A 115343-nucleotide genomic window follows, 5' to 3' on the forward strand; every position below is an offset into this window, starting at 1 on the left:
CCGCTGAAGTTTGTCATGCGATACGCTTTCAAAATGAAGACGATTCAAATGCCTATACGCAGCTATTACAAATCTCAATTCAGCTGCTCAGACAACAGCACCTATGTGACGGTCCCATTGACGAGCATATCGATGAAAGTGTTTTGTCCCAATTGGGTCTTACGCTTGCAATCACGCAAGAGGCAATGACTGAGTTTCAAGATCATTATATACACCTTGAAGCACTCTCTAAGCAGTTTATAGCGGAACAGGATTGATGCTACTGCACTCAGCCCATTTGGCTGAGTGCGGCTTCTTTCTCTTCATATTCCTCTAAGCGCTCCATCCAGTTTTCTTCGGTTTCGCTGAGCTCTTTTTGCAGCTGTCGTTGGCTTTCTAAATGCTGAGTAAGTTCGGCCTTGCGGGATGCACTGTATAAATCAGTATCGCTGAGTTTTTCTTCGAGTTCTTTTAGTTTCAGTTCAAGTGTGGCAATTTTGCGTTCATCGTGTTCGATGAGTTGCTTTAAGGGGCGCAGGGCCGCTCTCTGCTCGGCTTGCTGGCGTTTCAATTCTTTGCGCTCAGCCGCCGTCAATGAGCGGTTGCTTGATGCATCCGTTTCATCGGGTTTGCTCTCTTCACTTTTATCTTGACGTCGACGCTGGGTGAGCCAAGTTTGGTAATCGTCTAGATCTCCCTTGAACTCGGATACTTGTCCATCGGCCACCAGTAAGAAACGATCAACGGTATTGCGCAATAAGTGCCGATCATGTGAAACCAGAATCAATGAGCCTTCAAAGGATTGCAAAGCGAGGGTGAGGGCATAGCAGACTTCAAGATCCAAGTGGTTGGTCGGCTCATCCATGAGGAGAAGATTTGGCTTTTGCCATGCAATTAACGACAAGGCCACTCGTGCTTTTTCTCCGCCTGAAAAGCGCTTAATTTCCGTTAATGCATCATCACCAACGAAACCAAAGCTTCCTAGAAAATTACGTATTTCTTGATCTGTGGCTTGAGGGCTTAGGCGTTGCAGGTGAAGAAAGGGGGATGCGTCGAGGTCTAAGGCTTCGAGTTGGTGTTGTGCGAAGTAGCCGATTTTTAAATGCTCCCCAGTCGATTTTTCGCCCGACATGAGGGATAAATCACCGACGAGGGTTTTAATAAAGGTCGACTTGCCCGCCCCATTGGGGCCAAGCAGTCCGATGCGCTCACCTGGGGTGAGTGATAACGATACCTTCTGTAGCACAGTGGATGCGGCGTAACCCAGATTGGCTTCGTATAGGGTTAAGAGTGGCGAAGATATTTTATCGCTGCATTGAAAACTGAAGCTAAAGGGGCTGTCGATATGTGCAGGGGCAATTTGCTCCATGCGCTCAAGTTCTTTAAGACGGCTTTGCGCTTGCTTCGCTTTACTGGCTTTAGCGCGAAAGCGTCGAACAAAGCTCTCAATCTGCTCTATACGCTCTTGTTGTTTTTCAAACGCAGCTTGTTGCTGTGATAAGCGTTCCGCTAAGGCGCGCTCAAAGGCCGTGTAGTTGCCTTTATAAAGGGTCAATTTTTTGGCCGACATGTGCACAATATGACTGACAACATTGTCCAGAAAGTCTCGGTCATGTGAGATCAATAAGAGTGTGCCTGGGTAGCTTTTCAGCCATTGTTCCAACCAAAGTGTGGCATCTAAGTCCAAGTGGTTGGTTGGCTCATCAAGTAATAAGAGATCTGAGCGGCACATCAAGGCGCGAGCAAGGTTGAGACGAATGCGCCAGCCACCAGAGAATGAAGCGACAGAGCGATTGGCATCAGTGGGCTTAAATCCCAGTCCTGATAGTAACTGATGGGCACGTGCCTCGGCACGATAGCCGTCAATACTTTCGAGTTCGGCATGCAATTCGCCGATGCGCTGAGCGGATTCGTGATGACTTTCGGCCTGCTGCAGTTCAGTTTGAAGTTCACGAAGGCGCAGGTCACCGTCTAAAAGGTAATCGATGGCGCTCTGATCTGACCCAACCACCTCCTGAGCCATATGAGACAGAGTCAGGTGACTGGGCATCAATAAGTCGCCCGCATCCGCGTGCAGTTTTCCCAGCAAGAGTTGGAAGAGCGTTGACTTGCCCACACCGTTGCTGCCAATAATACCGACTTTCCAGCCGCTATGAAGTGTCAAGTTGGCTTCGTCTAGTAAGAGCTGAACACCACGTTGTATGCTAAGGTTCTGTAACTGAATCATTGTGCGGATTTACCCTGATATGATCTATAACAATCCCTTATGGGACTATGCGTTGAAGCTTTATCGTCAAGCGGGAGTTGAAGATATCTGTTTGTCTCTTCAGGCACAAGGTGTACAGATCAACCCTGTGCTTTTCGCGTGCTGGTTGGCCCACCAGCGCAAACCCTTTCCTAGCGCTTTAAATGAAAGGGTTCTTGCATGGCAAAAAGAGTTGTTGGGCCCATTGCGTGCGTTGCGCTATCACTTTCGACAAAGCGATTGGCGTCACGACTATCCTGAATGTTACCAGCACTTTAAGCAAGTGGAGTTAGAAGCAGAGCGTATTGATTTGTACCATTTGTGGCAATTGAGTCAGATGGACATGCAAACGCTAGCGGTAGATCTTGGTGTAGAACAAATCATGCAGGACAATATACACACCTATATCCAATCGCTAGAGATTGAGCCTGAGTCGATCAAGCAGTACACTGATGCTCTCGTCAGGGAGGCTATAAAAAATAAGCCTGATGATTGAGTATCGAGTGAACTTTGTGGTTGTAAAGTTCACTAACTGGGTACGAATTGATTAATAAAGATGGAATCATCTAAGGAACGTTTCATGAAAACGCTTACACTGGCCGTTGCACTTACGGGCACTCTCTTGTCAGCCGCTGTCGTTCAAGCTCAGACACTGACATCTGAAAATGAAAAATTAAGCTATGGCCTAGGATTAATTCTAGGTGAGAATTTGCTTCAGGACTTCGATCAGTTGGATGTAGATGCCTTTCGTCGGGGCGTAGAAACCGTGTATAGCCAAGGTGAGCCCTTAATGACGCCTCAGGAAGTTGGAGAGGTGATGCAGGCTTACCAAGAGCGACGTATGGAAGAACAACGTGCTATGTTTAATCGTTTGTCTGAAGAAAACCTGAAAAAAGGCGAAGAGTACTTGGCTGAAAATGGCAAGCGTTCGGGTGTAGTGACCACCGACTCTGGTTTGCAATACGAAGCCATAGAGGCCGGAAAAGGTGCGTCTCCAAGTGCAACGGACACGGTCAAAGTGCATTATCGTGGTGAGTTGATCAATGGTGCAGAGTTCGATAGCTCGTACGCACGTGGTGAGCCTGTATCCTTCCCTCTAAATGGTGTGATTCCAGGTTGGACAGAAGGCTTGCAGCTAATGCAGCCAGGTGGAAAAGCGCGCTTGGTGATTCCGGCTAAGTTGGCGTACGGTCCAGGTGGAATGGGCAACGCAATTGGCCCGAATGAAACACTGATTTTTGAAGTTGAGCTGCTTGAAGTCAATCCTGAGTAACAGATGATCATGCCAGCGCAGTTGCCATTCAGCAGCTGTGCTGGTTATCTTAAAATGTTGATGATCCCATTGCTGCCAACTGCAATGTAGGTTGAGTCAGCATCAAAGGCAACATCGTATATACCTGTGCTTACCGGGCCATAAACGTCGCGCTTCTGAATTTGCCAATGCCTTAGTTGTCTGCCATCCCTCGTATCCCATAAAAAGACGCTGCCAGAGGCTGTCCCCGTTAATAAGCGATCACCATTGTCTGAGAAACGCGCAGCAAGGTGCGTCAACCGCCGTTTAAAAAAGGTCTCATTGCCACTGATAGAGCCGATTAAGCTACCATTGCGCGTATCCCAGAGAACGGCTTGGCTGAGTGCGCCTGAGCTGAAGGCAAGTTGTGCATTGGGGGATAGGGCGACACTGTCGACGATATTGTCGAGTAAAATCTCAGATACGAGGTCCCCTGTTTCCAGATCCCAGAATCGAGCTCTATAGTCATCGGCACCAGTGAGTGCAAAACGACCATCGGCACTGAGTGCAACACTGCGCACTCGAGCGGGGTGTCGGAGTGTTTGCCGAATACCGCCTTGTTTGACATCAAAGAAAACGGCTTGATGATTTGCAAGGCCTAAGAGTGCAAAGTCACCATTAGGTGACACCGCTAAATCAAGAATTTCGCCAGGAGCACTCCAAAACCAGATGGGTTCCCCTGTTGACACCTGCCATAAGACAAGATCCATGGTGGTTGCGGTCACGGCATACTCACCTTCAGGTGAAAAGCCTGCGGCGATAAGGTCACTAAAACCCCCGGCCTGATGGTTCCAGTCGTATAGTCGTTCAGCCTGACGAATATCCCAAAGGCTTCCACCGTGATCAGATGAGCCAACGATGGCATAGCGCCCAGAATTAGAGAGACTGGCACTCATCGCTCCCTGAGCGGTGGCATCAAACCAACGCTCGGGTCCCGTTGTGCTATCGCATGCACTTAGCGTACATACGAAGCTGGCGGCCAATAGCAGTCGACTCAGCCTCATGCTTCGGCTGCTTGCTCTTTGTGAGACGTGTGAAGCACCGCGATCATTTGATCTTCAATTTCAAACCGCTCTTCTAACGCCTCACCGAGGGTCGAAAGTGAATTGAGAAACTCACGTAGCTCGCTGAGTGTGGGCTCTGTGAAGCCGTTGTTTTGATCATTGAAGTCAAGCGCCATATCCGTTGAGCGCTGAATTAGGCAGAGAAGTTTTTGGCCTTTTTCAACACTGCCATCATGAAACTCATCACCTTCACGCAGAAGCTGTTCATAGACTTCAAAGTGGCCTGATGACAAGTAGTCAATTAACTGGGAGCAGAAAAGACCGATGTAGTTATTGAGGGGCTCACCTACAGGTTGGTCAGGGAGTTTGATAAACGTGCTGATCAGCGCTTGTCTTTGTTCCAGCCAGTGGTCAATAATTCGGCTAACACCGCCCCAGCGCTCCTTGGCATTGCGACATTTTTCAAGCATTTTAGTGATCTCCTGCTGACAAGAAGGTGTACTGGGTTTATTTACGTTATTATGATTCACATAATACACCTTTAAGTGAATTATCATAATACTACTGCCAGAGATTGGAAGCGACAACTGGTCAGCGAATCATAGAGCAGGCAAGATGCTTGGCGTACATGAATAGAGCGAGGAAAAGAATCGTATGAAATTAAGACTATTATTAGGTTTAGCGCTTATTCTTTGCGTAGGGCAGGCGCAAGCGCAAGAGTATCCTGGCTATGTTGAGCTTAAGCCGTTTACAACGAATTTTGGCCAGGTTCAGTCAGGTCCGCTGAGATTCGTGAAAGCAGAGGTCACTTTGCAAGTCGCTGAAAATGGTTCACGTTTAGATGTTGATAAACATCTTCCGCATATTCGCAATGAGTTGGTCTTCCTGTTTTTGGAGCAGGGCGAACGAGATTTGTCGACGATTGAATCTCAGTCATTGTTAGCGCAGAAAGCACTGAACAGCGTGCAGCGCCTTTTGATTGAAGAAACAGGTGCCCCACAAATCAGTGACCTGTTTTTCACCAGCCTAGTGGCTCAGTAGAGCGCACTAGGCGAGCGAATGAAGCAGTGAGCTAGTTGCGGGCGTGGTAATCCGCCAAGAAAGTGTCGAAATCCACTGCTGTATTGGCTTCAATAGAGGCCTGTTCTTGCAACGAGGTTATGGCTTCATTGTCGAGTCGGGATTGAATAACGGCATCAAGGGGTGTTTGGCTTAATGTTGCTTTGTGCTTGAGACTGAGTTGAAACATCCAGTCGTGGTAGCTGAGCTTTGAGGCAGATAACTGCTCTAACACCTGTGCAGAGGGCGTCAAGCTCGGATCTTGGACAGAGCGTCGCTGCTGTTCAACAGCATGGCTGTGATAGCTAAACCCATTGGCTTCATCCATAACAGCGGCGGTCTTTGCAATTTTGTCCAGTAGTCTATCGGCCAAGGCTTCCCGCGGCACTTCCACGCCATCACTGAGTAAGGTCAAACCCGGTGCGCGGCCTTGTGTTACGATGCGCTGGTGGTTTTGAGCAATGCTTTCGCATTCGTCGGATGATAGCTCATCATTTTCACTGAGTAAGCAGGTCACGAGAAATGCATCCAAAAAGTAGGCTTGCTCTGTGCTGATGCCCATAGGAATGAGCGGATTGATGTCGGTGTTGCGCACTTCAATGTATTGAACGCCTTTTGTCATCAGAGCGTGTATCGGCTTTTCGCCAGACTCAGCAACACGCTTAGGGCGAATGTCGCTATAATATTCATTTTCGATTTGCAAAATGTTGGCATTAAGCTGTCGATACTGTCCATCAACTTTTACACCAATGGCCTCATAGGGTGCATGAGGGGTTCGAATCGCTTCGCGCAAGGAGTCGGTGTAGCTTTGCAGGTGGTTAAAGCAGATATTCAAGCTCGACTGGGCTTTGTTCGTATAGCCCAGATCACTCATGCGTAACGAGGTGGCATAGGGTAAATAGAGTGTGTCCTGTGTTAGCGTTTCCAGCTGGTGAGCTTTGCCCTTCAAAAAGCTTTGACTAAGGGCAGGTGATGCACCGAATAAATACAATAATAGCCAGCTGTGACGACGGAAATTACGAATGAGTTTAAAGTAGCTGGCCGAGCGAAAATCACTCATGCTGCCATCAAACTGACACATTTTTTGGTAGACGGGCCACAATTGCTCAGGAAGAGAGACGTTGTAATGAATCCCCGCAATGGTTTGCATCATTTTCCCGTAGCGATGCTGTAAGCCCAGCCGATAGATGTGTTTCATCTTACCGATGTTGGAATGACCATACTCGGCAACAGGAATCGAATCTTCAGAAGGAATGTAGCAAGGCATACTGCCACCCCAGATCACTTCATCGGCTAAAACACCGTAGCTGAAGCGGTGTAAATCCTCAAGATGACGAATCATCTCCTCAGGGTTGTGGAAGACGGGCGTGATAAACTCAAGCAGCGCTTCTGAGTAGTCCGTCGTAATCTCGCTGTGGGTCAGCGCAGAGCCAAGTCCTTTGGGATGAGGGGTCTGTGAAAGATGCCCATGCCCATCAAGACGCAGGCCCTCTTTCTCGATGCCATGTTGTAACTGTGTCAGAAGGTTGCCATGTCCGTTACTGACAAGCTGGTGCAGATGTTGCTCAAAGGTTGCAGACAAAACTCAGCTTCCTATTCAGTCAAAAATGAGGACTGCATTATAAACCAGTCATGCTGAAATGCAGTCCTGAAATCGACCTATGTGATATTTAATTTATACTTTTCATCGACAAAGCAATACGCTTTCTGTGGGTATCCACCTCTAAAACGCGCACTTGAACAATTTGCCCTGTTTGTACAACGCTATGTGGATCGCTTACAAAGCGGTCGGCCAATTGTGAAATATGCACCAGTCCATCTTGATGCACGCCAATATCGACGAACGCGCCAAAGGGGGTTACATTGGTAATGACCCCCTCCAGTCGCATCCCTTCTTGCAGGTCCTGAAGTGTTTGAACCCGTTGATCGTATCGGACGGACTGAAACTCGGGTCGTGGATCTCGGCCGGGCTTTTCGAGTTCTTTTAAAATGTCCGTCAGCGTAAACCGCGCAGTCGAGAGCTGATCAATTTGACGTTGAGTCAAGGTTTTTAGAACAGCCGGTTGATTTAACAGTTCAGGAACCGTCATGCCGACACAGCGCGCAATGTCTGCAACAAGGTCATAGGATTCGGGGTGAACGGCCGAATTGTCTAGAGGCTCAGCGCCGTTACGAATGCGTAAGAATCCAGCGCACTGTTCAAAGGCCTTTGGTCCCAGCCTTGGCACTTTTAACAGTTGTTTTCGTTGCTCAAAGCGACCGGATGCATTTCGCCATGCCACGATATTGCTGGCTAGGGTCGAATTGAGACCTGCAACACGGCTAAGTAAGGCCTCAGAGGCCATGTTTAAATCGACACCGACATAGTTCACACAGTCTTCGACCACATCATCAAGTTTGCTGGCAAGGGCCTTCTGGTCGATGTCGTGTTGATACTGACCCACCCCAATCGACTGAGGGTCAATCTTAACCAATTCGGCAAGCGGGTCTTGCAAGCGCCGAGCAATGGAGACGGCACCGCGGATGCTCACGTCTAGGTCGGGAAACTCGGCGGCGGCCAAGGCAGATGCCGAGTAGACGGATGCACCTGCTTCGCTGACCAACACAGCGGTAGGTGCCGATTGTCCGATAAGTGTTTGCAGTTGGCTCACTAGGGTTTGCGTTTCTCGTGAGGCCGTTCCATTTCCGATCGCAATCAGTTCAACATCATGTTTCTTGATCAAGCGAGTCAGCGTGTCGAGCGCTTGTGCTTCCTTATGATGCGGGGCGTGGGGATAAATGGTGTCATACGCTAGGAGTTGGCCAGTGGCACTAACGACTGCGAGTTTTGTTCCTGTGCGAAGGCCTGGGTCTAAACCCAGTGTGGCTTTCGCGCCAGCGGGGGCTGCCAATAATAAATCTTTCAGGTTTTTGGCAAACACATCAATGGCAACGGCATCCGCACTTTCACGCATCTGCTTCACCAGCTCTGTTTCAAGTTGCGGTCTTAAGCGTTTACTCCATGCCTCTTCAATCACTTTCTTTAACCAAGGGTGACTATTTGCATACTGAACCTTGACGGCTTGAGCCAAGGTGAAAAAGGGCGTGTCTAGCATGCCTTCAGGTAAATTAAGGGCGTATTTCAACACGCCTTCGTTATGGCCTCTAAGGATAGCCAAGGCCCGATGTGATGGGATTTTCGCAATGGCTTCTTCATACTCAAAGTAATCACGATATTTGCTATCGTCTTGCGCTTTCCCCTTAACGACTTGAACCTTAAGGATCCCCTTCTTCCAGAGCTGGAGTCTTAGGTGACCTAGGGCATCTGCTTGTTCTGTGAGCGTTTCCAATAGGATATGCTTGGTGCCCTCTAATACTCCATCAAGTGTATCGAAGGGGGGAACCTTCGTGATGAAGGAAGGCGCAACGCCTTTTGGATCGTCTTGATAATGCTGCAGAATGGTTTGGCTTAGAGGGGCTAAACCGGCTTCACGGGCTTCTTGTGCTTTGTTGCGCCGTTTTGGGCGAAAGGGAAGGTATAGATCTTCAAGTCTCGATTTGGTATCGGCGCTGAGCAGAGCGTCTTTGAGTTCGCGGGTCAGTAAGCCTTGTTCGCTGATCTGCTCGATAATAACCGTGCGCCGCTGATCCAAGTCACGTAAGTACAACAGGCGTTGGTGTAAGTCTCTCAGTTGGGTGTCATCGAGGCCGCCAGTCGCTTCTTTACGATAGCGGGCAATAAAGGGAATCGTGGCCCCTTGATCCAAAAGTGCGAGGGTGGCTGAGACTTGATGCTGTCCAATGTCTAGCTCTTTGGCCAATTTGAGTTCAATGTGCATGGGTATCCTTAGGTTGACGCAGACCTGTTCGTGACGTGTGATGGACGAAAAAGGCACTTTAAATTATGGGTAAATGTAAAGTGAAAGTTAGTGTTAAAGTATATAGACTAAAGTTGTGCTATTTTAAACGAACCATTAAAGCCATATACCCTTCGCTAATCAGGGCATGACACATGAATTCATCCTATCTAGCTGATAGTACCTCACAACGACTTGGACGTCGCTCCGTGATTGTGGTCGTTCTATTGGTTGTGTTTGCGCTGCTGATGGTTCAAACAGCGCACATCAGTCGCAGCCAAACGCTGGCCGAACTGGAGCGAAAAACGGAAGCGGATCTTAACCGCTATCTTTTGAGTGTCCAACAAAAGTTCGATCGATACAAGGATTTACCCAAGCTTCTGTCTGGCTACTCGGAGCTGGCCTCAATTCTTCCGCTTCCTATGAATGAGCAAGATAGATTGCGCATCAATTTTTATTTACAAGATGTGAATGCAACCATTGGGGCATCCGATACTTATTTAATGAATGCAGAGGGTGAAACGGTTGCATCGAGTAACTGGGCTTTAGACCGTTCATTCGTGGGGGGGAATTTCAGTTTTAGACCTTATTTTATCGATGCAATGAAAGGGCAGTCTGGCCGTTATTTTGCATTAGGCACGACGTCTCAACAGCGGGGGTATTTTTTTAGTTATCCGGTTTACGAGGCTGGACAAATTCAAGGTGTGGTCGTTGTGAAGATTGACCTAAATGATGTTGAGGATCATTGGAATGATCCCATGCAGGACATTTTGGTAACGGACAATGATGATGTGATTTTCATTTCGACACGCCCTGAATGGAAGTTTAGAACGCTGCGCCCCTTAGCGGCACATGAGCGTCGTCGTGTGGTTGAAAGCCTAAGATACGGCGCGCATGATTTGGACCCTTTGGACATTGTTCAAAGAGATACGCTGCCATCGGGCTCTCAGTTAATTACCCTGACGGATATTTTGGACAAAAATCGAGACGATCAAGAGGTTTTGACGTCGCGACAATACTTAAAAATGTCACGCTCCATGCCGGATGCGGATTTAAATGTCACAATTTTAGCGAGTTTAAAGCCGGTCGAGCAGCGCATGATCAGTGCCTTGACGCATGTGGCGTTTATTTATGTTGCGACAGTGTTGCTCGTTATGGTGCTCTTGGCGCGTTATCGTATTGTTCAGCAACGGGAAGATTTCCAGCTACGGGAGCACCGGGCACTAGAGTCCTCAGAAGCTAGAATCCGCGCGATTATCGACAACACCCATGCAGGTTTGATCACCTTAGATGAACAAGGGTTGATGCGGTATCTCAACCCCACGGCTGAGAAACTCTTTGGTATTAAAGCGGATGAAATCCGAGAGCACTATTTTAGCCAGCTGTTATCAGAGGCCGATCGATCCGTGTGTTGGCGACATATCATGAATGATGCACCCGACGCACCGGATGAGCTCACGATCGAAGCACAGGCCTATCATAAAGGCCGTGGTTGGTTCCCAATTGAGTTAACAATCGGTCGCATGGAAGTGGCGGGTGAGCGTCAATTTATGTTAACCATTCATGACATTACGGAGCGTAAGCTATATGAGCAACGTTTGCAGCAGGCCCGCGACGCCTTAGAATCTCGTGTTGAAGAGCGAACCTCGGATTTGCGTCAGATTAACATGCGATTACTGGATGAGATGTCTCAGCATCGTCATACCCAGAATGAATTAATTCAGACGGCAAAATTGGCGGTGCTTGGGCAAATGGCTGCAGGAATTAATCATGAGCTTAACCAACCTCTTACGGCTATTCGTCATTATGCTGACAATGCCAAGGCTTTTCTGGAGCGGGGCCGATTTGAAGTGGTATCCAGTAATCTGTCTGAGATTAGTGGCCTGACGGAGCGTATGGCAAAAATTATACATCCTTTAAAAGAGTTTTCACGCAAAAGCACGGGACAGAGTGAGGTTGTGTGTCTAAAAGCGGTTCGTGATGGGGCAATGTCCGTCATGTATGGGCAGCTCGAAAAAGAGGGGATCGAGGTAAGCTGGCCTTCAGGTCTTGAGGAGGTCTATGTAACGGCCGATAGTTTGAGGCTCGAGCAGGTGTTTGTAAACTTGTTAGCGAATGCTATTCAAGCGATGGAAGGTTATGAAAATCCGCGTATTGATGTTAGTTTAACCTCGTCTCAGTCCATGATAGATATAAGTTTTAGAGATTATGGGCCGGGTATCAACGATCCACAGCGGATCTTTGAGCCCTTTTATACAACAAAAACAGCTGGCCAAGGGCTGGGGTTAGGCTTATCCATTTCCCAACGTATTGCTGAGTCCTTACAAGGAAGCCTGATAGCCAAAAATCATGCAGATGGAGGAGCTGTCTTCGTGATTAGTCTACCGATGGCCTCCATTCCGGGTCATATAGAGTGCCCCTCACCGTCAGAACGCGTATAGAGAAAATAACCTATGCAACCAATGAACAGCCCTGTATTACTGGTGGATGATGAAAAGCACGTTCGCCTTGCCGCGGGTCAGACTCTAGAACTGGAGGGCTATGATGTCTCTGCCTTAAGCCGAGGTGAGGACGCCTTAGCCCTGGTGGATGACAACTGGCCAGGCGTGATTATTACCGATATTAATATGCCGGGCATGGATGGTTTGGAGTTGATGCGTAAAGTTCATGCGAAAGACCCAACCTTACCCGTGATCTTGATTACCGGACATGGGGACATATCCATGGCTGTCAAAGCCATTCGAGAAGGCGCCTACGATTTTATTGAAAAGCCCTTTGCTTCTGAGTTGCTGCTGGATGTGGTCCGCAGGGCCTTGGATAAGCGGCATCTGACCCTTGAAAACCGTCATTTAAAAATGGAGCTGGAGGCGCAAAGTGCGCCAGGTCCAAGGGTGATTGGTAAGTCAGAAAAAATGCAACAGTTGCGACGTTTAGTGTCTGCAATCGCGGACACTTCAGCCGACATTCTAATTATGGCTGAAACGGGTTGTGGTAAAGACTTATTGGCTCGTTACATCCATGAGCACAGCTCACGTCAAGAAAAGAACTTAGTGGCGATTAACTGCGGAGCTGTGCCCGAAGCGCTCATAGAAAGTGAGTTGTTTGGGCATGAGGCAGGCGCATTCACCGATGCTCGATCTAGGCGTATTGGTAAGCTGGAGCATGCCAATGGTGGAACGCTTTTTCTGGATGAAATTGAAAGCATGCCGCTCTCTTTGCAAATCAAATTGCTGAGAGTGTTGGAGGATCGACAAATTGAGCGTTTAGGTTCGAATCAGGTGATTGATTTGGATTTGCGTGTTATTGCTGCCAGCAAGGCGGAATTGCGCCAATTGTGCGAACAAGGGCAATTTCGAGAAGATCTGTATTATCGATTAAATGTGCTGCGTGTCGATATTCCCCCCTTACGAGAGCGGCGAGAGGACATTCCTTTGCTCTTCCATCATTTCTCGCTGATTGCGTCAGCTCAGTACGGTCGAGAGGTGTTGCCCTTGTCTGCCGAGCGTATGCGCAGTTTGATGTTGCATGATTGGCCTGGCAATGTACGTGAGTTGCGAAATCTCGCTGAACGTTACGTGCTCTTGGGTGAAAGTTGTACATTTGATTTTGATAACCGGCCGATCACTGGAGCGCCCGTAGGACGAGCCATGACCTTACCGGAACAGGTGGAGTATTTCGAGAAAACCTTGATTCACACTGAACTGTCACGCCATGCAGGCTCAATCAAAGATACGCTGGATAGCTTGGGATTGCCGCGCAAAACCCTGTACGACAAAATGCGTAAGTACGACCTAGACAAAAAAGATTACAAATAGCCTTCTTGTCTAGGTCGATGAGTCTCTTACAGCTTGAAGCGCGATAGCATCTGCTCCAGCTGTGTCGCAAGATCGGTCAGTTCACGTGAAACATCGTTTAGGAAGCGAGCATGCTCCGAGGTTTCGTCTGTACTGTGGTTTATGGCTTGAATGCTAGTATCAATTTGATTGGCAACGTCTGAGTTGGCATGAATAGCCTGAGCGACTTGATGGTTCATACTGTTTATGCGCTCAATTTCGGTGGCGATGGTGGCAAATGCACGGGTTGAGTTTTCAACCTGTGTGACACCCGAGTCTGCACTTTTTAGAGAGCTTTCCATCGCTTGAACGGCTTCTCTCGCGCCAGCTTGAAGCGTGGAGATGATAGTGTTGATTTCCTCCGTTGATGAGTGCGTCCGACTGGCCAGTGTTCGTACTTCATCTGCCACTACGGCAAACCCTCTGCCTTGCTCGCCCGCTCTAGCAGCTTCAATCGCCGCATTGAGCGCAAGCAGGTTGGTTTGCTCAGCAATTTTGCGAATCACTTCAAGGACGGTATCAACATTTTGACTTTGTTGGTCCAATTGGTGAATAACACGAGTGGCTTGTTCAATGTTCTGGCGTAAATGGGTAATAGAGTCGATCGCATCATCGGTAATGCGTCGACCGGACTCGCTTTCTTGTCTGGCAAGTTCGGAGGCCGCAACGGTTTCCTCTGCGCTTGACGCGACGCTCTCAGTCGAGTGGCTCATCTGAGTAATCGCGGCCATGACCGAGGATGTTTGCTCTTGTTGATGCATCACGGAGCCGCTGGTGCGCTGAGCGATATGATTAATTCGACTGCTAGAGCTTGAGAGTTTTGAGACGGTGTCACTCACATGTTGCAAACTGGCTTGAATATTGGAGAGGAGTGCGTTAGCTGCCATGGACATACGCCCAATCTCATCTTTTCCATCGACTGGAACTCGTAGGCTAAAATCATTATGTTCTTCAATCTGATGCAGTGTCTTCGCGAAACGATTGAGCGGTGAAATCACCACGCGGTTTAAGACATAGCTGATCATCAATATGCCTGCAATAAATAATGCAAGTTCAATCAGTGCAACATTAATCATGTTGCTTCGAATGGCTTGGTTCATTTGATCCAAGGAATAGGTTACACGAACCGCTCCCAAAACCGTATTTTCTGGATGCTGATGGCAGAGCATACAGTTGGTGCCTTTGTAATCCGGGATGGCTTTCATGGGGAGAATAACGGTTAAGCGGTGGCCGTTACCATCACGTGTTTCTTCAATAATTCGCTCGCCTTGCATGGCGCGCCGATCCAAGTCGTCCCGAACCACAGAGTCGCTAGAACCGGGGCCATAGATGCTGTTTAAGGCATCACTGCGAAGAATCCGAGCTTCAGTAATGGACTCATTGCTGAGTATTTTGTCTTGTAAGGCTTTACGATTGCCCATTGCGCCGCTGAGCATCAGAATATTGATGCTATCGAAGTAAGAGTCGGCCGTATCAATGGTGGTGGTTGTGGCAACTTGACTGACCAGCGACGATTCGCTGCGATAAATAACAGTGAGTGATGTGATGAGCACTATAAAAAATACGGCTAGGAGTGATAGGTTAACTCTTGTTTTAATAGACATCTTCAACCTCAGTGCTCAACAATAAAAAGAGTACAGTCTTGTTTTAATCAGAAAGCAAGTATAACAGGCATTTACAATAACGCACCTATTGTAAGTGTACTGATTCATAACGAAATAAATGTGTGGAAATCCGCCAATTTGATTTTTTATATGGATGGTTAGTCGCCAAACTCATTGAGTGTATGGACATGTATAATTTATACGGTGCATGTAAGTTTATGATATGTATTGATAAGTCTGATAAATTTTTGAGTTGGCATATATCCTGCTTATAGATTGCTCATGGTACATCGCGCAGTTATAAGCTTGGTAAACAGTAAATCTGGACTAAAGTTAATTACAACTGTGTCACCACAATAAACATAAGTTTTGACCGTGTTAACTCAACCCCAGAGGTTAAGAAAAATGTCTGATACTGATAAGTCGCTTGATGCACTCAGCCCAGAAGAGCGAGCCAAGCTAAAAGAGCTCATGGAGAAAGACGCCAAAACAGAGCGTCGGCTCGGTGGGGTCTGGAAGTGGTTAGTCGCGGCGTTAGGCGCCATAATGGTTTTGATCTATTTCTATGGTGCTGGTTTCAAAGCCTTAAGCACACAATACCACTTAGGTGTGTATGTCCTGATTACCTTTGCGTTGGTGTTTTTGCTTTACCCCGCCGGATCACGCAGAATGGCTATCTCCTTATCGATTTTGACTGGTTTTCTCATATCGATATTAATTAACTCCTTCTTTGTATTTGAATCACCTTACGCACTTTATCAGCAAGTCATGATGTTTAAAGAGACTGCCGGATATGATGGATTGGGCGTTGCCTATGCAGAAGAGTTTGGTTTGTTGGGCTGGATATTCTTATTAACCTTGCCTTTTGCGGCTTTATTGGTGCCACTGGATCAGTGGATGGCGAAGCGTTTTACCAGCACTCCAACGGCCAGCGATATTCTTCTCTGCTTAATGGTAACGGCGTCAGTCATGTACTGGATCAGCCAATTTGAGCAATTAAACTACCGTGCAGGTGCCGAACATGAGTTGGATTATCTCATCAGTATAGTGGGTTTGATTTTATCGCTTGAAGTTTGTAGACGCGTGTTAGGCTGGTCCATTACCTTAATCGGTATTGGTATGATTGCGTTTGGCTTATATGGCCCGTATTTGCCTGAGTTGTTTGCTCACCGTGGCTTTAGTATTGAACGTTTAGCAACCTCTTTGTTCCTGACGACCAACGGCGTGTTTGGTGTGATGGCGAGTGTTCTGGCGACCTACGTTATTCTATTTATTTTCTTCGGCGCGTTTTTGCAAAAATCAGGTGCTGGAAAGTTCTTTATTGAATTGCCTTTGGCCTTGGCGGGTCGTTCTGCGGGGGGGCCTGCAAAAGTAGCTGTTATGTCCTCAGCCTTATTTGGCTCAGTGTCCGGTAGTGCTATTGCGAATACCGTGTCCTCAGGAGCATTCACCATTCCAATGATGAAACGTGCAGGGTTTAAACCACATGTTGCCGGTGCAATTGAGCCTGCTGCGTCTATTGGAGGAATGTTCTTGCCTCCGATCATGGGTGCGGGTGGCTTCTTAATGGCGGAATTGACGGGGACGCCGTATTCCACCATCATGATTCTATCCATAGGGCCTGCGTTCATTTACTTCTTATCTATCTTTATGATGGTTCACTTTGAAGCTAAAAAACACAATTTGATTGGTACTCCGGGTGAAGTGTTACCGCACTGGAAGGAGGTTTTGAAGTCGGGATGGTACTTTGCACTGCCACTCGTGATCATTACCGTTCTACTGTTAAGTGGACGTTCTGCAGGCAATGCGGCATTCTGGGCGACCTTGTCCTGTATCGCTGTTAGCTGGATCAAAAAAGAGACGCGCATGGGCCCACGTGAGATTTGGGATGCTATCCAAATTGGTGCGCGCAATACGCTGATTGTAGGGGCTACTATGGGGGTTATTGGTGTGATCGTGGGTACGATCTCCTTGACCGGTATGGGCCTTAAATTCTCAGATCTCATCATTTCAATGGCTGGCGGTAATTTATTGTTGGCTCTAGTGCTAGTGGCGATTGCCTCCCTGGTCTTGGGCATGGGTGTGCCAGTGACGGCGGCATACTTGATCGTTGCTGTCCTTGCCGTACCGGCTTTGGGTGATTTGGGTGTAACTGTCATTGCGGCACATATGATTGTGTACTGGCTCTCACAAGACTCCAACATAACACCACCTGTGTGTGTGGCGGCATATGCTGGGGCGGCGATTGCGGGTTCAGATCCATGGAAAACCGGTTGGACCGCATTCAAGTTCGCAAAAATGCTGTACATCATGCCGCTGCTGTTTGCCTTCGTACCCGCAATGCTGCTAGATGGCTCGACCACTGACATTTTGATTGCGTACACATCGGCGGTGATGGGAACCATTGCGTTCTGTTCATTTGCCATCGGCTACGCGCGTCGTAAAACGACATTACTTGAGTGGATTATACTTGGAGTTGCAACCGTTGCACTCTACTGGCCAACGCTGATCTCTGATGCAATCGGTTTGGCCTTAGTTGCGGTCGTGTATTGGATGCAGCGTGATGTGACCAAACAAAGTGGCGTTGAAGCGCTTACCACTAAGCCTGAATAAAGGACACGATTATGGCGTTGTATACAAAAATACTGTTCGCGACCGATTTTTCTGAAGGCTCGTATAAGGCATGCCAACATGCGTTGGAGATTGCACACCTTTCGGGTGCTCAGCTCTATGTTTTGCATGTCATCACTGAGTTGACGGATAAGCGTCGCCGACGTTTACCTGCTGAAGTGGTCGAAATCTTTGCGCGCGAGGTCGAGACCCATGCGATTGCAGATATGAAAGACTTTTGTAAACAATACCTTTCTTCTGAAAAGCTAAAAGGTATTGAGCTAGTTACCGATGTTGTCATCGGGCGCAGTGAAGAAGAGATTTTACGTGTTGCAAATACCCAGTCAGTGGACCTCATTGTACTGGGCACAGCTGGGCGGACGGGTATCGAAAAAGTACTCGTTGGTTCAACGGCTGAGCGAGTGATACGTGAAGCGAAGGTTCCGGTATTGACCGTTCGAATCTGAGCAAGATGAATTGTTTTGTGAAAGCAAAACGTGATACACCCATAAAAAATGATAAATACAAAAGAGGAAATCTTTATGTCAGCCATGTTTAATTTCAAAAAAACGGCTTCATTAGCGGCAGCAGCAGTTGCGGCTGTGTCCCTTACCTTTGCATCTATGGCCAGTGCTCAATCGGTTCAGCGTTTGGCGTTTTCCGGTGGTCCAGATGGCGGTACCTTCCAGTTTTTCTCTAATGGCATCTCAACACGTTTATCACGTGCAATTGACGGCGTTGACGTGTCGAATATGGCATCAGCGGGTTCCGTTGAGAACTTAAGACGTGTTAACTCGCGTGATGCGGACTTTGGTATTGTCTACTCAGGCGATCTTTACTTAGGTTCAGAAGGTCAGCTGACGAACGATACCCGTCGTTACCGTAACGTTCAGGCGATCTCTTACATGTTTGGTGCGCCTGCGCACTTGATTGTACTGGATAGCGCTGGCATCACCGATGTAAGTCAGCTGGCTGGGAAAAATGTTGCTGTAGGACCTGCGGGTTCTGGAGCGGCAGCATCTGCACAGCGTTTCTTTGAAGGTGTTGGTCTGTGGGACAAAATCAGCCCTCAGTACATAGGTTACAACCAAGGTGCTTCTGCGTTGGGTGACCGTCAAATTGATGCGCTGTGGGTGTTTGCAGGCTTCCCGAATGCATCTGTTATCCAAGCGGCTACCAGCAATCGTGTAAAACTGTTGCAAGTGTATGAAGCGGCTGAGAAAGGAACATTGTTCAATGATCATCCTTACTATGCTCAGGTAACCATCCCAGCGGGAACTTACCCGAACGTAGACTACGATGTAGTGACCATTCAAGACTCAGCCTTGTGGGTTACTGGACGTCACATGTCTGAAGAGATGATTTACAACATGGTGTCTGAAGTTTACTCAGACAGCGGCTTGGAGTTCATGCGTTCTGTGTCTAGCGCTGCCTCTGCAATGACGGTTGAAAGTGCTCTAGACGGTATCGTCAACACTGTTCACCCTGGTGCAGCTAAGTTCTGGGAAGAAAAAGGTCATACCTTGAACGACGCTCAGAAGTAAGTTTTGTTTTAAGGTCTCATTTATTTAATCAGGCCTGTAAAAAACCCTCGCTTGCGAGGGTTTTTTTTATGGTTTAGCCTAGAAAAAGTGTATAGGCGTCGTTGTCGGTTTCTTCCCAATAGGTGTAGCCAATTTCAGAAAGATAAGTGGCAACTAGGCTACGTTCTTCAGGAGGCACTTGCATGCCTGCAAGGACACGCCCGTAGGCCGCACCATGATTGCGATAGTGAAACATTGAAATATTCCAACGCCCACCGAGTTTATTCAAAAATAGCATTAATGCACCGGGGCGCTCAGGAAACTCAAATCGATAAATTACTTCGTTGGTCACACTCGCAGGTGCGTGGCCACCGACCATGTAACGAATATGAATTTTCGCCATTTCGTTATCCGTCAGGTCTGTCACTTCTAAATCATGCGCTTTGAGGGTATCGAGAAGCTCTTTGCGGCCATCATTGTCTGGCTTGATCTGAACACCCGCAAAAATGATGGCTTGATTATCATCACTGTAGCGGTAATTAAACTCGGTAATATTGCGCTTGCCGAGGGCTGTGCAAAACTGCTTGAAGCTGCCTGGGCGCTCAGGGATTTTTGCCGCGATAATCGCTTCACGTTTTTCACCCAACTCCGAGCGTTCAGCAATGTGTCGCAAACGATCAAAGTTAACATTCGCGCCCGAATCAATAGCGATCAGGGTTTGGCCAGAAATTTTTTCACGTTCAACGTATTTTTTGACGCCCGCAACGCCAAGCGCACCTGCAGGTTCGCATACAGAGCGAGTGTCATCGAATATATCTTTAACGGCGGCGCAGATTTCATCCGTTGTTACTGTGATGACTTCATCGACAAACTGTTTTGCTAATTCGAAGGTGTGCTCGCCAATTTGTGCGACCGCCACTCCGTCTGCAAAGAGACCGACTTGCGGTAGGATCACTCGCTCACCCGCTTCGAGCGCGGCTTTAAGGCAGGCCGCATCTTCGGGTTCGACGCCAATTACTTTAATGTCTGGGCGCAGGTATTTGATGTATACAGCGATACCCGCGATGAGGCCACCACCACCGACGGGCACAAATACGGCTTCGATAGGGCCGCTTTCCTGACGAAGGATCTCCATCGCAATCGTGCCTTGTCCGGCAATCACATCTGGGTCGTCGAAAGGTGGAATATAGGTGTAGCCTTTTTCACTGACAAGCCGTTTGGCGTGCGCTTGCGCTTCATCAAAGGTGTCTCCATGCAGGACAACACGCCCACCTCGAGCTTTTACACTGCTGACTTTTATCTCGGGTGTGGTTTTTGGCATGACAATGGTGGCTTTTACGCCCATTGCCTTTGCCGACATAGCTAGACCTTGTGCATGGTTTCCGGCTGAGGCCGTAATGACGCCTACCGCCTTTTCACTTTCGGTCAGCTGAGCCATACGGTTGTAGGCACCTCTGAGCTTGAAGGAAAACACGGGTTGCATGTCTTCACGCTTCAATAAAATTCGGTTGCCCAATCGGCTGGAAAGAGAGGGAGCGAGGTGGAGAGGGGTCTCGACTGCAACATCGTAAACCCGAGCTTCAAGAATTTTTTTGATATACCGGTGAGCCATAACGAACCAAGTTTGCCAAAGTGAATAAGAAAAGAGAACTGATGTTATCGGCTATAACCTCTAGCGTCTACAAGCATGGTAAGGTGTTGCGTATAATTAGCGATTATTCTGCCAACAATAGGTGAAAAGTGATGACACAGGATGAAATGAAAAAGGCTGTCGGCCAGGCGGCGGTTGACATGATTCGACCTCGTCTCGAAAAAGACATGATTATCGGTGTCGGTACGGGTTCAACGGCCAATTGTTTTATTGAGGCGTTGGCATCCTGTCGTGATCAGTTTGCAGGAGCGGTTGCTAGCTCGGAGGCAACCGCCGAGCGTTTACGTCAAGTTGGCATCGAGGTGTTTGATCTTAACAGTGCGGGATCCTTAGCGTTTTACATTGATGGCGCTGATGAGTTTGATGGTGCGCTCAACCTGATCAAAGGGGGAGGTGCTGCACTGACGCGTGAGAAGATAGTGGCGGCCGCTTCAAAAGAGTTTATTTGCATTGTCGATCAAAGTAAGCAAGTGGATGTGCTTGGGCGCTTTCCTTTACCGATAGAGGTCATTCCAATGGCGCGGTCTTATGTGGCACGTCAGTTGGCTGCACTGGATGGGCAGCCCGTGTATCGAGAAGGGTGTATCACCGATAATGGCAACATCATTTTAGATGTCCATCATTTGGAAATACTCGACCCTAAAGCCTTTGAGCGTTTCTTAAATAACATAGTGGGGGTGGTGACGAATGGCTTGTTTGCGAACCGTCCTGCTGATGTGGTGCTCATGTCGACACCCGCTGGTGTTGAAGAGCTGCGCGCACGTTCGTAATGTAAAAAGAGCCCCTGATGGGGCTCTCTCTACTCTAGTGGGCTCTTAATAAGCGGTAACATTGGTCAAGCGTGAGCCGTTTTCGCAGTAACGCGCCGCTTACGGTGAAAAATGCAAAGCTTGCCAAGGGTAATGTTAGCCAAAGGCCGAGATGCAATTGCGGTGCAATGTCCAGCAAATGAATGTAGAGCAAGGCAATAATGCCTTCGGCGATGATGGCCGCCATGAATCCACACAGTCCTCCGAGTAACATTAGCTCTAATAGGTCAAGCTGTTGGGTTTGCTTCGCATTTGCTCCAAGCGTCTGCAGTAAAGCGCCCTCATAGCGACGTTGCTCTAAGGCTTGCTGCAGGGTTAGCAACATGAGCATGGCGCCGCAAACGAGACTCAGCGCAAGAATCAGTGCCGAACTATCCCCTAAGCGCGTCAACCATTGATTGAGTTGCAGCAGCATTTGATCGATATCAATTAGGGTTAAGGATGGAAATGCTCGTACGAGTTGATTTGCCAGCTCTTGTTGCTCTTGCCCTAAACGAAAGCTCGTAATATAGGTCGCAGGAAATTGATTCAGAGTTGCTTCGTCAAAAATGACATAAAAATTAGGCTGGAAGGATGTCCACTCGACGCTGCGTAGGTTCGCAATTTGAGCTTCTACTTCTAATCCTGCTAAATCAAACCCTAAGACATCACCGAGCTTCAGCCCTAAAATTTGTGCCATTTCCTCCTCAACTGAGATCAGCGGGCCGGATGTCTCGCCTTGCCACCATTCGCCTTCGGTCATGATGTTGTGTGCAGGTGCCTGATTGCTCCAGCTCAAGTTCAACTCACGATTTAGCGTATTATGCTCAAGTTGTTCGGGCGTCATTTGGGCATGAATGGGTGCTCCGTTCAGGGTGGTGATGCGACCTCTGACCATCGGAAAAAACACGGCATTCACATTGGCGTCATCAAGAAAGCTCTGTAGCCCTTCGGTTTGCCAAGGCTGGATATTGACGACAAAGTAGTTGGGTGTGTCGTCAGGGATTTGCGCCTGCCAATCTTTTAGCAGGTCTGTACGGCTCACCCACACCACGCTCAGCAGTGTTAAAAGCAAAATCGCAACCGCAGACTGTAAACGGTGCCACTGACGTTGTTGGCGTAGGCGCATGACCAATAAACGCCCCAGCAACAGCCGTTTGGCCAGAGGTGTGGCAAGATGTTTCAAGCAGAATTGGGCGATGGTGCCCAGTACGGCTCCACCCAAGAGCAAGAAGGCCAATAAAATGAATGCCGCCATAGGTGCTTCTAGGAAGCTCAATAACACAACGAGCAGAAGCAGGGCACACATTACTTGTAATGCCAACCCGCGCCGTTCGGTTTTGATATCTTCATCTCTAAAGAGCGCACTGACTGAAACCTTTGATAGGCCCAAAATGGGCGGCAGTCCCAGTAGAACCAAGAGCGCTAGGCCAACACCCGCACCGGTAAAATAGCGCCAAAGAGCGGGAGCGGGCAGGGATTGAGGGAGGAGCTCATCTAGCCAGCGTGAAACCATGTGCTCCAGCGCGATCCCTGTAAACGAGCCCATAAGAGCAAGTACGGCCCAAGCCAATACCAGCTGCATCAAGTACAATACAACCATTGAGCGCTGTGTCATGCCGAGACTTAACAGCAAAGCGCAGCGAAGGTGCTGGCTTTGGCTAAAGCGCTTAAGGCTTAAGAATATGGTTAATGCCGACAGTAAAAGTGCAATCAATGACGTGAGTTTCAGATAGCTCAATGCGCTAGCCAAGGCATTGCCGCCTAAGGGTTGTTCATCCTGAAGTGAAAAAAGCCGCTCTTCATCACCGAGATTTTCCTTCAAAAACTGCGCAAAGGCAGTCACCTGTTCGCTTGATCCCGACAATAAAAGCCTGAATTCGGCTCGACTACCGGGTGCAAGAATCCCACTGGCTTCAAGATCCGCCTCATTGACCAGTATTTGAGGACTAAAGCTTCTGAATCCGCTGCCCCTGTCGGGAGAGCTGATCAGTTCAGCTTTGACGATGAGTTCGGTGTACCCCAATTCAATCCTGTCACCGAGGCTAAGGCCCAGCTGTGACATCACTCTGGCTTCGACCCAGGCATGCCCTGGCTCAGGGATGTCGGTTTCTTGGGAGGGGCGAGTTTGAATTTGGCCTCGTAAGGGATAGGGGGATTGCACGATCCGCACCGAACTCAGCATCATCTCGTCACCTGCACTGATCATGCTTGGAAACTGAATGACCGATGTGCTGGTTAGGCCTGCATCTGTGGCTTGCTGTAAGCGGAGAGTTTGAATGGGGCGTTGGCTGCTTAACACCATGTCTGCACCAAGGACGGACGCGCTCTCACGGAGTAAGCCGCGTTCGAGTCTGTCACCGAGGAGCGATAAAAGGGTTGTTAGGGTAATCGCGATCCACGTGGCAATGAGTAAGGCCCGCCACTCCGTTGTGCGCAGCTGGCCTTGCATCTGGCGTCTGAGTATGCGAACAGAAGCGCTCATAGCGACCTCTCAGTTAAGTGCCCATTATTAAGCGTGACGCAACGTTGGCAGCGTGAAGCAAGATCTGGATCGTGCGTAATCAGAATGAGCGTTGTTTGCTGTTCCGCGTTTAGTCTAAACAGTTGTTCAATGATTTGTTGGCCTGTTTCATCATCCAGGTTTCCGGTAGGTTCATCGGCAAAGAGTAATTGCGGCGATGTAACAAAGGCCCGGGCAATGGCAACGCGTTGTTGTTCACCGCCTGATAACTGAGCGGGGTAATGGTGAACGCGCTTTTCAAGACCGACTTCTTTTAACCACTGGAGTGCGTGTTGCTCGGCCTGTTTGTCTCCACGTATTTCCAGCGGCAGGCGTACATTGTCCAGCGAGCTTAATTCGGGTAGTAGATGGAAGGATTGAAAAATGAAGCTGATATATTGCGAGCGAAAGGCCGCTCTCTGTGCGTCATCCATCAAGGACAAATCGCGTCCTGCCAGTTTAATGTGTCCTGAGCTGGGTTGGTCAAGGCCTGCCAGTAAACTCAATAGCGTGGACTTACCGGCGCCGGATCGACCGATAATGGCTAAACTCTCACCGGGTTTGACTTGAAGCGAGAGTGCGGAGAAGAGTTCGAGCCGTTGCTCTTGTGCTGGAAAGGATTTTGCGACATTCTGAGCTTCAAGAATGAATCCATCAGGGGTAAGGAGTGTCATGCGTTATCTCATATCCATATTGCTATTAATCGGTTTGGTTAACACCGTACAGGCGAAAACCCTATTGGTCTTAGGTGACAGCTTGTCAGCTGCCTATGGTATTTCGCCGTCTGAAGGCTGGGTATCTCTTATGGCTGATCGATTGTCTCAAGAATCAGCCGACTATCAAGTTGTCAATGCGAGTGTGAGTGGCGAAACGACCAGTGGTGGCTTGAATCGTCTGCCATCTTTGCTCGCCACTCATACACCTCAGTGGGTGTTGATTGAGCTGGGTGCGAATGACGCATTAAGAGGAACCCCCATCTCTGTTATCCGTGAAAACTTATCCACTTTGATTGAGCTATCCTTAGCTGCTGATGCTCAAGTTCTGTTAATTGGTATACGCATCCCTTCTAACTATGGAGCGCGTTACGGCGACGCTTTTTTTGAGTTATTCACAGAAGTAGCAGACCATTATGAGGTTGATAGAGTTCCCTTTTTACTTGAAAATGTTGCACTTAATTGGGATCTCATGCAGTCTGATGGTCTTCATCCGAATGCACAGGCACAACCCGTGATACTCGACAATGTTTGGCCGTTTGTTGAGCGCCTGTTAGAAGATTAACGTAAAGTACCAATAGGATACACACCTATGAGATTAACGGCAGGGCTAGTTTGCCTGACGCTATTGTTTAGTTTGTCTGGTTGCACTGAGATTGCGAGACCTTCCACTGGCTCTTCGGCCGTTGTAGGTGAGTCGAGCAACATCGATTTTGGCGCTCAACAGCGGCTCTCTTCGCCAGAAATAACGGCACTCAATTGGTTTCCAAATTACCAGCAGCCTATTCTCCAATTCGAAATTTTGCTGGCGCGACAAACGCAATCGCAAGATCCAGAGCGGTTACAGACCCTTTTAAATCTAGCCTACTTATATGATGCGCAATTGTATGTGCTGTTTCATGAGCTCTTGGATTACTTGCCTGAACTGGCGCGCTCGCGTGAAATTAAAGAGCAGAATGAGTGGTTAGATCTGCGTGAAACACAAATGAGTGATGCTTTTGTGAAAAACCAAGGTGGGGATCTAGGCTCAATTCAAGCTTCGCAGGCGTTTATTGCCGATACGAGAAAGCGTATCGCGGTCATTGAGGAACGATTGTCGATTGTTAAAATTCGTTGATCCATCGCTCACCAGGAGGATGGCTTGCGTGATACATAAAAAAGACCGCTGAATGCGGTCTTTTCTGTAAAGTACGCGCGCTGAGGCGCAGAGCTTTTATACCCTGGTTGTGGATATTAAGCCGCTAGGTTCTGGTTTACAAATTCCCAGTTTACAAGTGCCCAGAAGCTTTTCAGGTAGTCAGGGCGTACATTGCGGTAATCGATGTAGTACGCATGCTCCCAAAGGTCGACCGTCAACAACGCTGTTTGGCCATTGGTCATCGGAGTGCCAGCATTGCTGGTGTTAACGATTTCTAAAGAGCCGTCAGCGTTCTTAACTAACCAAGTCCAGCTAGAGGCAAAGTTATTGACGGCTTTGTCATTGAACTCTTCTTGGAACTTCTCGAAAGAACCCCACTTGGCATTAATAGCATCGGCAATAGCACCTGTCGGAGCACCGCCAGCATTAGGTGCAAGGCAATGCCAGTAGAAAGTGTGGTTCCAAACTTGAGCGGCGTTGTTGAAAACAGGACCAGATGACGTTTTGATGATGTCTTCTAGGCTCTTGCCTTCAAACTCAGTACCCGGGATCAGGCCATTCAGCTTAACAACGTAGGTGTTGTGGTGCTTACCGTGATGGTAATCCAAGGTTTCTGCAGAAATATGGGGTTCAAGTGCATTTTTCTCGTAAGGCAGTGCTGGCAGTTCAAAACTCATTATAATCACCTTTAATTTGACAGGAGTTGGTGTTTAACGTTACGAAAAGAATTACGCCTTCACGCAATCTGTACCATCATATCACCGAATTGACATTCTATAACGGCACAAAAAATGTGACTTTTTGTCTTTAATAGGAGTCAGCCCCTTCGATTAAACACATATCAATCACTATATTGCGGCGCTTGCTTGAAAAACAAGGTTCAGTGGTTGAAAGATTCAGAATTAAGACGTTTTTCAAGGTTGAGAGATGTATCGCCCAATGCAATAAAGGCAGGGTTTTCCAGCGAGTCCTTGGTGTTGTAGCGCAAAGGCTCCAGTGTATTGGCATTGAGCAATACTCCACCTGCCTCAACCAAAATCGCCTGTGCTGCCGCTGTGTCCCACTCGCTAGTCGGTGTCATTCGGGGATATAAATCAGCCATCCCTGAGGCAATCAAGCAAAGTTTGAGAGAGCTCCCCATCGCGCTGGTGTTGACGTCGAAATCTTTTAATACTTGAGCGACGGCTTCAGCTTCTTTACGCCCATGGCGGCGGCTGGTGAGTAAATGAACGGTGTGTTCAATTGCACGAGTTTGAATGGGACTTGGCAATCCATTTTCTAAACACCAAGCTCCTAACTGGGTGCCTCCCCAGTAAAACGCTGATTTTGCAGGGGCATACACAATGCCTAAGATGGGGGTTTGTTGATCAATCAGCGCAAGGTTAACGGTAAACTCACCATTTCGTTGTAGAAACTCACGCGTACCGTCTAGTGGGTCAATCAACCAGTAGCGAGTCCAGCCTTGGCGTTCTGACCAATCAGGTATCTGTGCTTCTTCGCTCAAAATGGGAATGTCAGGGGTCAGCACACTCAGGCCTTGGGCCAGAATCCGTTCAGCGGCTAAGTCTGCGGCGGTCACAGGAGATTGATCCGCCTTTAACTGTGTGTCCCATTCATCTTGATGATACACCTCCATGATTGCGTCACCGGCGTTGCGAACCAATTCAAGTAATGACTCAATGGGCGGGAGGTTAGTGTGCATATGTGGCTCCTTTGGCGAATAACTCGATGAGCTTCAAAAATCAAATTGATCAGTTCATACTGGAGATAGGTTTAATCAATAGGGTAAGTGTTTCACTGATGATATTGGATTGGCAAGCGATAGACACAGTTTTGTTGGATATGGACGGTACTTTGTTGGATCTCCATTTTGACTCCTATTTTTGGTTGGAGTTTTTGCCTATGCGCTATGCGCAAGTGCATGCGCTTGAGCCAAGTGAAGCAAAGCAATGGCTGCATGAGCGCATAAAGCAGGAGCAGGGGCGTCTCAGTTGGTATTGTTTGGATTATTGGACAGAAGAGTTGGGCTTGCCTGTTGCGGCGCTAAAGCATGAAGTGGCCGAAAAGATTGGCTTTCGTCCGAATGTGCCGAGTTTTTTAAAGGCGTTAAAAACATCACACAAACGCAGTGTGATTGTCACCAACGCGCACCCTGATAGCTTAAATTTAAAGTTAGAACGAACAGGGTTGGCCAGTATGGTCGATGCGGTGATTTCGTCACACGAGTTTAAGGTGCCGAAAGAAGATCAAGCATTTTGGCATGCGTTACAGGAGAGAGAGCCCTTCTCAGCTCCACGAACCCTGTTGATTGATGATAGTCTCCCTGTCCTTAACTCCGCTGCTCGCTATGGTGTCGGCTACTTGCTGAGTATCGCTCAACCCGATAGTCAACTGCCTGCGCGCAGTGTTGATCGCTTTAATGCAATTCATGATTTTGAAGAGGTGATGCCAACGAATGACCCAACATTATGATTCTAGCCAATCAAAAGTGCGATTAGATAAGTGGCTCTGGGCCGCTCGATTTTATAAAACGCGTGCATTGGCCAAGCAAATGATTGAAGGCGGTAAAGTGCATTATGATGGACAGCGTGCAAAAAGTAGCAAAATGGTTGAGATAGGCGCAGAGCTGACCCTCCGATTAGGTTTTGATGAAAAAACCATTGTTGTCGTGAGTCTTGCCGACCAGAGGAGAGGAGCCGAGGAGGCTCAGCGCTTGTATCGTGAAACTCAAGAAAGTATTGAAAAACGAGAGATTGCAGCAGAGCAACGCAAAACCTACGGCAGCGCTCCCGAGCATCGACCGGATAAAAAAAGTCGTCGGGAGTTGCTGCGTATTAAGGGGAGCTGGGATTAGTCCCGGCCTCGACTGGCATCAAAAAAAGCCAGTTTTCCGACTAGTGGAATTCGGCTGACTAGGTGAAACAAAGGTTGAAGGTGCTTGGCAAGGCTGTTCGTACACTTGTGAAGCAGGGGGGTGTAGAAGCCCCAAGCAAGGATAGGCAGTGCGATGACTAAGCCGCCAACGAGAATGTCACTGAGCCAGTGCGCGCCTCCGACCAGTCTTGGAAAAATCATCAGTGTTGCAATTATAGCCGCCACATACGCCATCAAGTGACGAGCGCTCATGAGTAGGTAACCGGCCCAGAGTAACAAAATGGTTGCGTGGTCTCCGGGGAAACTGCGAGATGAGGCATCTTTAGCGGGGATGCCGGGGAATAGCTCAGTCAGTAAATAGGCAGGCTCTAGTACTCTAGAGGGGCTAGGTCCTGTTAGATCCATCGCTTTCGCAAATTCGTAGAAAAAATAGCGTAATGGAAGCAGTAAGCAGAGCAATACCACAAAGCCGATAAAGGCTTTTTGGAGCTCTGCACGAGGAATGCCCAGTTTAGGGAAAATGAGAAAGCACAGCATCACGACCGCCAATGCGAGGTCTTTGTAGCGTGTGTTTGCCCAAGCCCAGAGCCAAGCCCAAGTTCCGCCGCTCTCAAGGGATGAATTTAATGCAAAGAAAACCTGCTCATCCGCGGCTCTCCAGGCAAAAAAGCCCGCTGGCCACACAAAACTGAGCAGGAGCGCTAACGCAATTGCATGAAAGATAATCAGTGGGCGTAGCTGCCATTGATCTGAAAAAAAAGGTTTTGAGCTTGTCATACGAATGAATAGACCCATTATGTTAAAATATTTCTTTATGGTAACAGCGCAAGTGCGCCGGCTCCACTCTTAGAGTTAGCCGTTAAGGTGGAAATTGTGAATGAGCTCACCGGATAAAATTCAACGAATACTGTTTGACGATTTAGATGTGCGAGGTGTGGTGACAGGGCTGCAGGAAAGCTATCAGTCGGTATTGAGTCGTAACAGCTACCCAGCAAGCATCCAAACACTGTTAGGCGAAATGATGGCGGCCGTTACGTTATTAAGCTCGACGTTAAAGTTTGAGGGACGACTGATTTTGCAAGCGCAAGGCACGGGTGCCGTGCGTATGTTAATGGCGGAATGCACACACCATCAGCAGGTAAGAGCTGTTGCCAGAATTGATGGCGATGTTCCAGATGTTACCAGTCTTGCACAGCTGCTAGAGGATGGGCGTTTGGCTCTAACGCTAGAGCCTGCGGGTGGACAGCGTTATCAAGGCGTGGTGGGTTTGGAAGGTGAAACGCTCGCTAAATGCCTAGAGATTTACTTTAAGCAGTCTGAGCAATTGGCGACACGTATCTACTTGCAAGCCGATGGGCAGCAAGCCTCGGGTCTTTTGTTGCAGATGCTACCCAGCGCGAAGGCGAGTGTCGACGACTGGGAGCGAATTACGTTTTTAGCGGGAACCTTGTCAGCAGACGAGTTGCTCTCATTGGACAATGAGACACTGCTTTATCGTTTATTTCACGAAGAGGCGTGTCGGCTCTTTGAAGCGCAAACGCTTGCGTTTTATTGCGACTGCTCCCGGGAACGAAGTGAGAACGCACTCAAGCTCTTAGCTGAATCTGACCTGCTAGACGCCGCCGCTGAAGAGAGCGATGGTGTGTTAAAGGTTGATTGCCAATTCTGTAATGAGCGCTATTTGTTTACTCAAACGGACATTAAATCCCTTTTTGCTGAGTCGTCCCAAGAGGGTGGCGCGGGAGATTCCGTATTGCACTAACTGCAAAGATACGTTAAACCTTAGTCTAGCTAGGCAAATTTGTGAATGAGAAGAGTTTCTGCATTGTCCCAATGCGCGCTTTTTTATGTCATAATAGTCGGCCTTTAGAGTGTGAAAAAGTATTAGTATTTAGGCTCGGACATCTGTGTAACCTAAGCGATTAGCGGGTACTCACCGAGGCTTCTTGGCAGGGGTCTTTAAGGCTCTTCAGTAATTTTTTGGCATAGCGCCAAGGGAATTAGTAATGACTACAGAAACCGTCAAAATTGCACATCAGAACCTTAGCCCAGCTGAGTTAGTTGAGCGCGCCTTACAGCGTCAAGAAGGTGTGCTGGCTGATAATGGTGCACTGGTTGTCACAACCGGTAAGCGTACCGGGCGTTCACCGATGGATCGTTTTATCGTTAAGGATGCGACCACTGCCGATACCGTGGATTGGGGAAAGGTGAATCGACCGTTTGATCCTGAAAAATTCAATGCCTTATGGGATCGTGTGGCCAATTGGTTGAATGATGAAGAGCGCTTTGTATCCTATGTGCATGTTGGCTCGGATGACAATCATTACCTTCCAGTTAAAATGACAACGCAAACCGCGTGGCAAAATCTGTTTGGTTTAAATCTCTTTATTCGTCCCTCCGTGTATAACCCTAATTCAAAAGATGAGTGGGAAATTATCAATGCCGCTGGCTTCGTCTGTGAGCCAGAGCGTGATGGTACAAACAGTGATGGTTGCGTCATTCTAAATTTCACCGAGCGTAAAGTCCTAATTGCGGGCATGCGCTACGCTGGCGAAATGAAAAAAGCCATGTTCTCTGTGCAAAACTTCTTGTTGCCTGAGTTCGATGTGTTACCTATGCATTGTTCAGCCAATATTGGCGAAGACGGCTCTACAACCCTGTTCTTCGGATTGTCGGGTACAGGTAAAACGACCTTGTCTGCAGACCCTGAGCGCTTCTTGATCGGGGATGATGAGCATGGTTGGGGAACAGGCGTTGTCTTCAATATTGAAGGTGGTTGCTATGCTAAAACCATTAACCTGAGCCAGAAGAATGAACCCATTATTTGGGATGCGATTCGATTTGGTGCAATTGTTGAAAACGTTACGTTGGATGAAAAACGCGTCGCAGATTACAACGACACGTCGCTGACCGAAAACGGTCGCTGTGCGTATCCACTTGAGCACGTTGAAAAGCGCTCGTCTGACAACAAGGGTGCAGAACCTGAAGCCATCGTCTTCTTGACCTGTGACTTAACGGGTGTTTTGCCACCTGTTTCTGTATTAACCAAAGAAGCAGCAGCGTATCACTTCTTGTCTGGATATACAGCCTTGGTCGGCTCAACTGAAATGGGTTCAGGTGGTGGCATTAAGTCAACCTTCTCTACTTGCTTTGGTGCACCTTTCTTCCCACGCCCAGCGCATGTTTATGCTGACTTATTGATGAAGCGTATCAACGCCTTTGGTTCACGCGTGTACCTTGTGAACACAGGTTGGACTGGTGGCTCTTACGGAACGGGTCAGCGCTTCAGCATTCCGACGACGCGCGGTATCATTAGTGCGATTCAAAGTGGTGCGCTAAAAGATTGTGAGCTGGTTCATTTGCCAGGTATCAATCTTGCCGTTCCGACTCAGGTGCCAGGGGTTGATTCTTCTTTGTTGAATCCGCGCGAAACTTGGGCGAATCCGGCCGACTATGACGCCGCTGCAAAAGACTTGATTCAACAGTTTGTTGATAACTTCCAGAAATTCTCTGGTGTCTCTGAAGAGATCATTAAAGCAGGTCCACAGTTGTAAGCGTCTAACACTCATATAAAAAAGCCCTTGATCGCGGTCAGCGTCAAGGGCTTTTTTGTAGCCTTCATTTGTAGCGTTCAATCCATCGTTCACGTGGAGTGGCTTTTTACATGTCAGTCGACTTTAAGCTTATAGTCCATGCTTTTTAGAAATTCAGATTCATTTTCAAGATCTGCACATGTCAGTGGATGATGGTCAAGCCATCCTGACGGGAAGCTTAGGTGTAGCTTATTACCATCGACTTGCAAGCTGAAGGCCGGTAAGCGTGCTTTGCTACGGCTACGATGAAAGATGACGGCCAAGCGAAGCAAAAGACACAAACGCAGATACGCATCGCGTTTTTCGTCCGGTAGCGTTTTGTATTCGTCTTTAGGGAGTTTGCGACGATGTCCTTTGGCTAAAAAGGCCAGCATTTGCTGCTCTAAATGACTGAATCCTGCCAAGTCACAGTGTTGCAGTAAATAGGCACTGTGGCGATGATAACGGTTGTGCGAAATGGTCAATCCAATTTCATGAGTGCGTGCTGACCAGCAGAGCATGTCATGGAATTCTGGATCATTCAGCTGCCATGCGTCTTTGACTTGTGCGAGCAGAATCAGTGCAGTAGCTTCAATGCGATAGGCGTGCTTGCTGTCAATGTGGTAACGTTGCATCAAGGCATTGATTGTCCGTTCACGCACGTCTTCATGGCGTAAACGCCCAGCCATATCGTAAAGTACACCTTCGCGAAGCGCACCATCCGAAAATGCCATGCTGTCAATATCCAGCGACTCAAAGGCGGCATCGAGAATGGCGACCCCTGCAGGTAATACGGCTTTGCGCTCGGGTTTAATCGTCGAAAGCATCAGTTGGTCCGAATGTCCGACCTGAAGTAAGTGAGCTTTAAGTTTGTTTAAAGCTTCGCGTGTAATCATACCATTCGAAAGGCCGAGTTCTGTGCAGGCTTGCAAGGTGGCTTTTATCGTGCCAGAAGAACCCACGCAGCTGCTCCAGCCTAAGCGCTTATAGTTGCGTCTGATGGATAAAAGCTCCTGTTGTGCAGCCATTTTGGCCTTGTAAAAGCCAGACTCAGTAATTTTTCCATCTAAGAAAAACTCTTCATGGAAGCTTACGCATCCCATTTGTAGGCTTTCGAGCAGTTGGGGTTCAAAGCGTTCGCCGATAATAAACTCGGTACTGCCGCCGCCAATGTCAATCACTAAGCGTTTGCCTGAGTCGTCTGCAAGGCTATGAGAAACACCTAAGTAGATAAGACGTGCTTCTTCATGTCCAGCAATGATTTGAATCGGTAGGCCCAAGATTTGAGCTGCTTTCTGTGCGAATTCATCGCCATTAAGGGCTTCTCGTAGCGCGTTGGTTGCAACCGCACGTATTGATCGGCGAGGTAGCTCCGTTAAACGTTGAGCAAATCGGCTCAGACAATCGAGCCCTCTTTGCTGTGCTTCAGGTGTTAAAAGCCCTTCGTCGTCCATACCGGATGCAAGCTGTACTTTTTCCGACATGATATCAATGGGTTTTAATTCACCCTCAACATAGCGTGCGACGACCATGTGAAAACTATTCGATCCAATGTCGATGGCCGCCATCAATGCGCCGGGTTTATTGGGATCAATTGTGGCTGATTGTTCGTACATTGATTCTAATCTCTAATTTACTTTTAACAGAGAGTACTGGCTAAATGCCTATTCTGCCAGACCCTTTCGTGCTTAAGAAGCTTTTCACTATCTAGGTGATAGGGTATACCTATGAATATTCAGTTCACAATCAGTAAAAACTGGTGTTATTATCCATGTATAATCGATTACAAAGCACCAAGTGCAATGGAGAGAGAAGTTCATGAGCGATATTATTGTTAACGTCACCGACGCAAGCTTTGAAGATGAGGTGGTGAAGTCTGATAGCCCCGTCTTGGTCGATTATTGGGCGGAGTGGTGTGGCCCATGCAAGATGATCGCCCCTGTCCTTGAGGAAATCGCTAAGGAATACGAAGGGCAGCTCAAGGTGTGCAAGCTGAACATTGATGAAAACAACGAAACGCCGCCAAAGTTCGGTATTCGCGGAATCCCAACGTTAATGCTGTTCAAGGGGGGGAACGTTGAAGCGACTAAGGTAGGTGCATTGTCGAAGTCACAGTTGTCAGCTTTTATTGATGCAAATCTGTAATTGCTGAAACGGATGCGCGATTTACGTCGGTATATCGCGCATTTTGTTATCAGAAAACTAGACACCAGCTCATAAAATCTTTATATTTCCCTTATCTTTTACGTGTCGTTAGATGTTACTAGGTACAATAATCGTTACCTTTAGTTTCGATTGCTGTAATTAATCTTTCCAATCAATCCTCCGGCTACCATTCAATATCAGCCCACTCTTGGCTGCATCCAAAGAAACTATGAATCTTACCGAATTAAAATTAAAAAGTGTTCCTGATCTTCTAGAGATCGCAAATACCATGGGCCTACATAATATGGCTCGGTCTCGCAAACAAGATGTTATTTTTGCAATCTTGAAAAAACATGCCGTCAGTGGAGAAGACATCTACGGCGATGGTGTTTTGGAGATACTGCAAGATGGCTTCGGGTTTTTGCGTTCAGCAGACTCTTCGTACCTGGCAGGTCCCGACGACATTTATGTGTCACCTAGCCAAATACGACGCTTTAATCTACGAACGGGCGATACCATTGCAGGTAAAATTCGCCCACCAAAGGACGGTGAGCGTTATTTTGCACTGCTTAAAGTCAGTGAAATCAACTTCGACCGTCCTGAAAATGCCAAGAACAAAATCCTTTTTGAAAACCTCACCCCTTTATTTGCTCAGTCCCGCATTCGGATGGAAGTGGGAAATGGCAGTACCGAAGATATTACGGCACGCGTCATTGACTTGGTTTCACCTATGGGTAAAGGTCAGCGTGCGCTGATTGTGTCTCCGCCAAAAGCGGGTAAAACCTTAATGCTGCAAAATATCGCCAACAGCATTACGCGTAATAGCCCAGATTGCTACTTGATTGTCCTCTTGATAGATGAACGTCCTGAAGAAGTGACCGACATGCAGCGTACGGTCAGAGGTGAAGTTGTAGCTTCAACCTTTGATGAGCCGCCATCACGTCACGTTCAAGTGGCTGAAATGGTGTTGGAAAAGGCAAAACGCTTAACCGAGCATAAAAAGGACGTTGTTATCCTTCTTGATTCGATTACACGTTTGGCGCGTGCCTACAACACAGTTATTCCATCCTCCGGTAAGGTATTAACGGGTGGTGTTGATGCGCATGCCTTAGAACGCCCCAAGCGCTTCTTTGGTGCCGCTCGAAATATTGAAGAAGGTGGAAGCCTTACCATTATTGCCACGGCGCTGGTCGATACGGGCTCTAAAATGGACGAAGTCATTTACGAAGAGTTCAAGGGAACGGGTAATGCTGAGGTTCACCTTGATCGTAAAGTGGCCGAGAAACGAGTGTTCCCAGCGATTAATATTCGTCGTTCCGGTACGCGCAGAGAAGACCTACTGACCACGGAAGATGAGTTGCAACGTATGTGGATTCTCAGAAAGTTACTTGATCCAATGGAAGACGCAGCGGCGACAGAGTTTGTTATTGATAAGCTAAAAGATTTCAAAACAAATGATGAGTTCTTCTTGTCGATGAAGCGTAAGTAACGATCTATTTCGATGTTGCTGACGTAAGTGTAACATCTTCAAACAGGTAGCGACCGCTTTGGCGTCGCTACCGCTCTCAAAAAAGTTATTGCCATGTCTACACCAAAATACAAAGATCTCCGAGATTTTATCCGAATGCTGGAGCAGCGCGGTGAACTGAAGCGCATCAAACAGCCTATCAATCCTGTTTTGGAAATGACTGAAATCTGTGATAGAACGCTGCGAGCCAGCGGGCCTGCGCTATTGTTTGAAAACCCTGTTGGCTTTAAATACCCTGTCCTTGCTAACCTGTTTGGAACCCCTGAGCGTGTTGCGTTAGGCATGGGTGAAGAGTCTGTTTCGGCGTTGCGAGATGTGGGTAAGTTGCTGGCACAGCTGAAAGAGCCTGAACCGCCTAAGGGTTTTAAAGACGCTTGGGAAAAACTGCCAGTGTTTAAGCACGTCTTGAATATGGGGCCTAAGTTGGTACGTTCGGCACCTTGTCAGGAATATGTCATTGAGGGTGATGATGTTGACTTGTATCAGCTGCCAATTCAGACCTGCTGGCCGGGAGATGCTGGACCTTTAGTGACTTGGCCACTGGTCATCACGCGTGGGCCGAATAAACCGCGTCAAAACCTAGGTATTTACCGTCAGCAGCTCATTGGCCGCAATAAGCTGATTATGAGATGGTTGGCCCATCGTGGGGGAGCACTAGACTTCCGTGAATGGCAACAGGCAAATCCTGGGCAGCCGTTTCCCGTTGCCGTGGCATTGGGAGCTGATCCCGCGACTATTTTAGGTGCCGTGACTCCGGTTCCTGATACGCTGTCGGAGTATGCATTCGCAGGTTTATTGCGCGGTGGCAAAACGGAATTGGTTAAGTGTATTGGCAATGATTTGCAGGTGCCTGCAAGCGCTGAGTTTGTTCTCGAAGGGTATATTTACCCAGATGAGATGGCGGATGAAGGGCCGTTTGGGGATCATACGGGCTACTACAATGAAGTGGATCGTTTTCCGGTCTTTACGGTTGAGCGAGTTACGCACCGTAAAGACCCGATTTATCACAGCACCTACACGGGGCGGCCACCGGACGAGCCGGCCATTTTAGGGGTTGCTCTGAATGAAGTTTTCGTGCCGATATTGCAAAAGCAGTTCCCCGAGATCATTGATTTTTATTTACCACCCGAGGGCTGTTCTTATCGGATGGCGGTTGTGACGATTAAAAAACAGTATCCTGGTCATGCAAAACGTGTCATGTTGGGTGTTTGGTCATTTTTGCGCCAATTTATGTACACTAAGTTTGTTGTTGTTTGTGATGATGATGTCAACGCTCGCGATTGGAAAGACGTGATTTGGGCGATTACCACACGAATGGACCCTTCTCGAGATACCGTCATGATTGAAAATACGCCGATTGATTATCTTGACTTTGCATCTCCTGTTTCTGGCTTAGGCTCCAAAATGGGGATGGATGCGACCAACAAATGGCCTGGAGAAACTCAGCGTGAGTGGGGAGAGCCCATTGCGATGAGTGATGACATCAAGCAGCGAGTGGATGAGTTGTGGGATAGTCTAGATATCCTTGGAGGAGCACAGAATTGAAAAGTTACACGACAGATATCGTCAATGTCAGTTTATTGAACCATGATGTGTATCGAGTCCGTTTACGTTTGGCAGACGCTCAGCAACGGTTGGAATTTATTGCGGGCCAATATTTGGATTTAGAATTGCCTGATGGGCGCAAAGCATCTTTCTCGATTGCGTCTGCACCTGATCAAAGCAGCGATTTGGAACTGCATATCCGTGCGATGCCCGAGAGCCTTTTAAATACAGCAATCTTGACGCATCTGCAGACCCAGCCACAGGTGCGTGTCACCTTGGGTATGGGGACCTGTTGCCTAGATGTACACAGATTGAAGCCTGAGCAGCACTTAATCTTTGTGGCCGCAAGCACAGGATTTGCTCAAATTAAAAGTATGGTTGAGCATTTGCTCGCCAATCAAGTGATGAATCCCATCGATATTTATTGGGGGGCTCGTCAGCGTGAAGATATGTATTTAGTGGATTTGCCGCATCAGTGGTCCAAAGAGCATAAAAATGTGCACTTTGTGCCAGTCTTGAGCGAGGAGGATGCTGAATGGATGGGGCGTAAAGGAATGTTGCCCAGCGCAATTCAAGAAGACCTGCCGAGTGATCTGACTCAGTTAAGGGTTTACATTAGTGGGTCACCTGCCATGGTATACGCATTAGTGGATGTGTTGGAAGACAAAGGCGTGCAGGAAGATCAGATCTTTGCGGATGCGTTTGCCTATGCGCCAAGGCCTGTGCGACAGGTTTAAGTTGGTGTGTATTGCTGTAAAAAAAAGGGTCATAACAGACCCTTTTTTTATGCATCCTGTAGTGCAGTGTTTAGGTTGCTTTGAGTGCCGGGGGTGGCAAGGGTAAATCAGGGAGTTGGCTGCTCAGAAGCTCAATACTCCGATTCAGTTGCTCGCTGGCCTCAAGAGGTTTGCCGAGATGCTTCAAAAGTCTTGCGTATTCTGCGAGATGTTCAGGTGTCTCCTGAGACGCCAGAGTCATTTGATAATACTCAGCGGCTTCTTCCCACTCTTGATTGAGAAGGGAGAGGCGAGCAAGGGCTAATCTTAGCCCGTGGCTCTCAGGGTGTGCGGAAAGCCATGCCTTCGCTTGATCAAGAAGCTTTCGTGGCTTGGCGATCTGTACTTGTCCATACAGCTCAATCAGTTTTTCACTCCAACTGTTGTTGAGCGTCTCGCGCAGTAAGGTTTCGGCTGCTGCAAACCCCTTGTGTTCGATGAGTTGCTGGGCGTATTCAGCCACCACGTCATTTTGTTTCGCAACTGTTTTGGGTAAGGTAACCCAAAGGCTTTGCAAATGCTTGACGGCATTCTCGTCGGTGAGGGTGTTTTGCTGTTTGAACTGCTTAAGAAGACCCAAACAAGCGTCTTTTTCAATGCGCTGCAACTGCGAGTTGGTCAGTGCTTCGTATTTTTTTAGGTCTGGAAGGAGGTCAACGAGACCTTGCCAGTCATCGAGCCCCACATAGACTTCTTTAAGCAGAACTAGAATTTGTTTGTTTCGCGGTTCTGTCCGACGAAGGTTTAACAGAAGCGTGAGTGCGGCTTCCACTTGTCCACGGTTGACCTTGAATTGAGCTTCAGTGATTTTAATGGTTACGTCGGCCTCAGGGGCTGCTTTTAAGGCCTTTTTTAGCAACAAATCAGCGTTCTGGTGGTCACCACCTTCATTGGCGGCACGTGCGGCTGCAAGGTAGTTAATCAGCGGAACGCCGGACTTTTCAGCTGATTGGCTGAGCAAGTTCTGTGCCTTCAAACAGTCGCCTTGTGACAGTTGTAAAAAGCCTTTAAGGGTTTCTTTGTTTGCTGCTTTTTGCTGTCTTTTTTCACGCCAGTTACGGAATTTCTCCCAAGGCAGGTGAGTGTTAAAAAACAGATTCACAAGGCCATGAGCAATGAAAAAGGCGATAAGGCCCGCAATTAAGAATACCCAAAGAGTGGTTTCAATCGTCGTTTGCTTGAAAGCCACTAATACATATCCAGTGTCTTGCATCATGAGCTGACCAGCCCATGCACCAGCGACTAAGACGATGAGCACCAGTAGAAAGAAACGTTTCATTAATTGCCTCCTTCTCTTTGTAAGCGTCTGACTTCAGCCATGTGATCCTTGAGTGCGTTGAGAGACGTGGCAATTGAAGGCAGCTCTGGCGCGACTTGGAAGGATTTAAGTTCTTCTATGGCACGCAGCAATGAAATAGCATTGGCTTCTGTTGTGTCAAAGTAGTCTCCGATCCAGGTTGATGCCTTCGATAAGCTCTCTTCGTATGCGCCTTGACGACGTTGTAAAAGGGCGGTCTGCGCCTGCTCAAACATTAAGTGGAGATTCTGCTGTAAATAGTAGATTTGATCCGGGGCCAATAAGGGAGCAATCGGTGCATCTCTGTGTTGAATAACAATCAGTTGATCCAGCTTGTCCATGGCTTTGTTGAGTGCCGCTTTGGCGCCTGCTCCCCAGCTCTCTTTTAAAGAGTCCGGTGTCACATCATCCAATAAATTGGGTAGTTGGCGTTGATCAGAGGGGTGAGACATGCGCAGTTGTGCCGTTTGTTGGCTCATTGCGCTTAAGCGTAAGAAAATGCCCTCCACGTCCAGTCTTGGCACGCCTTCCAAAGCACTGATGTCTGCCGCTAAGCTTTGACGAATTGGGTATAGCGAAACATCGTCAGCTTCTTGTAACACCTTATCGGCGGATCTGAGCAGAGCCAAGGCGCCTGATGCCGAATTTTCCATTAAGACGCGCTGGTTAGCCAGACGCAGTAAGTACTCAGCTTCTGCCAGTAACCAGTCTTTATCGGCAACCTGCTGTTGTGCATTCATTTGTTGTACGGCTTGCGTTAAGCGGCCATGCAGCGTTTCGATGCTTTGTTCCGTTTGTGTGCTCAATGAGCGCAGTTGTTCAGTGCGCTCTTGAACTTGGCCTAACTGTTGACTAAGGCCGCTGATGCGCTCGCTGCTGTCCGCTTTAGCACTGGCTAGTGCGCTGTCTAGGTTTGCAGAGAGAAGTTGCAGTTGAGTGCGAGATTGCTCGCTGGACCAATACATATAGCCACTTAGACCCAGCGCCGCCACTGACAACACTAAAGCGACCTTCCCTGACCAGCTCGATGAGTTGGGTTGGGTCACAGGCGCCACTTCAGGCTTGGTGGGTGTTTCTGTAGACGCTATTTTGGGCTCGGCACTAGGTTCCGCTGCGGATGCACTTGGGTCGCTTGCGCTTGCTTCGTTAGTGTCAGGGCTGGAAGGCGTTGGCTCATCTGCACGATTGCTATCGGTTGCAGGGGCCGTTTGTTCAGGTTGAGTTTTCTTGGTCGTGCTATCGTTCTTCTTCTCTGGTGTGTCTTTCATGCCGGTTGTTCCAATTCGTTGGCAGGAAGTATTGCCTGAACCATTGATTCATCATCTGGTCCAGACGCAACCCTGACCCGGGTGAATCCCAAACCTTGTGCTAATTCAGCAATTCTTTGGCTGGGAACGATTAACAAGCTTAAAAAAATTGATTGGCGCTGCTCTGTGGAAAGCTGGCCTACGATGGACAATAGGTTGGTCAGCACCTCGCCACTGGTTGCTAGAATGGCAGCAGGTGGGTGAGCGATCACAGCGTCATAAATAACCTGTTCAGAATAGCGGGGGCAGCGACGATAGTAAACTGTTCTATAATCGACTTTAGCACCACGTTGGGTGAGTGTGTCGTAAATAAGACGTCGGCCGTCTTGTCCGCGAAGGATGAGGACGCGTTGCCCTGCAACCCTTTGAAGACGCGCGTCCGCCAGTAAACTTTCGGAGTCGAAGCCCATTTCAACAGACCAAGCCGGAATGTCTAAACTTTGCAGGCGTTTGCAGGTCTGTTGGCCAATGCCGATCCACTCGACGCCGATGGGCAATTGAGGCCAATAGGTATCGATCCAGTCATACGCACATTCAGCTGCATTAGGGCTTACAAAAATAACGAATTGATAGGTATCGATATTTTGGATGCTGTCTTTTAATGGCCAATAGTCCGCTGTATTTATCTCGGTAACAGGCTCGATTTCCAATGCCGGAAGTGCGACGGCCTGTGCCCCTAGCTGCGCCAAGCGTTCACATTGAGCAGCGTTTTGATGCGCTGCCCGCAATACCAAGACATGACGGCCTTGTAAGGGTTTATCCATGTGATGCATAAACACTTTTTAACACGTCATCAGCACCCGCCGCCAATAAACGTTCGGCAAGGGTGATGCCCAAGGATTCGGCTTGATCTCTAGGGCCGCGAATGTCATCTCGCAAAACAAGGGTGCCATCTGGGCGTCCGACCAGTCCTCGTAACCAAAGCTGATCCCCTTCTAGCAGAGCGTAGCATCCAATGGGTACTTGGCATCCACCTTCAAGACGGCGGTTCATGGCGCGCTCGGCCAAGACTCGGTCAGCGGTGTCAAGATCATGCAGAGGTTGGAGTAGTGCGATGAGTTCATGATCGTCTAGTCGACACTCAATCCCAACCGCGCCTTGGCCGCCGGCTGGCAGGCTCTCTTCAGCGGGGATTTCCTGACGGATGCGCGTTTCAAGTTGCAGGCGAATCAAACCTGCGGTCGCAAGGATGATGGCATCAAACTCTCCCGCATCCAGTTTACCAAGGCGTGTTTGCACATTGCCGCGTAAGCTTGAAACAATTAGGTCGGGGCGACGTTCACGGATTTGGACTTCTCGGCGTAACGATGAGGTGCCAACGCGTGCGCCCAGTGGTAAATCATCCAGAGAATTGAAATGATTGCTGACAAAGGCATCTGTCGGCTTTTCGCGAGGGCAGATCACCGCAAGGCCTAATCCTTCAGGGAACTCCATAGGCACGTCTTTCATAGAGTGGACGGCTATGTCTGCTCGATATTCGAGCATGGCGGTTTCCAGTTCTTTGACGAATAGCCCTTTGCCTCCGATTTTGGCCAAGGGCGTGTCGAGGATTTTGTCGCCTTGGGTGACCATTGTGACCAACTCGATCGTTAATTCGGGGTGGTGACGTTCCAATTCGGATTTCACGTATTCTGCTTGCCAAAGAGCAAGCAGGCTACGACGCGTAGCAATTCGTATGGTTCTGCTCATAATGTGGGCCCTGTCACCGCGATTAATCATCTTAAAATACATGGGATTGTATCAGAAGACAGTGTTTCAGGCGAAATCCTACGTCCATTATGATGATAACATTGGTATAATTGCGTTTATTTTTTAGCCCTTCACGGAGATCTCAACATGAGTGAAAAAACCAATCAACAGTGGGGCGGACGTTTCTCGGAGCCTACCGATGCGTTCGTTGCTCGTTTTACCGCTTCAGTCATGTTTGATCAGCGTCTATTTAGACAGGATATTCAGGGATCAATTGCGCATGCGCGTATGTTGGCAAAGGTTGGCGTCTTAAGTGATGTGGAGCGTGATGACATTATTCGCGGGTTAAGCGAAATCCGTGTGGAAATCGAGCGAGGTGAGTTTGAGTGGTCGATTGAACTCGAAGATGTGCACATGAACATCGAAGCCGCCTTAACACGTAAAATTGGCATTACGGGTAAGAAGTTACACACAGGCCGTTCACGTAATGATCAAGTCGCTACGGATATCCGTTTGTATATGCGTGATGAAACGGATTTGATTTTAGACGAAATCAGTCGTTTACAAAGTGGGCTGTTAGATCTGGCTGAGCGTGAGGCCGATACAATCATGCCGGGCTTTACCCATTTACAAACGGCGCAGCCCGTCACGTTCGGTCATCATTTAATGGCTTGGTTTGAAATGCTCAGCCGTGATTACGAGCGCTTTGTGGATTGCCGGAAACGGATTAATGTTCTGCCGTTAGGTGCTGCCGCATTGGCGGGTACAACCTATCCGATTGATCGTTTTTATACCGCAGAGCTGCTTCAATTTTCGGCACCAACTAATAACTCGTTGGATGCCGTCTCAGATCGTGATTTTGCCATCGAGTTTTGTGCAGCATCCAGTTTGTTGCTGATGCACATGACACGTATGTCTGAAGAGTTGGTGTTGTGGACATCCTCACAGTTTAATTTCATTAACTTGCCGGATCGTTTCTGTACGGGCTCTTCAATTATGCCGCAAAAGAAAAATCCAGATGTGCCTGAATTGGTTCGCGGTAAAAGTGGACGCGTGTACGGTCATTTGGTGTCGTTGCTGACATTGATGAAGTCTCAACCGCTGGCGTACAACAAAGATAATCAAGAAGATAAAGAGCCGCTGTTCGATACGGTCGATACCGTTAAAGGCTGCCTGAGAGCCTTTGCAGATATGATCCCTGCGCTTGAAGCTCGTAAAGACGTCATGAGAGAAGCCGCACTGAGAGGCTTTTCAACCGCAACGGATTTGGCTGATTATTTGGTTCGCAAAGGTGTTGCCTTCCGTGATGCGCACGAAATCGTTGGATTGTCTGTCGCCTATGGTGTTCGCACACAGAAAGACCTAGGTGAAATGTCACTTGACGAGTTGCAACAGTTTTCAACAATCATAGAGGCCGATGTGTTTGATGTGTTGTCGCTGGATGGATCCGTCGCCGCTCGGAATCATATTGGTGGCACCGCACCTGATCAAGTGAGATGGGCTGTGCAACAGGGGCGTCAAATGCTCCAAGCGCGTTCAGTCGACTGATTCAGCAGAGGCATCTGGTGTTCTCTAGATGCCTTTATTCACCGAAGGTTTGAGGAAGGGCGATGCTACAGATCATCTCTGCGTTAGTGCCTATTTTTGCGTTGCTGATGATAGGTTTTCTGGCTCGCCGCCACGGATTTCCGGGTGAGGGATTTTGGGCGCCCGCTGAGCGTTTTACCTACTACCTGCTGTTTCCAGCCTTATTGGTGAATAGTTTGAGTCAGGCCAGTCTTTCAGGAGGAGAGTCTGTACGAATTGTATTGGCTGTTTTGGTCCTGTTGGCCATCGTCAGTGGCATTTGCATGTTGCTCAAGAAACGCTTAGAGGTTGAATTTGCAACCTACACGTCGTTTTATCAAGGCAGTATGCGTTTTAATACCTTCGTTGCCTTGGCCACCACTTCGGCACTCTTGTCATCAGCGGGCTTAGTGGTGGCTGCCATTATTGCCGCGGTGATGATTCCTGTTCTTAATATACTCTGCGTTCTGGTGTTCTCCAGTGAAAAGGGTATTGGCTCCAATCTATTGCCCACGCTTAAGGCGCTCGTGACTAATCCACTGATTCTTGCCTGTTTTGCTGGGGTTCTTGTCAATCAACTGGGTGGGTTGCCATCGACGATTTCTGCTACTCTCGGGTTGTTAGGGCAAATGGCATTACCCTTAGGATTACTGTCCGTGGGGGCTGCGCTTAACCTGAATGCACTGAGATCGTCCGGGCGGGTGCTGTATGTCTCGTCGGCAATCAAACTTCTGTTGTTCCCTGTTATTGCGTGGGGGGTTGCCTATGGGTTTCAGTTGTCCGAGTTGGCCTCTCAAGTGCTGATCATTTTTGCCGCTATGCCTACAGCCACGTCTGCCTATATTCTTGCTCGTCAGCTTGGGGGCGATGCGCCATTGATGGCCGCGATCATCACGGCACAAACGCTCTTTGCGATGGTGACCTTACCCTTGGTTTTGTCATTTGTCGGGTAAATTTAGCGCTTTTTTACGACTTTCGTGGTAAAGCGAATTAATGCTTGATTTTATTTCTGGATGTGAAAAACTATTGCGTCGATAGTTTTAAATTATAGAACGCTACGTTCGTTTGCACGCCAAGCATCTAGCGCCTATTTCGCACGACGAGTTTGTCACTAACCTATTACAATTGCGAGATACGAGTGAATGAAAAGGAGTCCTGACCTTATTCTGGTTGTAGTATTGTTCTTTATTGTGGGCACGGTTATGACTGGTGTCTCACAAAGTGCCCCCGAGATAGCCTCATTAGTTCAGCAGGTTTTCAACAGTTAGTCCTAGCGTTATTCGGTGCTTAACAAGGATAGTAGTGTTTATCCGTAGCAATGCCCTGCAGGGGGATGTCCCACGACTCGGTGGGTAAATTCTCTGTTTTCTGCAGATCGTGTGCCAAGCCAATAAGCTTTGTTGAACTCATACCTTTAGACAGATGCTTGAAGCTAAACGTCCGGTCATAGTAGCCCCCCCCCATTCCTAATCTGCCTCCGTTTTGATCAAATGCAACCAATGGAAACATGACCAAACTTAAAGCCCAAGCCGGTATTGGTTTGAGTCCCTGAATCACAGGTTCAGGAATTCGGTAGCAATTCAGGCGCATTTTGCTCTTTGCGGTGTAGGCCACAAAAATAAGTCGATGCTTGGCTGTGGGGTGCAGCTTAGGTAGGTATACTTTTTTTCCCGATGCCCAGCAGTACTGGATGAGAAGGCTTGGGTCTATTTCACCATCATTGGGTAAATAGAGCGCGATAGATTTGGCCTGTTGAAACCAGAGCTGAGACGTAACTGTTCGGCATAAGAGACGGGCGTTTTGGCGTTGCTGGTGTGGGGATAGGGCTCGGCGAGCGCTCCGCATCTGTTGGCGAAGTGTTTGTTTTTTGATGGCGGTCGACATGGTGTGTACAGGATCTCCCAGAATGCCGATATTGATTGTGGCCCTGAACCGTGAGGTTCAGAGTGGAGGCATTATCTGGCGTATTAGGCTTTCCGAAAGTTCGGACATGCACACAACACCAAAGTAACACCGCCAAGTAGGAATTTATAGGCTCGAGGGACTTAACCAACTCTCGAACATCCTAGGAGACAACCCTATTATAACAAATTTAAGACAATTGTCAGGTGTTATCCTTTTTTATCGTTCAGCGCTCGATCAATTTTATTACTGATACGTCGTAAGTTCATTTCAACAACGTGCCGTTGTTCTTCTTTGTTCTTCATCAACTCATGCGACATATTTAATGCCGCCATCACCGCAATGCGCTCCAGCCCGACGATTTTCCCTGTATTGCGTATATCACGCATTTTTTCATTGAGGTAATCGGCCGACGCCAGCAACTCGGCTTCGGCTCCGTCTGGACAGCTAATGGTGTACTCTTTATCGAGAAGTTTGACGGTCACGCTGCGAGATGCGCTCATGAGCGTTGCTCCAATGATTTGAGTCGGGCAATCATTGCCTCAACTTTGCTTTGAGTCTGGTTGTTAAGGGTTAGCAATTGATTGCGCTCATCTCTTAGACGAACTTCTTGTTCTTTAAGACGCACATTTTCATGCTCTAATTCTTCAAGGCGCGTAATTAATCGATCAATTTTATGTTCGAGCGCATCAAAATAGTGTTCACTCATGACGTACAGGTTCCTCTCAGCGTTAGCGTCAATATAAACAGCGCACGCTACGGGGTCAATCGGTGCTTTTGTTCATACTCTCTTCAGTAAATGCTAGCATATCAACATTCATTCATCATTGAGTAATGCGATGCGCTATGTCTAAAGATATATTCCCTACAGAACTGCCTGATTTTGATACGCTTGCGAATGCACTGATAGAAGAAGGCATTCTCACCCTTTCGCCCTCAGAACTGCATGGGGTGATTGCAGGTCATGTGGCGGCAGGAGCACGATTTGACCCTGATACATTACTCCGAATGCTTGCGGACCTGACCGACGTCAGTGCTTTTAAGCAAGAAGCCTCTAAACTAGGGTTGCTGAGCGTTTACCAAGCAACGCTTGTGCAACTCCAATCGGACTCTTTGGCCGTAGAATTATTATTGCCTGACGATGATCAAGCGCTCGGTGATCGAGTTGATGCGCTGGGGAGTTGGTGCAGTGGTTTTCTTGCTGGCTTTGGGATGCAGGTGGCAACGAAGCATTTGTCGGAACAAGTGAATGAGGCGATTCAAGACTTGGCTCAAATTGCGCAGATAGAAGCGGACTCAGAGGAAGAGCCTGGTGACGAGGCAAATTTCATGGAAGTGGCTGAGTATGTGCGCATGGCCTTGGTTTTGGTGTTTCTTGAGTATAATCAGCCCGATGTGGACGACTCATCGGACAAACCGGCAGTCTTGCATTAAGGGGTATTTGAATGTTGATGACATTAGATCAATCTGTTTTCGCCAGACGACGCGCACAGCTTATGTCAAAAATGCCTGACGGTAGCGTTGCACTGATCGCGGCGAACCGTTTGGTAACTCGAAATAGAGATGCGGAGTATGCTTTCCGACAAGACAGTAGTTTTTACTATCTGACGGGTTTTAATGAGCCGGATGCACTGTTGGTTTTGTTGCCGGGTCGGGATCAAGGTCGCAGCATTCTATTTTGTCAGCCCCGTGATCCAGCGATGGAAATCTGGACAGGTTTTAGAGCAGGTCCAGAAGGCTGCGTCAGTCAATATGGGATGGATCAAGCCTTTACCCTGTGCGATATAGACAAGCAACTGCCCGATTTGTTGGACGGTACACAGGCACTTTATTATGCCTGGGGCCAGAGCGCTGAGTTTGATGCGAAGGTTATGAATTGGTTAAAAGGATTACGTGAGGCGTCACGCCAAGGCCGTCATGCCCCTAGTCAGCTTGGATTGATTGATGATTTGCTACACGAAATGCGCCTGTTTAAAGATGACGCTGAAATTGCGCTCATGCAGCGCGCTGCCGATATTTCTGCACACGCGCATATTCGTGCGATGCAGGTGTGTCGTCCGGGTGTGATGGAGTATCAGTTAGAAGCTGAAATCCAGCATTATTGCGCAATGCAAGGCGCTCGTTTTCAAGCCTATACGCCCATTGTTGGAGGCGGTCAGAATGCCTGTATTCTCCATTACATAGAGAATAGCGCTGAGCTGAAGGATGGCGATTTGGTTTTGATTGATGCGGGGTGCGAACTGGATTGCTATGCAAGTGATATTACCCGCACTTTCCCGGTCAATGGGCGTTTTTCACCAGAGCAAAAAGCCTTGTACGGGCTCGTACTTGACGTGCAAAAGCAATGCATCGAGGCCATTAAGCCGGGAACGCCTTGGAATGCGATTCATGATTTGTCTGTAAGGCTGTTAACCGAAGGTTTGCTTGAGCTAGGTTTGTTGAAAGGTGAGGTCGATCAATTGATTGAAGCCGGTGCCTACAAGCCTTTTTATATGCACAGAATAGGGCACTGGCTGGGTATGGATGTTCATGACGTGGGTGCGTACAAGCAAAAAGGGGATTGGCGGCCTCTGGAAGAGGGAATGGTCATGACTGTAGAGCCTGGTCTGTATATAGCGGCGGATAATCAGGACGTTGATCCGCGTTGGCGAGGCATCGGAATACGAATTGAAGACGACGTGCTGGTAACAGCAACAGGTCATCATGTGTTGACGGCTTCAGTGCCCAAAGAAATCGATGAAATAGAAGCCTTGATGGCGCGTTAGGAGTCTGTAATGGCACCCACATACGATCTATTGATTATTGGTGGTGGAATGGTCGGCGCCAGTTTAGCGACGGCGCTTCTACCCGTTGCTGACTCCTTAGGACTGTCCATTGCTGTCATTGAAGCACAGGCAATGCCGAGTCCTGGTGAACCCTATCAGCCGAGCTACGATGCTCGAACAACGGCACTATCCTTTGGAGCACGAAGCTTTTATGAACGCACGGGTGTGTGGCAGCGTCTGGCAGAGCACTTGACCCCGATTGAGCATATTCATGTTTCGGATAAAGGGCATTTTGGTGCGGCGCGTTTGCATGCTAAAGAGGAAGGCGTTCCAGCGCTGGGGTATGTGGTCGAGAATCATTGGTTAGGTCGTGTGCTGCTGGATCACCTTAGGGACAAGGGCCAGGGGGCTGTTGATTTAATCTGTCCAGCAGAGGTGATGTCTTTAACGCATCAGGCTGGGGGGTATAAAGTTGAGGTGCAATCGGGCGGTGACCGCTATGAGTGTCAGGCGCAATTAGTGGTGATGGCGGATGGTGGGCGCTCCGAGTTACGAAACACACTGGGTATTCCATATAGCCAAGAGAGTTATCAACAGTATGCATTGGTCAGCAATGTCAGCATTGATCGTCCACATGGGGGTGTCGCCTATGAGCGCTTTACGGCCACAGGCCCCATGGCCTTGTTACCCAGTGAGCCTCAAGGCTATGAGCAGCGTTGTGGGTTAATCTGGACATTGCCTGAGGCATCCATTGATCGGGTATTGAATCTATCGGACAGGGCATTTCTTCAGGAATTACAAGAGACATTTGGTTATCGAGCTGGACGTTTTATACGAGTGGGTGAGCGTTATCACTATCCTTTAAAGCTGACCGTGGCTCAAGAACAGGTCCGAACAGGGCTGGTCATGCTCGGCAATGCGGCGCACTCGCTGCATCCCATTGCCGGGCAGGGGTATAACCTTGCCTTGCGCGGAGTGACAGACTTAGCCGAAACAATCCTGGCCAGCTGTCGTCAACAACGCGCATTGGGCGATCTTGAAGCCTTGCAAGCCTTTGAGCAAAAGCGCCGCCAAGATCAGTTCAGAACCATTGCGTTTAGCGATAAAACGATGAAGTTGTTTTCCAACTCGAATAGCATTTCAGCACTGGGGCGCGATTTAGGCCTGCAGTTATTGGATGTGAGCCCACTGCTTAAAACCTTGCTAGCACGCTCGGCAATGGGCTTGGATTATCCGGCACTAAGGATCTAAGAGGAAAGACGATGTCTGAGACAGCAATGCGTTTTGATCTGGTAATCTCGGGTGCCGGTATGGTTGGCTTGGCGTTAGCCGCCGCCTTAGCGCCGACGGGGTTGCGTATTCTACTGCTTGAGCAGCAGGCTCTTGAGCAGAGTGGTGCATTAGATGCGCTGCCAAGTGATCGTTTTGATGTGCGCGTGAGCGCTTTGACAAAGGCATCGTCTCAGCTATTAGACTCTTTGGGTGCTTGGTCAATTATTGAGGGCTTGCGTGCGGCCGCTTATACCGATATGCATGTTTGGGACGGTATGGGGCGTGGCGAAATTCATTTCAGCGCGGATGAGTTGCATGAACCCTGTTTAGGTCATATCGTCGAAAACCGTATTATACATGCGGCGTTGCTCAAGGTTGTTCAGCAATATGCGCAGATCGAAATCATGCAAGGTGTTGGCCTGTCAGCGTTGAGCGCACCCGATGCAGCCGGTGGACGTCAGATCACCTTGACCAACAGTGACATTATTCATACACCGCTGTTGATTGGGGCCGATGGCGCGTTGTCAAAAACTAGGCAGCTCTCGGGTATTGGTGCAACGGAGTGGGATTACGGTCATCATGCGTTGGTGACCACCTTGATCAGTGAGCAGAGTCATCAACATACCTGTTGGCAGGTTTTTACCGAGGATGGCCCTTTGGCACTATTGCCTCTAGCATCTACTTCCCCACACTATTTATCATTGGTTTGGTCCACCTCTCCTGCACATGCGCGGTCCTTACAAGCGCTCTCAGACGAGGCACTAGGACAAGCGATTACTCATGCGGTGGGGGGGCGGCTAGGTGACATACGAGTGGCTGATCGAGTGATGGCATTAAATTTACGCCAAAGGCATGCGCATCAGTACGTTGATACAGGCTTAGCCTTAATAGGTGATGCAGCGCATACGATTCATCCTCTGGCGGGGCAGGGCGTCAATCTTGGCTTTTTGGATGTCGCCTCACTGGCAGATGTGTTAACGCAAGCGCATCAGGCAGGAGAGTCTTTGTCATCACTGGCGGTACTGCGTCGGTTTCAGAGGCAAAGACGAGCCGAAAATATCAAAATGGCCGCGACCATGGAAGTGTTTCGCCGTCTGTTTGGACACAGGCCTGCGCCCATTCGTTTGTTGCGAAGCTTGGGCATGAAGGGTCTTGACCAACTGGCTCCGGTGAAAAATCATTTGGTAGCCATGGCGATGGGCACTAAAGGGGATTTGCCGCCTCTGTGTCGAGCACCCATTAGGGTGTTTTGAGGGAGAGTGTGGTTGTTTATTTTTTGCACGGCTTGTCGCTAGAGCAAGGCGGGTAGTGCAAAATGACAGATCAAGCTTTTTTGTTGATTTTTTTCTAAGCAGGGTTTAGCGTTTCGTAGGAATAAAAAATCATAGGGAAAATGAATCGTGCAGGGAATACATTGCAACGCTGTTACCCAGCCGCCAAAAAGCACTTTGCTTACGGCCGCTCTAATGCTTCATCATACTTTTCCCGGTCAAGTTCGAGAGGTTGCGAAATCTTGGCCACACTCTCCTGATGTTCAATTGATCCATTTACGCAACCTTGAGCCTTACCGTGGCTTCCATATTTTCATGCGAGCACTGGCAAAAATCCAAAAACAACACCCAACCTGCCACGCCATTATCGTTGGTGGGGATGAGGTGAGTTATGGCAAGCCTCCTAAAGGTGCTAAAAATTGGCGAGAAAAAATGCGACAGGAAGTGCCCCTCGACCCTAATCGACCCCACTTTATTAGCAGAATACCGAGAGCCGCCTATCGCAAAGTTCTTCAGGTATCTGCAATGTCATGATTGAAAGATGCATAATAACGGGCCTTCAAACGATAGAAGCTTCCGACAGGTTAATAATAAATTAGATACATATATCAATATAGTAAAAACACTCGATTTGTTCTTTTAAAATTGATTTGTAGGTGGGTTTGTGAATAAAAAGTGTATTGGTTTGTCTGAAAAAGAGTTTCAGTATTCATCGAAAAATATATGGGTGTTTTCTAAGGTTGTCTTAGTGATTTATATCCTTGTTTTCATGTCGATCATAAGCGGTTGTTCTGAAAACAGTGAAAAAGATACTAAATTGACTGATTTTGAAACGGGAGTTGATAGCTATTATAGAGAATTGAATTTAGCTAATATGATCATCTTTAACCTTGATGGTAGTGGCATCAACACTCTTGGTTTATCTGCAGGAATTAATTTCGACCACGCTGGCGATGGCTTTGCAGAACGCACTGGCTGGGTTGGTTCCGGTGACGGTCTATTAGTGTGGGATCGAAATGCCAACGGCGTGATAGACTCAGGACAAGAACTATTCGGTTCAGAAACACGCTTGTCCAATGGCATGCAGGCTGTGAATGGCTTTGCCGCTCTAGCTGAACTGGATACTAATGGTGATGGCATCATTGATGCCAATGATCCAATCTTCTCTGAATTGCGTGTGTGGGTTGATGCTAATATTAATGGACGCACCGACGAAGGCGAATTATTAACGCTTGAGGACGTTGGCATTCAGGCGATTAATGTCGCTTATGATAACTCCAGTTATATCGACGCCAATGGCAATGAGCATCGCCAACTAGGCAGTTTTGTTACTACCGAAGGTGAGACCCGCACTGCGACTGACGTATGGTTCCAGACTGATGCAGCTTATAGTATTCCAACGGAATGGGTGGAGGTCTCTGGCGATATTTCAGCCCTCCCTGATGCCCGTGGCTACGGTCTGGTGCGTAACTTGCACCAGGCCATGGCGATGGATGATTCTGGAAGGTTACAGTCATTGGTGGGTGCTTTTGTGGCTGCTGATACTCGGCTAGAGCGAGACAATTTGATTACCGATATCATTTACCATTGGGCAGGGGTTCAAGATGTGGACCCCTATAGCCGTGCATCGAAGATTGATGGGAATGTGATTGGTGATGCACGACGGTTGGAGGTGATTGAGCGCTTCAGGGGTACTAAATGGGTGGGCTATACGCTCGATCCTAACCCAAATGCGGGTGCGGCGATTGCTCTACTGGGTGCTTGGAATGATTTGAGAGAGTTGGTCTACGGCCAACTGATGGCAAGAAGTCACTTGAAAGACTTGTTCCTTGATATTCGCTATGGCTGGGATGCGGAAACAGAGAGCATTGTCGGGGATCTGTCTGGAGTTGTTAGCAGTCTTTCTGAGTTGATCGTAGACGACCATGAAAAAGGAATGGAAATGTTAAGCGAGTTCGTGCGATCTGTTCACGGGATCGGGTTAGCCGACTCGCTTAATATGGCATCGTTTAAGACCATGATGTCAGCGTTGGGAGAGGATGTCACTGATATATTAGATAACACTCTTACTGAAAAGGGCAGCGGTAACACCAATAACAAAGAACATGATAGATTTCAAAGCGGCAGTCGCTCAGATATCTATCGATTAGACTTGAATGTTGAACAAAAAAATATGATTTATTGGGTTTTATCGACGACAACAAATGCTTTTAGGATGGCTGCATGAAAAAGTTACGACGCCTGTCTATAATAAATGCATTGTTTTATCTTGTTGTAATTTTTTTCATTCTTCACTTAACCTCAATGAGGTGGTTGGATAAGCATTCTTGGGTTTTTTATCCAGACAATCGTTGGTTTGTGAAAACATTGCCCTACTTTTATTTGAAGAATCCATTTTCTTCACAAGAAAATGATATTGAAAGAACTATTAAAATTGCACGCTTTATTGCATTATCAAAACAAAATGATAAGCCGTTAGATGTTTTGTTGGTGGATTTATATGAAGCTCAGAAGTTGATTGAAGACTTTGAGCGTATGAGAGGGAATAAGCTTGATATTGTTGCGTTGTCAAAACTTACAGTTAATAGGCTGAATCTTTTAAATCGAATTAACGCGATATATCTCTCACAAGATAGAAAGATTACTTTAGATTTGGATGTGGTCAGAAATAAGGGAAAAGAGCTTGTAGAAAATATTGATGATGTCGATATAAAAAAAGCACTTCAAAAAGAAATATTTTTCTATGACGAAAACTGGCAAGGCAATGAAATTTCTAATGTCGATAATGCTGATGATTGGTTTGTTTATATTGATAAATTCCACTATGGATTAGCGCAATGTATAGTAGGAAAAGAGTCTGGTGCTCAGTTAATTATATCTGGAATAGATTATTTTACACGAGACGAACTGGTTGATCTTGTCATGTTAAGCGTTGATTTTCCACTTATTTTGGCGGCTAGTTTCCGTAAAAATACCTCATGTGTTGTTGCAATTGATGAAGTCTTTAAAAAATTAAGGGAGTAGTATATGTCAAGATATCGCCATGTGTTTGACTTAGTTATTTAAATGATTTTTATATGTATAAAACGATGTGTGGGCCAGTTAAAAAAATCATTTGTTTTTATGGTGGAGGCTTCTGTGGTAAGTAGAGTTGTAGTTGTTGTGTTATTGATTTTTCTATCAGGTTGTAAAGATGATTTAATAACTTGTGATTATATGACAGAAACTGGTTTTTGGGTTGATAGTCATTTTGAAATAGAAAGAGAAAATATCTTAAGAATTAAGGCTTGTGAAAAAATTCATGATGCTGTGAAAGATGAGCATAGGGTCGACTTTAATGTTTATCTCTCTATCCTAAAAGTTAAAATGGAAGAGTATGATGAAATTGTTGACCTTGTTTATACTTGTAAAGATAAGGACGCTAGGTGTGCATTTTTTTATAGTTTTTCAAAAATGCATTTTGGTGATAGAGATTCTGGTTTGATTTACTTAAATAAAGCATATGATTTGGGTATGTATAACGCTATGTATTTCATATTTAATCAATTTTATATTGATAGCTGTGAAAGTGACGAGTGTTTAAGAGAAAGTATAGACCGTTTTGTTGAAGATTTTGATTTCTATGATGATAATGAGAAGTACATTTTTATTGCTGATATAATTGTGTTTTTTGGTATCGATTATAGTGACTATTTAATTATGCATGATATGCCTGATAAGTTTAGATTGTATATTGGTTTTGATTATATGTCAAGATTCAGCGAAGTCTTAAGATTTAGTTTTGATAATAAAGTTAATGATGGTTACTTTAGTGATTCATTATCATATATTATTGCAAAAGCTACTTTGAACTTGCAGAGTGGTAGTTATTATATTTTGTCAGACCAAGATTGTGCGGCATTTAACTCAAGGAATAATCTTTCTGAAAGAGAAGTTTTTGCAATTGATAGGTTTTTGGTTCAAAATGCTTACTATGAAATTTTTAGTAATAATTGCAGGTAATAATTATCGGTTATGCTAGTAGTATCCAACTAGCTTTAGGTTTTTTCGCGAAGATGAGTTCATAAAGCTCTTGTTAAGAGGAGTTGACGTGGCTGACGAAATCACACGTCATTTCAGCAGCTTTAGCCTTTTAGTTGTTCTTCTGTCTGCGTTCAGTTATTTTTGGTTAGGGTTTTCTTATGAATTTTTACTATTGTTTATTTGTGATAATCTTTCAAGCTTTGACTTTGTGTCAAGATATTTTTGTTGTACGTATTTCTTTGTGCGTGTTTAAGGTTAAATAGATGGATAAGTTTACTCTTAATAGGATTGTCAGTTTGACTTGATTAATTTTAAGCTTTCTTGAAAATATTGTATGTTCAGTGCTCAAAGAAAGCAGGATGGGCTTAGAGTGCATGGAAAGTTTATGCTTGCTTTTTAATTTTATACGACCTGTTTTATGTGTTGTCCTTGTATTTTATATGCCGATAAAAATAGGGGTGAGCTTGGATTTGGTCGCAAAAGGCTGTACTCCAGAGGAGGTTCGTAAAGAGTGCTTTAATCAAATTTTGCATATTAAAAAAGCTAAATTCATAGGGGTTGTGATTTTACCATTTAGGATCGGAATCGTAATGTTTCTAAGTTTGTGGCTGTTTGTTGATCGAGCGCCGTTTGTATGGATCTTTATTTTCTTTCTTACAGTGGTTCCGGTTTGTTTAAAATAATTTTCAGAAGAAGCATAGAAAATGCTACCTTTACTAGCACATGTGGTAATTCTAGATGTGCTTATTTCTATGATTTTGAGGGATGAAAATAAACATGCTGTATGTGAATATTGATAAAAATAACCAATCAACAGTATTAAAAAGCTTCTAACATTTTTTGAAAAATAGGCGAATGACCAGTATGCTTAGTACAGTCGGATTTATAGCATGGATTGTTGTATTTGTTTGGTTTTTTTTGTATTGCAATGTTCAGTTAGAGCGTTTTGATGCGAGTACTTTTAATCAGTTAAAGAAAGCGATCTTAGAGAAAATGTACTCTTCTAGAGGAGTCATTTGGCTGTTGGGAGTTATTTTGTATTCCCCCTATGTTTTTCCACTTAGAGCCGTAGTAATTTGGTTTATAACTGTTTTGTGTTTATATTATCTTACAGGAGTTTGATCAGAGGCTGTTCAAAATGGTGCCATAGCCGTACTCTGAACGCAATCTTTAACCAAGCGTTCTATTTATAGCGTTTGTGGAGTTTCTTATCTGTTCGGCGATTAAACAGGCGGTCTGGCATGTGACCCCTAATGTGGTTGCAACCTTATTGAAATCGGATACAACCTCAATAAGTTCCTTAATCACTTGTGCCGCGATTGGCCTGCGGTGGGTGATTTACACAGCATCCTGGTGGCTTTAATAAGATCCTCGTAATCCAAGCTCGGTGAACGAAAACCAGCATCCAGTAAGTCCCATGCACTATGCAAATGGAGTCTACTAGGCGATCCATTGCGGTAATACTGGCTGGTAATAGGCCATGCTGACGAAAAACACGATCTTGCAGTAACAACCCCCAACCATCAGGTAATGCGTCGGCAAATACGCCATGTAATCCTCCATGGGGAGCCTTAGGTGCTTGTTGCAACGACGCATCAAAATGGATAGCAAATGGCGAGAGGTTTTCAAAACGACTTGGATACGCTTGATCATATTGAAAGAAAACGCCATGGCGATTTTGCGCGAGCACGCCAATATCTGTTATCGCCAGTGAAAAAAACTTACAGTAGACGTGCCTCATAATTGAATTAGAGTTGCTTTGTCGCTACATTAATATCCCTTTTTTGCACGACCTAGCAGAGCAGTGTGAGATTGTTCGCTTGAGAATGCCGTACAGATGAGTAACTTCATGGGAAATAAAACCGCACTTCACGCTATGCATCTTGCTATGGGAGCCAAACTGGTGGACTTTGGTGGATGGGATATGCCACTGAACTATGGTTCCCAAGTAGAGGAGCATCATCAGGTTCGTACAGACGCAGGCATGTTTGATGTATCACACATGACGGTTGTTGATGTAACAGGCCCAGATGCTCGGGAATATCTTCGTTTGTTGCTTGCGAACGACGTCGCTCGTTTGAAGCAAAAAGGCAAAGCTTTGTACTCCGCCATGCTGAATGAGCAGGGGGGTGTTATCGATGACCTGATTGTCTATTTAATGACGGACTCAGAGGTCGTCGGTGAAGGCTATCGACTCGTAGTCAATTGCGCTACGCGTGAAAAAGATTTGCGTTGGATGTCTGAGCGTGCCGCTAAAATGGATGTCGCCTTAACCGAGCAGCCTGAGCTTGCCATGATAGCCATTCAGGGGCCTAAGGCCATCGAAAAAACCAAATCCGTTTTGAGTTCCTACCGCCAAGCCTTAATAGATGAACTGGATGTATTTCAAGGTCATGAGTCCGAAGGCTGGTTTATTGCGCGCACAGGGTATACGGGTGAAGACGGTTTAGAAATCATGCTACCTGAAGATGAAGCCGCAGGCTTTTGGCAGCAACTGGCTGATGCTGGAGTAAAGCCTTGTGGTTTGGGAGCCAGAGACACCTTACGGTTAGAAGCAGGAATGAACCTCTATGGCCAAGACATGGATGAAAACGTCACACCTTTGGTCTCTAATATGGCCTGGACGGTTGCTTGGGAACCACAAGATCGCGCGTTCGTTGGACGCACGGCGTTAGAAGCTGAAAAAGCTCAGGGGCCAGCCTATAAGCTGGTTGGATTGGTGATGGAGTCACGCGGTGTGTTGCGCGCCCATCAACGAGTGATTACGGCAGAAGGGCAAGACGGTGAGATTACCAGTGGTAGCTTTTCACCGACATTGGGCTATTCTGTTGCATTAGCAAGACTGCCAATCACTCAGTCAGATACGGCTGAAGTGGATATGCGAGGCAAGCAAGTTTGTGTCAAGATAGTAAGGCCACCGTTTGTTCGAAACGGTAAACAAGTATATTCCTGAAACAGGTAGGATTAAGTATGAGTAGCATTCCCGCTGAATTAAAGTATGTCGCTAGTCACGAGTGGATTCGTGATGAAGGTGATGGAACCTTCACGATTGGTGTCACGGACCATGCGCAAGATCTGCTGGGTGATGTCGTGTTTGTTGAGCTGCCAGAGGTGGGCGACGAGCTGGCAGCGGGTGATGATGCAGGTGTCGTTGAGTCTGTTAAGGCGGCTTCTGATATCTATGCTCCACTTACAGGTGAAGTGATTGCGATTAACGAAGATTTAGAAGATGCACCAGAACTGGTGAACTCAGATCCTTATGGTGACGGTTGGTTCTTCCGTATTCGTATAAGCGATCCTGCGGAGTTAGACGATTTGCTGGATGCCGATGGTTACGCAGAGCATTGCGAATCAGAAAGCTGATAACTCTGTGATTTTTACACAAACAACCTACGAATGAATCGTAGGTTGCTTCTCTAAAGCGATATATATGAACTTTCAACCGCTTATTCTAAACGCAGGTGCTGAGAAGCGTTTGCGTGCTGGCCATGTTTGGATTTACAGCAACGAAATTAACACACAGCTTTCGCCACTCAAGCAGTTCGAGGCAGGTGAGCAGGTGTGTGTACAAGATGCGCGAGGAAAGGTGCTAGGGTTAGCCTACGTCAATCCTAACAATCTTATTTGTGGTCGCTTAATCAGTCGCGATATTAAATACCCTTTGGATCGTTCGTTGCTGGTTCACCGATTGAATATAGCGCTTGCTTTACGTGAACGCTGTTTCTCCGAAAACTGCTACCGTTTGGTCTACGGTGAGTCAGACGGTCTACCAGGTTTGGTGATCGATCGCTTTTACGATATTTTCGTTGTCCAGATTTCCACCGCAGGGATGGAGCGCGTCAAGGCCGATATTGTGGATGCCTTGAACAAGGTATTCACACCGCAAGCGATTCTTTTGCGTAACGATGGGAAAATGCGTGCCCTCGAAGGGCTTGATAGTTATGTCGAAGTCGTTCAGGGTGAAGTGCCAGAGTTAGCTCCGCTGAGTGAAAATGGCGTGTCGTTGGTGGCACCCGTTCTGGATGGCCAAAAGACGGGCTGGTTCTATGACCATCGGGAAAATCGTGCCCGAATGATGTCCTTGGTCAAAGGAAAGCGTGTGCTGGATTTATTCAGTTATGTCGGAGGCTGGGGTGCACAAGCGCTTGCAGCTGGAGCCTCTGAAGTCATTTGTGTCGATGCATCGCAAACAGCCTTAGACGTTGCTGCAGAGAATGCGCGCCTCAATCAAGGTGAAACACGCTTTAAGGGATTGAAAGGCGATGCATTTGATATTTGCAAAGCCTTAACCGCTGAGGGCGAACGCTTTGATGTGGTTGTGGTTGACCCGCCTGCGTTTATTCAGCGTCGCAAAGATATTCGCAATGGTGAAAGGGCCTATTCTCGGATCAATAACTTCGCCATGCGTTTGTTAAGTCGTGACGGTGTGTTGGTATCAGGCTCTTGCTCAATGCATTTAAGCCAAGAAAGCCTGATCGATATTCTACGCGGAAATAGCCGAGAGCTTGATCGAAGCGCGCAAGTCTTTGCGCTAGGTCATCAGGGTGCAGATCACCCCATGCATCCGGCTATCCCCGAAACGAATTATCTTAAAGCCTGCTTCATGCGTGTGTTGCCAGGCTACTAGCGTAAATCCATAATTGGCCAAGCGCGCTCGTTAGCAACCTTGGTCAAAATCTCGTCGGGATTTACGGCAACAGGGTTGTCCACTTTTTCGAGCAGCGGTAAGTCGTTGCAAGAATCGCTGTAAAAATAGCTGCCGCTTAACGAATGCCCAGTCTTTTCAAGCCACTCGTGCAAGCGGGTCACTTTTCCATCTTGAAAGCAAGGGCGGCCAATAAAGCGGCCCGTGTATTGGTTGTTCAAGAATTCGGGCTCGGTCGCTAAAATATCGTCCACGCCAAAGCGCTCGGCAATAGGGCGAGTGATAAAGCCATTCGTGGCGGTGATGATAAGAAGATAGTCCCCTTGGTCTCGGTGCTGTTTGAGCAACGCAAGTGCCTTGGGGAGGATGATGGGTTCGATTTTTGTTTGCATAAACTCTTGATGCCAGGCTTGTAAATCAGCGATAGGGTGCTGAGTAAGCGGCTTTAAAGCGAAACTTAGGAATTCAACAATATCCAATGACCCGTTTTGGTATTGTTTGTAGAAGTAATCGTTGGCATCTTGATAGACCTGTGGATCCACAATTCCTTTTTCGCATAAAAACGCTCCCCATGCGTGGTCACTGTCACCACCGAGCAGAGTGTTATCAAGATCAAAAATAGCCAGCCTCACGGTACGATACTCCAAGTCCTGTTTTAAAATGACGCAATCATATGCTCTAATGCATTGTATAAACAAAGGTCTACGGGGTTTAATGCAGAGATTTCTCAGAAATACAATGAAACTAGGCGCATTGAGTGATAATAGAAAGAATAGCTTAGACTGAAGCATGGGTGATATGCAATCCAATCGGATAAGATGGCTATTTGCGTGAACCCGTAGATGTGGAACAATAAACAGACTATAAAGAAATACTCAGGTAAAAATATTGTGATTGATTCAGAGGGCTTCCGACCGAATGTCGGCATCATCCTGGTGAACTCGCTGGGTCAGGTACTGTGGGCAAGGCGAGTCGGCCAGGATGCGTGGCAGTTTCCTCAGGGTGGGATTCAAGACCATGAATCACCTGAAGAGGCAATGTATCGGGAATTGCAAGAAGAAATAGGCTTGTCGGCAAACGACGTCGAAATTCTTGCAGTGACTCGGGGATGGTTACGCTATCGTTTGCCCAAACGCATGGTGAGACGACACAGTCATCCTGTTTGTATTGGGCAAAAGCAAAAATGGTTTTTGTTGCAGATGCTAAGTAAGGATACGGCCGTGAAGATCGATCTTACGGACTCTCCAGAGTTTGATGGCTGGCAGTGGGTGAGTTACTGGTATCCGCTGGGTCAGGTTGTGTCGTTCAAGCGTGAAGTGTATCGGAAAGCCATGAAGGAGTTGTCTCCTAAGCTGATTCGACTGCATACGAACATCTAATAATAACGCTGGGGAGTGGCAACATGAGCATCTTAAATGTGTTACGCAAAATAGTTCAGGAAGTGGGTATCGCGCCTGATCTAAATGCAGTGTTGTCGATCATTGTTAGCCGTGTTCAAAAAGCCATGAAAACGGAAGTCTGTTCCGTTTTCTTGTTGGATAAAACGGTGCAACGTTATGTATTAATGGCAACGCATGGCTTAAATCAAGAAGCCGTGGGTCATGTTAGCTTAGGCCTAAATGAAGGCATTGTGGGGGTGGTCGCACAGCGCGCCGAGCCGATTAATCTTCAAGATGCCTTTACCCACCCCTCCTTTCATTATTTGCAAATTACCGGAGAGGAGCGCTTCCACGCCTTTTTAGGGGTTCCTATTATTCACCAACGTGAAGTCTTGGGTGTCTTGGTTGTGCAGCAGCACGAAAAAAGGCGTTTTGATGAGAGTGAAGAGGCATTTTTGGTCACGCTGTCTGCACAATTGGCGGGCATTATTGCGCACTCTCATGCCACCGGAAATCATTACGCCTTAGGAGCATCCCTGAACGGCAAACTGGATGTACGTTATGAAGGGGTATCCGGCGCGCCGGGTGTCGCGATTGGTCGAGTGATCGTTGTATCCTTGCCTGCCGATCTGGACACAGTGCCGGATAAAACCACGGATGATCCCGAAGCGGAGTTGCAAGCCTTTAATCAAGCGCTCGAAGCCGTCCGAGATGAGATACGTCAGGTTGCGGCTAATTTATCTGAACGCTTAAGCGTTGATGAGCGTGCCTTATTTGATGTGTATTTACGCATGCTTGATGACAATGCGCTGGCATTGGAAGTGTCGGATCGTATTCGTGCAGGTTCGTGGGCTCAGGGTGCCTTAAAAGAGGTCATCAGTGAGCATGTACGCGCCTTTTCTGCCATGGACGACAGTTATCTCAGTGAGCGTGCAACCGATATTAAAGACTTGGGTCGAAGAATATTGCGACACCTTCAAGACGAGGTGCACAATGACGTTACCTACCCTGAAAATGCGATTCTATTGGCCGATGAGTTAACGCCGGCTATGTTGGGTATGGTGCCTGAAGGAAAGTTGTCGGGGCTTGTGTCCATCAGTGGTTCCGGTAACTCCCATGCTGCAATTTTGGCGAGATCTATGGGTATTCCTACAGTGATGGGTGTGGCCAATATTCCGTATTTGCGCTTGAATGCGTGTGAAATTGTCGTCGATGGTTACAGCGGACGTGTTTATCTCAATCCTTCGGAAGAGTTGCTACAAGCCTATGGCCGTATTCTGAGTGATGAGCGAGCTGTTCTGGATCAGCTTAATGCGCTAAAAGAGTTGCCCGCCATTACCAAAGATGGATATCGATTGCCCTTATGGGTAAATACGGGATTGGCGGCAGATGTTGCGCGATCGTTAGAACGAGGTGCTGAAGGGATAGGTTTATACCGTACCGAAATTCCGTTTATGATTCGTGATTGTTTCCCGAGTGAAATGGAACAACTTGAAAGTTATCGAACTCAGCTTGCGGCCTTTGCTCCTGCGCTTGTCACCATGCGTACGTTAGATATCGGTGGAGATAAAGCCCTGCCGTATTTTCCTATTCACGAAGAAAACCCCTCCTTAGGTTGGCGCGGTATTCGAGTGACATTGGACCACCCAGAAATTTTCATGGTGCAGGTTAGGGCCATGTTGCGGGCATCGGTCGGCTTGAACAATCTGAGAATCATGTTGCCCATGGTGACCAGCCTTCATGAGGTTGAAGAGGCTATTCGACAGATAGAGCGTGCATGTCATGAATTGAGAGATGAGGGCTATGATGTCAAACGTCCTCCTATAGGCGTGATGATCGAGGTGCCCGCTGCAGTCTATCAAGCGCGACGCTTTGCGCGCATGGTTGATTTTATTTCCGTTGGTTCGAATGATCTTACGCAATATTTACTTGCAGTCGATAGGAACAATCCGCGGGTAGCCGGTCTATACGCTTCGTATCATCCAGCTGTTCTAAAAGCGTTGGATTTTATTGTGCACGAGGCGCATAAAGAAAAAAAACACGTGTCAATCTGCGGTGAAATCGCGGCCGATCCGGGTGGCGCGCTGTTATTGATGGCGATGGGGTATGATGTCTTATCTGTGAACGCAAACAATCTACTGCGTGTTAAATACGCGATACGCGAGGTCACCTTAGAGGATGCTCGTCAACTGCTGCACCGTGTTAGAATGATGCATGACGCTGAAGAAATACATCAAGAGTTGCGTCGTTCGTTGAAGGCTTTTGGTTTGACGCGTTTGACGCGCCCGGCCACACCTGAAAAAGAATAGTCTATTGGATAGATAAGGAATCCCCTATGTTGATGGTTATAGCGCTATATTTAGCGCTAGGTGCGTTTGCAGGACTGGTTGCAGGGCTGTTTGGTATTGGTGGAGGGCTTATTATAGTCCCCGTGTTGATTTTTAGTTTCGAAGCGCAAGGGATGCCCGTTGAGCATCTAACACACATGGCGGTTGCGACTTCACTTGCCACCATTGTGATTACATCTATTAGTTCAGTTCGTGCGCATCATGCCAAAGGTGCAGTGGATTGGTCTCTATTTCGCTCTTTGGCACTGGGGATAGTGATAGGTGCGATGCTCGGGGTAAATACAGCCATGTTGTTACCAGGGCATGTATTGCAAATGATTTTAGGGGTGTTTGCCTTGTTGGTCGCGTTGCAAATGGCTTTTTCCTTGCAGCCGAAACAAAGCGGTACTGTGCCGACAGGCATTGAACTGACGGGTGCGGGTGGCATCATTGGTTGGGCATCTTCAATTTTTGGCATAGGCGGCGGGACGATGTCAGTGCCTTATCTGACATGGCGTCGTCAGGAAATGCGTCGTGCAGTTGCAACGTCAGCGGCTTGTGGGCTGCCAATTGCGGTCATGGGTGCATTAACCAATATTTGGGTAGGATTAGACAAATCGCTTCCAGAGTGGAGCTTGGGTTATGTGTATCTTCCGGCCTTTCTGGGGATTGTGATTAGCAGTTCATTGTTTGCGGGTCTGGGGGCGCGGCTTGCGCATAAGCTTCCGCAGCCCGTATTAAAAAAGTGTTTTGCTGCGTTTTTGTTTGCGATTGCGATGCGGTTTCTAGTGTTTAATTAGGTGATATAAAAATGTGGGAACATGCAATAAATCCCGTGGCGCTATCTTTGGGTCCTTTGCAGATCCACTGGTACGGAATGATGTACATGGTGGGCTTTGGTGCGGCTTGGTGGTTGGGTAATCGACGAGCCGCGCAGCCAGGATCAGGATGGAGTGAGCAACAGGTATCCGATCTGATTTTTTGGGGTGCTGTTGGTGTGATTCTGGGTGGTCGAATGGGGTATGTTGTTTTCTACCACTTTGATTACTTTCTTCAAGACCCTCTGTGGTTATTTGCTATCTGGGAGGGTGGGATGTCCTTTCATGGTGGTTTTCTGGGTGTGCTTGCCGCCTTGGCCATCTTTGCCAAAAAGTATCAAAAATCCTTCTTTGACATTGGTGATTTTGTTGCGCCATTAATTCCAATTGGTCTCGGTGCGGGGCGTTTGGGCAATTTTATTGGAGGCGAGTTGTGGGGTAAGGCGACGGATCAAACCTGGGGAGTGATTTTTCCAGCTGCAGGAGACGGTTTGGCACGTCATCCATCCCAGCTTTATCAAATGTTTTTGGAAGGCTTTGTCCTGTTTAGTGTTCTGTGGTTTTTCTCTGCAAAACCTCGGCCACGTATGGCGGTCTCCGGACTGTTTCTTACGTTGTATGGTGTGTTTCGAATTGCGGTTGAAACCCTGCGGGAGCCCGATCCACAATTGGGTTACTTGGCGTTTAATGCGATAACCATGGGGCAAGTGCTGTCGCTGCCGATGGTTATATGTGGGGTTGTATTCCTGACGCTGGCCTATCGTAAGGCGAGCTAAATAAAGTTGAACAGTATGACTGATGGAGTTTGCACATGCGGGCGTATTTAGACCTGATGCAAGAGATCTTAGATAAAGGTGAAGATCGAGGTGATCGAACAGGGACGGGCACTCGATCCTTGTTTGGTCGACAAATGCGCTTTGATTTGCAAGAAGGCTTTCCCTTATTGACCACAAAAAAAGTGCATATGAAGTCTGTAATTCATGAACTGTTATGGTTTTTATCAGGCAGTACGGATAATCGACGTTTACAGGCACAGGGGGTGACCATTTGGAATGAATGGGCGCTTGAAAATGGAGACTTAGGGCCTGTATATGGCAAACAGTGGCGGTCATGGCAGTGTCCAGATGGCCGTACCATTGATCAAATTTCAAACGTCGTTGAGCAAATTAAATGCCGTCCAGAATCTCGCCGTTTATTGGTCAGTGGCTGGAATCCGGCTGATTTGCCTGATGAGGGTTTAAGTCCACAAGAAAATGCTCGGTTAGGGAAAGCTGCTTTGCCCCCTTGTCATACATTATTTCAGTTTTATGTGGCAAAGGGTGCGCTCAGTTGTCAGCTTTATCAGCGCAGTGCAGATTATTTTTTGGGTGTCCCATTTAATATAGCGTCCTATGCGCTACTCACGCACATGATTGCGCAGCAGTGCGATCTGGCGGTCGGGGAGTTTGTGCACACGTTTGGTGATTTGCATCTGTATCATAACCACATCTCGGATCCCAATATCGTAGCTGAACAGTTATCAAGAGAGCCAAGGCCGTTACCAAGGCTTGTGATTAAGCGCAAGCCTGCCTCATTGTTTGAATACGAATATGATGACTTTGAGATATTGGACTACGATCCCTACCCGCCCATCAAAGCACCTATTGCTATTTGAGGTTGTTATGCGTCTATCGATTATTGTCGCCCAGTCCACGAATCGCGTGATTGGGCGGCAGAATAAGTTGCCTTGGTATTTACCCGAGGATTTGAAGTATTTTAAGCGGATTACTCAGGGTAAGCCCATTATTATGGGGCGTAAAACCTATGAGTCTATCGGTCGTCCTTTGCCTGGGCGTTTGAATATCGTGATTACGCGCAGCCCAACCTATCAGCCACCCGGAGTTAAAGTGGTGAATAGTTTGGAGGCTGCCATTGAATTGGCCGAGCATCAGGCGCTGATTGACGGGGTTGATGAAGCGTTGATTATAGGCGGTGCTGAGATTTATCAGCAGGCAATGAGCTTGGCAGAGCGTCTGTATTTAACCCAGGTGCATGCGGAAATCGAGGGGGATGCGTATTTCCCAGAAATACATGCGCAAAAATGGCAGCAAGTTTTAAAAGAAGATTTTAATGCGATTGAGCCTAACCCGTATCCATATAGTTTTATTGTCTATCAAGCGAGCTCAGAATGATCGCTAAACTCACTGCGCCGTCTTCAATAGGAGCGACCACCCTTGATTTGTTAAGGTTGCTATCGGATGGTCAGTTTCATTCGGGAAGCCTGGTGGCGTCTAAGCTAGGGGTAAGTCGAACGGCGATATGGAAGCAGGTTAAGCTGCTGGAAGCGGTGGGGTTGGAGGTGTCCAGTGTTCGTGGCAAAGGCTATCGCATACCCGGAGGAGTGGATCTTATCAATGGGGATCAATTGGAGGAGGCGTTGCATCATCCTGCATTGAATTCGATTGAGTGTTTGCAACTGAGTGTTTGCTCCGGCTCAACAAACACGGATGCGATGGATGCATTTCGTCATGGGTATCATCGTGCTTTGTGCGTCACTGAGCAACAAACGCAAGGGCGCGGTCGGCGCGGGCGTACTTGGGCGAGTCCCTTTGCGGCCAATCTATGCTTTTCGCTGGCATGGCGATTTAGTGTGGGTGTTGCGGCGCTTGAAGGCTTAAGTTTGGTGGTAGGTATGGCTATTCGTTCGGCCTTGACCGAACTTGGAGTGTTGAATGTTGCGCTAAAATGGCCAAACGATGTCCTTGTCGAGCGAAAAAAATTAGCTGGCGTGTTGATCGAAGTGTCAGGTGATACCTCCATTGAGAGTCAAGTGGTGATCGGTATCGGCATTAATGTTGCGATGCCTGCAAGTATCGCTTGTGAAATAGATCAGCCGTGGACGGACTTGAAGTCTCAGGGCTTGGTCTGCAGTCGTACTGATTTATTGATTATGCTCTTAAAACATTTGTTACCTGCGCTAAGCGTGTTTGAGAAGCAGGGTTTTGCACACTTTACATCGCAGTGGAATGAAGCAGATGCATTTAAGGGGCAGATAGTGTCTGTTAAGACGCTTTCGCAGTCTTGGGAAGGGGTATGTCAGGGGGTAAATGACTCAGGCGCATTGTTGCTTGAAGGAGCGGATGGCGTGCACGCTTTGCATGGGGGAGAGTTGAGTGTCCGGCTTGCCGAAAGTACTTGAAATTGATATCGGAAATACACAGCTAAAATGGAGGGTTGTGGGGCAGGTTGGGAAAACAGCTGTCCAGCGTGCCAGTACAGAAGCGTTTCTAGCGGGAGATGTACAGGATGCGGCATTTTCTGGTGTGACGCGTGTTCGTGTTGCCTCTGTTGCCAGTGATGCGATCAATGAGCGCTTGCGATTGTCTTTACAGGCGATATGCTCTCAGGTGTTTTTTGCTCAATCTGTAGCGCAGATGTATGACTTAGTGAATGCCTATGAAAGGCCCGAAAAAATGGGCGTAGATCGTTGGCTCGGCATGCTAGCTGCATGGCAGCGTCAGCGTTCAGGCCTCTGTGTGATCGATTGCGGCAGTGCCATCACCGTCGATTGGGTAGATGCGCAAGGACAGCATTTGGGGGGGTATATCATCCCAGGACTTAGAATGATGCAAACCTCTCTGCTGAACAACACAGCAAGGGTTAAGTTCGATCCTCAGTCATTTGGCTGGGATGAAGCGCCTGGTGTCACAACGGAGGCCTGTGTTAAAAATGGAAGCAGTTATCTATTGAGTGCCTTGGCAGAAAAAATACAACGTCAAGCCGATGAGAAAGGCATCCAGAGTCTTGTTGTAACCGGCGGGGATGGGCATTTCTTGGTGGATTATTTGCGAAGAGCTCAATGGGAGCCTGAGTTGGTGATGGAGGGGTTAGCGTGGGCGGATCAATGTTCTGGCGTTGGATGTTAATGTTTGTGCTGTTGTTAAATGTTTTGGCTGGTTTTTGGTTTTTTCAAAATCAGTCGGCGCCGACACCGCGTATCGATTCTTCGCCCTCGGAGGAATCCATCATTCTGCTGAATGAGCGGTAAACCTAAGAAAAAAGATTTTTTAAAAAAAAGTATAAAAAAATCAAAATAAGGCTTGCAAAGATATATTCCGCTCAGTAATATACGCACCACTTCGATGGCAACGCCGGTATAGCTCAGTAGGTAGAGCAACTGACTTGTAATCAGTAGGTCCCGGGTTCGACTCCTGGTGCCGGCACCACGAAGGATCAAGATGTAAATCGATGTGGTGGGATTCCCGAGTGGCCAAAGGGATCAGACTGTAAATCTGACGCGAGAGCTTCGGTGGTTCGAATCCACCTCCCACCACCACCTCGATCAGCTACGCCCGGCGGGTATGGTATAGTGGCTATTACCTCAGCCTTCCAAGCTGAAGAGGCGGGTTCGATTCCCGCTACCCGCTCCAAATTCGCTCATGTAGCTCAGGGGTAGAGCACACCCTTGGTAAGGGTGAGGTCGGCGGTTCAATTCCGCCCATGAGCTCCATGTATTGTTAAGGGTAGATATAGTAATATGTCTGCCCTTTGTTGTATTTATGGCCTTAGGTCAACAAACTTAGATTGGGAATTCAAGATGGCTAAGAAAGCTTTTGAACGTAACAAGCCTCACGTCAACGTAGGAACAATCGGACACGTTGACCATGGTAAAACGACTTTGACAGCCGCGTTGACTCGCGTATGTGCAGAAGTTTGGGGTGGTACAGCGGTAGCGTTTGACGGTATCGACAATGCACCAGAAGAGCGTGAGCGTGGTATCACGATTTCAACTTCACACGTTGAGTACGAATCACCAGTACGTCACTATGCGCACGTAGACTGCCCAGGACACGCTGACTATGTTAAAAACATGATCACGGGTGCTGCACAGATGGACGGTGCGATTCTGGTTTGTTCAGCAGCTGACGGCCCAATGCCACAGACGCGTGAGCACATCCTGTTGTCACGTCAGGTAGGTGTACCATACATCGTTGTGTTCTTGAACAAAGCGGACATGGTTGACGATGCTGAGTTGTTGGAACTGGTTGAAATGGAAGTGCGTGAGCTTCTTGATCAGTACGACTTCCCAGGCGATGACACTCCAATCGTTATCGGTTCTGCGTTGATGGCGTTGAACGGCGAAGACGACAACGAAATGGGTACTACCGCGGTAAGAAAGCTGGTTGAGACTTTGGATGCTTACATTCCTGAGCCAGAGCGTGCCGTAGATCGTCCGTTCTTGATGCCAATCGAGGACGTATTCTCAATTTCTGGTCGTGGAACGGTAGTAACCGGTCGTATCGAGCGTGGAATTTTGAAAGTCGGTGACGAGATTGAGATCGTTGGTGTACGTGACACGGCTAAGACAACCTGTACAGGTGTTGAGATGTTCCGTAAGCTGCTTGACGAAGGTCGTGCAGGTGAGAACGTTGGTGCGTTGTTGCGTGGTACTAAGCGTGACGACGTTGAGCGTGGTCAAGTATTGTGTAAGCCAGGTTCAATCAAGCCGCACACTCAGTTCGAAGGCGAAGTGTACGTGTTGAGCAAAGAAGAGGGTGGTCGTCACACTCCATTCTTTAAAGGCTACCGTCCACAGTTCTACTTCCGTACCACTGACATCACAGGTGCTTGTGAATTGCCAGAGGGTGTTGAGATGGTGATGCCAGGTGATAACGTTCAAATGACCGTTACCCTGATCAACCCAATCGCGATGGAAGAAGGTCTGCGCTTTGCGATCCGTGAAGGCGGACGTACTGTTGGTGCGGGCGTTGTTGCTAAGATCATTGCGTAATTAGTTTTAAAATAAGTGTTGTAAACTGGTAGGGAGTGCATTATAATTTGCCTCCCTATTATGCAGTAGGCTAGTAGCTCAACTGGCAGAGCAGCGGTCTCCAAAACCGCAGGTTGGGGGTTCGAGTCCCTCCTGGCCTGCCAATCTCAGTCGAGATTGGCATCAAATAGCGTAAGCTTACCTAATAAGCCGAGGCTTCTGGCGTGAATACAAAAGTAAATTCTGAAGGGTCAAAACTGGATAGCATTAAGTGGGCTGTTGTTGTCCTGATTATTGCTGTCGGTGTGGTTGGAAACTCAATTTTTTCAGATGAGTCTCTGCTTTACCGTGTTTTGGCGCTTATTGTTTTAGCGGGTGTTGCAGGCTTTGTTGCGCTGCAAACTGCAAAAGGTCAGCTATGGTTCAAGCTGTTTAAAGATGCTAAAGGCGAGATGCGAAGAGTGGTTTGGCCGACGCGTCAAGAAACTTTGCAAACAACGCTTATGGTGCTTGCTGCAGTACTAGTGGTTGCGCTTATGCTGTGGGGGCTTGATTCTCTGCTCGGCTGGATAGTTTCCGGGGCAATTGGCTAGGAGTTCTGGCATGAGTACAGAAGAAAAAAAGCGCTGGTATGTGGTTCATGCCTATTCTGGATTTGAAAAGCGTGTGATGAATGGCCTTAGAGAGCGTATTGAATTGCATTCGATGCAGGATCTCTTTGGTGATGTGCTGGTGCCAACTGAAGAAGTTGTTGAAATACGTGATGGTAAGAAACGCAAGTCTGAGCGTAAGTTTTATCCAGGCTATGTGTTGGTTCAAATGGTTATGAATGATGCGACATGGCATCTGGTAAAAAGTACCCCAAGAGTGTTGGGGTTTATTGGCGGAACCGCAGATAAACCAGCACCCATCACGGATCGTGAGGCAAACGAAATACTGCAACGTGTTGAGAGTGGAGCGGATAAGCCCAAGCCCAAGACGGTGTTTGAGCCAGGTGAGATGGTTCGAGTTAACGATGGTCCTTTCGCTGACTTTAATGGCGTTGTTGAGGAAGTTAACTACGAGAAGAACCGCTTGCAAGTGGCTGTTTTAATTTTTGGTCGATCAACGCCGGTGGAGCTAGAGTTCCGTCAGGTTGAGAAGGTCTAAATACAAACCTCTGTGTTTGTTTTTATATAAATGGTAGTTAAGGGGAGCCTTTTAAAGGCGCTTGTACCCAAAGGAGTAGCTTAATGGCTAAGAAAATTAATGCTTATATCAAGCTGCAGGTCAAAGCAGGCCAGGCTAACCCAAGTCCTCCAGTAGGGCCTGCGTTAGGTCAGCATGGCGTCAATATCATGGAGTTCTGTAAAGCGTTTAACGCAGCAACTCAAGGTCTTGAGCTAGGTTTGCCAACACCTGTTGTTATCACTGTATACAGTGATCGTAGCTTTACGTTCATCACCAAAACACCGCCTGCTGCAATTTTGTTGAAGAAAGCAGCTGGTCTTAAGAGTGGTTCTGCACGTCCAAACACTGAGAAAGTGGGTAAAGTTACTCGTGCTCAGTTGGAAGAAATTGCCACAACTAAAATGCCAGACTTGACAGCCTCTGATATGGAAGCTGCTGTACGTACGATCGCTGGTAGTGCGCGTTCAATGGGCCTAGTTGTAGAAGGTGACGAGTAATGGCTAAGTTATCTAAGCGTAAAAAAGCAATTCGTGAAAAAGTAGTAGCGGGTAAGCTTTACTCTATTCAAGATGCAGTTTCTGTATTAGCCGAAGTGTCTACCGTTAAGTTTGTTGAATCAATTGACGTTGCGGTTAACTTGGGCGTTGATCCGCGTAAATCAGACCAAGTGGTTCGTGGTTCATCTGTATTGCCACACGGCACAGGTAAAGATGTTCGTGTTGCTGTGTTTGCTCAAGGCGATAATGCTGAAAAAGCAAAAGCTGCAGGTGCAGATGTTGTTGGTTTTGAGGATTTGGCTGAGCAAGTAAAAGCTGGCAATCTGGACTTCGACGTTGTTATTGCAACACCTGATGCTATGCGCATTGTCGGTCAGTTGGGTCAGATTTTAGGTCCACGTGGTTTGATGCCAAACCCAAAAGTTGGCACTGTAACGCCTGACGTAGCTACAGCGGTTCAAAATGCTAAGGCTGGACAAGTCCGTTTCCGTACCGATAAAAATGGTATTATCCATTGTTCAGTAGGTAAAGTTGGCTTTGCTGCAGATGCAATCAAAGAAAACATTGATGCTTTAGTTGCTGAACTGAAAAAGCTTAAGCCATCTTCGGCTAAGGGTGTTTACTTGAAAAAAGTAACAGTGTCTACGACTATGGGCCCAGGCTTAGTTGTTGATCAGTCGTCCTTAAACGCTTGATAATAGTTTAAAAGATTTTGAGGGTCTTCGTGACCTGTCATACAGAATACGAAGGCCGTCAAAGACCGCAGGTGACAATCTAGCGTTTAGATTGTCTTAATGGGTAACTTGCCTGCGCAGACGGTGTGATTCGATAGAATCAAAACCACCGTACTCACTGCCTGAAATATACATTTCAGGAATTTGGTAAATAGTCGAAAGACTCAATCCAGGAGTAAATCGTGGCATTAGGACTCGAAGACAAAAAAGCGATCGTCGCTGAAGTCCAGGAAGCTGCTGCATCCGCTCTATCCGCCGTTGTTGCTGACTCTCGTGGAGTTTCAGTAACCGACATGACAAGCTTGCGTAAGCTTGCTCGTGAAAATGGTGTATGGTTGCGTGTTGTTCGTAACACACTGGCACGTCGTGCAGTAGACGGTACCCAATACGAATGTCTCAAAGACGCATTTGTTGGTCCATCTATCATTGCCTTTTCAAACGAGCACCCAGGTGCTGGTGCGCGTATTCTACAAGATTTCGCGAAAGGCAACGACAAGTTTGAACTGAAAGCAGCAGCATTCGAAGGCGAAAAAGTTGACATCGCTATGCTGGCTAGCTTGCCGACCTATGACGAAGCCGTTGCTAAGCTGATGAGCGTTCTTAAAGAAGCTTCAGCTGGTAAGTTGGTACGTACACTGGCAGCAGTTCGCGACCAGAAAGAGCAGGCTGCCTGAACGCATTAGCGAAGGTTGTTTGAAAAGAGTTTAATGGGTAATACCCAATCAGATTATCAGGAATCAAAAATGTCTCTGACTCATGAAGATATCATCAATGCAGTAGCTGAAATGTCTGTTAAGGACATCGTTGTATTGATCGAAGCGATGGAAGAAAAATTCGGTGTTACTGCAGCTGCCGCTGTTGTAGCAGCAGGCCCTGCAGCAGCTGAAGCTGAAGAGCAGACTGAATTCAACGTTATCCTGGCTGAAGCTGGCGATAAGAAAGTTAACGTCATCAAAGCCGTTCGTGGCGCTACAGGTCTTGGCCTGAAAGAAGCTAAAGAATTGGTTGACGGCGCGCCTGCAACTGTTAAAGAAGGCGTTTCTAAACAAGAAGCTGAAGAACTCAAGAAAGCACTGGAAGAAGCCGGCGCTAAAGTTGAGCTCAAGTAATCGCTTCAATGCGCTGCAGGCCGCATAACCTGCTTAAAAAGCGTATGGCTGGTGACCATAGAGTCACCGGCCTTTTTCCGTTATTAAATGACAGCAAAAATATAACGGCAAAACAGACTGGAAGATCCCCTTCTGGACTGGCTTCTCAACTAGGTGCACATGCTGGGGAACACTGATGGCTTATTCATATACTGAGAAGAAACGAATTCGTAAGGATTTTAGCAAGCTAAACCAGGTCATGGATGTTCCATACCTATTGTCGACGCAGCTTGACTCCTATCGGAAGTTTCTGCAGCTGGGGGCAGACGCGGGCAGACGCGATGAATCTGGACTCCAAGCGGCATTTAATTCTGTTTTTCCAATCGTATCCTATTCCGGAAATGCTGCACTGGAGTACGTTGGTTACCGCCTCGGTGAACCCGTGTTTGACGTCAAAGAGTGTCAGTTGCGCGGTATTACCTATGCAGCTCCACTGCGCGTCAAAGTGCGTCTGGTTATATACGATCGTGATTCGTCTACGAAAGCAGTTAAAGACATTAAAGAGCAAGAAGTCTACATGGGTGAAATGCCTTTGATGACTGAAAACGGTACCTTCGTTGTGAATGGAACCGAGCGCGTTATTGTGTCGCAGTTGCATCGTTCACCAGGTGTTTTCTTTGATCATGACAAGGGTAAAACACATTCATCCGGTAAGCTTTTATACTCAGCTCGGATTATTCCTTACCGTGGCTCATGGCTTGACTTTGAATTCGATCCTAAAGATGCACTGTTTGTTCGTATCGATCGTCGCCGTAAATTACCGGCGTCTATATTGCTGCGTGCATTAGGCTATGGCACACAAGAGATTTTAGAAATCTTCTTCGATACCACTGGTTGGAATTTCGAAAAAGATCAAATCTGGATGGATCTTGTCCCTGAACGCTTACGTGGTGAAACCATGTCGTTCGAGATCAAAGACCCTGAAGGAAACGTGATTGTTGAGGCTGGTCGTCGTATTACGCCCCGTCACACGCGTCAAATGACAAATGCGGGCATGAAGCAGTTGCTCGTTCCGTCAGAATATTTGGCAGGGAAGGTGACCGCGCGTGATGTTGTTGATCCGTCAACGGGTGAAGTGTTGGCTGTTGCAAATACAGAAATCACCGAAGATTTGATCACGCGTTTAATGGTGTCAGGAATTACGCGTTTTGAAACCCTGTACACAAATGATTTGGACTGCGGACCTTATATCTCTGATACGTTGCGCATTGACAGCACACGTAATCAAATAGAGGCTCTTGTTGAAATTTATCGAATGATGCGCCCTGGTGAGCCGCCTACTAAAGAGTCGGCTGAAGGACTATTCGAAAATTTATTCTTCTCTGAAGACCGTTATGACTTGTCGGCCGTCGGTCGTATGAAGTTCAACCGTCGCTTAGGTCGCAGTGAAGAAACAGGTTCAGGTATCTTAGATAAAGATGACATTTTAGATGTCATGAAGACCTTAATCGATATCCGAAACGGTAAAGGGGTTGTTGATGACATCGACCACTTAGGTAACCGCCGTATTCGTTCTGTTGGTGAGATGGCTGAAAACCAGTTCCGTGTCGGCTTGGTTCGTGTTGAGCGTGCCGTACGTGAGCGTTTGAGCATGGCTGAGTCAGATAACCTGATGCCACAAGATCTGATCAACGCTAAGCCCGTTGCAGCAGCAATCAAAGAGTTCTTTGGTTCAAGTCAGTTGTCTCAGTTCATGGACCAAAACAATCCATTATCAGAGATTACCCACAAGCGCCGTGTTTCAGCGTTAGGCCCAGGTGGTCTGACACGTGAGCGTGCAGGCTTCGAGGTTCGTGACGTTCACCCTACGCATTACGGGCGTGTATGTCCTATCGAAACACCTGAAGGTCCGAACATCGGTCTGATCAACTCCTTGGCCGTGTTTGCAAGAACCAATGATTACGGCTTTTTAGAAACGCCGTATCGCCGAGTGCTGGATGGCAAAGTTTCAGACGAGATTGACTATTTATCAGCAATTGAAGAAAACAACTACGTTATCGCTCAGGCGTCTGCAAAACTGGATGCAGACAACCAGCTGGTTGAAGACTTAGTTGAAGTGCGTCATGCAAACGAATTTACGGTGATGCCACGCGAAAAAGTCCAGTATATGGACGTATCTGCACGCCAAATCGTGTCGGTTGCTGCTGCATTGATTCCATTCTTAGAGCACGATGACGCCAACCGTGCATTGATGGGATCGAACATGCAACGTCAAGCTGTGCCAACACTTCGGGCCGAGAAGCCTCTAGTGGGAACAGGTATTGAGCGTAGCGTAGCGCAAGACTCCGGTGTTTGTGTGGTTGCAAAACGTGGTGGTGTTATCGAGTCTGTCGATGCCAGTCGTATCGTTGTTCGTGCAAACGATAGCGAGACTGAAGCTGGCGATGCAGGTGTTGATATATATAACCTCACCAAATACGTTCGCTCAAACCAGAATACGTGTATCAACCAGCGTGCGATTGTGCGTCCAGGCGATTTAGTCGCTCGTGGTGACATCATGGCAGATGGTCCATCCGTTGATATGGGTGAGCTCGCGCTTGGTCAGAACATGCGTATTGCCTTCATGCCGTGGAATGGTTTCAACTTCGAAGACTCCATTTTGATCTCCGAGCGTGTTGTGCAAGAAGATCGTTTCACCACGATTCATATTCAAGAGTTAACCTGTGTTGCGCGTGATACGAAGTTAGGGTCAGAAGAGATTACAGCTGATATTCCTAACGTCGGTGAAGCAGCGCTCAGCAAACTGGATGAAACGGGCATAGTGCACATAGGTGCAGAAGTCGGACCTGGCGATATCTTGGTTGGTAAAGTGACACCTAAGGGTGAAACCCAATTGACGCCTGAAGAAAAGCTTCTACGTGCAATATTCGGTGAAAAAGCATCGGATGTTAAAGATACGTCATTGCGTGTTAAAGGTGGAACTATCGGTAAAGTTATCGATGTTCAAGTCTTCACACGAGATGGTGTTGAAAAAGATTCACGTGCGCGTTCAATTGAAAAGTATGAGCTGGATGCCATTCGTAAAGATTTAAATGACGAATTCAGGATCGTTGAAGACGCTACCTTCGAGCGTATGGCCAGAGTTCTGGTTGGCTTGACGGCAGATGGTGGTGCAGGTCTCAAGAAGGGTGAGCAGATTACCGCTGAATTCTTGAGTGGCTTGAAACGCAGTGAATGGTTCAAAATTCGCGTTGCAGATACAGATGCGCAAGAAATGCTCGAACACGCGCAAGCTCAGCTTGAAGAGCGCCGTGACAATTTAGACAAGCGTTTTGAAGACAAAAAGCGTAAGTTGCAAACGGGTGATGATCTTGCCCCAGGCGTATTGAAGATCGTCAAGGTTTATGTTGCGACTAAGCGCCGCGTCCAGCCGGGTGATAAGATGGCAGGGCGTCATGGAAACAAGGGTGTAATTTCTGTAATTATGCCTGTTGAAGATATGCCATATGACGAGAACGGCGAGCCAGTCGATATTGTACTGAACCCTCTGGGTGTACCTTCGCGTATGAACGTAGGTCAGATTCTCGAAACCCATATGGGAGCAGCAGCGAAAGGTCTCGGTCGTAAGATTAACCGTATGCTTGAGCAAGAGCGTGAGAAAGCCGAAACAGTTAATGAGCTGCGCGGTTTCTTGAACGAGATTTACAATGGTCAACATGCAGGTTTAGAAGTTGCGCGCAAAGAAGCGCTAGACACCTTTACCGATGAAGAGTTGCTTGAGCTTTCGCGTAACCTAAGAGCGGGTGTGCCGCTGGCATCGCCAGTATTTGACGGAGCCAAAGAGGCCGAAGTTAAAGCACTGTTGCGTTTAGCGGATATGGACGACAGTGGTCAAGTGACCCTGTATGACGGACGCACGGGTGACAAGTTTGACCGCCCTGTGACCGTTGGTTACATGTACATGCTCAAGCTTAACCACTTGGTTGACGATAAGATGCATGCGCGTTCAACAGGATCGTACAGTCTTGTGACTCAGCAACCATTGGGTGGTAAAGCCCAATTTGGTGGACAGCGATTTGGTGAGATGGAGGTGTGGGCGCTCGAAGCCTATGGCGCGGCCTACACGCTTCAAGAAATGCTCACGGTCAAGTCGGACGATGTGAATGGTCGTACCAAAATGTATAAAAACATTGTGGATGGCGATCATCGCATGGAACCTGGTATGCCTGAATCGTTTAACGTATTGATCAAGGAAATACGCTCACTCGGTATTGATATCGAGTTAGAAAGCGACTAAGACCTTAACAGATCACCAAGGTGGCGCCCGAATTGGGCGCTGCCACAGAGAACTCCGCGAGGAGCTATAGACAATGAAAGACTTGCTGAATCTGCTGAAGAATCAAGGTAAAACAGAAGAGTTTGACTCTATCCGTATTACGTTGGCATCCCCGGACATGATCCGTTCTTGGTCTTATGGTGAAGTGAAAAAGCCTGAGACTATAAACTACCGTACCTTCAAACCGGAACGTGACGGTTTGTTTTGTGCGAAAATATTTGGCCCAATCAAGGACTACGAGTGCTTGTGTGGCAAATATAAGCGCATGAAGCACCGTGGTGTTATCTGTGAGAAATGTGGTGTAGAAGTCACAATGACCAAAGTTCGTCGTGACCGCATGGGCCATATTGAACTGGCTTCACCAGTTGCTCACATTTGGTTTTTGAAGTCTCTGCCATCCCGTATCGGTTTGATGCTGGATATGACGCTGCGTGATATTGAACGCGTACTCTACTTTGAATCATTTGTTGTAATTGATCCCGGCATGACCACGCTAGAGCGTGGGCAGTTGATGAATGATGAGCAATATTTCGAAGCGCTAGAAGAGTTCGGTGATGAATTCGACGCTCGAATGGGTGCCGAGGCGATCCAAGAGTTGTTGGGATCCATCGAGCTGGAAGAAGAATGCCAGCGCATGCGTGAAGAGATTCCGCAAACCAACTCTGAAACTAAGCTTAAAAAGCTGTCTAAGCGTTTGAAGCTGATGGAAGCATTCGTTAAATCAGGCAATAAGCCTGAGTGGATGATTCTGAAAGTATTGCCAGTATTGCCACCGGATTTACGTCCTTTGGTTCCTCTGGACGGTGGGCGTTTTGCAACGTCTGATCTCAATGACTTATATCGTCGAGTGATCAACCGTAACAACCGTCTCAAGCGCTTATTGGATTTGAACGCACCTGACATCATCGTGCGTAACGAAAAGCGTATGTTGCAAGAGTCGGTAGATGCGCTGCTTGATAACGGTCGTCGCGGACGTGCAATCACTGGATCAAACAAGCGTCCGCTGAAATCGCTTGCAGATATGATCAAAGGTAAGCAAGGTCGTTTCCGTCAGAACCTGCTAGGTAAGCGCGTCGACTACTCAGGTCGTTCTGTTATCGTGGTAGGTCCTTCACTGCGTCTACATCAGTGCGGACTTCCAAAGAAAATGGCATTAGAGCTCTTTAAGCCATTTATTTTTTCAAAGCTTGAATTGCGTGGGCATGCAACCACCATTAAAGCAGCGAAGAAAATGGTTGAAAGAGAAGAGGCATTGGTATGGGATATCTTGGATGAAGTTATCCGGGAACATCCAGTGTTACTTAACCGTGCACCGACGCTACACCGTTTAGGTATCCAGGCCTTTGAACCTGTATTGATTGAAGGTAAAGCCATTCAGTTACACCCACTTGTTTGTGCAGCTTATAACGCTGACTTCGACGGTGACCAAATGGCGGTACACGTTCCACTGACTATAGAAGCTCAGTTGGAAGCGCGTGCTCTGATGATGTCCACCAATAATATTTTGTCACCTGCAAACGGTGAGCCTATTATTGTGCCGTCACAAGACGTAGTACTGGGTTTGTATTATATGACCCGTGAGCGGATTGCCGCGCAGGGTGAAGGCATGCATTTCTTGAATATCAAAGAAGTGCAGCGTGCTCATGGTGCAGGCAAAGTGCATCTGCAAGCGCGTATCAAAGTGCGTATTCGCGAAGTTATTCGTGATATCCACGGAGGCGTCGAAGAGATTACTGCCTTGCGCGATACAACAGTGGGTCGTGCAATGTTGTTTGATATTGTGCCCGAAGGCTTGCCTTTCGAGTTAGTTAACCAATCGATGAAGAAGAAATCGATTTCTAAGCTGCTAAACGAGGCTTATCGTCGTTGCGGCTTGAAAGAAACGGTTATTTTTGCCGATCAGTTGATGTACATGGGCTTCCGTCAAGCAACAATGTCAGGAGCCTCAATTGGTGTCAATGACTTCGTTATTCCGGATGAGAAACCCGCTATTATCGCAGCAGCTGATGCTGAAGTGACTGAAATTGAACGTCAGTTTGCGGAAGGTCTTGTAACCCAGGGCGAGAAGTACAACAAAGTTGTCGATATTTGGTCGCGCGCAAACGAAGTTCTCGCGAAGCGAATGATGGATAACCTGAAGGTTGATAAAGTTGTCAACGCGGCAGGTGAAGAAGTTGACCAAGAGTCATTTAACTCTGTTTACATCATGGCCGACTCTGGAGCGCGTGGTAGTGCTGCACAGATTCGTCAGTTGGCCGGTATGCGTGGTTTGATGGCTAAGCCGGATGGCTCGATCATCGAAACGCCAATCATTGCAAACTTCCGTGAAGGTCTAAACGTACTTCAGTACTTTATTTCTACACACGGTGCGCGTAAAGGTCTTGCCGATACCGCATTGAAGACAGCAAACTCTGGATACTTAACGCGTCGTCTTGTTGACGTTGCGCAAGATTTGGTTATTACAGAAACAGACTGTGGTACCGAAAATGGATTGTTGGTTCAGCCAATGATCGAAGGTGGCGATATTATTGTCAGCTTGGGTGAGCGTTTGCTAGGACGTGTAGTGGCTAAGGATGTACTTGATCCGACAGGCAGAGATGTTCTGATCGAAAAGGGTACGTTGATTGATGAGGCATGGGTTGATCGTCTAGAAAATGACGAGCGCTTTAGCAGTATCGACGAAGTCACTGTGCGTTCAGCCATCGCGTGTGACTCAATCCACGGTATCTGTTCTAAGTGTTATGGTCGTGATTTGGGTCGTGGACACGAGGTTAACCGCGGCGAAGCTGTTGGGGTTATCGCAGCGCAATCTATCGGTGAGCCAGGAACACAGTTAACCATGCGTACCTTCCACATCGGGGGGGCGGCTTCCAGGGCTGCAGCTGTTGACAGTATTCAGGTGAAAAATGGCGGTGAAATCCGTTTACATAACCTGAAGTTTGTTGAGCGAACCGATGGCAACTTGGTTGCAACATCCCGTTCAGGTGAGTTGGGTGTTACGGATGAGCATGGTCGTGAGCGTGAGCGTTATAAGCTTCCTTATGGATCCATGATAAAAGTACGTGATGGTAGTCGTGTTGAACCCGGTGCTGTAGTTGCGAACTGGGATCCACATACTCACCCAATCGTTTCTGAGATGCAGGGTAAAATCGTTTTCGTCGGTTTAGAAGACGGTATAACCGTTAAGCGTCAAACGGATGACTTAACAGGTCTGTCTACGATTGAAATCTTAGAAAGTAAGGATCGTCCACAAGCCGGTAAAGATATTCGTCCAATGATTAAATTGGTCGATTTTGCTGGAAACGATCTATGCTACCCTGGTACAGAGATGCCTGCGCAGTACCTGTTACCACCTAAGGCAATCGTTAACTTGAACGATGGTTCTGAAGTGCAAATCGGTGATGTATTGGCACGTATTCCGCAAGAGGGTACGGTTAACAAGGACATCACGGGTGGTCTTCCACGCGTTGCGGATTTGTTTGAAGCACGTAAGCCTAAAGAATACGCGATTCTGGCAGAAGTATCGGGTGTCATTTCCTTCGGCAAAGAGACCAAGGGTAAGCGCCGTATTTTGATATCTCCGCATGATGGATCCGAGCCGTTCGAAATCATGATTCAAAAATGGCGTAACCTCAACGTGTTTGAAGGTGAGTCAGTAGAGAAGGGTGAGGTTATCTCAGATGGACCGTCAAACCCACATGATATCTTGCGTATCTTGGGCGTGAATGCATTGGCGAAGTATATCGTTAGCGAGATTCAAGACGTTTACCGTTTGCAAGGTGTAGCAATCAACGACAAGCACATCGAAGTAATTGTGCGTCAGATGGTTCGTAAAGTAGAAATTACTGACTCTGGAGACAGTAATTTCATACAGGGCGATCAGGTTGAATACGTTGCTGTACGTCTTGAGAATGAGCGCTTGTTGGCAGATGGGAAGTTCCCAGCCAAGTTTGAGCGTGTGTTGCTCGGTATTACGAAAGCATCTCTTGCGACAGAGTCCTTCATTTCAGCTGCGTCTTTCCAAGAAACGACGCGCGTATTAACAGAAGGTGCTGTTAACGGTAAGAGTGATGCTCTTCGTGGATTGAAAGAAAACGTTGTGGTAGGTCGTTTGATACCTGCGGGTACTGGATTGGCGTACCACAGCGAGCGGAAACGTAAGCGTCGTTTGTCACAAGATGGCATCGGCGTGAGTGCTGAAGAAGTTCAGCAAGCGTTAACCGCTGCACTAAATGCGTCGATGACTAGCTCTGATTAAAAAACAGACAGTAATTGACCTGAAGGGCATGAATTGGTTAAAATTCACGCCCTCTTATGAGGCTGAGTAGAAATACTCAGTTTTTTTATATGGTGAAAACAAACCAAGTTGGAGTTTGCTTAAATGGCAACAATTAACCAGTTGGTACGTAAGCCGCGTAAGCGCAAAGTTCAAGCAAGTGATGTTCGTGCATTAGAAGCTTGTCCACAGCGTCGTGGTGTTTGTACCCGCGTTTATACAACCACACCTAAGAAGCCTAACTCTGCATTGCGTAAAGTATGTCGTGTACGCCTTACCAATGGCTATGAAGTGTCTTCTTACATCGGTGGTGAAGGTCACAACTTACAGGAGCACAGTGTTGTTCTGATTCGTGGTGGTCGTGTTAAAGACTTACCAGGTGTGCGTTATCACACCGTTCGTGGTGCTCTTGACTGTTCAGGCGTTAATGACCGTAAACAAGCTCGTTCTAAATACGGTACAAAACGTCCTAAGTCTTAATTCGTCGCCAAAACGGCGAAGTGGTTTCAGCCAAGCTTTTCCAGATCCGGAGAGAATGCTGCAGCGCTTAACCGAAAAAGACGATAAGAGTAAGGCCAGGTATCTTAGATATCCTGTTCAACCTGAAGACCTTTTAATATTATTGAGGGCTTATCATGCCTAGAAGACGCGTAGCTGCGAAGCGTGAGATCCTGCCGGATCCAAAATTCGGTAACATTACACTGGCTAAATTCATCAACCATTTGATGATCAGTGGCAAAAAATCCGTTGCAGAAAGCATCGTTTATGGTGCAATGGATAAAATTCAAGAGCGCACTAAACAAGATCCGTTGGAATTGTTCGACAAAGCGCTCGAAACTGTACAGCCTGTGGTTGAGGTTAAATCTCGCCGTGTAGGTGGTGCAACGTATCAAGTACCTGTAGAAGTTCGTCCTTCCCGTCGTATGGCTCTGGCGATGCGTTGGTTGGTTGACTCTTCTCGTAAGCGTGGTGAAAAGTCAATGGCTCTTCGCTTGGCGGGTGAGTTAGTTGATGCAGCAGAAGGTCGTGGTGCAGCCGTTAAGAAACGTGAAGATGTGCACCGCATGGCAGAAGCCAACAAGGCTTTTGCGCATTATCGCTTCTAAACATCAGAGGATTATGCCGTGTCTCGTAAAACACCGCTATCCAGATACCGTAACATAGGTATCTGTGCGCACGTAGATGCTGGTAAAACCACGACTACAGAACGCGTACTTTTTTACACTGGCTTATCTCATAAGATCGGTGAGGTGCACGATGGTGCAGCCACCACTGACTGGATGGAGCAGGAGCAGGAGCGTGGTATCACGATTACCTCTGCTGCTATTACCACTTTTTGGAGTGGTATGGATAAACAGTTTGAAGAGCATCGCATCAACGTTATCGATACGCCAGGTCACGTAGACTTCACGATTGAAGTTGAGCGTTCACTTCGTGTGCTAGATGGCGCTGTTGTTGTTCTGTGTGCATCCTCGGGAGTTCAGCCACAAACTGAAACGGTATGGCGGCAGGCAAATAAGTATGAAGTGCCTCGCATGGTGTTCGTCAATAAGATGGACCGTGCTGGGGCGGATTTCTTCCGAGTTGAAGAGCAACTTCAGAAGCGCTTAAACGTAACGACTGTGCCAATTAACTTCCCAATTGGCTCTGAAGATACCTTTACGGGTGTTGTAGATGTCCTCAGAATGCAGTCGATTGTATGGAATGAAGCCGATCAAGGGATGACTTTTAAGCTGGAAGCAATTCCAGCGGATCTTCAGGAAAAAGCTGAAGAGCTACGAGAGAAACTTGTTGAGACCGCCGCTGAATCCAGTGACGAGCTTATGGAGAAGTATCTTGGTGGAGAAGAGTTGTCCCTTGAGGAAATTAAAGCAGGCTTGCGTGCGCGCACGTTGAACAATGAAATTGTTCTAATGCTTTGTGGTTCTGCATTCAAAAACAAAGGTGTTCAAGCTGTGTTGGATGCGGTTGTTGAATATCTGCCAGCACCAACAGAAGTTAAAGCTATTGAGGGTACGCTTGATGATAAGGATGAGACATTGGCAGCGCGTAAAGCTGACGATGATGAGCCCTTCTCAGCACTTGCTTTCAAGATCGCAACAGATCCCTTTGTGGGAACGTTAACGTTTATTCGTGTTTACTCTGGCGTGCTCAGTTCTGGTGACAGCGTTTATAACTCTGTAAAACAGAAGAAAGAGCGCGTTGGGCGTATGGTTCAGATGCATGCCAACTCTCGTGAAGAGATAAAAGAAGTACGTGCGGGTGATATTGCTGCCCTTATCGGCCTGAAAGACGTAACAACAGGGGATACTCTTTGTGATCTAGATAATCGCATAGTACTAGAGCGTATGGAGTTCCCAGAGCCTGTTATTTCAGTGGCAGTAGAACCTAAGTCTAAAGCTGACCAAGAAAAAATGGGTATTGCTTTAGGCAAGCTAGCGCAAGAAGATCCATCCTTCCGTGTTGCGACGGATCCAGAAACGGGTCAAACCATTATTTCTGGAATGGGTGAGCTTCATTTGGATATCATTGTTGATCGTATGAGACGTGAGTTCAAAGTTGAGGCAAATATCGGTAAGCCACAGGTTGCCTACCGTGAGAAAATCCGTAAATCTGTTGTAGCTAACCATAAGTTTGCTCGTCAATCAGGTGGTCGCGGTCAATATGGCCATGTCGTCATCGAGTTTAGTCCGAGTGACGAAGAAGGGTTAGAGTTTATCAATGAGGTCGTGGGGGGTGTGATTCCTAAGGAATACATTCCTGCGATTCAGAAAGGTGTTGAGGAACAAATGAAGAACGGTGTTATCGCAGGATACCCGCTTATTGGTTTGAAGGCACGTTTATATGATGGCTCTTTCCATGAAGTTGACTCCAACGAAATGGCGTTTAAAATTGCAGCATCTCAGGCGCTTAAGAAGTACGCCCAAGAAGCGAGCCCGTGTTTGCTTGAGCCTATGATGAAGGTTGAAGTAGTAACTCCAGAAGAGTACATGGGGGATGTGATGGGTGACCTCAACCGTCGTCGAGGATTGGTGCAGGGAATGGAAGACACAGTATCGGGCAAAGTCATCAACGCTCAGGTGCCACTGGGTGAAATGTTTGGTTATGCAACTGATCTGCGTTCAGCTTCGCAAGGTCGTGCAACTTACTCTATGGAGTTTGATTGCTACAGTGAAGCACCGAATAACATCGCTGAAGCTGTAATTAAGCTAGGCTGATTAAGCAAATATTGATTAAGAGGAAATAACTGTGGCTAAGAAAGCTTTTGAACGTAACAAGCCTCACGTCAACGTAGGAACAATCGGACACGTTGATCATGGTAAAACGACTTTGACAGCCGCGTTGACTCGCGTATGTGCAGAAGTTTGGGGTGGTACAGCGGTAGCGTTTGACGGTATCGATAATGCACCAGAAGAGCGTGAGCGTGGTATCACGATTTCAACTTCACACGTTGAGTACGAATCACCAGTACGTCACTATGCGCACGTAGACTGCCCAGGGCACGCTGACTATGTTAAAAACATGATCACGGGTGCTGCACAGATGGACGGTGCGATTCTGGTTTGTTCAGCAGCTGACGGCCCAATGCCACAGACGCGTGAGCACATCCTGTTGTCACGTCAGGTAGGTGTACCATACATCGTTGTGTTCTTGAACAAAGCGGACATGGTTGACGATGCTGAGTTGTTGGAACTGGTTGAAATGGAAGTGCGTGAGCTTCTTGATCAGTACGACTTCCCAGGCGATGACACTCCAATCGTTATCGGTTCTGCGTTGATGGCGTTGAACGGCGAAGACGACAACGAAATGGGTACTACCGCGGTAAGAAAGCTGGTTGAGACTTTGGATGCTTACATTCCTGAGCCAGAGCGTGCCGTAGATCGTCCGTTCTTGATGCCAATCGAGGACGTATTCTCAATTTCTGGTCGTGGAACGGTAGTAACCGGTCGTATCGAGCGTGGAATTTTGAAAGTCGGTGACGAGATTGAGATCGTTGGTGTACGTGACACGGCTAAGACAACCTGTACAGGTGTTGAGATGTTCCGTAAGCTGCTTGACGAAGGTCGTGCAGGTGAGAACGTTGGTGCGTTGTTGCGTGGTACTAAGCGTGACGACGTTGAGCGTGGTCAAGTATTGTGTAAGCCAGGTTCAATCAAGCCGCACACTCAGTTCGAAGGCGAAGTGTACGTGTTGAGCAAAGAAGAGGGTGGTCGTCACACTCCATTCTTTAAAGGCTACCGTCCACAGTTCTACTTCCGTACCACTGACATCACAGGTGCTTGTGAATTGCCAGAGGGTGTTGAGATGGTGATGCCAGGTGATAACGTTCAAATGACCGTTACCCTGATCAACCCAATCGCGATGGAAGAAGGTCTGCGCTTTGCGATCCGTGAAGGCGGACGTACTGTTGGTGCGGGCGTTGTTGCTAAGATCATTGCGTAATTGTAATGATTGATTAAAAAACCCTCTTCGGAGGGTTTTTTGTTTTTAAGGTGTTTCGTAGGGCTCAATTGAGGAAAGTTTTTTGCTGGTTAAAAAATATACCGTGATGGCTTGACCGCAGGGGCTCATATGAGTAAAATTTGCGTCCCCTCTAGTAAGGGGAGGTCGGCTATTGCCGTAACGAAATTAACAGGAAATGCGTGATCAGAATGCAGAACCAAAAAATCAGAATTCGTCTGAAGGCTTTTGATCATCGCCTGATTGACTCGTCCGCGCAGGAAATTGTAGAAACTGCAAAGCGTACGGGTGCACAGGTGCATGGTCCGATCCCACTTCCTACTCGCAAAGAGCGTTTTACCGTTCTGATTTCACCTCACGTGAACAAAGATGCACGTGATCAGTATGAAATCCGTACGCATAAGCGTGTTCTGGACATCGTTGAGCCAACTGAAAAAACAGTTGATGCTCTAATGAAGCTAGATCTTGCTGCGGGTGTAGAAGTGCAGATCAGCCTGGGCTAAACAAGCTGCGCAGAATTAATAACTTAATGAAGCGCTATTTGAGGAATGCTCTGTAATGGGCAGCCATAGTGGGTCACAGCCCCGTACTCAACTGGCAAGAGGTAATAAAATGTCTGTAGGACTTATCGGACGTAAAGCGGGCATGACCCGTGTCTTCACAGAAGATGGCGTGTCCGTGCCAGTCACTGTCATCGAGGTGGATCCGAACCGCGTGACTTGCATTAAAACTGTCGATACTGACGGTTATGCCGCTGTACAGGTTACAACTGGGACTAAGAAAGCGAATCGCTTGACTAAGCCTGAAGCTGGTAACTTTGCAAAAGCAGGTGTTGAAGCAGGTCGTGGTTTGTGGGAGTTCCGTCTCTCCGGTGATGAAGAAATCAATGTTGGTGATTCACTAACAGTTGAGCGCTTTGAAGTCGGTCAGAAAATTGACGTAACCGGTCGTAGTAAAGGTAAAGGTTTTCAGGGTGGTGTTAAGCGCTGGAATTTCCGCACCCAAGATATGACCCACGGTAACTCACTTTCTCATCGTGCTCCTGGCTCTATTGGTCAGTGTCAAACTCCTGGGCGTGTGTTCAAGGGTAAGAAGATGGCGGGTCACATGGGTGATGAGCGTTGCACTGTACAAACATTAGAAGTTGTACGTGTAGATGCAGAACGTAGCCTGCTGCTGGTAAAAGGTGCTGTTCCTGGCGCTACTGGCGGTGATGTCATCGTTAAACCTGCTGTAAAAGCACGCGGCTGAAGGGGTTAACATGAATTTAAATCTGACAGGAGCCAACGGTTCGGTCGAAGTATCCGAGCTGATTTTTGGCAAAGAGTTTAATGAGTCTTTAGTTCACCAGGTTGTTACTGCTTATGTAAATGGCGGTCGTCAAGGTAGCAAAGCTCAAAAGAATCGTTCAGCAGTATCTGGCGGTGGTGCTAAGCCTTTCCGTCAAAAAGGTACTGGTCGTGCACGTGCTGGTACAAGCCGTTCTCCTTTATGGCGTTCAGGTGGTGTTACGTTTGCTGCGAGTCCACGTGACTATTCGCAGAAAGTAAACAAAAAAATGTACCGTGCTGCAATGCGTTGCATCTTTTCTGAGTTGGTTAGACAAGACCGTTTGGTCGTTGTTGATTCTCTTCAGATGGAAACGCCTAAGACTAAGCAATTCATCGGTAAGATGAAGGAGCTTGATCTGACAAGCGCACTGCTTATCACCGAAGAGGTTGAGGCCAATTTATACTTGGCTGCACGTAACGTACCGCATGTTGATGTGCGTGATGTTGCTGCAATTGATCCGGTCAGCCTTATTGGCTTCGATAAAGTAGTAGTCACAGCGTCTGCTTTGAGCAAAATTAACGAGGTGTTAGCATGAATCAGGAGCGCATTTTTAAAGTGTTGCTGGGTCCACACATCTCCGAGAAGGCAACAATTGTTGCTGATGGATCTCAGCAGGTCGTATTTCGTGTAGCGAGTGATGCTACTAAGCCTGAAATCAAAAAAGCAGTTGAACAGCTTTTCAACGTAAAAGTTGATGGTGTGAACATTCTGAATGCTAAAGGCAAAACTAAGCGTACTGTTCGCGGTTTTGGTAAGCGTTCTGATGTTCGTAAAGCCTATGTTCGTCTCGCTGATGGTTCAGAAATTGATTTCTTGGCTGGCGAATAAGAGAGGTTAAATCATGGCAATCGTTAAAACTAAGCCAACCTCTGCCGGACGTCGTCACGTCGTAAAGGTGGTAAGTGCTGACCTTCATAAAGGTAAGCCATTTGCTGCGTTGGTTGAGAAGAAAAGCAAGACCGGTGGTCGTAACAATAATGGCCGTATTACTACGCGTCATATCGGTGGTGGGCACAAGCAAAGCTACCGTATTATCGACTTCCGTCGTAACAAAGATGGTATTCCTGGAATCGTAGAGCGTATTGAATACGATCCAAACCGTACAGCACATATTGCTTTGATCAAGTATGCAGATGGTGAGCGTCGCTACATCATCGCACCAAAGGGTCTTGCAGCAGGTGCTAAGATCATGTCTGGTGACGTGGTTGATATCAAAACCGGTAACACTATGCCGCTGAGAAATATTCCTCTGGGTAGTACGGTTCACTGTATTGAGCTCAAGCCAAGCAAAGGTGCGCAAATTGCACGTTCTGCTGGTGCGTCGGCTCAGTTGGTAGCCCGTGATGGAGGTTATGTAACTCTGCGTTTGCGCTCTGGTGAAGTGCGTAAAGTGCTGGCTGAATGCCGTGCAACGCTGGGTGAAGTCAGCAACTCTGAACATTCTCTTCGCCAATTAGGTAAAGCGGGTGCTAAACGTTGGCGTGGTGTGCGTCCGACGGTTCGTGGTGTTGTAATGAACCCAGTTGACCACCCGCATGGTGGTGGTGAAGGTCGTACCTCTGGTGGCCGTCATCCGGTTACACCGTGGGGTGTCCCGACTAAAGGTCATAAAACCCGCAAGAACAAGCGTACTAATAAGCTCATTGTACGCCGTCGTAGCGCTAAATAAGGGGAATCAGCTGTGCCACGTTCACTGAAGAAAGGTCCATTTATCGACCTTCACCTGTTGAAGAAGGTAGAAGCTGCAATTGAAGCAAATGAAAAGCGCCCGATCAAGACTTGGTCTCGCCGCTCCACGGTTTTTCCAAACTTTGTGGGTTTGACAATTGCAGTACATAACGGCCGTCAACATGTTCCAGTGTTTATCACTGAGGATATGGTCGGTCATAAATTAGGTGAGTTTGCTGCAACACGTACTTTCCGCGGTCATGCAGCCGACAAGAAGGCCAAAAAGAAGTAAGGGAGGTTAGATGATGGAAATTGTCGCCAAGCATAAAGGCGCCCGCATCTCCGCCCAGAAGGCCCGTCTGGTCGCAGATCAGATCCGTGGTAAGTCTGTGGGCGAAGCTCTGGATATCCTGACATTCAGCAACAAGAAAGGTGCTGACTTAGTCAAGAAAGTTCTGGATTCTGCTATCGCAAACGCGGAGCATAATGAAGGTGCTGATGTTGATGAATTGCGCGTTGCCGTGATTTTCGTTGACGAAGGTATGACTATGAAACGCATTCGGCCACGTGCTAAAGGACGCGCAGATCGTATCTGCAAGCGCACTTCGCACATCACTATTAAAGTGGCTGACTAATTAACTGACGGCTAGGAGAGTTCGATATGGGTCAGAAGGTTAACCCTACCGGTATACGCCTTGGTATCGTCAAAGACCATACATCAGTATGGTATGCGGACAAGTCAAGCTATGCCAATAAATTGCTGAACGATCTCAAGGTGCGTAGCTACCTTGAAGATAAGCTCAAAAATGCGTCTGTAAGTCGCATTGATATTGAGCGTCCGGCTCAGAATGCAAAAATCACTATTCATACTGCTCGTCCTGGTATTGTAATTGGGAAGAAAGGTGAAGATGTTGAGGTGCTGCGCTCTGCTGTATCGGAAATGATGGGTGTGCCAGTTCACATCAACATCGAAGAAGTTCGTAAGCCAGATCTTGATGCTAAGTTAGTTGCGCAAAGCGTTGCTAGTCAGCTTGAGCGTCGTGTTATGTTCCGTCGTGCTATGAAGCGCGCGGTTCAAAATGCAATGCGTATCGGCGCAAAAGGCATCAAGATTCAGCTGGGTGGTCGTCTAGGTGGTGCAGAAATCGCGCGTTCGGAGTGGTATCGTGAAGGGCGTGTTCCGCTTCACACTCTCCGTGCAGATATTGACTATGCTACTTATGAAGCGCACACAACTTACGGTGTGATTGGCGTTAAAGTCTGGGTCTTCAAAGGTGAGATTCTTGGTGGTATCGAGCAGGTACGTGCTGAGAAAAATGCGCCTAAGAAGAAAGGAACTAAGTGAGGTAAACGTCAATGCTGCAACCGAAACGACTAAAGTACCGCAAGGTGATGAAAGGCCGTAACCGCGGCCTAGCGCAGCGTGGCAGCAAGGTCAGCTTTGGTGAGTACGCTCTGAAGGCAACCGGTCGCGGTCGCATTACAGCGCGTCAGATTGAAGCGGCTCGTCGTACTATGACGCGTCACGTAAAGCGTGGTGGTAAGATCTGGATTCGAGTGTTTCCAGACAAGCCGATTACAACCAAGCCCCTTGAAGTACGTATGGGTAAAGGTAAGGGTAACGTAGAGTATTGGGTAGCACAGATCCAGCCAGGTAAAGTGCTGTTTGAAATCAGTGGTGTAAGCGAAGAGCTGGTCACTGAAGCATTTAACCTTGCTGCTGCTAAGTTACCTGTTTCTACAGTAATTGTTAAACGGACGGTGATGTAATGAAAGCTACTGAACTGCGCGAAAAGTCCGTTGAAGAGCTTCAGCAAACTTTGCTGGGTCTTCTAAAGGATCAGTTTAATCTGCGCATGCAAAAAGCTACTGGCCAGTTGGCTCAGAATCACCTGGTAGGCCAGGTTCGTCGCGACATCGCTCGCGTCAAAACCCTACTTAACCAGAAGGCAGGTGTCTAATGAGCGCAGAAAAACGTGTACGCACTGTCACCGGTACGGTAGTCAGTGACAAGATGGATAAAACCATCACAGTTCTGGTTGAGCGTAAAGAAAAGCATCCGATTTACGGAAAGTTTGTTCGTCGCTCCACCAAACTGCATGCTCATGATGAAAAGAATGAGTGCCGAGTTGGTGATGTTGTTACGATTGCGGAATCTCGTCCGTTGTCAAAAACAAAGACCTGGAACTTGGTTCAAATTCAAGAGAGCGCAAATAAAGCACTCTTAGAGATTGAAGAGCGTGCTGCAGAGGTGTAATATAGTGCGCCTTTGCTCCATTGAACTGATTGCTCGTTTATCGAGCAGTCAGCATAACAGTTTGTGGGGTAGACCATGATTCAGACTGAATCGATGCTTGATGTCGCCGACAACAGCGGCGCTAAGCGTGTGATGTGTATTAAGGTTCTTGGCGGCTCTCATCGTCGTTACGCGAGTGTTGGTGACATCATTAAAGTGACTGTCAAAGAAGCCATTCCTCGCGGTAAGGTGAAGAAAGGTCAAGTGCTTAAGGCTGTCGTAGTACGTACCCGTAAAGGTGTCCGTCGTCCGGATGGTTCAATCATCCGTTTCGATGTTAATTCAGCAGTTTTGTTGAATAACAACGGTGCTCCTATCGGGACTCGTATCTTCGGGCCAGTAACGCGTGAACTTCGCTCAGAGAAGTTCATGAAGATCATTTCCCTGGCGCCTGAAGTGCTCTGAAAATACTGCAATTGCAGATGTTTTCTTAAGAACGCCATGCCTTAACGGGTTTGGCGTTTTTGAGCATGAGAGGGAGGCAGGAAAGGACAAGGTAATCAAATGCGTAAAATTCGTCGTGATGATGAAATCATAGTTATTGCTGGTAAAGACAAGGGTAAACGCGGTAAAGTATCGCGCGTATTATCTGATGATCGTCTGATCGTTTCAGGCATCAACATGATCAAAAAACATGTTAAGCCAAATCCAATGTTGGGTCAGCAGGGTGGTATTGTTGAGAAGGAAGCGTCTATCGCAACCTCCAACGTTGCTATTTTTAATCCTGCGACTGGCAAGGGTGATCGTGTAGGCTTTAAGAAGCTCGAAGACGGCACCAAAGTTCGCTTCTACAAGTCTAACGGCGAAATCGTCGTTGGTGATAAGTGAGAGAGGTTGGTGCAATGTCTAGATTAAAAGCGCTATACGAAAACGAAATCAAAGTTAAGTTAAAAGAAGAGCTGAATAGCCCTAATATCATGGCTGTTCCACGTGTTACCAAAATCACTTTGAACATGGGTGTTGGTGAGGCGCTTGGCGACAAGAAGCAGCTTGAAAATGCTGTTGCTGATATGACAGCAATCGCAGGTCAAAAACCGATCGTTACTCTTGCTCGCAAGTCTATTGCTGGCTTTAAAGTTCGTGAAGGCTGGCCTATCGGTTGCAAAGTAACCCTGCGCGGTGAGCGTATGTGGGAATTCCTTGATCGCTTGGTTGATATCTCTATTCCGCGTATTCGTGACTTCCGTGGTCTTAACCCTAAGTCATTTGACGGTCGTGGTAACTACAGCATGGGCGTAAAAGAGCAGATCATCTTCCCAGAAATCGATTACGATAAAGTCGATAAGATTCGTGGTCTTGATATTACTATCACGACAACGGCTCAAACGAATGATGAAGGTCGTGCTCTGTTGACTGCCTTGCAGTTTCCGTTCCGTAAATAATTCAAGGGTAGACTAATGGCTAAAACATCCATGAAAAACCGTGAGTATAAGCGCGAACAAACAGTTGCAAAATATGCAACTAAGCGCGCTGCACTCAAGGCAATAATCGCTAACCCAGCAAGCACTGATGAAGCGCGCTGGGAAGCACAGATTTCGCTGCAGAAATTGCCGCGTGATGCAAGTCCAGTACGTCAAGTTCGTCGTTGCCAAATCACAGGTCGTCCACACGGTGTATACCGTAAGTTCGGCTTGTCACGCATCAAACTGCGTGAAGCTGCGATGCGCGGTGATGTTCCTGGTTTGAAAAAGGCAAGCTGGTAAGCTTGTAAACGGTAAGCACGGTGGTCTGGGCAAAAAAAATCCGTTTTTTGCTACCGCACCGCGCTGCACATTTGAGGAAATATAAGCATGAGTATGCAAGATACCCTCGCGGATATGTTTACACGTATTCGTAATGGTAATATGGCTGAAAAGTCAGCAGTCTCTATGCCTTCTTCCAAGCAGAAAGTTGCTGTTGCAAAGGTTCTGAAGGATGAAGGTTATATTGCTGACTTCAAAGTTGAAGGTGATGTAAAGCCTGTTTTGAGCATTGAGCTCAAGTACTTTGAAGGCAAGCCGGTAATTGAGCAGATTAAGCGCGTAAGTCGCCCAAGTCTTCGTATTTACCGTCACGTTTCTAAGTTGCCAAAGGTGTCTGATGGCTTAGGTATTGCCATCATTTCAACCAGCAAGGGTGTAATGACCGATCGTGCCGCTCGTGAAGCGGGTGTCGGTGGTGAAGTTATCTGTACGGTATTCTAAGGGGAGTTCTATGTCACGTATTGCCAAGAACCCCGTAGTGATTCCAGCTGGTGTTGAGATTCAAATCAATGGTCAGCAGATTACTACCAAGGGTGCCAAAGGACAGTTAAATTTAACCGTTCATCCTTCTGTAAGCTTAGAGCAAGTCGATGGTAAGTTAACCTTTGCCGCTCGTGATGGAAGCAAGCAGTCAATTGCGCTTTCTGGTACGACGCGTGCCTTAGTCAACAACATGGTTGTTGGTGTGAATGAAGGTTTCCAGAAAACCATGCAGTTGATCGGTGTTGGTTACCGCGCTGCAGCTAAAGGTAATGTTCTCAACCTTACACTTGGCTTCTCTCATCCTATAGATTATGAACTGCCTGAAGGTGTATCAGCTGAAACACCAAACAACACGACAATTATCTTGTCTGGTTCAGATAAGCAAAAAGTCGGTCAGGTTGCAGCTGAAATTCGCGCGTTCCGTCCACCAGAGCCTTATAAAGGTAAAGGGGTTCGCTACGCTGATGAACAAGTACGCCGTAAAGAGGCTAAGAAGAAGTAAGGCTGGGTCATGAACGAAAAAAATCAAGCTAGAATTCGTCGTGCGCGTCGCTCTCGCCTTAAAATGCGTGAACTCGGTGCAGTACGTCTGTGCGTAAATCGCACTCCGCGTCATATCTATGCGCAAATCATCTCTGAAGATGGTTCTAAAGTTATTGCGGCCGCCTCAACTATTGAGAAAGACCTGCGTGTTGGTGCTACTGGCAACATTGCAGCTGCTCGTAAAATTGGCGAACTGATTGCAGATCGTGCCAAAGCTGCTGGTGTTACTAAAGTTGCTTTCGATCGTTCTGGTTATAAATACCATGGCCGAGTTCAGGCTTTGGCTGAGGGCGCCCGCGAAGGCGGCCTGGAATTCTAAAGGTTTCTTAATATGGCAAATCACGAACAGAAAGACGGTGAACTCCAGGAGAGACTGGTCCAGGTTAACCGTGTTGCAAAAGTTGTGAAGGGCGGACGTATATTCGGTTTCACAGCTCTGACTGTAGTCGGTGACGGCAATGGCCGTATCGGTTTTGGTCGCGGCAAGGCGCGTGAAGTTCCTGTTGCAATTCAAAAAGCAATGGAACAGGCTCGTCGTAATATGGTGAGCGTGTCTTTAAATGGTCATACTTTGCAGTACCCAGTTAAAGCGCGTCATGGTGCTTCACGCGTTTATATGCAACCAGCATCTGAAGGTACAGGTATCATCGCCGGTGGTGCGATGCGTGCTGTCCTTGAGCTTGCAGGTGTGCAGAACGTATTGGCAAAATGCTATGGTTCAACGAACCCTGTAAACGTTGTTCGTGCAACAGTGAACGGTCTTTCTTCAATGAAAGCACCTGAAGATATTGCAGCGAAGCGTGGCAAGTCTGTTGACGAGATCCTGGGGAACTAAGCGATGTCAAATAAAATCAAAGTTACCCTATACCGCAGCACGATTGGTAAGTTGCCAGCACATAAGTTGTGCGTAAAGGGGTTAGGTCTGCGCCGTATCGGTCACGTAGTTGAGGTAGAAGATACCCCTTCTGTGCGCGGTATGATCAACAAAGTTAACTACATGGTTCGTGTTGTTAGCGAGTAATAGGAGTAACCCTATGCGTTTGAATACATTACGCCCGGGTGCTGGTGCCAAGCAGGCTCCAAAGCGCGTTGGTCGCGGTATCGGTTCCGGTCTTGGAAAAACTTGTGGTCGCGGTCACAAGGGTCTTAAATCCCGCTCCGGCGGAAGCGTAAATCCAGGTTTTGAAGGCGGTCAGATGCCAATTCATCGCCGTCTGCCAAAATTTGGTTTTACTTCACGTAAATCACGCTATGTAGCTGAAGTTCGTTTAAATGAACTAAGCAGCATGAATGTTGAGTTGATCAACATCGATGCGCTTAAAGCAGCAGATGTTATTAAGCAGGAAATTAAAACTGTTCGTATCATTCTGTCTGGTGAGATCACTAAGCCAGTCACTCTAAGTGGACTTAAAGTCACTAAAGGTGCTCAGGCTGCGATTGAAGCTGCAGGCGGTAAAGTCGAGGCGTAAATGGCAAAGCAAGGGCAAATACCGGCAGGAAGGCAAAATGGTTTAGGGGAGCTTTGGGCTCGTCTTAGATTCGTTTTGATTGCGATCATTGTTTACCGTATAGGGGCTCATATTCCTGTACCCGGTATTAACCCTGATCGTCTTGCTGCATTGTTTGATCAGAACCAGGGAACGATCCTGAGTCTTTTCAATATGTTTTCAGGTGGCGCTTTAGAGCGTATGAGTATTCTCGCATTGGGTGTTATGCCCTACATTTCTGCATCTATTATTATGCAGTTAATGACGGCGGTGAGTCCTACACTTGAGCAGTTGAAGAAGGAGGGAGAGTCAGGTCGGCGCAAAATTAATCAGTACACCCGTTATGGTACGGTTGTATTGGCAACTATCCAAGCATTTGGTATGTCTGTAGGGCTTGCCAGTCAAGGGGTTGCGTTTGCTGCTGATTTTAGTTTCTACTTCGTTGCGGTTGTTACTTTTGTTTCCGGAGCTGTGTTTTTGATGTGGCTTGGTGAGCAAGTAACTGAGCGAGGCATAGGTAACGGTATTTCAATTCTGATCTTTGCTGGTATCGTTGCAGGTCTGCCAAGTGCTATTGGCCAGTCTTTCGAGGCGGCTAGACAAGGTGATCTCAATATCTTTGCTTTGCTGTTGATTGCGGTACTTGCAATGGCTACCGTTGCGTTTGTTGTGTTTATGGAGCGTGCTCAGCGTCGCATCACTATAAACTATGCAAAGCGTCAGCAAGGGCGTCGTGTTTACGCCGCTCAAAGTAGTCATCTGCCTTTAAAAGTGAACATGGCGGGTGTAATTCCACCAATCTTCGCATCGAGTATTCTTCTGTTTCCTGCATCAATGGGGCAGTGGTTTGGTCAAAGTGAAGGAATGGATTGGCTGCAGGATATGGCTTTGGCCTTGGGTCCAGGGCAGCCTTTGCATATTTTGCTTTTTGGTATTGCAATTATATTCTTCTGCTACTTCTATACGGCTCTTATGTTTAATCCAAAAGAAGTGGCTGATAACCTGAAAAAATCAGGTGCATTTATTCCAGGAATTCGTCCTGGTGAACAGTCAGCCCGCTATATCGACACTGTGCTTTCGCGTCTTACTTTGTTTGGTGCTTTGTACATCACGGCTGTATCACTAATGCCCCAGTTTTTGGTGGTGGCTTGGAACATACCGTTCTATTTCGGTGGTACATCATTGTTGATCGTTGTTGTAGTGGTTATGGACTTTATGGCTCAGGTGCAATCACACTTGATGTCTCACCAGTATGAGTCCCTGATGAAGAAATCAAATCTTAAGGGCGGCGCAGGTTTGCTGCGCTAAGCTCGATTGAGGTGGATCATGAAAGTACGCGCGTCTGTTAAAAAGATTTGCCGTAACTGCAAGATCGTACGTCGCAACGGTTCCGTGCGCGTGATCTGCAAAGTTGAACCAAGACATAAACAACGTCAAGGTTAACAAAGTAATATATGGCCGTGGGGGCCGCAGGGTTGATTTATTTTTAACCAGAGTGTATTATTGCGCGCCTTCCACGAACAAATGAATGATAAGACTCTATCATTGTGATAGAGCATTAATATGGAGTACATTGAATGGCCCGTATAGCTGGCGTCAATATTCCTGACAATAAGCATGCGGTAATTTCTCTGACTTACATTTACGGGATCGGCCGCACCACTGCTAAACAAATCTGTTCAGCAGTTGGTATTGATCCAAGCGTAAAGATCGGTGATCTGTCTGAAGAACAGCTCGATAATGTTCGTGGTGAAATTACCAAGTTGACAGTTGAAGGTGACCTTCGTCGTGAAGTCAACATGAACATCAAGCGTCTTATGGATCTTGGTTGTTTCCGTGGTCTGCGTCATCGTCGTAACCTTCCGGTTCGCGGTCAGCGCAGCAAAACGAATGCACGTACCCGTAAAGGTCCGCGCAAGCCGATCCGTAAGTAAGCGATAGGAATTCCCGAATATGGCTAAGCCAGGTAATCGCACTCGTAAAAAAGTTAAAAAGCAAGTTGCTGATGGGCTCGCGCACATCCATGCTTCTTTCAATAACACAATTGTTACCATTACCGATCGTCAAGGAAATGCACTTTCTTGGGCGACTTCTGGTGGTTCCGGTTTCCGTGGTTCGCGTAAAAGTACGCCTTTCGCTGCTCAGGTAGCGGCTGAGCGTGCTGGTCAGGCAGCTTTGGAATACGGACTTAAGAATCTCGACGTGTTTGTAAAGGGTCCAGGACCTGGTCGTGAATCTGCTGTTCGCGCCTTGAATGGTTGTGGCTACAAAATTACAAATATTACGGACGTAACACCTATTCCTCATAATGGTTGTCGTCCACCGAAAAAACGTCGCGTTTAATCAGGAGACGGTATAATGGCTCGTTATCTTGGACCTAAGTGCAAGCTGTCCCGTCGTGAAGGAACAGATCTCTTTTTGAAGAGTGGTGTTCGCGCGCTAGACAGTAAGTGCAAAGCTGAAGTTGTTCCCGGTGTGCATGGTGCACGCCGCGGCCGTTTGTCCGAATACGGTTTACAGCTTCGCGAAAAACAAAAAGTACGTCGTATTTACGGTGTACTGGAGCGTCAGTTCCGCGGTTATTACAAAGAAGCCGCGCGTCGTAAAGGCGCGACTGGTGAGTTGTTGTTACAGTTGTTAGAAGGCCGTCTAGACAATGTTGTCTACCGCATGGGCTTTGGTTCAACACGTGCAGAAGCTCGTCAGGTTGTTTCTCATCGTCAGATCACTGTTAACGGTCAAGTTGTAAATATCCCGTCTTACCAAGTAAGTGCTGGTGATAAAATTGCTGTCCGTGAGAAGTCTAAAAACCAACTCCGTATCAAGCATGCGCTTGAGTTGGCAGCACAACGCGCACCTGTTGAATGGGTGAGTGTTGATGCAAGCAAGATGGAAGGTGAGTTCAAGGCACTTCCTGAGCGTAGTGACTTGGCTTCTGACATCAACGAGCATCTGATCGTCGAGCTTTACTCGAAGTAATTGTTGAACAGAGACTGGTGGAACTATGCAGCGTTCAGTAAACGAGTTTCTTAGCCCACGTCACATTGACGTGCAAGAAATCAGCAAAACTCGCGCAAAAGTGACTTTAGAGCCACTAGAGCGCGGTTTTGGCCATACCCTTGGCAACGCGCTGCGCCGTATTTTGCTATCGTCAATGCCTGGTTGTGCAATATCTGAAGTCGAAATCGATGGAGTATTGCACGAATACAGTAGTATTGAAGGTGTTCAGGAGGATGTCATTGAGATCCTCCTGAACTTAAAAGGTGTTGCTGTAAATCTCTTTAATGGAGATGAGGCGACACTTACGATTAGTAAATCCGAACCTGGCGTAGTGACGGCAGCTGATATTCAGCTGACACAAGATGTTGAGATTGCAAATCCTGAACATGTGATTGCGCATTTAAATGGCAACAGCAGTCTTAATATGCAATTGCGCGTTACGCGTGGTCGCGGTTATGTGCCAGCTGACTCGCGTAATACTGATGAGGATGAGTCTCGTACGATTGGTCGATTGTTGCTGGATGCCAGCTATAGTCCGGTCTTACGTGTATCCTATCAAGTAGAGAGTGCGCGTGTTGAGCAACGTACAGATCTTGATAAGTTGATCATTGATATAGAGTCGAATGGTACAATTGATCCAGAAGAATGCATTCGTCGTGCAGCTACAATTTTGCAGCAGCAACTACTTGTATTCGTTGATTTAGAGGATGCAGGGCAGCAATCGCGCACTGAATCTGATGATCCTGAGATTGATCCGGTACTTCTTCGTCCCGTTGATGATCTTGAGTTGACAGTTCGCTCGGCTAACTGTCTTAAAGCAGAACAAATTTACTATATCGGTGATTTGATTCAACGCACCGAAGTAGAGTTGTTGAAGACTCCTAACTTGGGCAAGAAGTCGCTAACGGAAATCAAAGATGTACTTGCATCTAAAGGTTTGTCTTTAGGCATGCGTCTTGAGAATTGGCCACCTGCCAGTCTCCGGAATGATGATAAAGCTGCCTCGTAAGTTAGCCTTCTAACACTAAGTTGTTAAGGATTTAGAAAATGCGTCATCGTAAATCTGGTCGTCACTTAAATCGTACAAGTGCACACCGCAAGGCGATGTTTAAGAATATGGCAGTGTCTTTGTTTGAGCATGAGCTCATCAAAACGACTTTGCCAAAAGCTAAAGAACTTCGTCGTGTGGCTGAGCCTTTAATTACATTGGCTAAATCTGACAGTGTTGCAAACCGTCGTCTTGCTTTCGCTCGTACGCGCTCTGATGCAGCTGTTGGTAAGCTTTTCAACGAGCTGGGTCCTCGCTACGCAGAACGCCCAGGCGGTTACGTTCGCATTCTTAAATGCGGATTCCGTCGTGGTGATAATGCGCCAATGGCTTATGTTGAACTGGTCGATCGTCCAGTCAACGCAGTTGCAGTTGATGATACTTCTGAAGATTAATTTCTCGTATCGATAAAAAACCCCGCATGTGCGGGGTTTTTTTTGTTCATTTTATGTGTTTTGAATATTCACTGAAGCTGTAAACCCCAGTGAATGATAAGGCTCTGTTCGTGGTTCGTGCGGACCTGTTTAGTAATCAAAAATTGATTCGATAACTGAACCTTGCTGTCTGGCTTCAGGGCTGTTGGCTTGGCGTGTGGGTTCGCTTCCTTGGCGGAAGAGCTCAGGGATTGCATTTGACTGTCCTGGATAGGCCAGTAGCCCTGTATTGGGATCAACTGAAACCGTTCTAACATCGGATGGTCTTTCAAATTCCTTAACAGGGTAGTATTTTGCTACGGTTTGCATAAAGTCGATCCAAATGGGCAGCGCAGCTGTTCCGCCAAACTCACGTCTACCAAGAGGGGCTGGCTGGTCGAATCCTATCCATGCTGTCGCAACAATGTCACGATTAAAGCCGCTGAACCAAACATCGCGTTGAGAATTTGTGGTCCCAGTTTTTCCCGCCAGATCAGGTCGGTTTAAGCTAAGTGCGCTGCGTCCTGTACCTCGTCTGATTACATCTTTGAGTATATCGGACAAAATATAAGCTGTTGAGGCTTGGATAATCCGTAACTCTTCCCTGTCACGTATGTTAAGAGCCAAGTTTGTATCCTTAAAAGCATTGCCGCTGTGTTCGGGTAAATGAACTGGGTTGTTTTCATTGTGTATTGTTTTGATGAAATAGGGTTCTATTTTATATCCGCCATTTGCGAACACAGCATAGGCCGACGTGAGCTGGAGTGGGGTGGCATCAGAGCTGCCAAGTGATAGAGATAAGTTGGCTGGTGTTCTATCGGGTTCAAAGCCAAATTCAACTATTTTGTCACGTGCATACTGAACGCCAATATCACGCATGAGCCTAATTGAAACAAGGTTTTTGGACCGGTAAAGTGCCTCTCTTAACCGGGTTGGTCCAGAAAAGTCACGGGAGCTGTTTTCGGGGCGCCATTCACCCTGTAAGCTGACGTCTTCAATAACAATCGGTGCATCGTTGACGACTGTTGCAGCTGTATAGCTGCCATCAATGGCTGCAGCATACAGGAAGGGCTTAAATGTAGAGCCAGGTTGTCTATAGGCTTGCGTTGCCCGATTAAAATTGTTCATGGCAAAACTGTAACCACCGGATAAGGCTTTTACTGCGCCTGTATCTGCTTCAAGTGCGACAACAGCGCCTTGAACTCTCGGTAATTGGCTAAATTCCAGATTGTTGTCTTCTTTGTGAATGACGCGAACGACATCTCCAACGGCAAGTATGTCACTGGCTTTTGATGGAACGGGTCCCAGTGAGTTTACGTTAATGTGTTTTCTTGCCCATTTTAAGCTATCCCATGAAAGCTCAGCCTTTTCGTTGTTGCGTAGCAAAACAGTTGCATTTCGTTCTCCGACCTGAATAACGAGTGCAGGCTGAAGGTCAGCAAACGTTGAGAACTCTCTCAATTTTCGTGAGAGCTCTTGTTCTGAGTCTGTATCCTGTATTGTAATCTTGGCTTCAGGCCCATGGTAGCCATGACGCTCGCCGTATGCACGTATGCCTTTTCTAAGGGCTTGATCAGCTGCTGCTTGTAACTCACTATCAATGGTTGTCGTGACAGAGTAGCCATCTAAGTATGCATCCTCGCCAAAGAGTTTAAACATTTCAGCTCGAACCATCTCGGCAACATAAAAGGCAGAGAGTTCAATGTCGCTTGTGTGATAACGTGCTATTTCGGGTTCAACGATAGCCTGCTCATATTCTTGATCATTAATGTAGCCAAGTGCTAGCATACGGCCGAGTATCCAATTGCGTCTTTCAACGGACCTGCGCGGATTGCTGACTGGATTAGCTGCAGATGGTGCTTTCGGTAGTCCCGCTATAGTGGCAATTTGTGCAAGCGTGAGTTCACTAATGTCTTTACCATAGTAAATATTAGCGGCGGCTTGAACACCATATGCACGCTGACCTAGGTATATTTTGTTGACGTAGAGCTCCATGATTTCATGTTTCGTGAGTTCCTTCTCAATTCTTAGTGATAAAAGTATTTCGGTGAATTTTCTCTCTAAGGTGCGCGCTGGAGTCAGGAAAAAGTTTTTTGCAACTTGCATTGTGATGGTTGAGCCACCTGTTTGCACGTCGCTCCCACTGATGAGTTGGAAGCCAGCACGAGCTAGGCCTTTGAGGTCGACACCGAAGTGATCAAAGAAACGACTATCCTCTGCCGCTAAAATAGCTTGGATCATGTGTTCTGGGATCTGATCGTACTCGATAGGTGTTCGCCGTTGCTCGCCATATTCAGCAATGAGTTTACCATCGGCTGAAAAAATACGAAGTGGCGTTTGGAACTTTACTTCTTTTAGTTCCTGTACGTCTGGAAGATTTTGACTAAAATGTCTCCAGATAAAGTAGCCCCCTAGTGAGCCAGATATCAGAATGAGAATCAGTAAGGCAATAAATAGCTTGATAGTAATCTTTAATGCGTGCATGTTAGCCTTTAACAAAAAAAATATGAACGTAAAGTGAATTATATCGACTGCAGGGCTTTACAGTACAGTTAACAGAAGTTTTAATTGTACATCAGGACAGTCCGATTTTGTCCTGCAAATTGAACTTCTCCGGAAAAGGAAATTAGAGTGGTCAGCTTATTCAGGAAAAAGTCAGCCGGTTGGATAGGAGTTGATATAGGTTCTTCATCTGTGAAGCTGGTCGCCTTGTCTCGATCGGGAAGGGATACACAGATTGATTCCTATGCCATAGTGCATCTCCCGGCAGGTGCCGTCGTCGACGGTAAAATAGAGATTCCACATGAGGTCTCCTCAGCCGTCGAAAGGGGTCTAAAGATCTGCGGCGGCCGTTACAGTCATGCGGTTGTTTCAGTCCCTTCCTCCGCTGTGATTACAAAACGTCTTCAAATAAATAATCTTTTCACGGGCATTGATCTCGAAGATCAGGTCAAGGTCGAGGCCGACCAATTTATACCTTACCCCCTCGAAGAGGTTGCGCTTGATTTTGAAGTGCTTGGCCCGGTTGCCAAAGACCCAAATCTTAACGAAATTTTAATCGTTGCCTGTCGTAAAGAAAGCTCTGAGTCACGTGAAGAAGCCGTCGTTAACGCTGGATTGAAATGCGGTGTAGTGGATGTAGACACCTATTGCATGGAGCGTATGCTTTCGTTACTTGAATCTAAATCCGGTGATAAGCTGCATGCAGTTGTTGATTTAGGTGCATCAACCTTAGGTTTGAATGTATTTAAAAATGGTAATCTGGTGTATAACCGTGAACAGGCATTTAGTGGCGCGGATCTATCTGCATCTATTCAGCAAAGTTATAGTATGTCGCACGAAGAAGCGGAGTTATCACTTCGTGAAAATAGTTTTGATAAAGAAGTGTATGAGTCGCTGATTGAGCCGTATACCGATACGGTTGCACAGCATGTTTCTAGAGCGCTACAGTTTTTCTACTCCTCTGGAATTCATGGGCAACTTGATAAGTGCTACCTTGCAGGAGGGGTATCGGGAATCCCTCATCTTTGTGGCAGATTAGAAGAAGAACTGGGCATTCGTGCGGTTTTAACGGATCCCTTCACCAATATGCTGGTAAGCCCACGGCTAAATCAGGAACGTCTTCATAGGGTTGCCCCTATGTTGGCTAAAGCATGCGGGCTGGCATTGCGCAGCTTTGATCAATAGGACTGATATATGGCGCGAATTAATTTAAGGCCTTGGCGAGAAGAACGAAATCAAGCACTGCAGAAACGCTTTATAAGCAATGTAGTGGGGTCTGCTATTTTTGCCGGCCTTGCTATTTTTGCAACAGGTATGTACATCGATATGCAAACGGACAAGCAAAAAGCACGTAACGAGTTTTTGCGTGTTGAAAATGCGAATCTTGACCGTCAGTTAGTTGAAATTCAGGAGTTGTCTCGTAGGCGTGAGCAATTGCTTGAACGGCTTAATGCCATAGAAGACTTGCAAGGTTCACGCCCTTTGATCGTTCGTAACTTCGATGAACTCGTCCGCGTATTGCCAGATGGTGTTCATTACACGTCGATTTCTCGCAGTGGGAATCAGGTATCGATAAATGGTTATGCTGAGCAGAACAGAGATGTATCGGCATTGATGCGTAATATGGAGTCGTCCATTTGGTTTGCGGAAGCAAACCTAGCCAGAGTAAGCTCGACGGATGGCATGCGCCAGTTTATATTAACGGTTGGCATGACACGCCCGAATGCAGGGAGTGCGCAATGAAATCAGATGTGTTTAAAAATGCGTTTCGTGGTTTTGATATTAACAACCTCGACTTCAATGCAGCGGGGAACTGGCCGGTCGGCGTAAAATTCATCGCCTATTTGTTAGTGTTTGGGGTTGTTATAGGTTTGGGAATTCACTTTTATGTCGTCGATAAAGAAGCGATTTTAGAACGTGAGATACGCCAAGAACCTGATCTTCGAGCACAGTTTGAGTCAAAGGCCTTTCAAGTCGCACGCTTAGATACGCTTCGTTTACAAATGGCCGATGTTGAAGAGCGCTTTTCAGAGATTTTGAAGCAATTGCCAACAGAGAAAGAAGTTCCAGGATTATTAGAGGATATTTCGGATATTGGACGTAATGCTGGTTTAAATATTGAGCTGATTGCACTGCAGCCTGAAGTAAAAGAGCAATTTTACATAGGGCTTCCTATCAATATTCAAGTCAGTGGTACTTACCATCAAATGGGTGAGTTTGTGAGTGGTGTATCCGCCATTGAGCGTATAGTGACACTGCACGACTACTCCATTAGAGAGGTTGCAGGATCAAACCTCACAATGACAATCAATGCAAAGACCTATCGCTATGAACAAGATTAAGTTTGGTCAAGGAAACGCATCCATTAAGAGGCGCTTGCTGCTGTCACTGCTTCCGCTGATGTCACTCACCGTAGGTTGTACCTATGTTGAAGATACCAGTGATTTGCGAGCATTTGTTGCTGAGCGCTCATCTCGACCAGTGGGGCAAATCGAACCTCTACCTGATTTCAGGCCTTATGAGGCATTTGTGTATGAAGGATCAAGTCTCCGCAATCCATTTGTACCCATAATGCCAGTCGTGGCTGAGATTCCTCAGGAAATTACTGATGTTTCGCCTGACCCTGCTCGTGTTAAAGACTATTTGGAAGAATTCGCTGTTGATAATCTTTTGATGGTAGGCACTATTACCCAGCCTGGAGACACCGATGCACTTTGGGCTTTGGTTGCTGATCCAAAAGGTGAGGTTCACCGCGTGAGTGTGGGGGACTTCCTTGGCTTGGATAATGGGCAGATTGTGATGCTAAATGAGCGTCGAATCGAACTGTCTGAGATTGTCTCAAACGGACGTGGTGGCTGGATGAAACGTCCACGCATAATCGTACTCCCCGAGTAAATTTAAGGGACGCAAATTGTGAATATAATGACTATGAGCACATTTACTAAAGTAAAAATGGGGGGGGTACCCCGAATTGTTGGCCGCTATTTGTCTACAGCATTAGTGGTGCTAACGTCCATAGGGATCGCTGAAAGCGCTGAGCTTAAGCGGGCTGGGTTTGTATCATTACCCGGTCAATCGGTTGAGTTGAAGCTAGAGTTTGATTCAACACCGACTGTCCCTACCAGTTATGTCATTGATAACCCACCACGTTTAGTGATGGACTTTTGGGGGGCTAGCAATGGTGCAGGCTCTCGAGCAATCGATGTAAAAACAGGTGTGGTTGATAATCTTAGCTTTGTTGAGGCGGATGGGCGTTTGCGGGTGGTTGCAAACTTGTACAGTACGGTTGGGCATAATGTCGAGTTAAGTAACTCACAGGTTGTTGTAACCTTAGATGCAGCTTCCTCTCCTGTTGCAAGACAATCCGACGCACCTGTTCGAGCCAGCAACACAGTAACGGCTCAGTCACAGGGCACAACGATTCGTGATCTTGACTTCAAACGTCTAGAGGGCAACCAAGGACGAGTGATTATCGACCTCAGCAACGATCAGGCACGTCTTGATGTCAACCGTGAAGGTGGTAATGTCGTGGTGACGCTCAGCGATACACGTCTTGGCGATGGAATGGATCGTCGCTTTGATGTTCAGGACTTTGCAACCCCTTTATCTTTCATCGATATGATGTCGGTGGGTGGCAGTACAACAATATTGATGCGTCCATCTTCAGCTCCTTTTGATTACATGGCGTACCAAACGGGTAACCAGTTGTTCGTTGACTTCATACCCTTGACGCGCAATGAGCAGGAAGAGCTACGTGCCAATCAGTTTCCTTATAGCGGTGAGCGCATAGACTTAAACTTCCAAAATGTTGAAGTGCGCGCTGTGTTGCAAATCATAGCCGAAGTTGCTGAGAAGAATTTGGTTGTGAGTGACAATGTCGGTGGGACAACAACCCTGCGCTTAAAGAATGTCCCTTGGGATCAAGCCTTAGACATTATTTTGAAATCCAAGAATCTTGATCAACGCATGATTGGTAACGTGTTGATGGTCGGAACGGCTTCCGAAATTGCAGAACGTGAGAGGATTGAAATAGAAAGCCAGAAGCAGGCTGTTGAGTTATCTCCATTGTTGACTGAGTTTGTGCAGATTGACTTCCGTCGTGCTTCTGACATGAAAAGTCGTTTAGAAGAAGCTCGACTGATAACTGAGCGTGGTTTCCTGCTGGCTGATGATCAAACCAATGTTTTGATGATTCGTGAAACACGTGAGCAAATGGAGCAGATTCGTAGAACTCTGCGCCGATTCGATGTTCAGGTGTCGCAAGTGCTGGTTGAGGCTCGCTTAGTGACAGCATCAACAGAGTTTGCAAGGGAGTTAGGGGTTCGTTGGGGAGCGTTGCATAACTCCACGCCAAGTGGGAATGATTTCTCAATAGGCGGTGGCGCAGGTTCGGTTCCTGGAGTACCGTCCGTTCCTGGGTCGGGTAATACCTCGATTCCATCAATGCCCGGAATGGTTGATTTTGGCGTGGGTAACCCCACATCCGCTTTGCGTGTTGGCTACCTTGGGGGTGGATTGTTACTCTCAGCAGAGCTTTCGGCTTTGCAAAGTGATAATAAAGTTGAAATCATCTCTCAACCTAAGGTCATTACCACCAATGGACGTCCTGCTGTGATTAAATCAGGTCAAGAAGTTGCGTTCCAGACGGTTGAAAACGGTGAAGTCAGCCTTGAATTTAAAGAAGTTGTGTTGAGTCTTGAAGTGACGCCGCAAATCAATCCTGGTGATCGTATCTCGATGGATTTGAAAATTCTTCAGGACTCGCTCGATCCCAACCGTTTAGGTGGTGAACTTTTAATTAACACCAACCAACTGGAGACTTCTGTTGTGGTGAACGATGGTGATACCATTGTGTTGGGTGGTGTGTTTAGAAATGACATCGAAAACGAAATTCGTAAGACACCTGTCTTGGGTGACTTGCCAGTTGTTGGCAATATGTTCCGCTACAAGCGTGAGCGTGAAACCAAACGTGAGTTGTTGATTTTCATTACGCCAACCATGATTCGGGAATCCCTTGTAGTACAGTAGTAGGTTTACTGATTGAATATATTTCTCATTGGCCCTATGGGAGCTGGAAAAAGCACCATAGGGCGTTTGCTTTCCCATGAGCTGGGTCTTGAGTTTATTGACTCTGATAAAGTCATCGAAGAGCGCTCGGGTGCTGATATCCCGTGGATATTTGATGTTGAAGGAGAGCAAGGCTTTCGTGATCGTGAGGCATGTACAATTGATGATTTAACATCAATGAACAACATCATTCTGGCAACAGGGGGTGGAGCCGTTTTACGCGAGAAAAATCGTCAGAACTTACAAAGCCGGGGTCAGGTTATCTATTTACTGACCTCAATCGAGCAGCAACTTGAACGAACTGCAAAAGATCGAAACCGTCCCCTCTTGCAAACCGAGAATCCTGAGTTGGTATTGAGAAAGCTTTTGGCTGAACGTGATCCGCTCTATAAAAGTTGTGCGGATGTTATTGTGCGGACCGATCGTCGACACCCGCGTGCCGTGGTGAACGAAATATTGCGTCACGTTCGTCAGCTCAATCAAGCATAAAATCCCTGTTGTTGGCTTATTCCAGGAGTGTGTTCATGGAAACCCTTTACGTTGAGCTCGGTGAAAGAAGTTATCCCATTTATATTGGCAGTGATTTGATACGTGCCGATGTGTTAGCTCAACATATCTCTTCATCACAAGTGATGGTTGTGACCAACGAAACGGTTGCTCCTTTATATCTTGATACGCTTTTATCATCCTTGGCAGGCTTTAAAGTTGATGTGATTCGTTTGCCTGATGGCGAAGCTTACAAAACACTTGAGCACTGGACCCTGATCTTTGATGCATTGTTAAGCTGCCGTCATAATCGAACCACAACCTTAATTGCTTTAGGTGGAGGGGTTGTAGGGGATATGACGGGCTTTGCTGCAGCCTGTTACCAGCGTGGAGTTCCTTTTATCCAGATACCCACGACATTGCTGTCACAGGTTGACTCTTCGGTGGGTGGGAAGACAGGTGTAAACCATCCCATGGGAAAAAATATGATCGGTGCGTTTCATCAGCCTGTCGCTGTCATTGCCGATACTGAGGTGCTGAATACCCTGCCCGATAAAGAGTTGTCGGCAGGTCTGGCTGAAGTCATTAAATACGGTTTGATTTATGATCCTGATTTTTTTGACTGGTTAGAACACAACATGGAAGCCTTGCGTGCAAAAGATCCGACGGCGTTGGCAACTGCGATTTACAAGTCTTGCCGTATTAAAGCCGATATTGTTGCACAAGATGAAAGAGAGTCAGGGGTTCGTGCGTTATTAAACCTTGGACATACCTTTGGTCATGCTATAGAGGCTCATGCAGGGTATGGTGCTTGGCTGCATGGAGAGGCCGTTGCAGCGGGAACCATGATGGCCGTTAGCTTGTCTCTTAAGGAGGGGTGGTTAACTATTGCAGATGCAGAGCGTATTGAGCGCATATTTATCGCTGCAGGTTTACCTGTCAAGCCGCCAAAAGATATGTCGGAGTCTGATTTTCGTGAACTGATGGCGGTTGATAAAAAAGTCGTTGATGGAAGTTTGCGTTTAATTTTATTGGAACAGATTGGTAGAGGTGTCGTAACTGGATCTTTTTCATCTGAGCATTTGTCTGCCACCATCACTGAGATGACGGCGTAAATGTACTTGCTGGCGATAGGTTTATAAGATGTCTTTGTCTCATCATGTCTATGTTGAAACACGTTCTCGGCTGCAGCTGGCTGAAAAGCTGCACCATATGGTGCGGTTTTCAGATTTTATTACCTTGCTGCTGGGTGAGGAGGGAAGTGGACGTTCGACTTTAATGACTCAGGTCGAAAATCTGGCGTCTGAGCGCACGCAGCGGCTGGTCCGTATCGATTTAGACTCTAAAACCGATGTGACAGGTTTGCTGATATCCTTAGTCGACGCGTTTGGCTTAGATGATCCAGATTTAAATGATAATCGGCAACGTTTAGTCGCAGTACATAAACACGTTCGCGCTTTATTTGAAGTCGACTTAAGCTGTCAGATTTTGATTGATAATGCTGATTTCCTCAGTGATAACGCATTAGAGTTGCTAGTTGGTCTCTTGCAGACGGGAGAATCCGCTCCGCACGTGTTAATGACAGGCTTAGCAGATTTTGAAGAACGTCTACAAGATATTGGATTTTATGATCGGCTTGAAGGCCGTATCCATTTGCAGCTTTTGCTCCCCTTGGATGAAGAGGAGTCCGAGGCCTTTATCGCCTCGCTTCTTCCTAATGATGCAGAATTAAATGCTAAGCACCTTAAAAAGGTCATAGAGCGCAGCCGGGGAAATCTGTCCGCTCTAACCATGGGTGTTGTCCAGCTGTTAAAAAGCGGTGAGTTAAGTTCGCGCTCTGCAGCTTTCCCTATACCGCCGTTGCATTTGGCGGGTATTGGTATTGTCCTTCTGGCCATTACCGGATTTGCCGTTTGGCACTATTTGCCGTCCAGCGAGCCGCAGACGGACGTAGTGGCACAAATAAGTGTTCCGCCAATGCCGCCTGTAGCAGGTGATGCATTGCAGCAAGGCGCTGAAGTGGTTGCCCGGAATGAGTTGGCAGAGCGCTTAGCAGAACAAGAAGCCTTGCTGCAAGAAGTGCTTGATGCACCTGTGTCAGAAATGGATGCAGTTGATACGCTCTTGGCTCAAGCAGAAGTGAGTATTGCACCAGCGCCTGTTATTGAGAGTATACCGCCTGTAGCCGAGGCTGATGAAAGCACTGCTGTGGCCGAGGTTGCTCAGGTTGTAGCGCCTCCAGCTCCTGCTGTGCCAGCGCCTGTTCCAACACCGCCTCCGGCTCCGCCAGCACCAGCACCAGCACCCGCCGCACCAGCACCCGAGCCGCCGATAGCGAGGCCAGCGGCACCCGAACCCGTACAACCCACACCTGCGCCGAGAGTTGAACGGCAAGATCCACCGACAGCTCCCGTTACGTCGGTGGCTGCCAATACAACTGCCGGAGCGCTTCGCTCCGAAGAGCTTATGGCTTGGCCTGACAATGGTTATACATTGCAGGTGTTAGGTGCGCGATCGGAAGATAGCGTGGTTAAATTTATACGTTCCCAACAGCAACCTCACCGATTCTATTATTTTAGGACAGTTTTTAGGGATGAACCATGGCATGTTGTGGTTTACGGACAGTATAATACTCGGTCGGCAGCGATGGAGGCGGTGAACCAATTGCCCAGAGAGCTCAGGGATACCAACCCTTGGGCACGATCGATTGCCAGTGTCAAAGCGGATATACAAAAGCTACCGCAGTAACGTAAATATATAAATTATTGAGGACTACAAAGTATAGTCCTCTTTAGCTGAAAAAATTTCAGCTGCCCCTCGACTGCTAAAAAATTGTTCTGTTCCCTTTAGGGGTGTAGCATAGACTCCCCTTTTTTATCGCTAAGATAAGGGCTCAGTGGTGTGTGGTGTTTTTAAATGCCATGATATTTATGATTTTTTAGTGAGATTGGCTTATGAGCAATGGTCTGTATCGCCCAGGTGAATTTAAAGACAACTGTGGCTTTGGCCTGATGGCACACATGCAAGGACACGCAAGTCATGGTCTCCTGCAGAAAGCTATTCAGGCTCTAGCCTGCATGACTCACCGCGGGGGTATCGCAGCAGATGGTAAAACCGGTGACGGTTGTGGTCTGCTGATGCAAAAGCCGGATGCATTTATGCGTGCGGTTGCTAGAGAGACTTTGCAAACAGAATTGGCTGACCGCTACGCGGTTGGCATGGTGTTTCTTTCCCGTGAGTCTGCATTAGCACAGACGGCACGCGCTTGCCTGAATTCTGAGCTGGAAAAGCAAGGCCTGAAAGTCTATGGCTGGCGTTTAGTGCCAACTGACGATGCCTGTCTGGGTCCTATTGCCAAGGATACAATGCCTGCAATTGAACAGGTGTTTGTTGATTCTTGCGGGAAAAATGAACGCGAGTTCTCCATCAGTCTTTTCACCGCTAGACGTAAAGCCGAAATTGCACTGACGAATGATCCTGATTTCTATATTTGCAGTTTGTCCGACAAAGTCATTTCCTATAAAGGCTTAATGATGCCCGTGGACTTACCGACTTTTTATAGAGATTTAGGTGATCCACGTCTTGAAACGGCAATTTGCACCTATCATCAGCGCTTTTCGACCAACACGGCACCTCGCTGGCCTTTAGCTCAGCCCTTCCGTTTCTTAGCGCATAATGGCGAAATCAATACGATTGAAGGCAATCGTAACTGGGCACGTGCCCGCAGCAGTAAATTTGCAACCCCGCTCATCCCTGACGTTGAGTCTTTACAGCCAATTGTGAATACAACGGGTTCTGACTCCTCAAGTATGGACAATATGCTTGAGTTCCTGATGGTGGGCGGCATGGACATCTACCGTGCGGTGCGTCTGATTGTGCCGCCGGCTTGGCAAAATGTTGAAACCATGGATTCCAACCTTCGTGCCTTCTATGAGTATAACTCTATGCACATGGAACCATGGGATGGTCCTGCGGGTATGGTAATGACCGATGGTCGTTATGCTGTCTGTATGTTGGATCGTAACGGTTTGCGTCCGTCTCGTTGGGTCATGTTAAAAGATGGCTTGCTCTGTACCGCCTCTGAAATCGGTGTGTTTGATTACGATCCCGCGAATATAGAGGCTCAAGGCCGCGTCGGTCCTGGGCAGATTCTCGTTATTGACACGCAAACAGGTGACGTACTTCACACCGCTGATGTTGATGAAAAGCTGAAGTCGCGTCAGCCCTACCGTAAATGGTTAAAAGAAAACGCAGTACCACTTGAGCAAACAATGAGCTTTACTGAAGAGTCTGTTTCCTTCCGTGAAATGGACCCTGAAGAAACGAAAACGCACATGAAAATGTTTCAAGTGACATTTGAAGAGCGTGATCAGGTATTGCGGCCTTTGGGTGAGTCGGGAATGGAAGCCGTAGGTTCGATGGGTGACGATAAGCCCATGGCCGTTTTGTCCAAACGCATCCGTTCTGTGTATGACTATTTCCGCCAGCAGTTTGCGCAGGTGACGAACCCGCCGATTGATCCTTTGCGCGAAGCCATTGTCATGTCATTGCAAACCTGTTTAGGGACAGAACGCAATATTTTCCAAGAAACTCCGGAGCATGCGCGCCGGATCGTTTTAAAGTCGCCTATTTTGTCTGCTAGCAAATTCCGTCGTTTATGTGAATCGAACCTCTCAGGGTTTGAGTCAGCGATGCTGGATATGCAATACGATCCTGAAGTGGGTCTGAAAACTGCGATAGAACAGCTGTGCGAGAAAGCAGAGCAAGCGGCACGCAGTGGAAAAGTGATTTTGGTCTTGACCGATGCATACATTAAGCGTGGCATGCTACCCATTCATGCGGCGATGGCAACAGGTGCGGTCAACCAGCATTTGGTTGATAAAGGTCTAAGAACCAGTGCCAATATTATTGTCGAAACGGCGACAGCTCGTGATCCTCACCACTTTGCCGTACTTTTTGGCTTTGGTGCAACGGCTGTATACCCCTATTTGGCTTATCGCGTTTTGAACGATCTTTGTCGTACGGGCGAAATAACACTTGAGCCATTAATTAGCCACGAAAATTACCGTAAAGGCATTAACAAAGGCCTGCTGAAAATTATGTCCAAAATGGGCATATCGACCATCGCGTCTTACCGTTCAGCACAGCTATTTGAAGCGGTCGGTCTTTCGAGCGAGGTGGTTAACCTTTGTTTTAAAGGGGTGGCTAGCCGTATCGAAGGGGCGCGTTTTGAAGACTTCCACTTAGAACAATCCCTGCTTGCTAAAGAGGCCTGGAGTGTACGTAAACCTATCCAGCAAGGTGGTTTGCTAAAGTATGTGCACGGTGGCGAGTACCATGCGTATAACCCTGATGTGGTGACGGCGATTCATCAAGCCGTATCCACGGGGGACCCTGCACACTACCAGCGTTATGCGGACTTAGTGAATAAGCGTGGAGTGGCGACGCTTCGTGACTTATTTAGTATTCGTAAAGATATTAAACCCATTCCATTATCTGAGGTTGAACCTGCTGAAGCCCTTTTCGCTCGTTTTGATACGGCGGCTATGTCATTAGGCGCTCTCTCGCCTGAAGCACATGAAGCACTCGCCGTGGCGATGAACGAGTTGGGTGGTCGTTCGAACTCGGGTGAGGGCGGTGAAGACCCCGCGCGCCATGGTACGATCAAGCGCTCAAAAATCAAACAAATCGCGTCTGGACGTTTTGGTGTGACGCCTGAGTACTTGATGAGTGCAGATGTTATGCAAATCAAAGTGGCTCAAGGGGCGAAACCCGGTGAAGGTGGCCAGCTACCTGGCGGTAAAGTGAATGCCCTGATCGCACGCTTACGCTATTCGGTGCCGGGTGTTACTTTGATCTCTCCACCACCGCATCATGACATCTACTCGATTGAAGACTTGGCGCAGTTGATTTTTGACTTAAAGCAAATCAACCCAGAGGGCTTAGTCTCCGTTAAGCTCGTATCACGTCCCGGTGTAGGTACGATCGCGTGTGGTGTTGCAAAAGCCTATGCCGATTTAATTACCATCTCTGGATATGACGGCGGCACGGCGGCTTCGCCTTTAACCTCGATTCATTATGCAGGCTCTCCTTGGGAGCTAGGTTTAGCGGATGCACATCAGTCACTGCGCGGTAACCAATTGCGCGGAAAAATCCGTTTGCAAACGGATGGGGGCTTAAAAACCGGCCTTGATGTCGTGAAGGCGGCCATGTTGGGTGCAGAAAGCTTTGGCTTTGGAACCATGCCCATGGTGTCCTTGGGTTGTAAGTTCTTGCGTATTTGCCACTTAAACAACTGTGCAACTGGTGTGGCAACTCAGCGTGCGGACTTACGGGATGACCACTTCCGTGGCACCGTTGAAATGGTGAAAAATTTCTTCCGTTTTGTGGCAGAAGAGACGCGCCAGCTCATGGCGCAATTGGGTGTTCGCAGTATTGAAGAGCTGGTCGGTCGTACTGATTTACTGGAAATCATTGAAGGTGAAAC

General features: G+C 47.3%; 114 protein-coding genes, 5 tRNA genes and 1 other RNA gene (2 of these 120 cut by a window edge). 96 read left to right on the forward strand and 24 right to left on the reverse strand.

The features are described 5' to 3' along the window. Positions 1 to 257: the 3' portion of an HDOD domain-containing protein gene (locus F5971_RS10560; RefSeq protein WP_193494957.1), read on the forward strand. Its footprint begins 1063 nt before the window's first position; the window shows 257 of its 1320 coding nt (coding positions 1064–1320); its start codon lies beyond the left edge, outside the window; its stop codon occupies positions 255 to 257. Between the two features lie 11 nt (positions 258 to 268). On the opposite strand, the gene F5971_RS10565 is transcribed toward F5971_RS10560, so the two are convergent. Beyond that, positions 269 to 2206 (reverse strand): ABC-F family ATP-binding cassette domain-containing protein, encoded by a 1938-nt coding sequence (locus F5971_RS10565; RefSeq protein WP_193494958.1) that lies wholly within the window; start codon positions 2204 to 2206, stop codon positions 269 to 271. Positions 2207 to 2225: 19 nt separating this feature from the next. Between F5971_RS10565 and F5971_RS10570 the strand changes: the two genes are divergently transcribed. Together F5971_RS10570 and F5971_RS10575 are read left to right on the forward strand one after the other, a co-directional pair. Next, positions 2226 to 2720: a TIGR02444 family protein gene (locus tag F5971_RS10570; RefSeq protein WP_193494959.1), complete on the forward strand. Its 495-nt coding sequence runs from the start codon at positions 2226 to 2228 to the stop codon at positions 2718 to 2720. 84 nt (positions 2721 to 2804) lie between these two features. Continuing rightward, positions 2805 to 3497, forward strand: a complete 693-nt coding sequence (locus tag F5971_RS10575) for an FKBP-type peptidyl-prolyl cis-trans isomerase (protein ID WP_193494960.1) — start codon at positions 2805 to 2807, stop codon at positions 3495 to 3497. A gap of 44 nt (positions 3498 to 3541) precedes the next feature. Here the strand turns inward: F5971_RS10575 and F5971_RS10580 are convergent, their stop codons facing one another. Next, positions 3542 to 4519 carry a WD40 repeat domain-containing protein gene (locus F5971_RS10580; RefSeq protein ID WP_036511828.1) on the reverse strand — a complete coding sequence of 326 codons (978 nt, stop codon included), beginning with the start codon at positions 4517 to 4519 and terminating at the stop codon, positions 3542 to 3544. Continuing rightward, entirely contained in the window at positions 4516 to 4989 is a 474-nt protein-coding gene (gene rsd, locus F5971_RS10585) for a sigma D regulator (RefSeq protein WP_193494961.1), read from the reverse strand. The genes F5971_RS10580 and rsd overlap by 4 nt, the downstream gene beginning before the upstream one ends. A gap of 184 nt (positions 4990 to 5173) precedes the next feature. Here rsd and F5971_RS10590 point away from each other — a divergent pair, with 184 nt between their 5' ends. Next, positions 5174 to 5560 (forward strand): flagellar basal body-associated FliL family protein, encoded by a 387-nt coding sequence (locus tag F5971_RS10590; RefSeq protein ID WP_036511832.1) that lies wholly within the window; start codon positions 5174 to 5176, stop codon positions 5558 to 5560. A 31-nt stretch (positions 5561 to 5591) separates the two neighbouring features. Here the strand turns inward: F5971_RS10590 and gshA are convergent, their stop codons facing one another. Further along, on the reverse strand, positions 5592 to 7160 hold the full coding sequence (gene gshA / locus F5971_RS10595; protein WP_051514471.1) for a glutamate--cysteine ligase: 1569 nt from the start codon (positions 7158 to 7160) through the stop codon (positions 5592 to 5594). A gap of 88 nt (positions 7161 to 7248) precedes the next feature. Continuing rightward, positions 7249 to 9396 carry a Tex family protein gene (locus F5971_RS10600; RefSeq protein WP_193494962.1) on the reverse strand — a complete coding sequence of 716 codons (2148 nt, stop codon included), beginning with the start codon at positions 9394 to 9396 and terminating at the stop codon, positions 7249 to 7251. A 173-nt stretch (positions 9397 to 9569) separates the two neighbouring features. Between F5971_RS10600 and F5971_RS10605 the strand changes: the two genes are divergently transcribed. After that, entirely contained in the window at positions 9570 to 11855 is a 2286-nt protein-coding gene (locus F5971_RS10605; RefSeq protein ID WP_193494963.1) for an ATP-binding protein, read from the forward strand. A gap of 12 nt (positions 11856 to 11867) precedes the next feature. Next, positions 11868 to 13229 (forward strand): sigma-54-dependent transcriptional regulator, encoded by a 1362-nt coding sequence (locus F5971_RS10610; RefSeq protein WP_089503632.1) that lies wholly within the window; start codon positions 11868 to 11870, stop codon positions 13227 to 13229. A gap of 26 nt (positions 13230 to 13255) precedes the next feature. Here the strand turns inward: F5971_RS10610 and F5971_RS10615 are convergent, their stop codons facing one another. After that, a complete protein-coding gene (locus tag F5971_RS10615) occupies positions 13256 to 14851 on the reverse strand; it encodes a methyl-accepting chemotaxis protein (protein ID WP_036511834.1) in 1596 nt (531 codons plus the stop codon). 405 nt (positions 14852 to 15256) lie between these two features. Between F5971_RS10615 and F5971_RS10620 the strand changes: the two genes are divergently transcribed. The 3 genes from F5971_RS10620 (at position 15257) to F5971_RS10630 (ending at position 19005) form a co-directional block, all read left to right on the forward strand. Beyond that, complete coding sequence (locus F5971_RS10620; RefSeq protein WP_193494964.1) at positions 15257 to 17464, forward strand: TRAP transporter permease; 2208 nt, start codon at positions 15257 to 15259, stop codon at positions 17462 to 17464. 11 nt (positions 17465 to 17475) lie between these two features. Further along, complete coding sequence (locus F5971_RS10625; RefSeq protein WP_036511839.1) at positions 17476 to 17928, forward strand: universal stress protein; 453 nt, start codon at positions 17476 to 17478, stop codon at positions 17926 to 17928. Between the two features lie 75 nt (positions 17929 to 18003). Beyond that, positions 18004 to 19005: a TAXI family TRAP transporter solute-binding subunit gene (locus F5971_RS10630; RefSeq protein WP_202806867.1), complete on the forward strand. Its 1002-nt coding sequence runs from the start codon at positions 18004 to 18006 to the stop codon at positions 19003 to 19005. A gap of 73 nt (positions 19006 to 19078) precedes the next feature. On the opposite strand, the gene ilvA is transcribed toward F5971_RS10630, so the two are convergent. Beyond that, complete coding sequence (gene ilvA, locus F5971_RS10635; RefSeq protein ID WP_193494965.1) at positions 19079 to 20596, reverse strand: threonine ammonia-lyase, biosynthetic; 1518 nt, start codon at positions 20594 to 20596, stop codon at positions 19079 to 19081. A 131-nt stretch (positions 20597 to 20727) separates the two neighbouring features. On the opposite strand from ilvA, the gene rpiA reads away from it, so the two are divergent. After that, positions 20728 to 21405: a ribose-5-phosphate isomerase RpiA gene (rpiA, locus tag F5971_RS10640; protein ID WP_036511843.1), complete on the forward strand. Its 678-nt coding sequence runs from the start codon at positions 20728 to 20730 to the stop codon at positions 21403 to 21405. A gap of 34 nt (positions 21406 to 21439) precedes the next feature. On the opposite strand, the gene F5971_RS10645 is transcribed toward rpiA, so the two are convergent. Together F5971_RS10645 and F5971_RS10650 are read right to left on the reverse strand one after the other, a co-directional pair. After that, complete coding sequence (locus F5971_RS10645) at positions 21440 to 23908, reverse strand: ABC transporter permease (RefSeq protein WP_193494966.1); 2469 nt, start codon at positions 23906 to 23908, stop codon at positions 21440 to 21442. Next, positions 23905 to 24600, reverse strand: a complete 696-nt coding sequence (locus F5971_RS10650) for an ABC transporter ATP-binding protein (protein ID WP_193494967.1) — start codon at positions 24598 to 24600, stop codon at positions 23905 to 23907. The genes F5971_RS10645 and F5971_RS10650 overlap by 4 nt, the downstream gene beginning before the upstream one ends. On the opposite strand from F5971_RS10650, the gene F5971_RS10655 reads away from it, so the two are divergent. Both F5971_RS10655 and F5971_RS10660 read left to right on the forward strand, forming a co-directional pair. After that, positions 24599 to 25204 carry an arylesterase gene (locus tag F5971_RS10655; RefSeq protein WP_036511853.1) on the forward strand — a complete coding sequence of 202 codons (606 nt, stop codon included), beginning with the start codon at positions 24599 to 24601 and terminating at the stop codon, positions 25202 to 25204. The two genes, F5971_RS10650 and F5971_RS10655, sit on opposite strands and share 2 nt — an antisense overlap. Positions 25205 to 25231: 27 nt before the next feature. Continuing rightward, positions 25232 to 25756, forward strand: coding sequence for a hypothetical protein (locus F5971_RS10660; protein WP_036511855.1), 525 nt, complete (start codon positions 25232 to 25234; stop codon positions 25754 to 25756). Positions 25757 to 25872: 116 nt separating this feature from the next. Here F5971_RS10660 and sodB read toward each other — a convergent pair whose 3' ends face one another. Then, on the reverse strand, positions 25873 to 26454 hold the full coding sequence (gene sodB, locus F5971_RS10665; protein WP_193494968.1) for a superoxide dismutase [Fe]: 582 nt from the start codon (positions 26452 to 26454) through the stop codon (positions 25873 to 25875). Positions 26455 to 26657: 203 nt separating this feature from the next. Beyond that, positions 26658 to 27479, reverse strand: a complete 822-nt coding sequence (cysQ, locus tag F5971_RS10670; RefSeq protein WP_193494969.1) for a 3'(2'),5'-bisphosphate nucleotidase CysQ — start codon at positions 27477 to 27479, stop codon at positions 26658 to 26660. Between the two features lie 26 nt (positions 27480 to 27505). Between cysQ and yrfG the strand changes: the two genes are divergently transcribed. Next, positions 27506 to 28249, forward strand: a complete 744-nt coding sequence (gene yrfG / locus F5971_RS10675) for a GMP/IMP nucleotidase (protein WP_343042608.1) — start codon at positions 27506 to 27508, stop codon at positions 28247 to 28249. Further along, the gene (gene hslR, locus F5971_RS10680) at positions 28233 to 28631 is read left to right on the forward strand and encodes a ribosome-associated heat shock protein Hsp15 (RefSeq protein ID WP_036511859.1); all 399 of its coding nucleotides are present in this window, start codon (positions 28233 to 28235) and stop codon (positions 28629 to 28631) included. Before yrfG ends, hslR begins: the two co-directional genes overlap by 17 nt. Here hslR and F5971_RS10685 read toward each other — a convergent pair. Continuing rightward, positions 28628 to 29428 (reverse strand): phosphatase PAP2 family protein, encoded by an 801-nt coding sequence (locus F5971_RS10685; protein WP_193494970.1) that lies wholly within the window; start codon positions 29426 to 29428, stop codon positions 28628 to 28630. The genes hslR and F5971_RS10685 overlap by 4 nt on opposite strands. A 100-nt stretch (positions 29429 to 29528) precedes the next feature. On the opposite strand from F5971_RS10685, the gene hslO reads away from it, so the two are divergent. Then, positions 29529 to 30413 carry an Hsp33 family molecular chaperone HslO gene (gene hslO, locus F5971_RS10690; protein ID WP_036511863.1) on the forward strand — a complete coding sequence of 295 codons (885 nt, stop codon included), beginning with the start codon at positions 29529 to 29531 and terminating at the stop codon, positions 30411 to 30413. A 244-nt stretch (positions 30414 to 30657) separates the two neighbouring features. After that, positions 30658 to 32205 carry a phosphoenolpyruvate carboxykinase gene (locus F5971_RS10695; RefSeq protein WP_036511865.1) on the forward strand — a complete coding sequence of 516 codons (1548 nt, stop codon included), beginning with the start codon at positions 30658 to 30660 and terminating at the stop codon, positions 32203 to 32205. Between the two features lie 113 nt (positions 32206 to 32318). Here the strand turns inward: F5971_RS10695 and ppx are convergent, their stop codons facing one another. Beyond that, positions 32319 to 33839, reverse strand: coding sequence for an exopolyphosphatase (gene ppx, locus F5971_RS10700; protein ID WP_193494971.1), 1521 nt, complete (start codon positions 33837 to 33839; stop codon positions 32319 to 32321). Positions 33840 to 34041: 202 nt separating this feature from the next. Here ppx and trxA point away from each other — a divergent pair, with 202 nt between their 5' ends. From trxA to F5971_RS10720, 4 genes are all read left to right on the forward strand, one after another. Next, positions 34042 to 34368, forward strand: a complete 327-nt coding sequence (trxA, locus tag F5971_RS10705; protein WP_036511867.1) for a thioredoxin TrxA — start codon at positions 34042 to 34044, stop codon at positions 34366 to 34368. Between the two features lie 229 nt (positions 34369 to 34597). After that, the gene (gene rho, locus F5971_RS10710) at positions 34598 to 35857 is read left to right on the forward strand and encodes a transcription termination factor Rho (RefSeq protein WP_036511869.1); all 1260 of its coding nucleotides are present in this window, start codon (positions 34598 to 34600) and stop codon (positions 35855 to 35857) included. Between the two features lie 93 nt (positions 35858 to 35950). Next, positions 35951 to 37441, forward strand: coding sequence for a 4-hydroxy-3-polyprenylbenzoate decarboxylase (gene ubiD / locus F5971_RS10715; protein WP_193494972.1), 1491 nt, complete (start codon positions 35951 to 35953; stop codon positions 37439 to 37441). Next, complete coding sequence (locus F5971_RS10720; protein ID WP_036511874.1) at positions 37438 to 38178, forward strand: NAD(P)H-flavin reductase; 741 nt, start codon at positions 37438 to 37440, stop codon at positions 38176 to 38178. The genes ubiD and F5971_RS10720 overlap by 4 nt, the downstream gene beginning before the upstream one ends. 70 nt (positions 38179 to 38248) lie before the next feature. Here F5971_RS10720 and F5971_RS10725 read toward each other — a convergent pair whose 3' ends face one another. The 4 genes from F5971_RS10725 to hemC are packed head-to-tail and all read right to left on the reverse strand — an operon-like array spanning position 38249 to position 42510. Then, positions 38249 to 39496, reverse strand: coding sequence for a heme biosynthesis HemY N-terminal domain-containing protein (locus F5971_RS10725; protein WP_036511876.1), 1248 nt, complete (start codon positions 39494 to 39496; stop codon positions 38249 to 38251). Further along, a complete protein-coding gene (locus F5971_RS10730; protein WP_036511877.1) occupies positions 39496 to 40782 on the reverse strand; it encodes a uroporphyrinogen-III C-methyltransferase in 1287 nt (428 codons plus the stop codon). Before F5971_RS10730 ends, F5971_RS10725 begins: the two co-directional genes overlap by 1 nt. Beyond that, the gene (locus tag F5971_RS10735; protein ID WP_246187794.1) at positions 40779 to 41585 is read right to left on the reverse strand and encodes a uroporphyrinogen-III synthase; all 807 of its coding nucleotides are present in this window, start codon (positions 41583 to 41585) and stop codon (positions 40779 to 40781) included. The genes F5971_RS10730 and F5971_RS10735 overlap by 4 nt, the downstream gene beginning before the upstream one ends. Further along, positions 41578 to 42510: a hydroxymethylbilane synthase gene (gene hemC, locus F5971_RS10740; RefSeq protein ID WP_223116313.1), complete on the reverse strand. Its 933-nt coding sequence runs from the start codon at positions 42508 to 42510 to the stop codon at positions 41578 to 41580. The genes F5971_RS10735 and hemC overlap by 8 nt, the downstream gene beginning before the upstream one ends. Before the next feature lie 147 nt (positions 42511 to 42657). Here hemC and argH point away from each other — a divergent pair, with 147 nt between their 5' ends. Together argH and F5971_RS10750 are read left to right on the forward strand one after the other, a co-directional pair. Further along, complete coding sequence (argH, locus tag F5971_RS10745) at positions 42658 to 44058, forward strand: argininosuccinate lyase (RefSeq protein WP_036511879.1); 1401 nt, start codon at positions 42658 to 42660, stop codon at positions 44056 to 44058. Between the two features lie 62 nt (positions 44059 to 44120). Next, positions 44121 to 45029 (forward strand): AEC family transporter, encoded by a 909-nt coding sequence (locus F5971_RS10750; RefSeq protein ID WP_193494973.1) that lies wholly within the window; start codon positions 44121 to 44123, stop codon positions 45027 to 45029. Positions 45030 to 45363: 334 nt separating this feature from the next. Here the strand turns inward: F5971_RS10750 and F5971_RS10755 are convergent, their stop codons facing one another. The 4 genes from F5971_RS10755 to F5971_RS10770 form a co-directional block, all read right to left on the reverse strand. Next, the gene (locus F5971_RS10755) at positions 45364 to 45960 is read right to left on the reverse strand and encodes a 5-formyltetrahydrofolate cyclo-ligase (protein ID WP_193494974.1); all 597 of its coding nucleotides are present in this window, start codon (positions 45958 to 45960) and stop codon (positions 45364 to 45366) included. A 10-nt stretch (positions 45961 to 45970) separates the two neighbouring features. After that, positions 45971 to 46151, reverse strand: a non-coding RNA gene (gene ssrS / locus F5971_RS10760) — 6S RNA. Between the two features lie 36 nt (positions 46152 to 46187). Further along, on the reverse strand, positions 46188 to 46481 hold the full coding sequence (locus tag F5971_RS10765) for a cell division protein ZapA (RefSeq protein ID WP_036511884.1): 294 nt from the start codon (positions 46479 to 46481) through the stop codon (positions 46188 to 46190). After that, the gene (locus tag F5971_RS10770; RefSeq protein ID WP_036511886.1) at positions 46478 to 46687 is read right to left on the reverse strand and encodes a TIGR02449 family protein; all 210 of its coding nucleotides are present in this window, start codon (positions 46685 to 46687) and stop codon (positions 46478 to 46480) included. The genes F5971_RS10765 and F5971_RS10770 overlap by 4 nt, the downstream gene beginning before the upstream one ends. A gap of 137 nt (positions 46688 to 46824) precedes the next feature. Here F5971_RS10770 and F5971_RS10775 point away from each other — a divergent pair, with 137 nt between their 5' ends. The 8 genes from F5971_RS10775 (at position 46825) to F5971_RS10810 (ending at position 55288) form a co-directional block, all read left to right on the forward strand. After that, on the forward strand, positions 46825 to 47412 hold the full coding sequence (locus F5971_RS10775; protein ID WP_036511888.1) for a UPF0149 family protein: 588 nt from the start codon (positions 46825 to 46827) through the stop codon (positions 47410 to 47412). Positions 47413 to 47423: 11 nt separating this feature from the next. Next, complete coding sequence (pepP, locus tag F5971_RS10780; protein WP_343042609.1) at positions 47424 to 48743, forward strand: Xaa-Pro aminopeptidase; 1320 nt, start codon at positions 47424 to 47426, stop codon at positions 48741 to 48743. A 9-nt stretch (positions 48744 to 48752) separates the two neighbouring features. Beyond that, entirely contained in the window at positions 48753 to 49994 is a 1242-nt protein-coding gene (gene ubiH, locus F5971_RS10785) for a 2-octaprenyl-6-methoxyphenyl hydroxylase (protein ID WP_036511890.1), read from the forward strand. An 11-nt stretch (positions 49995 to 50005) separates the two neighbouring features. Then, positions 50006 to 51268: a UbiH/UbiF/VisC/COQ6 family ubiquinone biosynthesis hydroxylase gene (locus F5971_RS10790; RefSeq protein WP_223116314.1), complete on the forward strand. Its 1263-nt coding sequence runs from the start codon at positions 50006 to 50008 to the stop codon at positions 51266 to 51268. Between the two features lie 213 nt (positions 51269 to 51481). Next, entirely contained in the window at positions 51482 to 51820 is a 339-nt protein-coding gene (locus F5971_RS10795) for a glycosyltransferase family protein (protein WP_193494975.1), read from the forward strand. A 130-nt stretch (positions 51821 to 51950) separates the two neighbouring features. Then, complete coding sequence (locus F5971_RS10800) at positions 51951 to 53513, forward strand: hypothetical protein (protein WP_193494976.1); 1563 nt, start codon at positions 51951 to 51953, stop codon at positions 53511 to 53513. Then, positions 53510 to 54310, forward strand: coding sequence for a hypothetical protein (locus F5971_RS10805; RefSeq protein WP_193494977.1), 801 nt, complete (start codon positions 53510 to 53512; stop codon positions 54308 to 54310). The genes F5971_RS10800 and F5971_RS10805 overlap by 4 nt, the downstream gene beginning before the upstream one ends. A gap of 114 nt (positions 54311 to 54424) precedes the next feature. Beyond that, positions 54425 to 55288: a hypothetical protein gene (locus F5971_RS10810; RefSeq protein ID WP_193494978.1), complete on the forward strand. Its 864-nt coding sequence runs from the start codon at positions 54425 to 54427 to the stop codon at positions 55286 to 55288. Positions 55289 to 56609: 1321 nt separating this feature from the next. Here the strand turns inward: F5971_RS10810 and F5971_RS18825 are convergent. Beyond that, a complete protein-coding gene (locus tag F5971_RS18825) occupies positions 56610 to 56999 on the reverse strand; it encodes a HipA N-terminal domain-containing protein (RefSeq protein WP_246187795.1) in 390 nt (129 codons plus the stop codon). A 159-nt stretch (positions 57000 to 57158) separates the two neighbouring features. Here F5971_RS18825 and gcvT point away from each other — a divergent pair, with 159 nt between their 5' ends. The 3 genes from gcvT (at position 57159) to F5971_RS10830 (ending at position 59936) form a co-directional block, all read left to right on the forward strand. Continuing rightward, a complete protein-coding gene (gene gcvT / locus F5971_RS10820) occupies positions 57159 to 58262 on the forward strand; it encodes a glycine cleavage system aminomethyltransferase GcvT (RefSeq protein ID WP_036511896.1) in 1104 nt (367 codons plus the stop codon). Between the two features lie 17 nt (positions 58263 to 58279). Continuing rightward, a complete protein-coding gene (gene gcvH / locus F5971_RS10825) occupies positions 58280 to 58672 on the forward strand; it encodes a glycine cleavage system protein GcvH (protein WP_036511898.1) in 393 nt (130 codons plus the stop codon). Between the two features lie 67 nt (positions 58673 to 58739). Further along, positions 58740 to 59936 (forward strand): class I SAM-dependent rRNA methyltransferase, encoded by a 1197-nt coding sequence (locus F5971_RS10830; RefSeq protein ID WP_036511900.1) that lies wholly within the window; start codon positions 58740 to 58742, stop codon positions 59934 to 59936. On the opposite strand, the gene F5971_RS10835 is transcribed toward F5971_RS10830, so the two are convergent. Beyond that, complete coding sequence (locus tag F5971_RS10835) at positions 59933 to 60586, reverse strand: histidinol-phosphatase (RefSeq protein ID WP_193494980.1); 654 nt, start codon at positions 60584 to 60586, stop codon at positions 59933 to 59935. The two genes, F5971_RS10830 and F5971_RS10835, sit on opposite strands and share 4 nt — an antisense overlap. A gap of 258 nt (positions 60587 to 60844) precedes the next feature. On the opposite strand from F5971_RS10835, the gene F5971_RS10840 reads away from it, so the two are divergent. From F5971_RS10840 to rplQ, 54 genes are all read left to right on the forward strand, one after another. Further along, positions 60845 to 61333: an RNA pyrophosphohydrolase gene (locus tag F5971_RS10840; RefSeq protein ID WP_036511904.1), complete on the forward strand. Its 489-nt coding sequence runs from the start codon at positions 60845 to 60847 to the stop codon at positions 61331 to 61333. Positions 61334 to 61356: 23 nt separating this feature from the next. After that, positions 61357 to 63642, forward strand: coding sequence for a phosphoenolpyruvate--protein phosphotransferase (gene ptsP, locus F5971_RS10845; RefSeq protein ID WP_237748627.1), 2286 nt, complete (start codon positions 61357 to 61359; stop codon positions 63640 to 63642). A 26-nt stretch (positions 63643 to 63668) separates the two neighbouring features. Continuing rightward, complete coding sequence (locus F5971_RS10850) at positions 63669 to 64460, forward strand: sulfite exporter TauE/SafE family protein (protein WP_036511906.1); 792 nt, start codon at positions 63669 to 63671, stop codon at positions 64458 to 64460. A gap of 11 nt (positions 64461 to 64471) precedes the next feature. After that, entirely contained in the window at positions 64472 to 65254 is a 783-nt protein-coding gene (lgt, locus tag F5971_RS10855) for a prolipoprotein diacylglyceryl transferase (RefSeq protein WP_036511908.1), read from the forward strand. Positions 65255 to 65289: 35 nt separating this feature from the next. Beyond that, entirely contained in the window at positions 65290 to 66132 is an 843-nt protein-coding gene (locus tag F5971_RS10860) for a thymidylate synthase (protein ID WP_193494981.1), read from the forward strand. A gap of 7 nt (positions 66133 to 66139) precedes the next feature. Next, the gene (locus F5971_RS10865) at positions 66140 to 66649 is read left to right on the forward strand and encodes a dihydrofolate reductase (protein ID WP_193494982.1); all 510 of its coding nucleotides are present in this window, start codon (positions 66140 to 66142) and stop codon (positions 66647 to 66649) included. After that, positions 66646 to 67656, forward strand: a complete 1011-nt coding sequence (gene birA / locus F5971_RS10870; RefSeq protein ID WP_193494983.1) for a bifunctional biotin--[acetyl-CoA-carboxylase] ligase/biotin operon repressor BirA — start codon at positions 66646 to 66648, stop codon at positions 67654 to 67656. Before F5971_RS10865 ends, birA begins: the two co-directional genes overlap by 4 nt. After that, a complete protein-coding gene (locus F5971_RS10875) occupies positions 67631 to 68383 on the forward strand; it encodes a type III pantothenate kinase (RefSeq protein ID WP_051514478.1) in 753 nt (250 codons plus the stop codon). Before birA ends, F5971_RS10875 begins: the two co-directional genes overlap by 26 nt. A 224-nt stretch (positions 68384 to 68607) precedes the next feature. Continuing rightward, a tRNA-Thr gene (locus F5971_RS10880) sits at positions 68608 to 68683 on the forward strand. Between the two features lie 26 nt (positions 68684 to 68709). Continuing rightward, positions 68710 to 68793, forward strand: a tRNA-Tyr gene (locus tag F5971_RS10885). 19 nt (positions 68794 to 68812) lie between these two features. Further along, a tRNA-Gly gene (locus tag F5971_RS10890) sits at positions 68813 to 68887 on the forward strand. 5 nt (positions 68888 to 68892) lie between these two features. Then, positions 68893 to 68967 (forward strand) — tRNA-Thr (locus tag F5971_RS10895). Positions 68968 to 69054: 87 nt separating this feature from the next. Next, on the forward strand, positions 69055 to 70248 hold the full coding sequence (gene tuf / locus F5971_RS10900; RefSeq protein ID WP_193494984.1) for an elongation factor Tu: 1194 nt from the start codon (positions 69055 to 69057) through the stop codon (positions 70246 to 70248). Between the two features lie 67 nt (positions 70249 to 70315). After that, positions 70316 to 70391, forward strand: a tRNA-Trp gene (locus F5971_RS10905). 60 nt (positions 70392 to 70451) lie between these two features. Beyond that, positions 70452 to 70820 (forward strand): preprotein translocase subunit SecE, encoded by a 369-nt coding sequence (secE, locus tag F5971_RS10910; RefSeq protein ID WP_036514725.1) that lies wholly within the window; start codon positions 70452 to 70454, stop codon positions 70818 to 70820. A 10-nt stretch (positions 70821 to 70830) separates the two neighbouring features. Next, positions 70831 to 71376: a transcription termination/antitermination protein NusG gene (gene nusG / locus F5971_RS10915; protein ID WP_036514728.1), complete on the forward strand. Its 546-nt coding sequence runs from the start codon at positions 70831 to 70833 to the stop codon at positions 71374 to 71376. Between the two features lie 83 nt (positions 71377 to 71459). After that, complete coding sequence (rplK, locus tag F5971_RS10920) at positions 71460 to 71894, forward strand: 50S ribosomal protein L11 (protein ID WP_036514731.1); 435 nt, start codon at positions 71460 to 71462, stop codon at positions 71892 to 71894. Next, on the forward strand, positions 71894 to 72589 hold the full coding sequence (rplA, locus tag F5971_RS10925; protein WP_036514736.1) for a 50S ribosomal protein L1: 696 nt from the start codon (positions 71894 to 71896) through the stop codon (positions 72587 to 72589). Before rplK ends, rplA begins: the two co-directional genes overlap by 1 nt. Before the next feature lie 221 nt (positions 72590 to 72810). Continuing rightward, positions 72811 to 73302, forward strand: coding sequence for a 50S ribosomal protein L10 (gene rplJ / locus F5971_RS10930; protein ID WP_036514739.1), 492 nt, complete (start codon positions 72811 to 72813; stop codon positions 73300 to 73302). Between the two features lie 69 nt (positions 73303 to 73371). After that, positions 73372 to 73737, forward strand: a complete 366-nt coding sequence (rplL, locus tag F5971_RS10935; protein ID WP_036514754.1) for a 50S ribosomal protein L7/L12 — start codon at positions 73372 to 73374, stop codon at positions 73735 to 73737. A 175-nt stretch (positions 73738 to 73912) separates the two neighbouring features. Continuing rightward, the gene (rpoB, locus tag F5971_RS10940; RefSeq protein ID WP_036514742.1) at positions 73913 to 78013 is read left to right on the forward strand and encodes a DNA-directed RNA polymerase subunit beta; all 4101 of its coding nucleotides are present in this window, start codon (positions 73913 to 73915) and stop codon (positions 78011 to 78013) included. A gap of 73 nt (positions 78014 to 78086) precedes the next feature. After that, positions 78087 to 82310: a DNA-directed RNA polymerase subunit beta' gene (gene rpoC / locus F5971_RS10945; protein ID WP_193494985.1), complete on the forward strand. Its 4224-nt coding sequence runs from the start codon at positions 78087 to 78089 to the stop codon at positions 82308 to 82310. Positions 82311 to 82433: 123 nt separating this feature from the next. Then, entirely contained in the window at positions 82434 to 82808 is a 375-nt protein-coding gene (rpsL, locus tag F5971_RS10950; RefSeq protein ID WP_036514745.1) for a 30S ribosomal protein S12, read from the forward strand. 155 nt (positions 82809 to 82963) lie between these two features. Beyond that, positions 82964 to 83434 (forward strand): 30S ribosomal protein S7, encoded by a 471-nt coding sequence (rpsG, locus tag F5971_RS10955; RefSeq protein ID WP_036514748.1) that lies wholly within the window; start codon positions 82964 to 82966, stop codon positions 83432 to 83434. Positions 83435 to 83452: 18 nt separating this feature from the next. Beyond that, positions 83453 to 85546, forward strand: coding sequence for an elongation factor G (gene fusA / locus F5971_RS10960; protein ID WP_036514751.1), 2094 nt, complete (start codon positions 83453 to 83455; stop codon positions 85544 to 85546). Between the two features lie 31 nt (positions 85547 to 85577). Next, complete coding sequence (gene tuf, locus F5971_RS10965; protein ID WP_193494984.1) at positions 85578 to 86771, forward strand: elongation factor Tu; 1194 nt, start codon at positions 85578 to 85580, stop codon at positions 86769 to 86771. A gap of 209 nt (positions 86772 to 86980) precedes the next feature. After that, complete coding sequence (rpsJ, locus tag F5971_RS10970) at positions 86981 to 87292, forward strand: 30S ribosomal protein S10 (protein ID WP_036511965.1); 312 nt, start codon at positions 86981 to 86983, stop codon at positions 87290 to 87292. Between the two features lie 109 nt (positions 87293 to 87401). After that, positions 87402 to 88040 (forward strand): 50S ribosomal protein L3, encoded by a 639-nt coding sequence (gene rplC, locus F5971_RS10975; protein ID WP_036512166.1) that lies wholly within the window; start codon positions 87402 to 87404, stop codon positions 88038 to 88040. Positions 88041 to 88050: 10 nt separating this feature from the next. Beyond that, entirely contained in the window at positions 88051 to 88656 is a 606-nt protein-coding gene (gene rplD, locus F5971_RS10980) for a 50S ribosomal protein L4 (RefSeq protein WP_036511968.1), read from the forward strand. After that, the gene (rplW, locus tag F5971_RS10985) at positions 88653 to 88949 is read left to right on the forward strand and encodes a 50S ribosomal protein L23 (RefSeq protein ID WP_036511970.1); all 297 of its coding nucleotides are present in this window, start codon (positions 88653 to 88655) and stop codon (positions 88947 to 88949) included. The genes rplD and rplW overlap by 4 nt, the downstream gene beginning before the upstream one ends. A 13-nt stretch (positions 88950 to 88962) precedes the next feature. Further along, positions 88963 to 89790 (forward strand): 50S ribosomal protein L2, encoded by an 828-nt coding sequence (rplB, locus tag F5971_RS10990; protein ID WP_112159745.1) that lies wholly within the window; start codon positions 88963 to 88965, stop codon positions 89788 to 89790. 12 nt (positions 89791 to 89802) lie between these two features. Beyond that, complete coding sequence (rpsS, locus tag F5971_RS10995) at positions 89803 to 90081, forward strand: 30S ribosomal protein S19 (protein WP_036511974.1); 279 nt, start codon at positions 89803 to 89805, stop codon at positions 90079 to 90081. A gap of 13 nt (positions 90082 to 90094) precedes the next feature. Beyond that, positions 90095 to 90424 (forward strand): 50S ribosomal protein L22, encoded by a 330-nt coding sequence (rplV, locus tag F5971_RS11000; RefSeq protein WP_036511976.1) that lies wholly within the window; start codon positions 90095 to 90097, stop codon positions 90422 to 90424. Positions 90425 to 90450: 26 nt separating this feature from the next. Then, on the forward strand, positions 90451 to 91134 hold the full coding sequence (gene rpsC, locus F5971_RS11005) for a 30S ribosomal protein S3 (protein ID WP_193494986.1): 684 nt from the start codon (positions 90451 to 90453) through the stop codon (positions 91132 to 91134). Positions 91135 to 91145: 11 nt separating this feature from the next. Next, on the forward strand, positions 91146 to 91559 hold the full coding sequence (gene rplP, locus F5971_RS11010; protein ID WP_036511980.1) for a 50S ribosomal protein L16: 414 nt from the start codon (positions 91146 to 91148) through the stop codon (positions 91557 to 91559). Next, positions 91559 to 91750 carry a 50S ribosomal protein L29 gene (gene rpmC / locus F5971_RS11015; RefSeq protein ID WP_036511982.1) on the forward strand — a complete coding sequence of 64 codons (192 nt, stop codon included), beginning with the start codon at positions 91559 to 91561 and terminating at the stop codon, positions 91748 to 91750. Before rplP ends, rpmC begins: the two co-directional genes overlap by 1 nt. Next, positions 91750 to 92046 carry a 30S ribosomal protein S17 gene (gene rpsQ / locus F5971_RS11020; RefSeq protein WP_036511984.1) on the forward strand — a complete coding sequence of 99 codons (297 nt, stop codon included), beginning with the start codon at positions 91750 to 91752 and terminating at the stop codon, positions 92044 to 92046. Before rpmC ends, rpsQ begins: the two co-directional genes overlap by 1 nt. A 75-nt stretch (positions 92047 to 92121) precedes the next feature. Further along, positions 92122 to 92490 carry a 50S ribosomal protein L14 gene (rplN, locus tag F5971_RS11025; protein WP_036511986.1) on the forward strand — a complete coding sequence of 123 codons (369 nt, stop codon included), beginning with the start codon at positions 92122 to 92124 and terminating at the stop codon, positions 92488 to 92490. 99 nt (positions 92491 to 92589) lie between these two features. Next, positions 92590 to 92913, forward strand: a complete 324-nt coding sequence (gene rplX / locus F5971_RS11030; RefSeq protein WP_036511987.1) for a 50S ribosomal protein L24 — start codon at positions 92590 to 92592, stop codon at positions 92911 to 92913. A gap of 14 nt (positions 92914 to 92927) precedes the next feature. Continuing rightward, a complete protein-coding gene (gene rplE, locus F5971_RS11035) occupies positions 92928 to 93467 on the forward strand; it encodes a 50S ribosomal protein L5 (protein ID WP_036511989.1) in 540 nt (179 codons plus the stop codon). Positions 93468 to 93482: 15 nt separating this feature from the next. Continuing rightward, positions 93483 to 93788, forward strand: coding sequence for a 30S ribosomal protein S14 (gene rpsN, locus F5971_RS11040; protein ID WP_036511990.1), 306 nt, complete (start codon positions 93483 to 93485; stop codon positions 93786 to 93788). A gap of 87 nt (positions 93789 to 93875) precedes the next feature. Beyond that, positions 93876 to 94268: a 30S ribosomal protein S8 gene (rpsH, locus tag F5971_RS11045; protein WP_036511991.1), complete on the forward strand. Its 393-nt coding sequence runs from the start codon at positions 93876 to 93878 to the stop codon at positions 94266 to 94268. 10 nt (positions 94269 to 94278) lie between these two features. Beyond that, positions 94279 to 94812 carry a 50S ribosomal protein L6 gene (gene rplF / locus F5971_RS11050; RefSeq protein ID WP_036511992.1) on the forward strand — a complete coding sequence of 178 codons (534 nt, stop codon included), beginning with the start codon at positions 94279 to 94281 and terminating at the stop codon, positions 94810 to 94812. Positions 94813 to 94821: 9 nt separating this feature from the next. Next, the gene (gene rplR / locus F5971_RS11055) at positions 94822 to 95172 is read left to right on the forward strand and encodes a 50S ribosomal protein L18 (RefSeq protein WP_036511993.1); all 351 of its coding nucleotides are present in this window, start codon (positions 94822 to 94824) and stop codon (positions 95170 to 95172) included. 12 nt (positions 95173 to 95184) lie between these two features. After that, complete coding sequence (gene rpsE, locus F5971_RS11060; protein WP_036511994.1) at positions 95185 to 95688, forward strand: 30S ribosomal protein S5; 504 nt, start codon at positions 95185 to 95187, stop codon at positions 95686 to 95688. Between the two features lie 3 nt (positions 95689 to 95691). After that, positions 95692 to 95874 carry a 50S ribosomal protein L30 gene (gene rpmD / locus F5971_RS11065; protein ID WP_036511995.1) on the forward strand — a complete coding sequence of 61 codons (183 nt, stop codon included), beginning with the start codon at positions 95692 to 95694 and terminating at the stop codon, positions 95872 to 95874. A 13-nt stretch (positions 95875 to 95887) separates the two neighbouring features. Next, entirely contained in the window at positions 95888 to 96322 is a 435-nt protein-coding gene (rplO, locus tag F5971_RS11070) for a 50S ribosomal protein L15 (protein ID WP_036511997.1), read from the forward strand. After that, positions 96323 to 97648 (forward strand): preprotein translocase subunit SecY, encoded by a 1326-nt coding sequence (secY, locus tag F5971_RS11075; RefSeq protein WP_036512002.1) that lies wholly within the window; start codon positions 96323 to 96325, stop codon positions 97646 to 97648. Between the two features lie 18 nt (positions 97649 to 97666). Continuing rightward, positions 97667 to 97783: a 50S ribosomal protein L36 gene (gene rpmJ, locus F5971_RS11080; RefSeq protein ID WP_007021200.1), complete on the forward strand. Its 117-nt coding sequence runs from the start codon at positions 97667 to 97669 to the stop codon at positions 97781 to 97783. A 134-nt stretch (positions 97784 to 97917) separates the two neighbouring features. Next, on the forward strand, positions 97918 to 98274 hold the full coding sequence (gene rpsM / locus F5971_RS11085; protein ID WP_036512008.1) for a 30S ribosomal protein S13: 357 nt from the start codon (positions 97918 to 97920) through the stop codon (positions 98272 to 98274). A gap of 19 nt (positions 98275 to 98293) precedes the next feature. Then, positions 98294 to 98683, forward strand: coding sequence for a 30S ribosomal protein S11 (gene rpsK, locus F5971_RS11090; RefSeq protein WP_036512009.1), 390 nt, complete (start codon positions 98294 to 98296; stop codon positions 98681 to 98683). A gap of 15 nt (positions 98684 to 98698) precedes the next feature. Beyond that, the gene (gene rpsD, locus F5971_RS11095; protein WP_036512010.1) at positions 98699 to 99319 is read left to right on the forward strand and encodes a 30S ribosomal protein S4; all 621 of its coding nucleotides are present in this window, start codon (positions 98699 to 98701) and stop codon (positions 99317 to 99319) included. A gap of 25 nt (positions 99320 to 99344) precedes the next feature. Further along, positions 99345 to 100349: a DNA-directed RNA polymerase subunit alpha gene (locus F5971_RS11100; RefSeq protein ID WP_036512011.1), complete on the forward strand. Its 1005-nt coding sequence runs from the start codon at positions 99345 to 99347 to the stop codon at positions 100347 to 100349. Positions 100350 to 100387: 38 nt separating this feature from the next. Further along, positions 100388 to 100783 (forward strand): 50S ribosomal protein L17, encoded by a 396-nt coding sequence (gene rplQ, locus F5971_RS11105; RefSeq protein ID WP_036512012.1) that lies wholly within the window; start codon positions 100388 to 100390, stop codon positions 100781 to 100783. 129 nt (positions 100784 to 100912) lie between these two features. Here rplQ and F5971_RS11110 read toward each other — a convergent pair whose 3' ends face one another. Next, entirely contained in the window at positions 100913 to 103285 is a 2373-nt protein-coding gene (locus F5971_RS11110; RefSeq protein ID WP_193494987.1) for a penicillin-binding protein 1A, read from the reverse strand. Positions 103286 to 103432: 147 nt separating this feature from the next. On the opposite strand from F5971_RS11110, the gene pilM reads away from it, so the two are divergent. The 9 genes from pilM to gltB form a co-directional block, all read left to right on the forward strand. Then, on the forward strand, positions 103433 to 104488 hold the full coding sequence (gene pilM / locus F5971_RS11115; RefSeq protein ID WP_036512013.1) for a type IV pilus assembly protein PilM: 1056 nt from the start codon (positions 103433 to 103435) through the stop codon (positions 104486 to 104488). Between the two features lie 9 nt (positions 104489 to 104497). Continuing rightward, a complete protein-coding gene (locus tag F5971_RS11120; protein WP_193494988.1) occupies positions 104498 to 105046 on the forward strand; it encodes a PilN domain-containing protein in 549 nt (182 codons plus the stop codon). After that, complete coding sequence (locus tag F5971_RS11125; RefSeq protein WP_036512014.1) at positions 105043 to 105645, forward strand: type IV pilus inner membrane component PilO; 603 nt, start codon at positions 105043 to 105045, stop codon at positions 105643 to 105645. Before F5971_RS11120 ends, F5971_RS11125 begins: the two co-directional genes overlap by 4 nt. Then, on the forward strand, positions 105632 to 106198 hold the full coding sequence (locus F5971_RS11130) for a pilus assembly protein PilP (RefSeq protein ID WP_081763854.1): 567 nt from the start codon (positions 105632 to 105634) through the stop codon (positions 106196 to 106198). Before F5971_RS11125 ends, F5971_RS11130 begins: the two co-directional genes overlap by 14 nt. 33 nt (positions 106199 to 106231) lie before the next feature. Further along, complete coding sequence (locus F5971_RS11135) at positions 106232 to 108331, forward strand: type IV pilus secretin PilQ (RefSeq protein WP_036512172.1); 2100 nt, start codon at positions 106232 to 106234, stop codon at positions 108329 to 108331. Between the two features lie 12 nt (positions 108332 to 108343). Beyond that, positions 108344 to 108859 (forward strand): shikimate kinase AroK, encoded by a 516-nt coding sequence (aroK, locus tag F5971_RS11140; protein WP_272944841.1) that lies wholly within the window; start codon positions 108344 to 108346, stop codon positions 108857 to 108859. Between the two features lie 35 nt (positions 108860 to 108894). Beyond that, positions 108895 to 109971 (forward strand): 3-dehydroquinate synthase, encoded by a 1077-nt coding sequence (aroB, locus tag F5971_RS11145; protein WP_193494989.1) that lies wholly within the window; start codon positions 108895 to 108897, stop codon positions 109969 to 109971. 28 nt (positions 109972 to 109999) lie between these two features. Beyond that, entirely contained in the window at positions 110000 to 111604 is a 1605-nt protein-coding gene (locus F5971_RS11150; RefSeq protein WP_193494990.1) for an SPOR domain-containing protein, read from the forward strand. Positions 111605 to 111810: 206 nt separating this feature from the next. Next, positions 111811 to 115343, forward strand: partial view of a glutamate synthase large subunit gene (gltB, locus tag F5971_RS11155; RefSeq protein WP_193494991.1) — the 5' portion only. 922 nt of this gene lie beyond the right edge of the window; only the first 3533 of its 4455 coding nucleotides appear in the window; the start codon lies at positions 111811 to 111813; the stop codon falls past the right edge of the window.

This window comes from Nitrincola alkalisediminis (assembly GCF_009821115.1).
Lineage (GTDB): Bacteria > Pseudomonadota > Gammaproteobacteria > Pseudomonadales > Balneatricaceae > Nitrincola > Nitrincola alkalisediminis.

Coding starts and splice junctions, on each gene's coding strand:
- F5971_RS10565 (WP_193494958.1), bottom strand. CDS start 2,206: ATGATTCAGTTACAGAACCTTAGCATACAACGTGGTGTTCAGCTCTTA.
- F5971_RS10570 (WP_193494959.1), top strand. CDS start 2,226: ATGATCTATAACAATCCCTTATGGGACTATGCGTTGAAGCTTTATCGT.
- F5971_RS10575 (WP_193494960.1), top strand. CDS start 2,805: ATGAAAACGCTTACACTGGCCGTTGCACTTACGGGCACTCTCTTGTCA.
- F5971_RS10580 (WP_036511828.1), bottom strand. CDS start 4,519: ATGAGGCTGAGTCGACTGCTATTGGCCGCCAGCTTCGTATGTACGCTA.
- rsd (WP_193494961.1), bottom strand. CDS start 4,989: ATGCTTGAAAAATGTCGCAATGCCAAGGAGCGCTGGGGCGGTGTTAGC.
- F5971_RS10590 (WP_036511832.1), top strand. CDS start 5,174: ATGAAATTAAGACTATTATTAGGTTTAGCGCTTATTCTTTGCGTAGGG.
- F5971_RS10600 (WP_193494962.1), bottom strand. CDS start 9,396: ATGCACATTGAACTCAAATTGGCCAAAGAGCTAGACATTGGACAGCAT.
- F5971_RS10605 (WP_193494963.1), top strand. CDS start 9,570: ATGAATTCATCCTATCTAGCTGATAGTACCTCACAACGACTTGGACGT.
- F5971_RS10610 (WP_089503632.1), top strand. CDS start 11,868: ATGCAACCAATGAACAGCCCTGTATTACTGGTGGATGATGAAAAGCAC.
- F5971_RS10615 (WP_036511834.1), bottom strand. CDS start 14,851: ATGTCTATTAAAACAAGAGTTAACCTATCACTCCTAGCCGTATTTTTT.
- F5971_RS10620 (WP_193494964.1), top strand. CDS start 15,257: ATGTCTGATACTGATAAGTCGCTTGATGCACTCAGCCCAGAAGAGCGA.
- F5971_RS10625 (WP_036511839.1), top strand. CDS start 17,476: ATGGCGTTGTATACAAAAATACTGTTCGCGACCGATTTTTCTGAAGGC.
- F5971_RS10630 (WP_202806867.1), top strand. CDS start 18,004: ATGTCAGCCATGTTTAATTTCAAAAAAACGGCTTCATTAGCGGCAGCA.
- ilvA (WP_193494965.1), bottom strand. CDS start 20,596: ATGGCTCACCGGTATATCAAAAAAATTCTTGAAGCTCGGGTTTACGAT.
- rpiA (WP_036511843.1), top strand. CDS start 20,728: ATGACACAGGATGAAATGAAAAAGGCTGTCGGCCAGGCGGCGGTTGAC.
- F5971_RS10645 (WP_193494966.1), bottom strand. CDS start 23,908: ATGAGCGCTTCTGTTCGCATACTCAGACGCCAGATGCAAGGCCAGCTG.
- F5971_RS10655 (WP_036511853.1), top strand. CDS start 24,599: ATGCGTTATCTCATATCCATATTGCTATTAATCGGTTTGGTTAACACC.
- F5971_RS10650 (WP_193494967.1), bottom strand. CDS start 24,600: ATGACACTCCTTACCCCTGATGGATTCATTCTTGAAGCTCAGAATGTC.
- F5971_RS10660 (WP_036511855.1), top strand. CDS start 25,232: ATGAGATTAACGGCAGGGCTAGTTTGCCTGACGCTATTGTTTAGTTTG.
- sodB (WP_193494968.1), bottom strand. CDS start 26,454: ATGAGTTTTGAACTGCCAGCACTGCCTTACGAGAAAAATGCACTTGAA.
- cysQ (WP_193494969.1), bottom strand. CDS start 27,479: ATGCACACTAACCTCCCGCCCATTGAGTCATTACTTGAATTGGTTCGC.
- yrfG (WP_343042608.1), top strand. CDS start 27,506: ATGAGCTTCAAAAATCAAATTGATCAGTTCATACTGGAGATAGGTTTA.
- hslR (WP_036511859.1), top strand. CDS start 28,233: ATGACCCAACATTATGATTCTAGCCAATCAAAAGTGCGATTAGATAAG.
- F5971_RS10685 (WP_193494970.1), bottom strand. CDS start 29,428: ATGACAAGCTCAAAACCTTTTTTTTCAGATCAATGGCAGCTACGCCCA.
- hslO (WP_036511863.1), top strand. CDS start 29,529: ATGAGCTCACCGGATAAAATTCAACGAATACTGTTTGACGATTTAGAT.
- F5971_RS10695 (WP_036511865.1), top strand. CDS start 30,658: ATGACTACAGAAACCGTCAAAATTGCACATCAGAACCTTAGCCCAGCT.
- ppx (WP_193494971.1), bottom strand. CDS start 33,839: ATGTACGAACAATCAGCCACAATTGATCCCAATAAACCCGGCGCATTG.
- trxA (WP_036511867.1), top strand. CDS start 34,042: ATGAGCGATATTATTGTTAACGTCACCGACGCAAGCTTTGAAGATGAG.
- rho (WP_036511869.1), top strand. CDS start 34,598: ATGAATCTTACCGAATTAAAATTAAAAAGTGTTCCTGATCTTCTAGAG.
- ubiD (WP_193494972.1), top strand. CDS start 35,951: ATGTCTACACCAAAATACAAAGATCTCCGAGATTTTATCCGAATGCTG.
- F5971_RS10725 (WP_036511876.1), bottom strand. CDS start 39,496: ATGAAACGTTTCTTTCTACTGGTGCTCATCGTCTTAGTCGCTGGTGCA.
- F5971_RS10730 (WP_036511877.1), bottom strand. CDS start 40,782: ATGAAAGACACACCAGAGAAGAAGAACGATAGCACGACCAAGAAAACT.
- F5971_RS10735 (WP_246187794.1), bottom strand. CDS start 41,585: ATGGATAAACCCTTACAAGGCCGTCATGTCTTGGTATTGCGGGCAGCG.
- hemC (WP_223116313.1), bottom strand. CDS start 42,510: ATGAGCAGAACCATACGAATTGCTACGCGTCGTAGCCTGCTTGCTCTT.
- argH (WP_036511879.1), top strand. CDS start 42,658: ATGAGTGAAAAAACCAATCAACAGTGGGGCGGACGTTTCTCGGAGCCT.
- F5971_RS10750 (WP_193494973.1), top strand. CDS start 44,121: ATGCTACAGATCATCTCTGCGTTAGTGCCTATTTTTGCGTTGCTGATG.
- F5971_RS10755 (WP_193494974.1), bottom strand. CDS start 45,960: ATGTCGACCGCCATCAAAAAACAAACACTTCGCCAACAGATGCGGAGC.
- F5971_RS10765 (WP_036511884.1), bottom strand. CDS start 46,481: ATGAGCGCATCTCGCAGCGTGACCGTCAAACTTCTCGATAAAGAGTAC.
- F5971_RS10770 (WP_036511886.1), bottom strand. CDS start 46,687: ATGAGTGAACACTATTTTGATGCGCTCGAACATAAAATTGATCGATTA.
- F5971_RS10775 (WP_036511888.1), top strand. CDS start 46,825: ATGTCTAAAGATATATTCCCTACAGAACTGCCTGATTTTGATACGCTT.
- pepP (WP_343042609.1), top strand. CDS start 47,424: ATGTTGATGACATTAGATCAATCTGTTTTCGCCAGACGACGCGCACAG.
- ubiH (WP_036511890.1), top strand. CDS start 48,753: ATGGCACCCACATACGATCTATTGATTATTGGTGGTGGAATGGTCGGC.
- F5971_RS10790 (WP_223116314.1), top strand. CDS start 50,006: ATGTCTGAGACAGCAATGCGTTTTGATCTGGTAATCTCGGGTGCCGGT.
- F5971_RS10795 (WP_193494975.1), top strand. CDS start 51,482: ATGCTTCATCATACTTTTCCCGGTCAAGTTCGAGAGGTTGCGAAATCT.
- F5971_RS10805 (WP_193494977.1), top strand. CDS start 53,510: ATGAAAAAGTTACGACGCCTGTCTATAATAAATGCATTGTTTTATCTT.
- gcvT (WP_036511896.1), top strand. CDS start 57,159: ATGGGAAATAAAACCGCACTTCACGCTATGCATCTTGCTATGGGAGCC.
- gcvH (WP_036511898.1), top strand. CDS start 58,280: ATGAGTAGCATTCCCGCTGAATTAAAGTATGTCGCTAGTCACGAGTGG.
- F5971_RS10830 (WP_036511900.1), top strand. CDS start 58,740: ATGAACTTTCAACCGCTTATTCTAAACGCAGGTGCTGAGAAGCGTTTG.
- ptsP (WP_237748627.1), top strand. CDS start 61,357: ATGAGCATCTTAAATGTGTTACGCAAAATAGTTCAGGAAGTGGGTATC.
- F5971_RS10850 (WP_036511906.1), top strand. CDS start 63,669: ATGTTGATGGTTATAGCGCTATATTTAGCGCTAGGTGCGTTTGCAGGA.
- lgt (WP_036511908.1), top strand. CDS start 64,472: ATGTGGGAACATGCAATAAATCCCGTGGCGCTATCTTTGGGTCCTTTG.
- F5971_RS10860 (WP_193494981.1), top strand. CDS start 65,290: ATGCGGGCGTATTTAGACCTGATGCAAGAGATCTTAGATAAAGGTGAA.
- F5971_RS10865 (WP_193494982.1), top strand. CDS start 66,140: ATGCGTCTATCGATTATTGTCGCCCAGTCCACGAATCGCGTGATTGGG.
- birA (WP_193494983.1), top strand. CDS start 66,646: ATGATCGCTAAACTCACTGCGCCGTCTTCAATAGGAGCGACCACCCTT.
- tuf (WP_193494984.1), top strand. CDS start 69,055: ATGGCTAAGAAAGCTTTTGAACGTAACAAGCCTCACGTCAACGTAGGA.
- nusG (WP_036514728.1), top strand. CDS start 70,831: ATGAGTACAGAAGAAAAAAAGCGCTGGTATGTGGTTCATGCCTATTCT.
- rplK (WP_036514731.1), top strand. CDS start 71,460: ATGGCTAAGAAAATTAATGCTTATATCAAGCTGCAGGTCAAAGCAGGC.
- rplA (WP_036514736.1), top strand. CDS start 71,894: ATGGCTAAGTTATCTAAGCGTAAAAAAGCAATTCGTGAAAAAGTAGTA.
- rplL (WP_036514754.1), top strand. CDS start 73,372: ATGTCTCTGACTCATGAAGATATCATCAATGCAGTAGCTGAAATGTCT.
- rpoB (WP_036514742.1), top strand. CDS start 73,913: ATGGCTTATTCATATACTGAGAAGAAACGAATTCGTAAGGATTTTAGC.
- rpoC (WP_193494985.1), top strand. CDS start 78,087: ATGAAAGACTTGCTGAATCTGCTGAAGAATCAAGGTAAAACAGAAGAG.
- rpsL (WP_036514745.1), top strand. CDS start 82,434: ATGGCAACAATTAACCAGTTGGTACGTAAGCCGCGTAAGCGCAAAGTT.
- rpsG (WP_036514748.1), top strand. CDS start 82,964: ATGCCTAGAAGACGCGTAGCTGCGAAGCGTGAGATCCTGCCGGATCCA.
- rpsJ (WP_036511965.1), top strand. CDS start 86,981: ATGCAGAACCAAAAAATCAGAATTCGTCTGAAGGCTTTTGATCATCGC.
- rplC (WP_036512166.1), top strand. CDS start 87,402: ATGTCTGTAGGACTTATCGGACGTAAAGCGGGCATGACCCGTGTCTTC.
- rplD (WP_036511968.1), top strand. CDS start 88,051: ATGAATTTAAATCTGACAGGAGCCAACGGTTCGGTCGAAGTATCCGAG.
- rplW (WP_036511970.1), top strand. CDS start 88,653: ATGAATCAGGAGCGCATTTTTAAAGTGTTGCTGGGTCCACACATCTCC.
- rplB (WP_112159745.1), top strand. CDS start 88,963: ATGGCAATCGTTAAAACTAAGCCAACCTCTGCCGGACGTCGTCACGTC.
- rplV (WP_036511976.1), top strand. CDS start 90,095: ATGGAAATTGTCGCCAAGCATAAAGGCGCCCGCATCTCCGCCCAGAAG.
- rpsC (WP_193494986.1), top strand. CDS start 90,451: ATGGGTCAGAAGGTTAACCCTACCGGTATACGCCTTGGTATCGTCAAA.
- rplP (WP_036511980.1), top strand. CDS start 91,146: ATGCTGCAACCGAAACGACTAAAGTACCGCAAGGTGATGAAAGGCCGT.
- rpmC (WP_036511982.1), top strand. CDS start 91,559: ATGAAAGCTACTGAACTGCGCGAAAAGTCCGTTGAAGAGCTTCAGCAA.
- rpsQ (WP_036511984.1), top strand. CDS start 91,750: ATGAGCGCAGAAAAACGTGTACGCACTGTCACCGGTACGGTAGTCAGT.
- rplN (WP_036511986.1), top strand. CDS start 92,122: ATGATTCAGACTGAATCGATGCTTGATGTCGCCGACAACAGCGGCGCT.
- rplX (WP_036511987.1), top strand. CDS start 92,590: ATGCGTAAAATTCGTCGTGATGATGAAATCATAGTTATTGCTGGTAAA.
- rplE (WP_036511989.1), top strand. CDS start 92,928: ATGTCTAGATTAAAAGCGCTATACGAAAACGAAATCAAAGTTAAGTTA.
- rpsN (WP_036511990.1), top strand. CDS start 93,483: ATGGCTAAAACATCCATGAAAAACCGTGAGTATAAGCGCGAACAAACA.
- rpsH (WP_036511991.1), top strand. CDS start 93,876: ATGAGTATGCAAGATACCCTCGCGGATATGTTTACACGTATTCGTAAT.
- rplF (WP_036511992.1), top strand. CDS start 94,279: ATGTCACGTATTGCCAAGAACCCCGTAGTGATTCCAGCTGGTGTTGAG.
- rplR (WP_036511993.1), top strand. CDS start 94,822: ATGAACGAAAAAAATCAAGCTAGAATTCGTCGTGCGCGTCGCTCTCGC.
- rpsE (WP_036511994.1), top strand. CDS start 95,185: ATGGCAAATCACGAACAGAAAGACGGTGAACTCCAGGAGAGACTGGTC.
- rpmD (WP_036511995.1), top strand. CDS start 95,692: ATGTCAAATAAAATCAAAGTTACCCTATACCGCAGCACGATTGGTAAG.
- rplO (WP_036511997.1), top strand. CDS start 95,888: ATGCGTTTGAATACATTACGCCCGGGTGCTGGTGCCAAGCAGGCTCCA.
- secY (WP_036512002.1), top strand. CDS start 96,323: ATGGCAAAGCAAGGGCAAATACCGGCAGGAAGGCAAAATGGTTTAGGG.
- rpmJ (WP_007021200.1), top strand. CDS start 97,667: ATGAAAGTACGCGCGTCTGTTAAAAAGATTTGCCGTAACTGCAAGATC.
- rpsM (WP_036512008.1), top strand. CDS start 97,918: ATGGCCCGTATAGCTGGCGTCAATATTCCTGACAATAAGCATGCGGTA.
- rpsK (WP_036512009.1), top strand. CDS start 98,294: ATGGCTAAGCCAGGTAATCGCACTCGTAAAAAAGTTAAAAAGCAAGTT.
- rpsD (WP_036512010.1), top strand. CDS start 98,699: ATGGCTCGTTATCTTGGACCTAAGTGCAAGCTGTCCCGTCGTGAAGGA.
- F5971_RS11100 (WP_036512011.1), top strand. CDS start 99,345: ATGCAGCGTTCAGTAAACGAGTTTCTTAGCCCACGTCACATTGACGTG.
- rplQ (WP_036512012.1), top strand. CDS start 100,388: ATGCGTCATCGTAAATCTGGTCGTCACTTAAATCGTACAAGTGCACAC.
- F5971_RS11110 (WP_193494987.1), bottom strand. CDS start 103,285: ATGCACGCATTAAAGATTACTATCAAGCTATTTATTGCCTTACTGATT.
- F5971_RS11120 (WP_193494988.1), top strand. CDS start 104,498: ATGGCGCGAATTAATTTAAGGCCTTGGCGAGAAGAACGAAATCAAGCA.
- F5971_RS11125 (WP_036512014.1), top strand. CDS start 105,043: ATGAAATCAGATGTGTTTAAAAATGCGTTTCGTGGTTTTGATATTAAC.
- F5971_RS11130 (WP_081763854.1), top strand. CDS start 105,632: ATGAACAAGATTAAGTTTGGTCAAGGAAACGCATCCATTAAGAGGCGC.
- F5971_RS11135 (WP_036512172.1), top strand. CDS start 106,232: ATGAGCACATTTACTAAAGTAAAAATGGGGGGGGTACCCCGAATTGTT.
- aroB (WP_193494989.1), top strand. CDS start 108,895: ATGGAAACCCTTTACGTTGAGCTCGGTGAAAGAAGTTATCCCATTTAT.
- F5971_RS11150 (WP_193494990.1), top strand. CDS start 110,000: ATGTCTTTGTCTCATCATGTCTATGTTGAAACACGTTCTCGGCTGCAG.